The following is a 115343-nucleotide window of genomic DNA, read 5'->3' as shown; positions in this document are numbered from 1 at the left end:
GGAAATCCTGCAGGGGCCCCGTATCTCGGAGGCTGCCGTGGAAGCAAAGCGGATCGCACTGGGGCTGGATAAGCCCATATATGTACAGTATTTTGTGTGGCTGGGAGAACTGCTGCGTGGAAATATGGGGTATTCCCTGAAAACCTTTCAGTCTGTCAGCTCCATGATCGGAACACACCTTGGCCCCACGCTGCTGCTCATGGGTGTTTCCCTGGTTGTGAGCCTGATTATGGCGGTTCCGGCTGGTATTTACAGCGCCATACATCAGTATTCCAAAGGAGACTATACGGTGGTAACCCTTTCCTTTCTGGGAAGCAGTGTGCCCGGCTTTTTCCTGTCGCTCCTGCTGATTTTCCTTTTTACGGTAAAGCTGGGGTGGCTGCCGTCCAGCGGTATGACCACTCTGGGAACGGATGGCGGCTTCGCCGATGTGGCCAGGCATATGGTCATGCCGGTGCTGGTGCTTGCCACCTCCATGGCAGGAACGAATATCCGTTATATCCGAAGCGCGGTCCTGGAAATCCTGCAGCAGGATTATCTGCGCACTGCCAGGGCCAAGGGGATCGGCCGTTTTATGGTAATCAATAAGCATGCCCTGCGCAATGCCCTGGTTCCTATCGTTACCGTAATCGGCATGGAAATCCCCATGCTGTTCGGCGGACAGGTAATCATTGAACAGGTATTTTCCTGGCCCGGCCTGGGCCTTATGACCATGAGCGCGATTTCCAACCGGGACTATCCCGTGATCATGGCTGTCTGCCTGCTGTCCGCAATTGTGGTGCTGGCGGCGAACCTGCTGACGGACATTTTATATGCGCTGGTTGATCCTACCATACAGCTGCAATAGGGAGCAAAACGGATATGAGGACGAAAATACAAAAAGAACATAAAATAACGGATATTTCAAGAGAAAGCTATCTTCAGACCGTAATGCGCCGATTCAGGAAGCACCATCTGGCCGCGGTCAGCCTTGTGATACTGGTGATCCTGGGAAGCGCGGCGCTTCTTGCGCCCGTCATTGCGCCCTATGATCCGGATGCCATAGTAGGCAGCTTCAGCGGCGCGCCCAACGCACAGTTCTGGCTGGGAACCGATCAGATTGGAAGGGATGTCCTCAGCAGGCTTCTCTATGCCATGCGGATTTCCCTTCTGGTGGGAGTTATGGCAACACTGATTTCCACGGTAATCGGCGTGGTGCTGGGGCTGATTGCAGGATATTTCGGAGGCGTGGCGGACATGATCATCATGCGTTTTACGGATATGGTGATGTCCTTTCCCTACATCCTTCTGGTGCTGGTGGCGGCATCCATTTTCAAGCCCGGCCTGTGGAATATCATCCTGATCCTGGGCTTTGTGGACTGGCCCGGCATAGCCCGGCTGGTCAGAGGGAATGTGCTCAGCCTCCGGGAAACCAATTTTATCAAAGGAAACATTGTGGCAGGAATGCCCCTGAGGCACATTCTGTTTTCGGAGATTCTGCCCAATACGGCGGCGCCTATCCTGGTTTACGCCACCTCTGTCCTGGCGCTCTCCATGCTGGACGAGGCGGCCTTAAGCTTCCTGGGCCTGGGCGTACAGCCCCCTACGGCGAGCCTTGGAAACATGCTTAACGGCGCACAGTCGCTGACCGTGCTCACCAAACAGCCCTGGCTCTGGATTCCCCCCGGACTGCTCATTGTAGTCCTGGTCATTGCCATTAACTTCATAGGCGATGCCCTGCGTGACGCGCTGGATCCCAACAGCAGGAACTGAATACCACACCAAGGGAGGTACAGATATGCTGGAAGAAAAATTAATGGAAGCCTTCTGCTGGTTTCACCAACATCCGGAGCTTTCCTACGAGGAATATGAGACTACGGCCAGGATCCGGGAATTTCTGGAGGAAGCCGGCATTGAAATTTTGCCTGCCAATCTGGAAACCGGCCTTGCCGCCGTTATCCGGGGAGAACAGGAAGGCCCGGTCCAGGCGCTTCGCTGCGATATTGACGCCCTGCCGATCGCGGAAGAAACAGAGCTTTCCTACCGTTCGGAATATCCCGGGAAAATGCATGCCTGCGGCCATGATTTCCATATCACGGCCGGCCTTGGAGCCGCGATCCTTCTCCATGAAAATAGAAAATCCCTGAAAGGCGAGGTACGCATCATCTTCCAGCCGGCGGAGGAATCCTCCCTGGGAGCGCTGAAAATCCTGGAAACCGATCTCATGAAGGGAGTGGAGCGGATCTGGGGAATCCACAGCGACCCAACCAATCCGGTGAACACCATCGGCATCCGTGAAGGCTATGTGGCCGCCGCAGTGGACCGTTTTGTGATTACCATCAAAGGCACAGGCTGCCACGGCGCCCATCCCGATGACGGCATTGATCCCATTCCCGCCGCCGCGGCCATGGTACAGGCTCTCCAGACCATAGTGAGCAGAAATGTCAACGCCTTTCATCCCTCTCTTTTGAGCGTAACCCGCATCCAGGCAGGAAATACCTGGAACGTGATACCCGAAACCGCCGAGCTGGAAGGCACGGTACGCACCATGGATAAAAACGACAGGGAGCTTTACAGGGAAAGACTGCGGCAGATAGCCGAAAACACAGCTCTTGCATACGGCGCCAAAGCACAGATCCAATGGATCCCCGGCCCTCCCGCCGTCTGCAACGACTCACGTATGGCAGAACAGGCCTGCCAAATCGCCGGAGACATGGGCTTTGCCACGGCAGAAGAGGAACAGTCCCTGGGAGGCGATGATTTTTCCTTCTATGCACAGGACATCCCCGGCTGCTATATTAAAATAGGCACCGGCCGGGGCCAGCTCATCCACCAGCCCGGCTTTCAGATAGACCGCCGCTCCCTGCTTCCCACAGCAAAATACCTGTCATCCCTGCTGATTTCATCAGCAGAACAAAGACTGTCCCGCGATATACAGGAGAAATATAAATGAAACGGAAAATAACGATCGCAATAATTCTGGCAGTGATTGCAGCTGCACTGCTCACTCTCTTTTGTACCAGACGAAAAGTTTATGGAAACATTGACGTGAGTGTGCAAGAAGAGAAAACCGCAACCTCTGATTTCTCCTTCACCGCCGATAAAGGGGACAGACTCAAAATATCCCTGAGAACCAATGTCAAAACCGGTACCGTGGATGTTACCATCACCGATTCAAAAGGCGGGATCGTAAAAGAATTAGACCGCGCCAAAGCCCTGGAAACATATATGGACGTAGAATATGACGATACCTACACCGTAACCGCCGTATACAAAGAATTCACCGGAAAATTCAAAATAAAAGTCAGCACCAAAAGATTCTAACCCAATACGTCCGCCGCTAACACAATCCTTTATCAACCTATCCGCCCAAACCAAAAGACAGCAGCTTTCCGCCCCAAAAGCGAATAAGCCCTGTCTTTTTTCGTATCACACTATATAACTTTAACTACACCTCTTATCTAACAACCTTTTGCGCCTTAAGTCCTTCCATAGCCTGCGCGCCCCGTGTCGTTCCGGGATGTCGGGTGGTGTATGGGATGAGGGCCGGGCGGCGGCCTGGGGGGGAGGGTGTCCCTATTCTGCAAAGGAATCACACAAAAATGGTGATATTTCCTGCAGCTCCCCTTTTCCCTTCTGCTGTCGCCCCTAGTGGCTTGTCTGACGAGCCGCGACGATAGTCGCCAGCGAGGAGTTCAGCCACGCTGACAGCAGAAGGGAAAAGGGAAGCTGCTGGAAATACCCCATTTTTGCGTCTGACTGCGCAGAATAGGGACACCCTCCCCCCCAGGCCGCCGCCCGGCCTTCATCCCATACACCGCCCGACATCCCGGAACGGCACGGGGCCCACACCCCTCTAAAAGTAATCGGAAAAGTAAGGCTTCTCTACCGGAATCAGCCGCTCCAGCCATGTGAGCATATAGTACTCAGTCTGGATTTTCTCATGATCATATAGATAAGTGGGCCGCTTATAGCCCATAAGCATGGTGGTCAGCGTATTTATGGACAGTTCCACCACGTTGATGGACTGGTTGTCCTCCACCTGCTCGCAGATAGTTTCCCCATCATGCCAGGAAACCATAAAGTCACCGGCATTCCAGGGCGCCAGCTCATCGATAACACGGAAATGAATTTTGAAATCCTCAGGCTGAATCTGATAAGGATATTCCAACAGGAAGTCATGCACATCAATAATTCTGGCCATGATATAGGGGGAGATGGTCTCCGTAATTTCACTGTCTTCAAATAAATAGGCCATGGGCTCTCCGGAATAATTGTCGCCCTGTACCTGTGTGATCATGGAAAAATGAGCGCTGATATAGTTCCAAAGCCCGTAATTGGCCTCAATATTCAGATAAACCATTTCTTTGATATGGAAGATTTCATTAGCGATATAGTAAACCACATAGCCAAGCGGCTTATGATCTTTATTGTAATAGACGGCAGCGATCATATCGTCATTTTCCCAGCGCCAGTATTCATCCCAGGCCAGGTTGTCCCGGATCAGTGCGCCGTGATGCTGCAGGGCAAAATAAGAATGGACGTTATGATAGTCCTCGGAATCCAGGCTGACACGCTCCACCATGCCGGTCACCGGCCTGGCCTTGGGAAGCTGGGTGTCCTTTACTGTGAAGGTGAGCTTATCGGAGACGATTTCCCAGCCCATTTTCCTGTAAAAGGGAATGGAATAGGGATACAGGAATGAAATCGGGAATTCCTGTTCATGCATGTAGTTAACCACCCGTTTCATGAGGGAGTGGATGAGCCCTTTTCCCGTATATTCGGGGTAGGTGGCAACACCTGTAATGCCGCCCATATCCATGATGTTGTCGTGAATATTTACCTTCATGGAATAAACGACGATCATGGAAGCCAGCTTTTCCTTGTAAAACCATCCGAGCACATAGGCCTCTTCCAGAATGGGACGTTTGGCGTATTTGATTTCCTCTTGCTCCCAGCCGGTCTGCAGGAGTTCATAGGATGTGACCTGGAATGCGTACTGGAGCAGGGCATTGAACTGTTCCAGATCACTTTTGTCCAGCTCCCGCATTCGGTAATCTCCGTTAATTTCCAGATATGTGTGGTTCTCTTTTTTGTTTTCCATAAAAGCCTCGTTTGCTGTTTGGGGTTCATTATATTATCTGACGGACAGCCGCTTTGTGATCAAAGAACCGGAAAGCGGGCATCTATCTATTTATTCTACATCAATAAAAACCAGCCGTCCATGGGATTTTCCCAAAAAACATCCTGAAGTTTTTACAAAAGCAGATGAAATGGGCCTCAAAGAGAAAAAAATGTTTATCATCCAAACTTTTTTCTCCACGGCATCATCTATAGAATGAAAGAAAAAGTAAACAGAAAGCGAAAGGAGAAACATAACTGTGAAGGAACGGAACAGTTATGGAAAAATTATGAAAAGAAACTGGATACTTGCAATAGGAATTATCAGCGCACTGAGCATTACGGCCTGCGGAGGAAACCAGGCGGGGCAGAAGGAAAGCAGTGCACAAACCGCAGGCTATGAATCTGAAGCACAGGATGCCGCAAGCCAGGGCGGAGATGCAATAAATGGGGAAGAGCAGTTGTATTGTATTGTCAATGAAGCGGGAGACGGGATGCTGAATGTATCTGATATGGAGGGAAATTCCTATACCTTTCAGACGGACGCTGCCGGACTGCAGGTGAATGATAAAATATTTGTCTATTATACAGGAAATCTGGATGACGGAACTGCGCAGGTGCTCCGCGTTGAAAAATACGTGAGTGAGGAATAGAAACGCTGAAAAATAATACGCAGCAAAAAGAAGCCATTCCTTCTGTACACAAACAGTGACAGAACAGGAAGGGCTTCTTCCTTCTTTGTGCCTTTCCGTTAGTCTTTTACAAGAATATCCGTAATTTCCGCGATGTACAGAAGGTGGTATCCGCCGCCGGTGCCGTCAGCATGGTTTTCACCGCCGTACCATTTTTGGGTGAAGGCTTCATCACCGAGGAAATCCTCCTCCTTCAGCGGAGTCACGCAAAGCTTTCTGCACACAAGCGCCATGCGGCACTCTTCAAAATAAGGGACGTCTCCGGCATGAGCCACGGTCAGCCCTGCTTTTTCCACCTTATCCTGATCCCTGCCGGAAACGGTTCCGCAATAGCCCAGCATTTTCCGGTAGCTGTTGTCAAATACGGTGAGGGAAAAGCCCTCCGCCGCATCCAGGAATTCCCTGGTGAAGCGTTCCGGGCGCACCGCGCACATAACCACGGGTTTCTGCCATAAAATTCCCATGGTCGCCCAAGCGACCGTCATGGGATTGACGCGTCCTTCCTTTTCGGCGGACATCAGGAACCAGTCCTTACCGATTAAATCAAATATATTTTCCGTCAACCCCGCGGGCTTGATAGAATGAAATGCCATGTTTTAAACTCCTTCCGATAAAAAAATTAGCAGCCTGTTTCCAGATATTCCTTCAAACGTTCCTTTGTCATGCCTTCGATTCCCAGATCCTGAAGGGAATGGCCCTTTTCCCAGCAGTCATAGCCTAACAGGGCGGAGCCGATTGTGATCATGGAATCGATGACCGGCACGCCGACCCCCATGGCATGTGCCAGCTTGGCCCAGGGGGCAAGGCCGTAGGGGATATCCTCAGCATAATAGCGGTTGCCTGTATCGGCAGGCCCTTTTATTTTTGCAAAATTAGGGTCGCTGGCAATCGCTTCTCCGATATCGTCCGTGACAACCGAGCCGCCCACACCGTGGGCAACGATGTCGCTTTCATAGCCGAAGCTGTCAAGCAGCGCGATACGTTCTTTGTCGATTGCTTCCGTGGTACGGGCCACGCAGGGGGTAAAGCCCTCCGTATAGAAGAAAAATTCGCCCTTAGCATATTCAATCCGTCCGGCGTTCAGAATGCAGCCGGGAACGTGGATGATCGGATTCAGGCTGGAAAGACCGCAGGCGATAACGCTTTCAACCGCTTCCAGCGCGGGATAGAAGGGACGGAGCTTTTCCAGGGTTTCCTGCGTTTTGCATGCCGGCATGACGCCTAATTTCAGGGGATTGAACAGGCTCATGATCAAAGTGCTTCCGGGGCCCTGCAGCCGTGTTGCATAAGGGAGCGTGTTTGTTTCAGCGACAACCACATCCTTTACCCCTTTTTCACGGAATTTTTTCCAGAAGATAAGACTGTCGAAGGTGCCGGGAAGGACAACCACGGTCTGTCCCGGTTTTACGATGTCTGAGAGCTTATCCGCATAAACATCATGGGCGAAGGCGGGAACTGCCACGAAAATAAATTCCACATCCTCCACGGCCTCCTTCAGATCGGAGGTCACCATATCGATTTTTACCACGGCATTTCCGGCAGCGCCGGCCATGGTGATTTCATGTGTTTCAAATACCTTCTGTAAATTACCGGCAAAACGGGCATCCTCATACATATGTACGCAGAAGCCGCGGTTCGTCAAATCCGCAGCCGCGGCATGACCTCCATTCCCACCGCCTAAAACAGCAACCTTTAAAGCCATATACATACACATCCTTTCGTGATATTAATAATTTTTTCCTGTAATTATTGTAACGCTTGCAACCCGGGAACGTATCATATAAAATTGCTATCAGGATATATAAAAAGAATATGGGCCGGGGGCTGCTGTCCGGGAAGAGACACGGCGCGGCAGGGCACAAGGCTGAGGCAGAACCGGCAGCCCATATGGAGGGAACAGATAAATGATAAGGAATGCGGCGGCGGATACCGGCGTGGCAGGGAGGGAAGGATGAACCTTCAGCAGTTAAAATATGTACTTGCCATTTATAAGGAGGGCTCTATTACTAAGGCGTCCCATGCGCTGTTCTGCGCGCAGCCAAATCTGAGCAGCGCTTTAAAGAGCCTGGAAAATGAGCTGCATATTAAAATTTTTGAGCGTACGCCCGGCGGGGTGGAGCTGACGCCTCAGGGGGAGGCGTTTATTTCTTATGCCGCCAATATTATGGCTCAGGTGGAAATGCTGGAGAACATTGGAAGCAGGCCGGCGGAGGTCCCTGCTTCCCTGGGGATTTCTGTTTCCCGCGCTTCCTACTGCACCCAGGCGCTGTCGCAGTGGATGAATGCCAGGATCCGTCCGGAGCAGCCGCTGTCGCTGCATTTCTGTGAGACAAATACGGAGAAGGTGATCGATCAGGTTTTCCGGGCGGAGAGTGATCTGGGCGTGATACGGATTCCCGCTTTTTATGAAAGCTATTATAAACAGCTGCTGGCCAATAAAAATCTGTGCGAAACCCTTCTGATGCAGTTTAAACTGCTGCTGGTCATGCGTAAGGATCATCCGCTGGCGGGTGCGCCGGATATTACGCCGGATATGCTGCGCCCTTTTACGGAGGTGGTGCACGGAGATCACAGGAATCCATCCCTGACAATGGCCCGTATCGATCCAACCCTGCAGGACACGCCGCCCCGGAGGATTTATGTGTATGACAGGGGAAGCCAGATCGATCTGCTGAAAACGCTGCCGGGCTCCTATATGTGGGCATCCCCCGTCCCTGCGGATATTCTGGAGGATGCGGGCATGATTCAGCGCACGGCCTCCATGTCCAGAGTATACAATCTGGATCTGCTCATATGGAGGAAAAACAGCCCCGGGTCGTCTCTGGTACGCAGTTTTGCCGATTACCTGCAAAAATATGCCGGAGAGCTGGCCGGGGAATGGGGAGAATGAGAGCGGCGGATTAAATGACAGAATAACCAACCATTTACAAGGCTAACCATTTACCAGGAGATTAACCGGCGGTTAATTTTATATCGTTTTAATAAATAACGCTTCAATTGTTTCCGTGCGGCAGGACAGCTATAATTGGAGGTGACAAAGCAGCAGGAAGAAGGAGGCGTCCATGAAAATAAATGAGATTATCAGGGAAAAGCGGTTGGCAAAGGGACTGACCCAGGAGCAGGCGGCATCCCGTCTGGGAGTATCGCCGCCGGCGGTGAATAAGTGGGAAAAAGGAGTAACTTATCCTGATATTACGCTGCTTCCCGCGCTGGCAAGGCTGTTGGACACAGATTTGAATACGCTGCTTTCCTTTCAGGAGGAGTTAAGCGATCAGGAAATTGGAGCATTTCAGAATGAATTATTGGCCGCGGCGGAAACGGAAGGCACACAAAAGGCATTTGCGCTGGCAATGGAGAAGCTGCGGGAATTTCCTTCCTGTGATACGTTGGTTCTGAGCACTGCGCTGACGCTGGAGGGATTGATTTGCTTTTATGGAAAACCGGACAGCGACGAGGCGGAAGACGTACTGGAACGCCTGTATGTCCAGGCGGCAGGGAGCGCCGATGCCCCGACGGCAAATCAGGCAAAGGTCATGCTTTTTTCCAAATATATGGGAACACAGGAGTATGAAAGGGCGGAAAAACTGCTGGAGGAGCTGCCGGAGGAAACGGCCAACGGCAAAAACAGACTGCAAATCAGCCTTTATACGGCGCAGGAAAGATGGGAAGAAGCGGCTCCTCTGACACAGCAGAAACTGATGAAGGATATAAACGGCGTGCAGTCCTCCCTGCTTTCGCTGCTGGATATTGACCTGAAGCTGGGGAGAATTGACGAAGCGAAGCAGGTGGCAGCGGTGCTCCGGGAAATGACGGGAATTTTTGATTTGTGGGATTACTGCGCTTATCTGGGAGACTTTGAAATAGCGACAGCGCAGAAGGACGCTGCGGCAGGAATGAAAATCCTGGAGAAAATGCTTCCTGCCATGCTGAAAAAATGGGAACCATACAGCTCTGCGCTGTACAGCCGGATCCCCCGGAAGGAAAATGGCAGAAATATAGGAAGCCTGCTGATGCCAAGGATACTTGAGGATTTGGAAAACCCGGAGGCGCAGGATTTTGATTTCCTGCGGGAGGTTCCCGGTTTTACTGAGTTTATGAAGGACATGAAGGAAAAGCTGAAGAAATAAAGGAAGTGCCTGATACCGGGAATACGAACCGGGGATCAGGCACTTCCTGTTTCCGGGGGAGGAGGCGGAAAATATGTTTTCAGAATATATTTATTTATCCTTTATCTGGCGTCCCTCCGCGTTCATATGATATCCATCACGGTAAATCAGCTCGGAAACAGGGACGATTTCATAGCCCTGCCCTTTTATATTGGTAATCAGGGTATCCAGTGCGTCCGCCGTGTATTTTGCCCCATTATGGCACAGGATGATGGAGCCGTTTCCCAGGTGCTTGTTGGTGCAAACGGTACTGATGATGGAATCCACGCCGTAATCCTTCCAGTCGAGGGAGTCCACATCCCACTGGATTGGATAGTAGCCGCATTTGGTGGCTGTTTTGATGACATCGTTGTCGTAATCGCCATAAGGAGGACGGAACAGAAACATTTCATAACCGGTCAGGTTTTTTACCTTATCGTGTACTTTCATTATCTCCTGTTCTTTTTCATCGTTGGAAAGCTGACTCATATTTTTATGGTTTTCGCTGTGGTTGCCCAAATCGTGTCCGGCATTAAGGATGGCTTTTACGTCGTCTGGATAGCTTTCCACCCATCCTCCGGTTGCAAAAAAGGTTACATGGATATTGTGTTTGGCCAGTATCTCCAAGATCCTTTGTGTATCTTCGTTTCCCCAGGCGGCATCAAAAGAAAGCGCGACCTTTTTTTCATCAGTTTCCACGCAATAAATTGGGAGTTCTCTTCCGTTAATGGTGCTTGAAACGGAAACAGCTTGAGGGACAAACGTGGTAACGCATTTTACAAATGCAACCACACCCAGGAGAAAAAGAGCGGATTTAATTACCTGGTTGCGCAGATTGGTCTTAAAGTCCTCCGCCTCCCGGAGCCTCTTTATCTTACATTGTATGAGGTGAACAAAATCTTTAAACATAAGCTGCACCCAGTAAATCTATTGTTACAGTATATGCCGCTGATAGGTGGTTATTCCGCGAGACATGAGGGGACAAATTGATTTTCTGTTATCCACATGTTAAAGACACTAGATATAGGCAGCTGTTTCCTTACTATACGACATCTTGAATTTTTGGTGGATAATGTGGATAACTATGTGGATAGTATGGGGAAATAATGGGGACAACCTTGTGATTAGATAAATCCCGGGTAGCTGCTAAGAACAAGGCAGAGTTGGCTGAGCAGGCGGAGGCTGCCGAAAAGGGGATTCTGCGCCCCAAATTAAGCCGTCAAAAGAAAAACAAGCATATCCGTCAGGCCCTGGCAAATAGGTTTTTAACTTTTTTTAAATATTCTTGAAATTACGAAGAATAAATGCTAATATTATAAGGTCAATAAATTGACCGTAAATAAATTGATTGAGGGCGAACTGATATGACCAAAGAGGATAAGAAAAATGCATATCTATATTGTAAATTTAGAGATGAACAGTTTGCTTTATATGATGAATATGCAAAACGCCACGGTATGTTAATGAAAACGTTGTTGGTAGTAAATACCCTTTTTTATGCAAAGGATGGAATGACACAGACCGAAATATGCCGACGGACATTTCAGTCTAAGCAGACTGTAAACTTAATCATTAAAAATCTGCTTGCAGAAAACTATGTTACTGTTGATGAAGTGCCGGAGAACAAGAGGAATAAAATTGTTCAAATGACCGAGGCGGGACGGTTATATTGCGAAAAGGTTGTCAGGCATATCACATGGGCAGAGGATACAGCGATGTCAATGTTTACGGCAGAGGAACAAAAACAACTGATTGACCTGTCAAGGACATTTACAAAAAATTTAACTTTACTTGTAAATCAGGAAACGGAGGAAATCTGAAAATGATTATCAATACCGGCGGACGGACAGATACCGTCCAATATTACACGGAATGGCTCTTAAACCGCTTTTCAGAAGGGTATGTGCTTTCGCGCAATCCATTATTTCCAAATAAAGTGACGCGCTATGAGCTGACCCCGGACACAGTAGACTGCGTTGTTTTCTGCTCTAAGAATTACAAGCCCATACTGCCGCGGCTGCATGAAATTACAGACCGTTTCCATACCTATTTCCATTACACAATTACGGCTTACGGAAAGGATATTGAGCCGGGTGTCCCGGGTATAGAAGAAAGCATGGAAACACTGATAAAACTGGCTGGGCTGGTGGGAAAACAACGAATTGCATGGAGATATGATCCCGTCTTGCTGACAAAAGAATATACGGTACAACGTCATATAGAAACTTTTGAAAAAATGGCAAAAGTGCTTTCCCCTTACATTGACCGCTGTATTTTCAGTTTTGTGGAAATGTATAAAAAGCTGGAAAGTAATATGCCGGAGCTTATTCCCCTGTCTGAGCAGGATAAAGACGCGCTGGCCCAGGGACTTGGCACTATTGCGGAGAAAAACGGTATTTCTATTCAGACCTGCGGAACAAACGGGGATTTTTCCCGCTATCATATCCATTCTTCTGGCTGTATGACGCTTGATATTTTGGGGAATGCCAACGGTATTCTATTTAAGGACTTAAAGCATAAAGGCACACGACAGGGCTGCCACTGTATCGAGAGCCGGGATATAGGGGCTTATGATACCTGCATGAACGGCTGTAAGTATTGCTATGCTAATAAAAACCCGCAGAAGGCATTTGAAAATTACAAATACCATGACAAGACTTCTCCGCTGCTGCTTGGAGTGATAAAGCCGGACGACACTCTTATACAAGGAGCGCAGAAGACTTTCCAAAAGGTGAAACGCTATGACTGAAACGATTATCAATGAAATTGAAACAGGAAATATTTTGTCAAAATCTAATTTACCTGTTTGTGAATACTCTGTAAACCCTTATGTAGGTTGTACCCACGCCTGCAAATATTGTTATGCCTCCTTTATGAAACGGTTTACAGGACATACGGAACAATGGGGGACTTTTTTAGATGTAAAGCATTGGAAAGAAATTAAAAATCCGGAAAAATATAAAGGAAAGGAGTTATTTATCGGTTCTGTCACTGATCCCTACAATCCACAGGAAGAAAAATACAGGCGTACAAGAGCTTTGCTTGAACAGTTAAAAGGCAGCGGTGCAAAATTAAGCATTGCCACGAAATCTGATTTGATATTGCGTGATTTAGACCTGATAAAGACTTTCCCCAATGCCCGTGTTTCATGGTCAATTAACACACTGGACGAAAATTTCCGGGCAGATATGGATAATGCTGTTTCGATAGAACGGCGGCTTGCCGCCATGAAAGCGTTTTATCTTGCAGGTGTCCGTACTACCTGTTTTATTTCCCCGATATTTCCGGGAATTACGGATATAAAAGCGATTATCCGGCGGGCAATGTCGCAATGCAATCTAATCTGGTTGGAGAATCTCAACCTGCGGGGTGGTTATAAAAACGTCATTATGGAGTACATACAGGAAAAATACGCACAGCTTTTGCCTTTGTACCATGAAATATACGATTGTAAAAACCGCAGCTATTGGACAATGCTTGACAAAGAACTAAAAGCCTATGCCGCTGAAATCGGGCTTGACTATGTAACAAATGATGACAGCATGACAAGGGACTTTAATGCCCCTCCCGTCATTGTCAACTATTTTTACCATGAGCAAATAAAAAAATCTGCAAGAAAGGACAATGGAAGCCATGCCGGAACTGCCCGAAGTTGAAACAATAAAAAGAGTGATTGAGCCGCAGATACAAGGACTTATCATTGAAAAGGTTATAGTAAAACGACCAGAAGTAATAGCTAATCCCGCAGCAGAAGAATTTTGCAGGCTTCTGACCGGACAAACCATTTCCCATATGACACGCAGGGGAAAATTTCTGATTATCCAGTTAAACAGTAATGATCGTATTATCCTGCACTTGCGAATGACAGGCTGCCTGCTGTTTACCCCGGCAGACTACCCGGAAGAAAAGCATACGCATATTATTTTCAGCCTGAATAAAGGCAAGGAATTACGGTTCTCTGATACACGCCGTTTCGGACGTTTTTGGTTACTCAAAGAGGGTGAAGCCGATACATACAGCGGGATTGAAAAATTGGGTATAGAGCCGCTTGACAGGGAGCTTACCGCCGGTTATCTGAACGCTCATTTGGGAAAACGAAAAAAAAACGTGAAGGAATGTCTGCTGGACCAGAGCATAATTGCAGGTATAGGCAACATCTATTCAGACGAGATTTTGTTTACTGCGGGGATTTATCCGGCATGTCCTGCAAAGAATCTGAAAATGAAAGAATGGGAACGCCTTGCCGCTACTATCCCGGAGTGTATTTCTTATTTTATTGAGGTGAACAAAATAACACCGGAGGACTACCTGGAAACCAAAGGGCAGGACTACCGCAACACACCATTTTTACAAGTCTACGGGCGGGACGGTAAGCCCTGTCCAAAATGCGGGGAAGCACTCCGCCGTATTGTAATTGGCGGCAGGAGCAGCGTGTACTGTCCTGTCTGCCAAAAAGATTGATAATAAGGAATTAGTATGATAAATGCAAAGGAAATTTATTACATTCTATTAAAGGCATACGGCCAACCCCGCTGGTGGTCTGATGACCCGTTTGTTGTTATGCTGCAATCGGTCCTGGTACAGAACACCACGTGGAGCAGCGTAGAAAAGACTTGCGCTATGTTTGTCAATCAGCTCACCCCGGAATATATTGAGGATTTATCGACGGAAGAATTAGAGCAGATTATCCGCCCTTGTGGATTCTATAAGGCAAAAGCCCGGACAATACAAGCCCTTACCGCATGGTATCGCAAATATCATTTTGATAGACAGGCTGTTCATGAAGTACCCATGCCGCGGCTGCGGAAGGAATTACTTTCTATACGTGGGGTTGGTGCGGAAACGGCAGATGTCATTCTTGTGTATGCATTTTATAAAGCGTCCTTTATTATTGACGCATATACCCGACGTTTTCTTTTCCGGCTCGGCTATAATTTTTCTGACGACACTGCCATAAAGCTTTTTTTTGAAAAGGAATTGCCAGAGGATGCGCAGTTTTACGGTTGGTATCATTGGCTGATTTTAGAGCATTGCATTTCTGTTTGTAAAAAAACACCTAAATGCGATATTTGCTTTTTAAATGGGGATTGCAGACAAAAACTGCCAAAATAAAAGCGTTGATATGATGAAGTTAAGATACCGCTGCATTGTCCGAAAGGTAAGCATGAGACGTTAATCAATATCCGGCAACTGAACTTATCCGATATCACAGAGACAGACACAAAGACGTTGAGCCGATAGCATGCAGATTAGAAAATGCGGTTATCGGCTCTTTTTTCAACACACAAAAGCATCACTTCCGATACATGCGCGGCGTTACTCCAAAAAACCTGCGGAACATCTGCGAATAATAACTCTGTCCGCTAAAACCGCACCTGGAAGCAACCTCCCCAATGGAGCAGTCGGTATTCAGCAGCAGCTCCTGGCTTTTTTTCAGACGATAGAAAATCAGATAATCAATGGGCGATTGGCCCATATATCTGGTGAAAATCTGGCAGCATCTGCTTCGGCAGACCTTGCCGGCCGCAGCGATATCGGAAAGGGTTACATTTGACTGATAGTGCGTATGGATGTATTTTGTCATGTCGTACAGGCTCAGCCATTTTGCATCATGGATATCGCCGTGAGCATCCGATTGGATCATTGGAACCACCGCGCCGCATAATGCCAGCATATAGGATAGTGTAAGAAAGACATTGGGGTTGCCCGTTTGTATCTCGTGCAGTATCTTTGGATAAAGAGAGAGTTCCGCTTTATTGCTGTCCTTTTTTAACAGCACATAATCACTACATTCAGGGGTTGTTTTGCTGGCCATAAGCTGTTCCACCGCAGGGAGTTCCTTCGGAAGCAGTGAGGGAGAAACGGTAATTACAAGATATTTGCATGGAGTAAGCTCGCGGGAATAATTGTAATGCAGCCTTTGGCTGTTGACAAATATACCGTCTCCAGTTCCCAGATGAACATTTTCTCCATTAATAAAATAATCCATTACGCCTTCCAGCACCAGATTGAATTCAAAATCAGGATGGAAGTGACAGCCAACGGTATATTGGTTTTGGTTTGCCAGTTTCCCGATTCCGGCATAAAGCGGAAAGTCGGGGATAGGATAAGGCAGAATTTCCGATAAATCCGATAATATTTCAAGTCCCATATTTACCTCATAATATACGATACTTATAATATAATATTCTTTATTGATAAAAGTAGCAATATTCTTATGATATAATTATAAAAAATTTGGCAATGACCGAGGTATCAGTCGATGATAAGTAAAACAAAAACCCATATTGATGCAGACAAAATCGGGGAACTGCTTGCACACGCATTCGGGGGAGACGTAAAGGCTATTGAAATTACCGAACTTAATGAAGGTCTGTTTAATGCCTTATATTCGCTTCGTCTTTCAAAGCCGGTTTTGGAATTGGAGGAAATTATTCTGAAGCTTGGGGTTCAGGATGGAAAGCATATTCTGCATTATGAAAAGGAAATTCAGAAAACCGAGCTTTATGTTTACCGTCTGCTTCCCGGTATCGGTGTGCCGGCTCCCAAAATTCTTTATGCGGACTCCTCGCATACGCTGATTAACTGCGATTACTTTTTTATGGAGAAACTGACAGGCGACACCTGGGAACATTTGAAAGCACACATTACCCCTGAAAATGAAGCTGATCTTCAAAGGGAGCTGGGTGAATATACCGCAAAGCTCCATTCTGTAAAGGGTGATTATTTCGGATATATCAAGGAGGATGAGTCCTATCATTATCCCTCCTGGCGGGAAGCCTTCCATGCATTTATTGATCGTATGGTTGAAGACGGAATCCGTGATGGTGTAAAGCTACCGTATGATGCGGTTTATGCTGCGCTTGAACCCTGCTGGCATCTTCTCGACGAGGTAAAAACGCCCTCCCTTGTCAATTTTGATATGTGGTCTAAAAACATTTTGCTGAAAAAAGAAAACGGAATATATCATATTGACGGTATAATAGATCATGAGAGAGCCTTCTACGGCGATCCGGTTGCCGAATTTATTTCATCACAGACAATCTGCGGTAAAATTGAGGACGCCATTTATTTCAGGGAAGGATACGAGAAGGTTCACCCGTTTGTGTTCGGTGAAAATGAAAAAATACGGTTGAAAATGTACTGGGTATATGTGGCGCTTTTGATTGGTGTAGAGATATACCGGTATGAACTTGAAGACAGAGAAGAAACAATGCGCAGACACAGTGATATGCTGCTCCAGGCGCTTGAAGCGTTAAAATAATGATCAGATAAAGGACGGAATGATGATGAAAGCAAGAATTATATTATCTGCTGATAAAAAAGATTTTTACAAAGAATTATTTTCCCTCGCAATACCGATAGGAATGCAGAATCTGCTGGTAGCCCTTATTAGCGCAACTGATGCCCTGATGCTCGGGCGTTTTTCACAGGATGCTGTTTCCGCAGTTTCTCTTGCCAATCAGGTGGTATTCATTATGAATCTGTTTATCGGCGCGGTAGTTGGCGGCGGCGGAGTGCTTTTAGCTCAATATTGGGGCAAGGGCGACAGGACCATGGTAAAAAACATATTCTGTACCATTCTCAAATGGGCATTTGGAATATCCCTTGTGTTCTTTGCGTTTGCCATGTTCATTCCTGAAACACTTATGCGGATTTATACGCCCGAACCGAAGCTTATTGAGATTGGAACATCCTATCTGCGTGCGGTGGCGTTTTCCTATCTGTTCTCAGGTATTACCAACTGCTATTATCTTATGATGAAGCTTGAGGGAAAGGCTGTTAAGAGTGTTTATATCTCTGTCGTAACCCTTATTACCGATATGGTAATTGACCTTTTCCTCATCTATGGTCTTTGCGGAGTCCCCAGGCTGGGTGCAAACGGCTCAGCATATTCTACTGTTGTCGTTGAGCTTGTGGCGCTTGTGTGGTGCATCACCGAATCTCATAAAAAAGGCAGCCTTCGTCCCGATTTACAGGGGTTCAAGTGGTTTTCAAAAGCAATCACAAAGGATATGTTCAAGGTATCGCTTCCCATGCTTGGGAGTTCTCTTGCCTGGGGATTGGGTTTCTCGCTGCACTCCTTAATTATGGGGCATCTTGGTTCGGATGCGACCGCTGCCGCATCCATTACCTCTGTGGCGCAGGAACTGATTACCTGTGTTTGCAAGGGCATCTCCGCCGGTGCGGGCATTATGGTGGGCAAGCTGCTCGGCAGGAATATGTTTGACAAGGCCAGGGAGTACGGGAAACGTTTCTGTTATATTTCCTTTTGGACAGGCGGTATACATATGGCGCTGCTTTGTATTCTGGCGCCTGTTGTTACGATATTCTTTGTGCTGTCTGAGACCGCAAAACAGTATCTCATTATGATGCTTTTGTTCAGCGGTGTTTATGTGTTTGCATACTCGATTAATACGATAGTGGTATGTGGTGTTTTCCCGGCAGGCGGTGATTCCAGGTACGACGCCATCAGTGTGTTTTTTGCTTCCTGGTGCTTTGCCCTGCCGCTGGCGCTCCTGGGGACGTTCGTGTTTGATTTGCCCGTAATGGTAGTGTACATTCTTATGTGCGCTGATGAAATCGTAAAGCTTCCGTTTATACTTCCACGGTATAGGAAATATCTGTGGCTGAAGAACCTGACGAGGGAGGAGGATGCGGCGGCATAACGGTATTTCCCGACAGCCTCCTTTTATGTTTTTGTTCTGTATTCATTGGGCTTGCCCTGAAACTAATGTTGGAAAAACGGAGTTTTTAATAATATACCGCAAATGAATAATAAAGATAACAAATAGAAAATAGCACAAAAAAAAGAATTCCTTTATAATACAGATTGAAAGAAGCTGCCGGTAAATGGAGGATAAAATTTATGGGTAAACCGAAATTCAGTCTGATGGATAAAACCTTGAACCCGGAAATTGTAGACGGGAAAATGAATGCTTTTGTCAAAGTACCTTATGGCATACAGGTACGGCTTTCACATCCGCTCGGAAAGGATGGTTACGGCAGGGTAACTGTAGACGGGATACCGATTTCCAGAGGGAAAATATTTAAACTGGATATGGTAATCAAAGCGGATGTGCTCTATCTTCCGGTGGGGGAAGTGGCGCGGGAATTTGACAGGGAATATACCCTGGAGCTGACCGGATTTAAGACGGCGGAGGGAGTTCCCTATCCTGACTGCAGCTTTAAAATCAAAACAACAGCCAAAAGCAGACCGGACCCTGCCTTTGCCGAAAATGATGAGGTGGCTCTGGAAGCGGCAAGAGAGGGAATGGTGCTGCTTCGGAATGAAAAGGGGGTGCTTCCGTTAAAAGAAGGCGCTGTACTGAACTGCTTTGGCAGAGGCCAGTATATGTACCGCAACACTTCCACCGGGGCATCCATGATCAATCCCAGGTGGCAGCCGGATTTTATGGATGCGATAAAGGAGCACAGCAGCTTTTCTGTGAATGAAGAGCTTTCCGCGCTGTACTGCTATCTGCAGGATGTGACGCCCGGGGGAAATATGCTGGAAAAGGCCAAGGAGCAAAGTGACACGGCAGTGATACTCATCAGCCGCACCAGCGGGGAATTCCTGGACAATCACCCGGATAAGGGCAGCTATTATCTCACCGACGACGAAGAGGCCATGATAAAAGCGGTAACGGCTGTTTTTGACAAAACTGTGGCGATTATCAACAGCGGCTTCCCCATGGATATTGCCTGGACACAGAAGTATGGCATAGATGCTGTCGTTTATACCGGTTTTACCGGAATGTTAAGCTCCTATGCCCTGATGGAGATTTTAGACGGGCGCACCAATCCCAGCGGAAAGCTTCCCGATACCTGGGCCAGGGACTATTATGATTCCCCGGCGGCTCATAACTTTATCAATTTCAAAGAAGGGGACGAGATTCCGGGAGAAAAGGACAAGGGAGTAAGGCTTTATTACGAAGAGGATATCTATGTGGGGTACCGTTACTTTGATTCCTTCGGAAAGGCTCCGGCCTACAGCTTCGGCCATGGCCTCAGCTATACTGATTTTGCCCTGGAGACAGGAAAGCCTTCCTTCGACGGAAACAATGTGACGCTTCAGGTAACAATTACCAATACAGGTAAGCGGGCGGGAAAGGAAACTGCCCAGTTGTATCTTCATGCGCCGGAGGGAAAGCTGGAGAAGCCTTACAGGGTTCTTGCCGCCTTTGAGAAAACGAAAGAACTGAAACCGGGGGAGAAGGAATTGCTGGCCCTGACCGCATGCGCTTCTGATTTTGCCTCCTTTGATGAAGAAACCGGGAGTTATCTTCTGGAGGCTGGGACCTACGAGGTGTATTGCGGTAATTCTCTGGCAAAGGCTGTCCTGGCGGGCTGCTTTACAGTTGGGAAAACGGAAACACTGCGTACCGTAGAGCGGGTCTGCCGTCCGGTGGAGGAGTTTAAACGTCTGAACAGGGAAAACGGAACAGCGGAGGCGGTATCACAGCTGGTTGATCTGGATCAGCGAATCCGCGTCAGGGCGCCCCGTCCTTCCTATCAGCCCCTGCCTTTGAAAAAACATACGGGGAAAAAAATCATTTATGCGCAGGTGAAGGAGAACCCCGGCCTGATGGATGAATTTGTCTCCCAGATGAGTGATAAAGAGCTTTGCCGGATGAACGTCTGCGGAGGCAGCAATTGGTATCTGCCCTGGCAGAACGGTGAAGCGGGAAAGACCAACGTGATCAAAAAATACAAAATGCCCCGGATGCTGGTATCGGACGGAAATACCGGGATTAATGTAAAAAAGAAAAATATCGGCATGCCCTGTTCCGCCTCCATTGCCGCCACGTTCAACAAGGAGCTGGCTTACAGGGTGGGAAGCGTGATCGCAAAGGAGTCAAAGGCGCAGAATATTTACCAGAATCTGGGGCCGGGAATGAACATTCACAGAAATGTGCTTAACGGAAGGCATCCGGAATATTTTTCAGAGGATCCTTATCTGGCGGGCATGATGGCGGGGATGCACGCAAAGGGGATGGAGGACAATGGAGTGGGAAGCTGCTATAAGCATATGTTCTGCAACAACTCCGACACCTCCCGCAAAGGCAGCCACAGCATCGTTTCCGAGCGTGCCCTGCGGGAGATTTATTTCCGGGTATTTGAGGTGGCCATTGCGGTGCAGAAGCCCAGTGCGGTAATGACAAGCTATAATGCGGTGAATGGCATTTATCCGGCGGAGAATGCAGATGTAATTCAGAAGCTTATCCGGGGAGAGTGGGGCATTGACGGCATGGTAATGACCGACTGGGGTACCTATGATACCGTGGATGCGGTGGAAATGGTGAAGGCCGGAAACTGCTGGCTCACCGAAGGAAGTAAGAAATACAGCAGGCTGCTGGAGCAGGCGGTAAAAGAGGGGAGACTTTCCAGAGCCGTTCTGGAGCGGAATGTGCGTTCCGTTATTTCCACAATGCTGAAGCGGGTGTAAAGAGCGCCTGTTACAGAGCAGCTTTGAATTCCGAAGGCGTCATGCCATTGCGCTCCCGGAAATGCTGTGTAAAATAACTCTGAGAGCAAAAGTGAAGCTGTTCGCTGATTTCCTGTACATTATAAGAGGAATTGGCGAGCAGCATTTTTGCGTAATCCAATCTTGCATTTCGGATAAAAATGCGCAGATCACTCCCATATTCTTCCTTGAATTTCCGGGACAGGTAGTAAGGGGAATAGCCAAAGTGGCCGGCGATTGCGGGAAGATCCAGATCCTCGGTCAGATGGACGGAAACATAGCTGATACAGTCCCTGACGAAGGAGGTGGGGTATTCGTTCACCTTGACCTCATGTACCCGGTGAATGTAATCATCCAGCATAATCTCATTGATATTGCCCAGCTCCGACATAGAGGAGCAGTTTTCTATATTCTGGATATATTTGTCGCTGAGCGTATAAGAAAGTTCAGGGTTTAAGCCGCCCCGGATGGCCGCTCTGGATACGATAATAACCGAAGACAAAAGCAGGTTTTTTAACTGCCTTAAGGGATTGCCGGCGCTGAGGCGTCCCGGATTTCCGCCCAGCGGCATTTTGTTCATGGCTTCCCGATAATTCAGATTTCCCTCCTCTACAAGCCTGGTAAGGGAACATTCATATAGCCAGGTGCCATGCTTATCCTCCGGCTTTTCTTCCGGGGAGCCGCCCGATGCGCCGGATTTTGTCTGATAATTAAAATGATGCAATCTGATTTCTTCTCCTGTGGCGCAGTAATGAAGCATAATGCCGTACTGCAGAAAATTGGTCAGGGATACCACAGGAATCATCTGGAGAGTTTTTAAAAAGTCATTTTTCATACGGAGCGACAGGTGAAGCCCGGAAAGCTGCAGCTCCAGATTCTTGAGGGGAACCGTATCGGCAAATGCGGGCCCGATGACATGGATGTAGGTGAGCTGGCCGTCTTCCTTTTCATAAGCGGCAATCCACATCAGGTTCAGCGAATTGGTGATAAGAAGAGGGTAGTCCTGTACGGCGCCGGCCTGCAGGGCGTCTTCGTAAGAGTTTTCCAGAGCAAAGAAACAGTTGTTTTCTTCCGCGGCGTCCGGTGATGAGGACAGTAATTCACCCTTTACATTATAGGTCCATTGAGAAATCCCCAGGCTGCAATGGATCAGTTTCTGAAATAAATCCAGTCGTTGTCTGCTCTCAAACATAAATACCCCTTTTCTGATTATTCACTCAGATAATCTTCCAGAATGTGTAAGTCACCCGTCAGGCTGCAGGTGATTATGCTATTTGAAATAAGCGTATTTCCGGTGCCAAGGGAAACAAAAATGTATTGGGAAAGTGTGGATTTTAAATTCAGGGAATCCCCTTCCTGTGTTTCAAGAAAGACATCCCCGCCGCACTTTTTTACCTGACTGAGAAAAGCGGGCAGATCTGCGTTTTCTTTCAGCTTCATAATTGATACCTCCCGGTTCAGTGTATAAGCTTATTTTACCGTTTCTGTATTAAAAAATCTATTGTTTGTTTGCGAAAATTATAAGCAATTATCTATACAACCGAAACAGGACAAAAAGACAACAATTATAGCAAATGAAAAATAACGCAGGACAGCTATTTTAAATATAATCAAATTATATTTTTAATACACAGGAGGGATACAGATTATGAGTAAGAAAAAGGCCGACAGAGCGGACAGAGTACCGTTTGGCAAGCTGCTGGCATGGCAGACAAGACCGATTTCGTTGGGGGCGGTTACGATTATTATCGGATATCTGTCAATGTACTGTACGGATACCCTGGGGATGCCTGCAGCGCTGGTTGGAACCATACTGCTGGCCAGTAAGGTTTTTGACGGCGTGACGGATTTGTTCGCAGGCTGGTTAATTGACAATACCAATACCAGATGGGGAAAAGCAAGGCCGTATGAACTGAGCATCCTGGGCGTATGGATCTGTACATGGGCGCTTTTTGCCACGCCGTATGAGTGGAGCATCACAGCGAAGTCCATCTGGATTTTCATCATGTACACGCTTATTTTTTCCATATTCTCCACCCTTTTAAATGCTGCCGAAACACCGTATATCATTCGGGCATTTGGAGATCCCATAGCGATTACCAAGGTTTCCGCGTATGGCGGTATCCTCATTACCATTGGCTGTATGGTAGTTTCCGTATCCTTCCCGATTATGGTTGCCAGGGCTGGGACCTCTGTCAGCGGCTGGAGACAGATGATGTTTATGTATGCCGTGCCTTTGGCCCTTATCGGACTTCTCAGAATGTTTTTTGTAAAAGAGGATAAGGCACCTGACGCAGATAAGGAAGAGAGGGTTACGGTAAAAAGCATCCTTGCCGTTCTTAAGAAAAATAAGTATGTATGGATGCTGGGAATCGCCTGCGCATGTCCACAGCTTGTTACAGGTATGGCGGCAGCGACCTATTATTTTAAGGTAGTTGTGGGAGACATCGGAAAATTTTCTTCAATTCAGATATGCAGTATGCTGGTTCTCTTTGTGATGCTTGTCTTCCCCGCGTTAATGAAGAAGTTTTCCGGTATGCAGCTGGTAGGCATGGGCGCGGCAGTGGGTATTGTCGGCTATATAATCAACTTCTTTGCAGGTTCTAATATGGTATTGCTGGTAATCGGCTTCCTGCTGGCAGGAATTTCGGCGCTGCCCACATCCTATATGAGGGCTCCGATTAATCTTCAGCTTGCGGAATATAACGAGAGCCTGTCACTGCCCCGTATGGAAAGCACCATGGGCTCCGCGGTTAATTTTGTATGTAAGATCGGCCAGGGCCTGGGCTCCTTTATCATCGGCATACTGCTCAGCGCGGCAAGCTATGATGGGCAGCTGGCTGTACAGCCGGACAGCGCGGTGCTTATGATCCGCCTGTTATACAGCTTTATTCCGGTGGTATTTATGATAATCATGCTCTTATGTACCAAGGGCTTCATGCCTCTTGACAGGATGAGCAAACATGGCAAGTAATGCCGCAGAGGCAGGGAGGCTTGATAAATGAGAACAATTATGGTCATGTATGATACCCTGTGCAGGAATTTCCTGTCCCCTTATGGGAACACATGGGTACAGACGCCTAACTTTCAGCGATTGGCAGAGAAATCCGTCACCTTTGACACAAATTATGTGTGCAGCCTGCCCTGTATGCCGGCAAGGCGGGATCTGCATAACGGCAGGGTGAACTTTCTGCAAAGAGACTGGGGGCCGTTGGAGCCGTATGATGATTCCATGCCGGAAATACTGAAAAATCACGGGATTTATTCCTGTCTGATCTCCGATCATTATCATTATTGGGAGGATGGCGGCTGTACCTATCATAACAGGTACAGCAGCTGGATTTCCCACCGCGGGCAGGAGGGTGATTTCTGCCGGGGGACAAAGGAGGTCGTGGAATACATAACGGGATTGGGAAGCAGAATCACAGATCCGCGGACAGCGGGTGAGGTGCCGAAGGTACAGGACGCGGCAAACCGCAGGTTCTGTCAGTCGGAAAGGGAAATGCCCCAGGCGGAAACCTTTGCGGATGGTCTTGCCTTCATCAAAGAAAACCGGAATAACGACAACTGGTTTTTACAGATAGAAACCTTTGATCCCCATGAACCCTTTTTCACACAGAAGGAATGGAAGGATAAATATCCTGAGTTAGCCGGATATACAGGCAGCAAAACCGACTGGCCGGCATATGACCCCGTGAGGGAGAATGAGACAGCGGAAGATATCGGGTATGTCCGCCGTTTATATGCGGCCCTGGTGTCCATGTGCGACAGTTACCTGGGCAAGGTGCTGGATGCCATGGATGAGTACGATCTTTGGAAGGATACCATGCTGATTGTGAATACGGATCATGGATTCCTGCTGGGGGAACATGACTGGTGGGGCAAGTCCATTATGCCGGCCTATGAGGAGATCAGCCACACGCCGCTGTTCATCTATGATCCGGTGAGCAGGATACAGAACCGGCGCAGGATGCAGCTTACCTCGGCCATAGATATCCCCGCGACGATCCTGGATTTTCATGGTCTGGAAATTCCGGAGGATATGCAGGGACACAGTCTGCTTCCTGTCATCAGGGAAAATCAAAAGGTCAGGGATACGGCGCTTTTCGGCTTTCATGCAAGTCATGTGGCGATTACAGACGGACGGTATACCTATTTCAGGGCCCCCTTATATACGCAGGAAAGCAATTGCTATGAATATACCTTAATGCCCACCCGTATGCGCCGGCCATATTCGGTAGAGACGCTCCGCAGCGCGGTTTTGGCAGATCCTTTGCCGAACAGTAAAGGCTGCCCGGTGCTTAAGACAAAATCAGAGATTTGTTACGTCAGCCCGGTTAACTTCGGGACCAGGCTTTTCGATGTCTCCGTGGATCCGATGCAGAAGAAGCCTGTGGAGGATGACGATGTGGAGGCCGGGCTGTCAGATATACTTTATTCGGAAATGGAAAGGGCGGGAGCACAGCCGGAGCAGTTTGTGCGGCTTGGACTGGAGAGAACCAATACGCCGGAGGGGATAGCAGAACTTCGTAAAAAGGAGAATTTATCGCAGACCCCGGCATTTATTCCGAATGTAAAGTGGACCCAGGAAGCAAAAAATGCCTGGCGGGCGATTCAGAGGATGCTGCCGCCGGAGGCAACAGAGGCAGTGGGCAAAATGCTGCCGGCCATCAGGGCGGGACATGAAGACAGTCCGGTAACATACGATAATATAACGGGCGTTTTAAAAAGGATGCTGCCTCCGGAAACGCAGCCTCAGCTGCTGTATTATCTGACATTGGTTGCAAGAGCATATTAATTTACGGGAGCCGGGCAGATGGGGACAGAGATTCTACCCGGCTCTTACTGAGCAGACAGGGACAGAAAAATGGAAGCTGGTATTGACAGAAAACGTGGCGCGCACGATATTTTTACAAATAAATATGAACTGGAATATTTCCCGGCTCCGGGCGGAGGGAAAAAGCCCTTCGCGCTGATCTGCCCGGGCGGAGGATACCGGTTTGTCATGAGCTGCATTGAGGGAGAGCCTTATGCAAGAGCATTGAATGAAAAGGGGTATACCGCCTTTGTGCTTCGCTATCGTACACGGAAAAAGGGCAGATTCCCGGCACCCCAGCAGGATATTGCCAGAGGTGTGCGGGAGATTCTTGAAAATGCGGAGAAATATGAGGTACAAAAAGAGGGGTATTCCGTTTGGGGATCTTCTGCGGGAGGCCATCTGGCAGCCGGCTTTGGCACAAAAGAGTATGGCTACCTTCATTTCGGCCTTCCCAAACCCGGCGTTTTGATTCTCTGCTATCCGGTAATTACCATGGGGAAGCAGACCCATCCGGGCAGTGCCGATAACCTGCTTGGGAAAAAGGCACCCGCGGAAGAACGCAGACGGCTCAGTCTGGAATATTGGGTCACAGAAAACTATCCGCCCACTTTTTTGTGGAACAGTGAAGCGGATGAGCTGGTCCCTCCGGTAAACAGTGAACTATTAGCGAAAGCATTGAGGGACAACGGGATTCCCCATGAGTATGTCCGGTATAAAACCGGGGCGCATGGTATTGGCCTGGGAACAGGGACCGAGTGTGAAGGCTGGTTTGAGCTGGCAGTGGCATTCTGGGAACAAAACAGAAAACAGATGGGGTGATGGAATGAAAAAAGAAAGCTTTAATAAAGATTGGCTGTTTGTAAGTAAGAAAAGCGAGATAAAAAAACGGGTAACGCTGCCCCATGACGCAATGCAGGGAGAGGAGCGCAGAGCGGATTGTGAGAGCGGAAGCGCCGGCGCTTATTATCCGGGCGGCGTGTATGAATATGAGAAGCATTTTACTGCGCCGGAACAGTGGGCGCAACAGCATATTGTTTTTGAATTTGAGGGTGTCTACAAAAATGCCAGGGTGTATATTAACGGTAAGGAGGCCGGAGGGGCGGCCTATGGCTATATTCCCTTTTTTGTCTGCGCCGACGGCCTGCTTGGCTACGGAGAAGATAATGTAATTAAGGTAACGGCGGATAATTCCAGGCTTCCTGACAGCCGGTGGTATACAGGCGCGGGAATTTACCGTCCCATATGGCTGCATACCGGCGGCAAAACATATATCGAACCGGAAGGAATCCGGATAAAAACCCTGGATTATCGGCCCGCCAGAATTCAGGCGGAGGTACTGGCAAGCGGGGGCGAGGCTGAAATAGAAATTCTGGATCAGGGAAAAGTAATTGCCGCCGCGTCGGGAAAACGGGCGGAAATGACATTGCCGGACGCCGTGCTTTGGAGTGAGGATACGCCTTATCTGTATACCTGCCGCGTCACACTGAAAGAAAACGGGAAAACAGTGGATACGGCGGAAACCGCTTTTGGCGTTCGTAAAATCGAGTGGGGCAGCAGGGGGCTTTTCATCAACGGAAAGGAAACCCTGCTCCGGGGCGGATGCCTGCATCATGATAACGGGATTTTAGGAGCGGCCGCTTATAAGGAAAGTGAGTGGAGACGCGTCCGGCTTTTGAAGGAGGCAGGGTATAATGCCATCCGTTCCTCCCATAATCCTGCCAGCAGGGCGATGCTGGAGGCCTGCGACGCTCTGGGAGTCTATATGCTGGATGAAACCTGGGATATGTGGTACAGCAAAAAAAGCAGGTATGACTACGCGGAGGATTTTGAGGCTAATTATAAATATGATCTCAGAGCCATGGTGGAACGGGACTATAATCATCCCTGCGTCATTATGTATTCTATTGGAAATGAAGTCAGTGAACCTGCCTTTGAGAAGGGAAGGAAGCTGGCCGGGGAGATGGTGGATTATGTGCACACGCTGGATGACAGCCGCCCGGTAACCGGTGGGATCAACCTGATGATTATCGCCAAATCTTCGAAAGGAAAAGGCATTTACAAGGAGGACGGAAGTGGTGCGGATACTGCCGGCAATGAGAAAAAAATGCAGGGGATGAGCAGCACCATGTTCAACATGATTACCTCCATGGTGGGGAGCAGTATGAATAAGGCGGCAAATTCCAAAACCGCGGACGCGGTGACAAGCCCGGTCCTGGATACGCTGGACATTGCGGGATACAATTATGCTTCCGGCAGATATCCGCTGGAAGGCGCGGCGCATCCGGAACGCGTGATTTTCGGCAGTGAGACGTTTCCTCAGGATATATATAAAAACTGGGAGATGGTCAGGAAATATCCTTATCTGATTGGGGATTTTATGTGGACCGCCTGGGATTACCTGGGGGAAGCCGGGATTGGGGCCTGGGCATACACGCCGGACGGAAAAGGCTTTAACAAGCCTTATCCCTGGCTGCTTGCTGATGTGGGAACCTTTGATATTTTAGGAAATCCAAACGGAGAACTGTTTTGGGCGCAGGCTGTCTGGGGCTGTTTAAAGAACCCGGCCATTGCGGTACAGCCGGTAAATCATGACAGAAAGCCGGCCAAGGGAGCCTGGAGGGGCACCAATGCGATTCCCTGCTGGAGTTTTCAGGGATGCGAGGGAAGAAAGGCTGTTGTGGAGGTTTACACGCAGGGAGCGGCTGCGGAATTGTTCCTGAACGGAAAATCCCTGGGAAAAAAGAAAACGAAGGAATGCAGGGCTGTCTTTCAGACAAAGTATGCGCCGGGCAGACTGGAGGCCGCAGCCTATGACCGGGACGGGAAGGAAACCGGCAGAAGCGTGCTGCAGTCTGCGGACGGCCGGATTGGGATCTCGCTGATGGCGGAAAAGAATCCGGTAAAAGCCGGGGAACTGGTCTATGTGGATGTGGCGCTGACGGATCAGAACGGCAATCTGGAAGGAAATGCTGACTGCAGACTGAAGGCGGAGGTCCGGGGAGCAGAGCTGATGGCCTTCGGAAGCGCCAATCCCAGGACGGAGGAACGCTTTGACAGCGGAAGCTACAGCACCTATTATGGCAAGGCCCTGCTGGCGGTCCGTGCGGCAGAAAAAGGCAGCATTTATGTGAAGGTAAGCGGGGAAGCGGGCACAGCAGAGATTACGATAAAAGCAGAGTAAGGGGGAGGGAAAATGAAAAAAGACAGAAATAAAAACGGGTCCGGGAAAAAATCAGGGAAGGGCCTGAAAATAGCGGGAGCGGTTTTAATTGTCTTTATTCCGGTACAGCTTTTTGTCATGGGCTGGTTTGGAGGACTTGGCCCTTTTAAGGGAATGAAGGATGTGCGTATGGGGAAACATCCGGGGAATGCGCCGGAATATGATTTTGATAAAATTTCCGCATTGGAAAACAGCCCGCTTGCCGGGAAACAGGTTTGTATTCTCGGTTCCTCCGTAGTTTATGGTTCTGCCTCCGGAGAAAATGCGGTGGGAGAATATCTGTCGGCGCGGCTGGGCTTCGATTTGACCAAGGAAGCGGTAAGCGGCACAACATTGGTGGATATCGGTGAAAAATCTTATATCAGCCGACTGAAAAACAGGATTGATCCGAATACGGATTTTGACTTGTTTATCTGTCAGCTTTCCACAAATGACGCTACAGGAAAGCGTCCGCTTGGCAAAATCAGCGACAATACCAGCCTGGAAGAGTTCGATACTTCCACAGTGACGGGGGCGCTGGAATATATTATCTGTTATGCGCAGCAGACCTGGGGGTGTCCGGTAGTATTTTTTACCGGAAGCCGTTATGACAGCATAGCCTATGAAGCCATGGTTGAGAGGCTGACGGAGCTAAAGGATAAATATGACATATGCGTACTTGATTTGTGGCACAGCGACACCTTCAACGCCCTTACGGAGGAGCAGCGGAAAATCTATATGGTGGATAATATCCATCCCAGCAAAGCAGGCTATCGTGACTGGTGGGGCCCTGAACTGGAGAAACAGCTGCTTGCATATCTGAATCGAGAGGAAGAAAAATGAGGGCAGTACATTTGCAGACGGAGTACTTAACCGAGCCGGTGGGAATCGATATCGTCAAGCCAAGATTTTACTGGAACTGTACGGGAGGTATATCTCAAAGCGCCTATCAGATCACCGTGAAAAAGGAGGAGGAAGTCCTGTGGGACAGCGGAAAAGTCCAAAGCTCTTCCATGACTCATATTTTATATGAAGGAAGGCCTTTAAAAAGCCGGGAGCGTCTTATATGGACCGTGATTGTGTGGGATGAAAACGGCCTTCCGGGGGAACCCTCCGAAAGCTTTTTTGAAATGGGCCTGCTGGAGCCGGGGGACTGGAAAGCCAGCTGGATCGCCGGGGATGTGGCGTTAAAAAAGCACAAAAGATATCCGGCGGACTGTTTCTGCAAGACCTTCCGCCTGTCTAAGCAGGTGAAACGTGCAAGGCTGTATATCACGGCGTGCGGGCTTTATGAAGCCATGCTGAACGGAAACCGGGTAGGGGAATTTGCATTGGCGCCGGGGTGCACGGACTACAGGAAGCGGCTGCAGTATCAGACCTATGACGTCACCGGCCTGCTGGCCGGGGACAACCGGCTGGAGGTGCAGCTGGCAGACGGCTGGTACAGAGGATCTGTGGGATGCTTTGGGCCGACTAACCTCTTTGGCCGACAGACGAAATTACTGTGTCAGCTGGAGGTTTATTATGCGGACGGCGACAGTGAGAGAATCTGTTCGGACGGAAGCTTCCACTGGTCCAATGACGGTCCTGTCCGTTTTGCAGATCTGAAGGACGGGGAAATCTACGATGCGTCTTGCCGTCCTTCCTATTCAGGGCTGGCGGTAGTTGTAAGGGAAGATAAAAATCTGACCGCCTCCAACAATGTCATTCCGAAGGAAAAGGAGCATTTCAAAGCGAAGTTGATCCTCTCGCCCTCGGGGCAGAAAATTCTGGATTTCGGACAGAATATTGCCGGATTTCCCGCTTTTCGCATCAGGGGAAGGAAAGGGCAGCAGCTTCGGCTGCTTTTCGGAGAAATTTTAGATGAAAAGGGCGAATTTACCCAGAAAAACATGCAGCAGTATAAGCCGGTAAAGGAATTTGGCAAAGTGCAGGAAATCAAACTGATTCTGGGCATGGCGGAAAAAATGTACCGGAAGAATCCTGAAAAAATGCAGCCGACGCCGAAACAGGAAATACTGTTCACCTGCTCCGGAGGAGAGGATTTTTATAAGACAAGGTTTGCGGTGTTCGGCTTCCGGTATGCGCTCATTGAGACGGATGCAAAATTTCAGGCGGAGGATTTTGAAGCCATAGCCGTCTATTCCGATATGGAACGGACCGGTACCTTTGCATGCTCCAATGACCTGGTCAACCGCTTCTTTGAAAATACGGTCTGGAGCATGAAGGGCAATTTCCTGGATATTCCCACTGACTGCCCCACCAGGGAACGGCTTGGCTGGACGGGGGATGCGCAGGTCTTCTTTAATACGGGGGCCTATATAATGAACACAGCCCCTTTTTTCCGGAAATGGATGCGGGACATGGAGGATGGGGAATTGCCTGACGGCGTAGTCCCTTCGGTGGTTCCCTATGCCGGGTTTGAGATGATGTACAATACTACGGGGGGAAGCGTGGGATGGGCGGACGCGGCTGTGTTCCTGCCCTATCGTTACTGGAAACGGTACGGCGACCGAAGGATACTGGAACAGACCTATGCCATGGCGAGGGATTATGCGATGTTTGCGATAGGGAATACCGGCTTTGCGGATAAGAAAAAGACAAAGGAAGCGCCCTATAACAAATATGTCTATGAAAAGGGCAGACATCTGGGAGAATGGCTGGAGCCGGAAGAATTTCAAGAAAAAATAGGGGCCGGGAGTCAGTTAAAACAGATTGAAACGGCTACCGCGTATTTTTCCCACACGATGAAGCTGATGGCGGAGATTGCAGAGGAGCTGGGACGCAAGGAGGATCAGGCGCTTTTCGCGGAGTATGCCGAAGGAAGCAGGCGGGCTTATCAGGAGATGTTTTTCTCAGAAGGAGCGCCGGACACGGACAGACAGGCGAAGCTGGTGCGCCCCCTGGCCCTTGGGCTGCTGGAGGAAAGTCAGAAAAAGGCTGCCCAAAAAAGGCTGGCCAGGGCAGTGGAAAACCGTCAGTACCGGATAGGGACGGGGTTCCTGTCAACGCCCTTTATTCTTCCTGTGCTTACAGAGGCAGGGTATGCAAAGCTGGCATATAAAATGCTGGAAAACAGGCAGGCGCCCGGATGGCTGTATGAGGTGGAACAGGGGGCTACCACAGTCTGGGAGGACTGGGAGGGCACCGTCAGCCATAATCATTATTCTCCCAGTGCGGTATGCCAGTGGCTGTTTGATACGGCGGCCGGCATCAGGGTGGAGGGGGAAAACCATTTTGTGCTGGCGCCGGTTCCCGGCGGAAGCCTGACATGGGCCAAAAGCTCTTACCATAGTATCTATGGGAAGGTGAAAAGCCAATGGGTGAAGGACGGGGAGCAGATATGCTGTACATTTGAAATCCCGGCGAATACAACGGCAGAGATCGTGCTGCCGGACGGACAGCATTATGAAGCGGCTGCGGGCACCTGTTCTTATTCTTATACGATACCGAAAGGAAATGAGTCATGAGAGACGGATATGGCTTCGATGCGCAGACAGAGGATGGGAAAAAGCAGGCGGTAAATCCCTACCTGCCAGGCTATGAATATGTGCCGGACGGAGAACCGCGGGTATTTGGGGACAGGGTGTATATCTTTGGAAGCCATGATACGTTCGGAGGCAGTAATTTCTGCACCGGGGATTATGTCTGCTGGTCTGCGCCGGTCCACAGCCTCGGAGACTGGAGCTATGAGGGTGTTATCTACAGCCGGCTGCAGGATCCGCTCAACGCCGGGGGAAAGATGTATATGTGCGCCCCGGACGTACAGAAGGGACCGGATGGGAGATATTACCTGTATTATGAATATGACCGCGCGGTAATTACATCTGTTGCGGTCTGCGACACTCCGGCGGGAAAGTATGAGTTTTACGGATATGTGAGACGCCCGGACGGGACCGCATACGGCTCGTTGGCAGGAGATGTGAACAACTTTGATCCGGGAATCTTCGTGGATGATAACGGGAGAATTTACCTGTATACCGGTTTCGCACCCGGTGACGGCTGGATGAAAAAGGTAATGCAGCTGCGAGGGCGCCGGATTGACGGCGCTTACTGTATTGAATTGGAAAGCGATATGCTTACCATGAAGACAGAGCCCGTACTGATCGCTCCGGGCGCGGACTTGGCTGCGGGCACTTCTTTCAGGGAGCATCCGTTTTTTGAAGCAAGCAGCATGAGGAAGATAAATGGCAAATATTATTATGTATATTCCTCCGTATTAAGCCATGAACTGTGCTATGCAATAAGCGACAGGCCGGATGAGGGCTTTGTTTTTGGAGGAACGCTTATCAGTATCGGGGATTTGGGACTGCATGGGAACCGGATACCTGTCAATTACCTGGGAAATACCCATGGCGGCATGGCGGAGATTCTGGGACAGTGGTATATCTTTTATCACAGGCAGACGAACAAACAGAAATGTGCCAGGCAAGGGTGTGCGGAAAAGCTGACGATCAGGGAGGATGGCAGTATAGAGCAGGCGGAAATGACCAGCTGCGGTCTGAATCCCGGGCCGCTTATTGCGAAAGGAACCTATGAAGCCAGGATTGCCTGCAATCTGGGTTATAAGGAGCCTGCTTTTGCATACCTGAAGGTCAGGGAAAAGGATAAAAAGCATCCCTTTTTTACGCAGAGCGGTACGGACAGGGAGGACAATCCGGATCAGTACATCGCCAATATGAGGGACGGAGCCTGGGCAGGCTGCAAGTACTTCAGCTTTGAAGGGGAAACCAGGATTTCCGTAAAAATAAGAGGAAAGGCAAAGGGCGTGCTGGAAATTTCCACAGCGCGCAACGGCGCGCCTGTGGCAGCGCTGCCTGTCCGGGTGGAAGAGACGGAAGCCTGGCAGAGCGTGTGCGGCGCTATGGAAAAGCTTACAGGAACTTATGCCTTGTTCTTCAGATACTGCGGAAACGGAGCAATTGATTTTAAAGAATTTACGATAGGATAAGGGCAGAGGGGATTGCCTGGCGGCATAAGAATAACAAATCAATTAACAGATAGGAGAGATATAAGATGAGAAAAATGAATACGATCGTAACAAAAGAAAATGCAAAGGAGCTCAGGCTTCAGGCAATGGAAGAAGTAAAAGCAAATCCGTCGGATACAAAAGAAGGGAAAATCATGGATATGCTTATTACCGCATGGGGAGAATGGCAGCCTGACTATGAAGGCTGGGTAAAGTGGTCTGACGGACTGTATACGGCAGATTCCACGATTAACGCCATTGGCGGGGAGCAGAGGTTTCGGGATTATCAGGCCAGCATGAAAGAACAGCGAGATGCCTGTGCTATGGAGATGGGACCTATTATGCAGATTATCGTGGAAGGAAATGTGGCCGCACTGGTGTATCATATGTATCTGACTCCTAAAGCAGCAATTGCCCCTACTTTTGATATGCTTGTTACGGAGTACAATACCGTGGAAGAAAGGGATGGGAAACTGATGGTTACCCATTTGGATCTGTATACGGACGGCGGCGGGCTGAATAATTGAAGGTTTACATCAGATGGAACGGAAGCTGTCCCAAATAAATTAAGCGGAAGAATAGGGGCAGAAATGTTCCGTGACAGTTATTTATAAAGAAAATGTATAAATAACCAGAGAAAAGACGAGAGTGTGGTTTTATTCTCTGGTTATTTGTATTGTATTATAGGTTGTATAGACGAAGCAATTTTTTTTATCCGGTAGAAAAATCTTTAACTGAACAACTTTCTGTTTATCAGAAATATCATTAAGTTTCTGCAGCATCTCCTTTACATCTATTCCAAGAATTTTATAACAATAGACTAACTCATAATCTGTTACGATGCGGGAATTATTTTCAATTTTACTTATTATTTGTTGGTCTATATTTATATTAATTCCGTTGGAGGAAATGCCACCTTTCTTCTGAATATACCGCCTACCAGGGAAGGGATTTTCCATGAAAATGATGTGAAACGGCTGGAAGAAATGGGAGATTACCTGAAGGCGGTGTTTGCCCGTAATCTATTGGAAGAAGCCGGGATATGCGTTGACAGCTGGGAAGAGGGATACGATATTGAAGCGGTTAGAAGAGATAATTATGAGCAGTTCTTTAAGACGGAAGATGGAATCAGAAGTGCGGATATTAAAGTTTCTTTTCCCCATCCGGTCAGTGTTTCCCATGTGGTGTTGAAAGAAAACATCCGTATGAGTCAGAGAATAGAAGGTTTTGAAATTATGGATGATAAAGGGCATGTTTTGTATCAGGGGAGCACAGTGGGATATAAAAAGATTGCCGTATTTCCCAGGACAGCGGTTAAGGAACTGCACATACATATTACCGATGCCCGGGTATGTCCTACGCTGGCATTCCTGGGAATTTATTAGTTGATGCATGAAAGCATTTATAATATTAGCATATATCAATTAGTTTTTTATGGTATATTTGTGGGCCGGGAACGGGCAATATTACGGCTGATTTAATTCCTGAGGGATAGCTGATATTGCTTGGGAGACATTCCGGTCTGCAGGGAAAACGTTCTGGAGAAATTTGAATAATTGTGGAAGCCGGCGGCATAGCAGGCTTCGCAGAGACGATAACCTTTTCGCAGGTATTCCTGCGAAAGGGCTATTTTTTTTGCCAGAATGTATTGTTGGAGCGAAATACCGGCAATTTTTTTGAAACAACGGTTTAAATAGCTGCTGTTATGATGCAATGCGTCGGCCAGCTGCTGGACGGAAAAGGTATCCTCAGTCAGGTGGTTTTCGATATAGGCAAAGGTCTCGTTAATCAGGGCAGGCATAATCTGCCTGAAGTGGGAAATATTACTATTCGGGTTGTATTGATTTATCTTTACAAGGAGTTGTTTACTAAGGGCTTCCAGTAAAATATCACTGCCAAAAGCGCTGGAGTGCTGGGCATCCTCCATTGCACGGGTGAGGGAAAGAAAATGTGCAAGCTCTTCGCTGTCCAGATGGACAAAGTTAATTTCGGTGGGTGCTACCCGATTAAAAATAGAGTCGAGGTCTGTCTGTCCGCTGGAAAATCCAGGAATAATATGACTTCGAAAGTTAATTACTACCCTGCAATAGGGCGCGTCGTCAAGAGGATGGACGTGATGGAATGCGTGGGGAAGAATAAAGAACAGATCTCCGCGTTTCATTTCTTTCGCAGAAGTTTCCGTATAGAAGCAGGCATTCCCTTCCAGCATCAGAAAAATTTCATATCCATCATGATTGTGAAAGGTCATGGTATAATCGACCGAAATGGAGGCATCTTTATACTGGCAATCAATATCAGTGCCTAAAGTCAACAGTATTTTTCGAAATTCAGACGGCATATTTTGCAACTCTTTTCTTTAAGATATTTCATTATATCACAAAATGCACAAAAAGTCGAATTTCGCAAAAAAATAAGTCATAAATTTGGTATTAAACGAAGTCTGTACCATGATAAGATACAAACAAATTTAAGGACGGAAAGAAACAAGGAGGAGAAAACATGCAAAAGAAACGAGCAGGGAATTGCCGGATGGGCTCTGAAAACCATCTGCTGGTACGGATCTGGAACTGCAGATGGTTATATGTAATGCTTTTGCCGGTATTGCTTTATTACATCATATTTAAGTATGTACCGATGTATGGCATCACCATGGCATTTAAGGATTACAACGTATTTAAAGGTGTATTTGAAAGCCCGTGGTGTGGTTTTGATGTATTTCAGAAAATTTTTGATAATAAAAATTTCTGGTTGGTGGTACGGAATACATTGAGTCTAAACCTGTTGACGCTGGCGGTCAGCTTTCCGCTGACGATTGTCGTATCCCTGATGCTCAATGAAATCATGAGTGCAAAATTCAAGAAGGTGACACAGTCCATTCTATATTTGCCGCACTTTGTTTCCTGGGTTGTAGTTGCCGGAATTGCGACCAACCTGTTTTCACAGCAGGGTGGAACTGTTAACCATATTTTAAACATGTTGGGAGCTTCCTCAATTCCATTCTTGAGCGACGAAGGATGGTGGATATTTACATATGTCATTTGTAATGTGTGGAAGGAAATCGGCTGGGGGACAATTATTTATCTGGCGGCGCTTACCGGAGTAGATGAATCTCTTTATGAAGCTGCTTATCTGGATGGCGCTACCAAATTCCAGAGACTGATTTACATTACGCTTCCATCCATCAAATCAGTAATCGTGACAATGTTGATTTTACAGATTTCCAAAATGATGACTATCGGCCTGGATGCGCCGCTGCTGTTAGGCAATAACAAAGTAATAAATGTGGCGGAGGTAATAAGTACTTATACTTACCGGTTAGGTATTGAAAGCGCAAAATACAGCGAATCGACAGCAATAGGCCTGTTCCAGTCTGTTATCAATATTATCATACTGTTTGCAGCGGATAAATTTGCGAAAGCAATCGGTGAAGAAGGAATTATTTAGGGAGGATGGGAATGAAAAAGAAAAAAAGAATTACTATTGGTGTGTTTTTTAACTATCTGATACTGACTATAATTACTTTTTGCTGTCTGTATCCTTTCCTTAATGTTATTGCGTATTCCTTCAGCGGGTACAATGCAGTATTAAGTGGAAAAGTAACTTTTTACCCGATTGATTTTACATTGGATGCTTATAAGGAAATTCTTAAAAGATCACAGATATGGCTGGCGATGAGAACGACGGTTGTAGTGACAATCATGGGAACGGCGTTGAGCCTGTTGCTGACTGTGTGCGCGGCTTATGCCCTGTCCCGGGATTATCTGCCGGGAAGGAAGCTGTTTACCGGATTCATCCTGTTTACCATGTACTTTGGTGGAGGTATGATTCCTACTTTTTTGGTAGTGAAGCAGGTGGGATTATATGACAGTATAGGAGCCTTGTTCATTCCGCAGGCAGTGAATGTATTTAACTTCATTGTTATGAGAACATTTTTCAGAGAGCTTCCCAGAGAGCTTGAGGAGGCAGCGCGAATTGACGGCGCATCTGACATACAGACATTGATTAAAATTATCTTGCCGCTGTCTTTACCTATTATTGCAACGATTGGATTGTTTTATGCGGTTGGGTATTGGAATGGTTACTTTGATGCATTGCTCTATATTCAGAACCCGGATAAATATACGTTACAGCTGCGCTTGAGAAGTCTGCTTTTCGGTGATGAGCTGAATAACTCTGCAAATTTGGAGGGTGTGGGGACACAGGTTATGACACAGTCCCTGAAAATGGCAACAGTTGCGGTATCTACAATTCCGATACTTATCGTTTATCCCTGGCTTCAGAAATATTTCGTCAAAGGTGTCATGGTCGGATCGGTTAAGGGATAAGAAAGGCGGCAGAAACGGATGATGTTATATACGGATAACTCCAGAGGACGCAATGGTGCCAAGGATCCTGCAGTTGTAAAGTTTCATGAAAAATACCTGCTTTATTATTCTATTATGCCTCCGCTTGGTGATGCAGGGCAAGGGTGGGATATCGGAATAGCGGAAAGTACAGATCTGGAAAACTGGACGAAAATCGGAGAGCTTGGGCGTGTTGGTAAGACGGAAGAAAAAGGAATCTGTGCACCAGGAGCCTTGATATATGGTGGGAGGGTGCACCTGTTTTATCAGACCTACGGACAGTTTGAAAAGGATTCCATTTGCCATGCATGGTCTGAGGATGGTGTACATTTTATCAGGAATGCTACGAATCCTATTGTGCAGGCGCAGGGAGACTGGAACAATAAAAGAGCAATTGATGCGGATGTTGCAGTTTTTCAAGAGCAATTATTTTTATATTTTGCAACCAGGGATCCGGAAGGAAAGATACAGATGCAGGGCGTAACCAAAGCGCCGCTTGACGGGAAATTTGAGCGTTCAAGCTGGCAGCAGTGCTGCACCGAAGCTATATTGAGACCGACGCTTGAATGGGAGCAGGATTGTATTGAGGCCGCGGCCGCGCTGGTCCGAGAGGAAAAAATGTACTTGTTTTATGCAGGGGCATATAATAACAGCCCACAGCAGATTGGTGTGGCAGTCAGTGAGGATGGCATCCATTTTGAACGCCTGATGGAGGAACCGCTGCTTGAAAATGGGAAACCGGGTAGTTGGAATGAGTCTGAATCGGGACACCCGTATATTTTTGAGGATGAGGATAAAAGAGTATACCTTTTTTATCAGGGAAATAACGATGGTGGCGCTTCCTGGTATTTGTCCAGAGTAGAAGTCGGTTTTACTAATGGAAAGCCATATATTATGAAATAGAAGCATAACTGCTTTTATAAGGATATGAAAAAAGAATGATTGAAAAGGAAGGAAAACATGATGAGAGGAAATTTAAAAAAATGGATGGCGCTGATGCTTTCGACAACAATGCTTGCAGCCTGTATGACAGGATGCGGCAGCGAAGAAAAGGAGGCTGCATCAAAGAATGAGCCTGCCAAAGAAGAGGCTGCTGTAGAAAACACAGAGGTGGCAGAAGAAGCCAGCGGTTATCAGACAACCTATGGTTCCAAGCAGTTTGATGATGTGACCATTAAGGTAGAACTATGGGATCGCAGCAATGCGCCGGAAGGCTCCACAATTACTGACAATAAATGGGTGGATTATGTGAATCAGGAAATGGGAAAGGTGGGAATTAAGGTTGAGTTTGTACCGGTTCCCAGAAGTGATGAAATGTCCAAGATGCAGACAATGGTAGCATCTCAGACGGCGCCTGATATTACCATTACATATTCCTATGCGACTGCAGAAGATTATTTTAAACAGGGTGGAATCTGGAATCTGGCTCCCTTCATTGATGGAGAGGATCAGGCAAAGAATATAAAGGAATATATCGGAAAGGACGTACTTGATATTGCAAGGACTCCGGATAATGAATTATATGGCATTGTGGCCCGAAGAGCAACTACGGCAGCATGTAATATGTATTTAAGAAAAGACTGGCTGGATAAGCTGGGACTTGCCATACCCACCACACCAGATGAATTGTATCACGTGATTGATCAGATGGTAAATAACAATCCGGATGGAATGAAAGAGGTAATCGGACTGGAACCCTGGATGTTTTATAATCTGCGTATTGCATTTTCCCAGGTCACAGAAGATCCGTTAATGTCCAGGGTTGCCAGTGGTGCTGATTATATTACGGAATATGCGGATCCGGGAAGCAAGGAATATTATAGGTTTCTGAACAAAGCTTATAACAACGGTTTGATGCATAAAGAGTATTTTGCTCTGAATGAAGACCAGTTTAAAAGTTATATTGTAACCGGTGCATTAGCATGCTTTGAAGCAAATGTAAACTTCGCTGCTGATCCGGTCAGGGGAAATCTGGTAAAAACATTGCAGGATAATGTTCCAGGTGCAGAATTGATATCTCTGCCTGCATTAAAGAATCCGAATGATGGCAAACAGTATAGCAGCGGGTATTGCCCTGGCGGCCTGATTGCTTTCTGTCCTCTGACAGCTGATGAAGAAACGGTTGAGGCCTGCATGACATATCTTGATTGGATGTGCACAAAAGAAGGCGGTTTTGCAATTTATCATGGTTTTGAGGGAGAACACTTTGAATATAATGAAGACGGGGTTCCGATTGCAAAGGATGTTGCGTATAATGCGAAAGATAAAGACTGGCTCCGTCAGGATCTGTTCCTGACAGGAAATTCAGGATATTTTGCAACAGCGGAAGAGTTTAATGCAAGCCAGGCTGCAGAAGCTCCCGGATTTGAGGAATTTGTGACGCAAAGCTTTGAAAATTCATTAAGTGGGACAGTGATTAATGCAGAGGCCTATTCTTCCCCTTCTACCAGTGAATTGACGACAGATCTGGGGCTGGTAAGAGATGAGTATAAGGTTTCCTGTGTAACCTGTCCGGAAGACGAATTTGAAGCAACCTATGCAGAATATATGTCCGAGCTTGAGAAAGCAGGAATTCAGAAAATTATTGATGAAAGAATTGAGTATTTCTCTTCTATGGAATAAAAGGGCTTGGTTGTCGAAAGTTTGAGGGAGGAGCAGAGACATGTAGGTGTGGCTCTGCTCCTTTTTGAAAAAAGGGGATTAGGAACATGAAAAAAGTAAAACTCGGTATCATAGGAATCGGCGGTATGGGAAGCGGCCATGCCAAAAACATCGTTGCTGGAAAAGTGTCGGAATTAGAACTGACTGCTGTGGCGGATCTCCGGGATAGCAGAAGAATATGGGCAAAGGAAAATCTGCCGCAGGAAGTCCGTATTTTTGACGATGCGGAAAGCCTGATTTCTTCCGGATGCTGTGAGGCGGTGTTGATTGCAACACCCCACTATGAGCATCCGCGCATTACGATTCTGGCATTGGAAAACGGGCTGCATGTATTATGTGAGAAACCAGCAGGCGTGTATACGAAACAGGTACGTGAAATGAATGAAGCGGCAGCAGCGTCCAATAAGACGTTTGCAATTATGTTTAACCAGCGGACCAATTGTGTGTATCGTAAGATGAAGGAAATCGTGGATAGCGGCAAGATGGGGCAGATTAAGCGTGTGAACTGGATTATTACAAATTGGTATCGAACACAGGCTTACTATGATTCCGGAAGCTGGCGTGCCACCTGGGATGGAGAAGGGGGTGGGGTACTCTTGAACCAATGCCCGCATAATTTGGATCTGCTGCAGTGGATTTGTGGTTTGCCGGTGAAGGTGCGGGCATTCTGCCATAACGGAAAATGGCATGACATCGAGGTAGAGGATGATGTGACTGCATATCTGGAATTTGAAAATGGGGCGACCGGTGTATTTGTGACATCTACGGCGGATGCACCGGGAAAAAATCGGTTTGAAATTTTGTTGGAAAAAGGATGCCTTCTGTGCGAGGATGAAAAACTTACCTGTTATGAGCTGGATGTCAATGAACGGGAACATTGTTTTAGCGCGAAGGAAGGATTTGCAACACCATCCGGTCATGAGGCAGAGATAGAAACAGATGGGCAAAATCCCCAGCATATGGGGGTGATGCGGGCGTTTGCAGCACATATCCTGCATGGAGAGCCTTTGGTTGCTGCAGGAGAAGAAGGGATTAGAGGCCTGATGCTGTCTAACGCCATGCATTTGTCAAGTTGGACGGAATCCACAGTACAGATTCCTTTTGATGAAGAACGTTTTCTGGAACAGCTCAATGAAAGAAGGGCATCATCGAGAATAAAGAAAAATGTTGTTGAAGCGACATTTGATACAGAAGGTACTTACGGGTCAAAAATTAGGGAATAAGAGAATTTATGATGGAGGAAACATAGAAATGAAAAACTTTAAAATACTGAAAAACTGTATTATCAGTGGGTTTGCGGATGAAATTGATAAAAGTGTGGATAATCAGATTGCACTGTTAAAGGAATTAAAGATAAGTCATGTGGAATTTCGAAGCGGAGATGGAAAAGGGATTGCAGAGTTTACCATTGAAGAGGCGAAGTCAGTGAAGGAGAAGCTGGATCAGAACGGCATCAGGATTTCCGCGCTGGGTTCCCCCATAGGAAAGATTGGGATTCTGGATGATTTCGAACCACATTTTGAGGTCTTCCAGCATGTCTGTGAACTGGCAAAAATTATGGGAACCGACCGTATTCGGATGTTCAGCTTTTATCTTCCTGAAGAGGGCGAGCCTGCTCAATACCGGGAGGAAGTGTTGCGCCGAATGAGGAGGATGGCAGAATATGCAGCAGCGAAAAATCTGATATTACAGCATGAAAATGAAAAGGGAATTTACGGGGATAATGCAGCAAGGTGTTTGGACCTGATGGAGGAATTTTATGGTCCGGCATTCCAGTGTACGTTTGATTTCGCCAACTTTGTACAGTGCAGGCAGGATACGTTGGAGGCCTATGATATGCTAAAACCATATATTTCTTATATCCATGTAAAGGATGCTATGTGGGAAGATGGCATGGTAGTTCCGGCAGGAATGGGAGATGGACATGTGGCGGAAATTTTAGAAAAACTGGATCAAAACGGGTATCAGGGTTTTTTGAGTCTGGAACCGCACCTTGCGGATTTCGCCGGGTTTAAGGGGCTGGAACAGTTATCGAAAGCAAAAGGGCGAAGCGACGGTGCGTCAGCTTTCTGTCAGGCATACGCTGCACTGGTGGGGCTATTGGAGAATGCTATATAGATATATTTTCATAATTGGAACGGAAAGTTTAGCTGATTAAAAATAAGGAGTAAATGATGGAGTATATTAAAGGTAAGGGAGCGGAAAAAAAGTGCGACAATATAAAAATGTTCCATACCCATCATGCACCCGTAGGAGCGTGGGCCAGCCTGACATTTGGCTCTCCGCAAAAAGGCGTGAGTATTGACTTCCAGGAACCAAATGTAAAGGACTCGGGAACTTTATTGTTTGGAATGGCAAATGAGGACGAGGTATACACAATTGGATTTACGGAGAGAAAGGACACAACAGAAGAAAAAAGAACCGGGGATAGAGAAGAGATAAAGACAAAAGGAGTTTATGAATCCTGGAATTTGTATCCGACAGAAGATATCAGGAGAACCCTGACGCCGTCAATGGACAGATATGAAGCTGGGAAGCTTTCGCTGACAGTTCATACGCCGTATGATGCATTGCCGGACCCGGAAGACGGTCAGATACCGGCGGCCTGTTGTCTGCCTGGGATTATTATGGATCTTATGGTAGACAATATTGCGGGGAAAAAGGACACTATGGCCTTTTTTGGATTTGTTTTTCGGGAACCAAAGAAAATATATGCTTCCCGGGAAGCAGGCCTTTGCAGTTTAAGCTACAGGGATGAGTGGATGTTTGCAGCACAGGATCAAGAGGATGTATTTTTGATACAGGGTGGGGATGCGCTGGAAAAGCTGAAAAAATGCGAAGAGGCTGTCCACCAGAATGGTCCGGCGGTGATTGGAATGCGAGTCCCGGCGGGCGAGGCCAAAATGCTTACGGTTGCCTGGACAGTATATACATGTAATGGGAGCAATGGCTTTATGCCAATGACGTATTATTACAGGAATTATTATGGAGACTTAAGGAAAGCTGCTATAGGAGTACTGGATTATGCTCCATTGATTAGGGAAATAAGTAAAAAAACGGATAAACAAATCAGGAGTTTGCATTGGGATCAGAATCGTTTCATGTTATTCTGTCAGGCGGTTCGTGCATACTATGCATCTTCACAACTCTTGCAGGATGAAAACGGCTGTATTCACTGGAATACTTGTGAGGGAGCTTATCTTTGGAGAAACACCCTGGATTTATGTGCTGATCATCTCATATGGGAATTGAAGAGGAATCCCTGGGTGGTCAGATCTATGATGGAAGACTTTATCAGGCATTATTCTTATAGGGATAAGGTAGTTTTTCCTGGGAAAAAGGAAGAGTTTGAAGGTGGCCTTAGCTTTACGCATGATATGGGATGCTATTTTTCATATTCTGAATACGGTTACAGTGCATATGAACGGGAAAATGATTCCAGAAGCGGATTTTACTTTTATATGACGACGGAACAACTGCTGAACGGGATATATTGTATTATATCCTATTGTTTGTATACCGGCGACATTATATGGCTGGATAAGTTTCCGGGACTATTGTCTGAATTAATGAGCAGTTTGGAAAACCGTGATGCGCCAACGGCAGAAGAACGAAATGGGATATTAAAGGCTGTTTCCGTGCGAAGCGGAAAATGCAGGATGGAAAGCACGACCTATGATTCTCTGGACTATGCGTTGAGGGAAGCTTCAGGAAGTTTATACCTATTTATTAAATCATGGTGCTCCCTGGTTTTATTAAAGCATTGTGCTCAACAAATGGGTGATATGGATGTAGCAGCGCGGGCGGAAACAATGCTCAGCAAATGCCGGGAATCTGAGAAAATGTTTGAATCCGGGGAAAATACCTGGATGCGTGCAAATCTTTATACCGATGTGCAAAGTGCCGTGTCAGCCGTTACGGAACCGCTGGCGCTTCCCTATATGTTGGGGATACTGACAAAACAGGAAGAGCCTGTGCTCTTTGAAATATTGTATTCACACAGTATTGCGTGTTTGCAGGATGGTATCTGTATTGATCATGAAACAGGAGGGCTGCGCCTTTCCAGCAGCAGTAATATTACATGGACATCGAAGACTGTATTGACGTTGTATGCTATGGAAACGGTTTTAGGTCTGAGCCTCCCGGAATCCCTTTCGGAGGAATTGATTAAATGGGCACAAGTCAGTGCGCGTGACACAACAATTTCAGATCAGATCCTTAGTGACACGCGTGCGGTTATCGGAGGTATGTATTATCCCCGTATTGTAGCATCTTCCATATGGGTGGAAGTTCAGCCAAAGGCGGAGCGGAAGGATTAACAGGGAGGGATTCGGATTAAAATGAAGTTTGAATTTACAGCCAGAAAAAGAGGAGACGGAGAAGAATATTTTCCTATAAAAGAGCATGGCCTCATGGTGGGGATACAGGAAAAGGGCGGAAACGGTACCCCGGATAATCCGATTTTATTTATTGTAAAATAACAAACACCAACCAAGCTGGATGGTAAGAGGAGATCATTTATCACACCCTGTTGTGAGGGTATTTCAGAATGGAAGATTTTTTGGTTTTCCGCAAGCCCGTATTTTATCAGACAGCAGGAAAAGAAAGTGCAGTGGGCCGCCGGAGAAGATGGGAAGTCTATCCAGCACAGCGGATTTACGTGTTCAATACAGGATGGATATATAGGATATACACTTGGATATATGGAAAGACAACCGGGATATCTGTTTTTCAGCTCTTCAATAATAGTAAGAATCAATTCAGAAACATAAAAAAATAATATACATATATTGACAATCGTAGAAATATTATGAAACGATAGTATGGCTTGCAGCCAGAGCCTTGAACTACCCGGTTTTTAGGGACAATAACTCCTGAAAATGATAGAATATACATGTTGTTTTCAACTATATACATTTATATTAATATTTAGTTGAAGTAAAATAAAAATGGTATAGATGTAGGAGACTGTTTTGATGAAGGAGAAAAATGAAATGGAGAATTTCCATGCTGAATGGGCGGCCTGCCTGTTGGAAGGATTAGAAAATAATTGTCCGGCAGAAATACGTCAGGCCTGTTTGGAGAAATGTGCCTGCTTCCATTACAGGGTTAATAATATGGATTGCCTGTTGGAGAAATATGTTGGAGATTTAGTTGGTTTTACCGATTTCCTACAGAGGGAGTATGGATGGATTATCCAAATAGATAATAACAATAAAAGAATCATGGTTGATGAAAATAAGGACTTCTGTGTATGTCCGATAACAGCAGCAACTCATGGTAAAGTATCCACGATACTTTGCGATTGTTCAGCCCATTATGCCAGTAAAATGTTCTCCAGGGTTTTAGAAAAAGAAGTAGGTGCTAAAGTTAAACGCTCTTTTTTGAGGGATGGACTCTCCTGTATTTATGAGATTGTAATTGAATAAATTTTAGGCAGTACTGTTCTATTCATTATAATAGTTATTGACAGCTGCAGGGAAAAAAGAGATGGGAACCCGCAAAATTGCGTGGTTTTCACCTCTTTTTATTTTGTAAGCAGAAATTTTACAAATGCCTGTTCTATATGTAATAAAGGTAAAGGAAAAGTTCCGTACTATAAGACATAATTTGTGCGCACAATTGATTAGAAAGAACTGTAAAAACAAAAAAATATACTGTTTACCGTGTGAGAATCTATGAAAACGCCGCTCAATGATTACTTTTTTCTAAAGTTAATTGACAAGTATCTGAATCCGGACTATACTAAACTAATCCGAAATCGGACACATATGAAAGGAGCAAAAATATGGATACATTGAAAAAACAGATAATGGAAATTAATCAGCTTTGTAATGAGAGCGACGGGCTATATCATGATATTGCTCAAAGCTATGGGCTTTCAGACAGTATATATTGGATTTTATATATTCTGTATTATAATGACTGTCCTGTTTCGCAAACAGAGCTGTGCAGTAACTGGTATTACTCAAAGCAGACCGTCAATTCTTCGATTTCAGCCATGACGAAAAAAGGATGGATTATGCTGGAGACTGTTCCGAAAACGCGGAATCGAAAAAATATTGTTCTTACAGAAGCCGGCCGTATTTTTTGCGCTAAAGTCATAGGGGAAACTTATGAGGTGGAAAAGGCCGCCTTCTCGAGAATTACAGAAGAAGAAAGAGAACTGTTTTTATTGTTATTCAGAAAAACAAATAAATATATGCGGGAGGAATACGAGAAAAGATATTCTTCGTCACAAGAGTAGTTTCTTCCGTATCATGTGAGACAGTGGAAAGGACTGAAAATATGAAAAAGAAAGAGAATAAATCCAATACATTCTTTTGGATTGCAGGAGCCGCTTTTCTGTTATGTTTGGTTATGTTTCTGAAAAAGAAAAATTATATTGTCATAAAACCCAGAAAAACTGAGTGATTGAAGCCTATAGGAAGGGATAGACATTCCTGCGATTATTCCGTATCTTGCAGAACTTGTAGAATTTCGGCAGAAAGGTTAGAAAATATGGCAATTCAGTTATCAGACCATTTTAACTATAAAAGACTATTAAAGTTTGTATTTCCATCCATTATTATGATGGTGTTTACCTCTGTATATGGAGTGGTGGACGGTTTATTTGTGTCTAATTATGTTGGAAAGACTGCTTTTGCGACAATTAATCTTATTATGCCAATGGATATGATTTTCGGCGGCGTTGGATTTATGCTTGGAACAGGCGGCAGCGCCCTGGTGGCAAAGACGCTTGGGGAACAGGACACTGACAGGGCCAATCGTTATTTTTCCATGATAATCTGGGTTACAGTGATTGTGGGAGCCGTCCTTTCCGTTATCGGAATTGCCGTTATACGCCCGGTTTCAATTTTGCTGGGGGCAGATGAAGGGATGCTTCCTGACTGTGTACTTTATGGCAGTATTATGATGGGATTTACTATTACTTTTATGTTCCAAAATGCATTCCAGGCATTTTTAATCACGGCAGAAAGGCCGAATTTGGGTCTGGCCGCGACGATTGCGGCAGGAATATCAAATATGGTACTGGACGCTTTATTTTTCGCTGTTTTTGACTGGGGCGTTGCAGGGGCGGCGGTTGCCACAGGACTAAGTCAGTGTGTGGGAGGGGTTATTCCGCTGATTTATTTCCTGCGGCCCAATACCAGCCTTTTGCGACTGAAGCGGACGAAGCTGGAAATAAGGCCGATCATCAATGCGTGTGCAAATGGAGCCTCGGAGATGGTATCCAGCGTTACCTCCTCTGTGGTGGGAATCCTATATAATCTTCAATTACTCCAATATGCTGGAGAGAACGGCGTTGCTTCCTACGGGGTTCTTATGTATGTTCAGTTTGTTTTTGCCGCAATTTTCCTTGGATATTCCATGGGGAGCGCTCCGATTATAAGCTATCATTATGGAGCGGAAAAACATGGGGAATTGAAAAACCTGTTTCAAAAAAGTGTTGTTTTGATGGGAACAATTGGAGGCGGTATGGTGGTGGCTGCCCAGCTTTTTGCAGTACCGCTTTCCAGGCTTTTTGTAGGGTATGATGCAACGCTGTTTGAAATGACGGTCCATGCGATTAGGATAGCAGGTGTTTCCTTCCTGATTATGGGATTCAATATTTTTGCATCAGCCTTTTTTACCGCTCTTAATAACGGCGGTGTATCAGCGGTGATCTCTTTCCTGCGGACATTTGTTTTTAAACTTGCAGCCGTGCTGCTCCTGCCGCTTCTTTTGGGACTGGAAGGTATCTGGTGGGCAGAAGTGACGGCGGAGATTTCCGCATTTGTACTGTCGCTTATTTTCCTGTTTATTAATCGGAAGAAATATCATTATGTAATCATGTATAATTTCTTCAGTTATCCACAAAAACCAGCCACTAGATATAGATAACAGCCTTTTTGCCATACGATATCTTGATATGTCGGTGGATAATGTGGATAACTTTGTGGATAGCGTGGGGAAACGTTGGGGACAAATATGTGTTAAGACGACATCTGCGTGCTGAAGCTGTCGTCTTTTTCTATAAAGAAATCTGCGCAGATTATTTATAATGGAAGCATAGAAAAAAAGAAGGAGTGAATGGGGATGGAATATTATACGGAAGTAAAATTAATGGGGGATGCATATGGCGCAGGTTTTTCCAATGGATTGACCATGTGCGGAAGCCAGTCGGCGGCGGCCTTCCGCAAAGTGGAAGATATGGGCCCGGATGCTGTGTACGACGATGACAGGCAGCATCGCATTGTGCTTCATAAAAAAGCGGCGGGTCAGGCTGTGGAAGTAAGTACGGAATTTATAAATGACAGCGCTGAAGCCGTTACTTTGGAAATGCTGTCATCATTTGCGATCAGGGGGATCAACGCAGACAGGATACACAGGCTGCAGTCTTTTTGGAGTGCGGAAGGAAAACTGAGGACGGAATCCATAGAAGAACTGCATTTGGAACCATCATGGAACCGTTGTGGGATGAGAGTGGAAAAATTCGGAAATGTTGGTTCCATGCCGGTGCGTAAATATTTCCCGTTTCTGGTTGTGGAAGACAGCAAAAAACAGGAATTTTTAGGCATTCAGTTATATTGCCCTTCCTCCTGGCAAATCGAAATATTATGTAAGGATGATGATACGCTTACCATAGTAGGCGGGATTGCGGACAGGGATTTTGGCCACTGGATGAAAAAATTAAGTCCCGGAGAAAAGTTTGTGACTCCCAAAGCCGTAATTGCCGGGGGAAATACATTATATGAAGTATGCGATAAGCTTGTTAAGGCGCAGAAGCCTGCAATATCGGATGTCGATAAAAAAATGGGAATTGCTTTTAATGAGTATTGTACCACATGGGGAAATCCGAGTTACGATAATATAAAAAAGATATGTGATAAGCTGAAAGGAAAAGGAATCCAATATCTTGTCATTGATGCGGGCTGGTATGGAAAAGGCCAGGGCTGGTGGAACAGTATGGGAGACTGGAGTGTCAATGAGGATAAATTTCCCGGAGGGCTGAAAAAGATTGCGGATTACATACGTTCCTGCGGGATGATTCCGGGGTTATGGTTTGAAATGGAATCCGTAGGCGCCAATTCGGAGCATTATGAGGATAAGGAGCATCTGCTTTTAAAGGATGAAGTACCGTTAACCGTAGGGGAACGCCGCTTCTGGGATATGGAAGATGAATGGGTGATCAATTATCTTGGCGGTAAAGTGATTAAGCTGTTAAAGGAATGCGGGTTTGGTTATCTGAAGGTGGACTATAATGATACGATTGGCATGGGATGTGACGGGCCGGAGAGCCTGGGAGAAAATCTTCGGAAAAAAGTACAGGCAACACAAGAATTCTTCAGGAAAATAAAAGCAGAGATACCGGAAATAGTTATAGAAAACTGTTCCAGCGGAGGCCACAGGTTAGAGCCCTCCATGATGGAACTGGTATCCCAGGCAAGCTTTTCCGATGCGCATGAAACGTTGGCGATTCCTCTTATCGCTGCCAATATGCATAGAGTGATACGTCCGGAACAGAGCCAGATATGGGCGGTTTTGCATGCAGGGGACAGTGACAACAGAATTTTTTATTCTATTGCCAGTACTTTCCTGGGAAGGATGTGCCTGAGCGGTGACATTTACGACTTATCAGAGGCACAGTGGAAGCTCGTAGAGCAGGGAATGGATTTTTATGGGATGGCTTCGGAAATTATCCGCAGTGGCGTCACGGTAAGATGTGAATACAGTACTACACAGTATAATCATCCAACGGGTTCACAATTGGTTATCAGACAGCTTGGCAGCCGTTGCCTGGCAGTTCTGCATCGTTTTGAAAACTCAGAGGCTGCAGACCTGGAGTTCCTGAAGGGAGGCAGGGTGATCGCGGAGTATGGAAGGGTTGAGGAAGATTTTAGTGCAAAAGCTTGGATATATGAAATTGATCAATGAAATATAATATTTTTCTGGACGACAGTCCGGTTCGTGTGCCGGGCACAATACTTAGCGCCTATGAAATCTGGGCGGAGGAGGGGGACGGACGCTGGGAAAAGGTCTGGGAAGAGACGGAAAATTACCAGCAGATGCGTCGTATTCCGTTGAACAGGACCTTGAAGCGTCTGAAATTCATTCCAAAGCATCCTGGGGAAGCAGGACTGCCAGGCTGTATGCGATGGAACTTATTAAAAAAAGGCGCCTAATCCGTTTTCCCGCCCACATACCTCATCAAATCCCCGACAGGCAGCGGCTTGCTGTAGTAATAGCCCTGATAAAGGCTGCAGCCCAGCTTCGCCAGCATATCGCGCTGCTCCTTTGTCTCAACATATTCTGCCAGGACGCGCAGGTTAAGGCTCTCGGTCATTCGTATAATGCCTGAAATAATTTCACCGGAACGCTCATTGCCCGGAAGCTGGGACACCAGCTTGCCATCCAGCTTGACTTCATTAAAAATGCCTTCCTGCAGATACAGGATGGAATTGTGCCCCATGCCGAAATCGTCCAGGCTGAAGTTCACGCCTTTGCTTTGCAGGCTGTTCATTTCCGCCATCAGGGAATCGGAAATCACCATGGCGGACCGTTCCGTAATTTCCAGAACAAGGTGTACCCGCTCCAGATGATAGCTTTTGAATACATCACAGGCTTCAGAAAAAAAGCCGTTTTCTTCCATTTGCTTTGCAGAAATGTTGACGGACAGGAACAGATCATTTTTTAAAAAGGGTTCCAGGGCGCGGGCGTCCCGGCAGGCCAGGTGCAGAAGATAGCTGCTCAGTTCATTTAAAAAGCCGCCTTCATAAGCCAGCATACATACCACGGGAGGGGCGATGTATCCGGTGACCGGATGTTTCCAGCGAAGCAAAGCTTCAATTCCGTGCAGCTTTCCGTCCGCATTGATCTGCGGCTGATAGAAATACTCCACCTGGCCGCGTCTTATCGCGTTTTTCAGATCAAGGGAAAGCGTTTTGGCATAATAGTTATAAGGATATTTGGGGCTGAGAAATACGGGAAGGACGCCGCTTTTTTCACCGTCAGCCATATCCTGTTCCATACGCAGTACAATCCTCTGGAATTCAGCGGTTTCTTTTTTCTCGCTCCGCCTGATAAACGGGATATAAATCAAAATCCCAATCAGCAGATTGACAAGCTGCAGAAAGCTTCCGGCAATGGAACCGGTCGCCTTGTAGCCGCTAAAAAGAAACGGAACCGTCCAGTCTACGGACTGGCTTACAACAGGTACAAGTCCGGAGGCAGTGGCAAGAAAGCTGACAAGGGTCAGGACAACGGGCGTCAGGATAAAAGGGGCCGCCATAGTGAAATTGAAAATAATCGGGAAACCGAACACGGCGATTTCACTGATATTGAAAACAGCGGAGGGCAGCGCAACATATGCGATTTTCCGGTTATGGCTTTTACGTGAGACAAGGCATAACGCAATAACGAAGCTCAGGGCGCAGCCGCAGCCTCCCAGGAACACGAAGGTATCCAGAAAGGTTTTGGAAAAAATCTCCGTGGGTGCGCTTCCGGCCAGCAACAGTGCCTGATTGGCAGTTACATTAGGCTCAAACAGCCGCCTGGAAACAGCCTCCAGCGTGTTCGTCCCATGGATGCCGAAAAACCAGAGAGTATGTGTAATGATCACATAAAGCAGGATTCCCAGTAAATTATCGCTGGAGTTGTCAAATATTTTGAGGAAAAGATAAGAACCGAAATTAGTGATGTTGCTGCTCCCCCAGACAGTGCGCAGCCAGTACCCTGCGACAGCAAAAAAAACAAGGTTCAGGATAACCGGGAGGAGGCTCTGGATGGACAGATTGAATAAATATTCTGCGCCCGTGGTATGCAGCCTGTCAAAGCGGCTGCTCAGCTTCAGCGCCCGGCGGAAAAGGATGCAGGAAAGCAGTGTGATGCACATGGCCGTAAACACCCATTCCGCATTGAATATATAATCCTCATGCGCCTCAAGCCCGCCGCAGAATGCCAGATAGGAACACACAGAAACAACAGGGTAAAGCAGGAATGTGTCCCTTTCGGCCAGAAGCCCATAGGAAAGGCTGATGGTAACGCACAGGATAAGAGCCAGCGATCCCAGGCTGATTTCATATAAAGTATCAAGCAGCGCAATGACCGAACCATCCAGGCATTTCTTAATAAATATCTGGTAGCTGTCATTGGGGAAATTCGTGAAAAGCAGGGAAAAAGATCCCATGATAAGAAAAGGGATAGCCAGGGTCAGCCCACGCCGGATAGACTGGGAGGCAATTGAATTACGAAAACGGGAAATAAGACGATTGGATTCCATACATGCTCCTTTCGTCAGTTTATGGAATGCAGGTATGCCATATTCAGGTATCTTTTCCTTAGTTTATAATAAAAGGATTTATTATACAATAGAAATATTCCCTGAATTTCTGCAGCGGACTTTCAAAGTTATATGAAAATGCAGGAAAATAAAGGCAGGCAGAGTGTTTTTCCCTGCCTGCCTGCTTTAATATGGAAAATTATGGTACTCCATGCCGCCCGAAAAAGTAACTGACAGAGATAATTTCCCTTCCCACCTACAGTCTGTTTCGATTCGTGACAACAAAAATCTGAAGTCATAAAATGCAGCATTATCTGTCCAATATAACGCAGGGAACCCCCAATATCACGCACACCTTTTCAAACAACGCCGCATTATGCCCGACGCTCATTGCAAAATGGTGCGTGGGCGCTTCGGCAAACCATTCATCCATGTAGGAATCAGGATCCTTTTTAAATTTCACAGGCGTCTGTGTATTTCCTATCGTCATAATCGGGCCGTCTGTGGATAAAGCCTCGGTGATGATAAATTTCAGCTTTCCATCCACGGTCTGCGTGCAGGCAAGATTGGTGATGGGGCCGGTTCGTACCTTGGCCTCCACGGACACGCCGGTTCCCTGCTTCCCGTGGTAAAGCCCCATACCGCGCAGCAGCGGCTTCCCTTTGGCGATTGCCAGATGGAAAGGGCCATCGTGTCCCAGTAAAATGGTGCCGTCCTCATAATCCACCGTAACGATTTCACAGAAGCTGCCGCCCGTGTTCAGGATGTCACAGATTTTCATGGCGAGACAGGTTTTCAGGTCGCCCTCTCCGGCGCAGGGAATGCCGCGGGCCGTCAGGAGGGAATGCCCCACGATAAAACCGCTCTGCAGCTTTTCATACGCGCCTCCGGGTGCACCGTGATAATAATAGGTAAGCGCATCCAGACGGTATTCCCTTACCAGCCGTTCCTGGGCGGCCGCCACCCTTGCGGACCAGTCCAGCTGTTCCTCTGTCGGCCTCTGCGCCAGCGGATCGGCGGCCTTATCATCACTGATGAGGAAAAATTCCCGGATTTCAGCTTTCTTTTTTTCCACCTCGTCCTCCGTTACCTGCCGGAGCATCCGATCCAGATCGCACATTTCCAGAATTTCAATATGGGCGCCGGTCTGCGCCTGTACCATGGTAAAATCACTGTACATATCCAGCATGCCATTGTAAGTATTCCCCAGAAAACCAAACCGGCAGCCGGACAGCTCTCTTTTAACGGAAGCTGCTTTTACCCATTCGCTGATTTCCTTCCAGGCCCTGACCGCTTCCGGGCGGGCTGCCGTGTTCTCATCGGTGAGGGAAATGTCAGGAGTATGGTCCAGTCCAAGAAGCCCGTTTATGATACGGCAGGAAATACCGCTGCGGTGAAAAGCGTTGGACAGCTCAGGAACCGGGCAGGCGCCGCAGTGGGCAAGCCATTCCCCCGTGGGCGTCCTGTCATACGCGATCCGGGCCGTGGGCTGCAGATTCAGTATGATCACGGGCGCCTTGCATATTTGATGAATGGGGAGGACAGAGGAGCTGTTGACATAAGTGCCCGCATGGGCAAAAATCAGATCCACATTTTTGGCATTGAAAAATTCCCCGCAACTTTCCCCTGCTTCTTCGCAGTCTGCAAGCCCGTAAAAAAAGACCTCTGCGTCCATTTCAGCTATTTTTTCAGCAATGAACTGCCCATAATGCAGAAGCCGTTCCCGCAGTCCCGGAAACTGGTTCCAGTAAGCCTTCAGTCCCATGGTATAAATGCCGATGCGCGGCTTTTTCGGTGTGTTCCATTTTTCCATAAGAAATCCCTTCCTTTTATAAAAATAATAGTTTTTTGGCGGCTGCCTGCCTCTTCTGGTACCGGTGATGGAAAAGCTTTAAAAAGATAGCAAAACCATCATATATTTGCTCTTTATAAATTGATTATAAGCTGGTAAAATAAAAGTTGCATCCAAGAATGTTGGTTGGAAATATCAGAAAATTGGTGATTGAAGCAACATATACTGACACCCAGACGGGAGCAAGGTCGAAAAAAAAACTCTCGACCTGCCTGATACACAGGTGCGCCAAGGCGCACAGGCGGGAGCAAGGTCGAGAAAGACTCTCGACCTGCCTGATACACAGGTGCGCCAAGGCGCACAGGCGGGAGCAAGGCCGAGAAAAACTCTCGACCTGCCTGATACACAAGTGCGCCAAGGCGCACAGACGGGAGCGAATATGGAGACAGAGGAAAACTATCTGGAGCGGGCCTCCTATACCTGGTCGGAGGATTCCATCAGGCTGTTTGCCACACCCAGCAGAACCGCCAGAGGCCTCTTTTTTTACATGCAGGAGGCAGGCTATTTCAAAACGGTCTGGCCTTATTTTACGGAACGTGCCAATCTGAATTCTTTTCTGGTTGTCTGCACCCTGTCGGGAGAAGGCAGGCTGCAGTATGAGGGTCGGGAGTATGCGCTTTTGGAAGGCAGCTTATTTTTCATCCATTGCATGAAGCATCATGAGTACCATACGGTTAAGGGAAAGAACTGGGAGTTCCTGTGGCTGCACCTGAATGGAATGAATGCCCTGGGATACTATGAGAAATTTGTTAAAAACGGTTTCCGGATACTGGATATCCGGGAAAAAGAATTGACGGAACAGACCCTCCGGAAGATTATAGCCATCAATCAAAAAAGAGAGCTGACCACAGAGGTCCGGACCTCCGGCCTGATTGGCACTCTTTTAACCGAACTGATTGTACAGAATACGGCGGAGAGCAGGCAGGCGATTCTGATACCCGAATTTGTCAGGGCCGCAGAAAAGTACCTGGAGCAGCATTTCCGGGAAAAAGTGCCCCTTCAGGAGCTTGCGGATATGCTGCATGTGGATCGGTTTTATCTCATCAAGGAATTCGGGCGCTATGTGGGAATCTCACCGCATGAATATCAGATTGAGCTGCGCATATCCTATGCAAAGGAGCTTCTGAAATACTCCGATTTGTCTGTTAATGAGATTGCCTATGCCTGCGGCATGAACCAGACCTCGCATTTTATCAGCCTTTTCAGGGAAAGGGAGCACAGCACGCCGGCCAGGTTCCGGAAGGAATGGCGTCCCGGTCCTGCGGAACGGGGCGGCAGAGAAGCTGAGGGCCGAAGCTGCCGGAGGGCAGGGGAATGAGAGGGCGGCCCGGATAAAAGCTGCCTTGCAGAAAGACACCGGTAAGAGGAATGTGGAAGCGGACAAACGGCAAAAAAGAATTTACATGTATTTTTCAGCCGTTTATAATAGGCTTGTAGAAAGAAGCACAGGTTTGTTTTGGCGGAAGGTGAATGGAATATGGCCGTACAATTCAGGCTTAGGCAGCATTGATTTGATTTCCGCTGAGCGGACGGACAGGAGGGACTATGAAAATATTATTTATTGGGGGAACAGGCACTATCAGTATGGCGATTTCCAGAAGGCTTCTGGAGCAGGGCCATGAACTGTACCTGATTAACAGAGGAAACAGAAACGCAGGGCTGGCGGCGCAGCTGCCAGGCACGGGAGAGTGGAACCGGCCGAAGGAAATTCTGGTGGATATCAATGACGAAGAAAAGGCGGCCAAGCTGCTGGAGGGGCTTGAATTTGATGCGGCAGCGGATTTCATTGCTTTTCGGAAGGAACATCTGGAGCGGGACTACAGGCTTCTTCGCGGAAAAACAAAGCAGTTTGTCTATATCAGCTCCGCTTCGGCCTACCAGAAGCCGCTGGCAGATTATCTGATTACGGAAAGCACGCCGCTTGCCAATCCTTACTGGCAGTATTCCAGAGATAAAATCGAAGGAGAAGATTACCTGATGAAGCTTTACAGAGAGGAGGGCTTCCCGGTTACGATTGTAAGGCCGAGCCATACCTTTGATGAGCGTTCCGTGCCGCTGGGGCTTCACGGGGCCGGCGGCAGCTGGCAGGTGCTGAAACGGATGCTGGAGGGGAAGCCGGTGATTATCCACGGCGACGGGACCTCCCTGTGGACAATGACCCACAACAGTGATTTTGCCCCGGGCTTTACCGGGCTTCTGGGCAATCCCCATGCCCTGGGACAGGCGGTTCAGATCATGTCCCCGGAAAGCATGACCTGGAACCAGATTTATCAGGTGATCGCAGATGCTTTGGGAGTGAAACTGAATGCGGTCCATATTTCCACTGAATTCCTTGTGGCTGCGGACGGCGGCAGATATGATTTTAACGGATCCCTTCTGGGAGATAAGGCAAATACGGTGGTCTTTGATATCTCAAAGCTCAAAAGGCTTGTCCCCGGTTTTGCACCGGAAAAGAGCATGGAACAGGGCCTCCGGGAAACCGTGCAGAATGTTTTAAAGCACCCCGAGCTGCAGAGAGAGGATCCGGAATTTGACGCCTGGTGCGACAGGGTAATTGCGGCCAGACAGATGGCGCTTGACAGCCTGAAGCAGGAGTGATACACTGGATATCACCAATTACCAACTGAATGTAAACGAAGCTTAGTGACCTGTCTGCCTGATTCGGCGGACGGGTCTTTTTTGTCCTGCCGCAGGGATATCTGCGGTCGGGACGGTACATGTTGACAGTCACATTCAGGAGGTAAGCGATGAAACAAATCAATGGCAAATTAAAGCCGGATAATAATTTTAAGTGGAAATTCAGAAAGCAGCTTCTGGCCGCCTGCTTTTTTCTGCTCGTATGCATCACAGGCATAACTGCCGCGGCAAAAGGGATGACAGAGAATTCGGGAACAAATCAGACAGAGAAGATTCCTGGCTGCGGTCTTGCCGATGCGGCCTATTCCTACGACGGCGGAAAGACCTGGACATCGGATTCCTTTCTTGAGGTTGCCGGGAACGGCACGTATGAAGTAATGGTGAGGGATCGTCTGGGGAACATATCCTCAGGCAGCTTCCGTGTGGATAAAATAGATCGTACGGCGCCGGCTGCGGAGGCTGTGGTACACCCGGAGGGGTTTGTAAAGGACAAGGCCGTGATCATACTGTCGGCATCGGACGATGGCTCCGGCCTGGCCGGAAGGCCTTATTCCTATGACGGAGGAAGAACCTGGACTGCGGATTCCATGCATGAGGTGGAGGAAAACGGCGATTATCAGGCGGCGGTAAGGGATGCGGCAGGCAACATCACCAGGCTGACGGTTCCGGTAAAAAATATAGACAGGGATCCGCCGGAAATCAGTTTTTCGCTGACGCCCGAACACTGGCGGAGCGGAAGCGCCGTGCTGACGGTTCACGCCGTGGATCAGGGCTGCGGGCTGGATGCCAAGGCTTTTTCCTTTGACAATGGAAGAACCTTTCAGATATCCGGAAGGAAGGTAATTCAGGAGCCGGGAGAAATCAAGGTGCTTGTCAGGGACGCGCTGGGTAATTTTTCCCATGGCTATTACCGGGCCGTACCGTTACGTAAGTTAGAATGGACACGGCCGGAATAATCTGTTACCATCAAGAAAAGATGCAATTGAAAGGAGAGGGAAAACAGTATGAATCCACTTATATTTCAATCCGATTTCGGGCGGGCGGACGGCGCCGTCAGCGCCATGTACGGCGTTGCCTATTGTGTGTGCGGTGATTTGAAAATTTCCGATTTGACCCATGAAATTCCCCAATATGATATTTGGGAGGCCTCCTACAGGCTGATTCAGACGGTAAGCTACTGGCCGGAAGGCGCGGTATTCGTATCTGTTGTGGATCCGGGCGTTGGCTCCACCCGCCGCAGCATTGTGGCACAGACAGAGGGCGGACAATATGTGGTAACTCCGGATAACGGAACGCTCACCCATATCAAAAAGCTGTGCGGCATCCGGGCAGCCAGAGTGATAGACGAATCGGTGAACCGCCTTCCCGGCTCAGGGGAAAGCTATACCTTCCACGGCAGGGATATCTATGCCTATACCGGCGCCAGGCTGGCTTCCGGTATCATTGGTTTCGAGGGCGTGGGCCCGGAGGTGCCGGTGGAGAGCGTGGTGGAAATCCCTTTCGTCCCTGCGAAGCTGGAGGAAAATGAAGTATCAGGAACCATCGATGTCCTGGACGTGCGCTTCGGCAGCCTCTGGACCAACATTCCCAGGGAGCTGTTCCTTAAGATGGGAGTCTCCTACGGGGAACGTATTGAAGTTATTATAGAAAAAAGAGGACATACTGTTTACCGTACCTCCCTGATTTACGCCCACTCCTTTGCAGATGCCTTTATTGGTGAGGCGCTGGTCTATGTGAACAGCCTGGATTTTATGGCGGTGGCCATCAATCAGGGTAACTTTGCCAGGGCCTACAACGTGGGAACCGGGCTTTCATGGCGGATTACCATGCGAAAATCAACACTTAACAGGTAATTATTGCTATTGAAACATTTTCATACTATAATAAAAAAGTTAAAACCGGACCGCCTGCCATAAAACGGGCGGAGATTGAATATGCGTCCGCCGGACGGAAGGCCGGGGACACAGGAAAAGAGGTAGCGAAAGATGGGCTGGGAAGAACAAGTACGTCGGGTGGTTCCCTATATTCCCGGAGAACAGCCGAAGCAAAAAGGGATTATCAAGCTGAATACCAATGAGTGTCCGTATCCGCCGTCACCGCTTGTGAAGGAATATGCGGCGGCGTTTGAAACGGAGCTTCTGCGTTTGTATCCCGATCCGGAGGCATCCCTTCTGGTGAATGCGCTGGCAGACTACTACGGCGTGGATGCGGATCAGGTTTTTGTGGGAGTTGGCTCGGATGATGTGCTGGCAATGAGCTTTCTTACCTTTTTTAATTCGGAAAAGCCGGTGCTTTTTCCTGATATTACTTATTCCTTTTATGATGTCTGGGCGGAGCTTTTTCATATACCTTATCGTTGTCCTGAGCTGGACAATGATTTCCGGCTGGTAAAGGAAGATTATCTTACGGAAAACGGCGGAATCGTCATCCCCAATCCCAATGCGCCCACCGGTTTATTTGAAAGCCTTGATACCATTGAGGAGATTGTGGCCGGCAACCCGGATTCCATGGTGATTATTGACGAGGCCTATGTGGATTTCGGCGGCGTCAGCGCCATGTCCCTTGTGGATAAGTACGATAACCTGCTGGTAGTCCAGACCTTTTCCAAATCCAGGGCCATGGCGGGAATCCGTATTGGCTTCGCCGTAGGAAGCAAAAAGGCAATCGGTTATCTGAAGGATGTGAAGTTCTCCTTTAATTCCTATACCATGAACGCGCCTTCCATTGCATGGGGAACGGCAAGTATCCGGGACGATGGGTATTTTAAGGAAACAGTGGGAAAGATCATTAATACAAGGGAACGGGTAAAAAAAGAACTGGCAGGCCTTGGCTTTACCTTCCCGGACTCCATGAGCAATTTTATTTTTGCCTCCCATGAAACGATTCCGGCAGCAGAGCTTTTTCAGGCGTTAAAACAGGAAGGAATCTATGTCCGCTATTTCAACAAGCCGCGGATTGATAATTACCTGCGCATCACCGTGGGAACGGATGAGGAGATGGACAGGCTTCTGACCTTTTTAAAACAGATAATACATTAACAAATAAGCAGTCAACGAACGGAGGATAATTTATAGTATGGATTCAATAGCATTGTGGTTTGCCTCAACTCTGGGACAGTATGTGTCCAAGGAAGTGGTTATTTTCATCATTTCCATGATTCCCATTCTGGAGCTGAGAGGAGGCCTTCTTGTGGCCTGGTCTCTCGGGGTGCCGATCCTGAAAGCGATTCCCATCTGCATTATTGGAAATATCATCCCGATCCCTTTCATTTTGCTGTTCATCAGGAAGATTTTCCAGTGGATGAAAAAACTGCCCTTTTTTGCAAAGCTGATCGGTAAGCTTGAGGACAGGGCGATGAAGAAGAGCGACAGCATCAAGAAATATGAATTCTGGGGTCTTGTGCTCTTCGTAGGGATTCCGCTTCCCGGCACCGGCGCCTGGACAGGCTCCCTGATTGCCGCACTGCTGGAAATAGATTTCAAAAAAGCCGTCCTGGCCGAGCTGCTGGGCATTATTATTGCAACTGTCATCGTATCCCTGGTAAGCTATGGCCTGCTGGGAAGTATTGTGGGCTAAGCCAGTTTGAAATTTGCTATGGGAATTTATGACGTGCCGCAGCCGGGCGTGTCAGAGTGCTGGGACAGGAGGATACGGTAAGTGGAGGCTTATTCGGATTTCGCTTATGTATATGATATTTTCATGGATAATACGCCCTACGAAAAGTGGGGCGGATTTGTGCTGGACAGATTAAGACGGGCCGGGATTGAGGACGGCATCCTGCTGGATTTGGGATGCGGTACCGGAAATATGACGGAGCTTCTGGCGGATGCAGGCTACGATATGATTGGCGTGGATTTGTCGGAGGAAATGCTGAATGTGGCCATGGAAAAAAGGGCGTGCTCCGGCCATGAAATCCTTTATCTTGCACAGGATATGAGGGAGTTTGAGCTTTATGGAACGGTGCGCGCCGTTGTCTGTTTCTGTGACAGCCTAAATTATCTTCTGGAGGAAGAGGAGCTGGCGCAATGCTTCCGGCTGGTGAATAATTATCTTGATCCGGGCGGGCTTTTTATCTTTGATTTTAATACGGTTTATAAATATGAAACGGTGATAGGCGATGCCACGATTGCTGAAAACCGGGATAACTGCAGCTTTATCTGGGAAAACTTCTATGACAGTGAGGATCAGATCAATGAATATGATCTGACTATTTTTGTGGAGGAGGATCAAAAAGAGGGTCTTTACCGCAGATTTACGGAAACCCATTACCAGCGGGGATATAGGCTGGATCAGATAAGGCGTCTGCTGGAGGAAAGCGGGCTTGTGTTTGTGGAAGCCCTGGATGCAGACACGATGCAGGAGGTGACGGAGAAGAGCGAAAGAGTCTTCTGCATCGCCTCGGAACATGGAAAATGTGGGACAGGAGAAGCAAAATGAAGGATTATCTGGTAAGAGCAACGGCTGCGGATGCCCAGGTGAGGGCATTTGCGGCGACAACAAGGCAGACGGTGGAAACAGCCCGGCAGAACCATAATACCAGCCCGGTGGTAACGGCGGCACTGGGGAGACTGCTTACGGCAGGCGCCATGATGGGCAGCATGCTGAAGGGGAAAGAGGATCTTCTGACACTCCAGGTAACCGGCGACGGCCCTATGGGCGGCATGACGGTTACTGCGGACAGCATGGGCGGCGTCAAGGGCTATGCCAATGAACCGCAGGTGATACTTCCTGCCAACAGCCAGGGAAAGCTGGATGTGGGAGGCGCTGTAGGAAGCGGGATCCTGCGCGTCATCCGGGATATGGGGCTGAAGGATCCGTATGTGGGCCAGACCGCTCTGCAGACCGGTGAGATCGCGGAGGACCTTACCTATTATTTTGCCACCTCTGAACAGGTTCCTTCCTCCGTGGGGCTGGGCGTGCTGATGGAAAAGGACAATACCGTGAAGCAGGCGGGCGGATTTATTGTGCAGCTTATGCCGTTTGCAGAGGAGGAGACAATACAGAAGCTGGAAAGCAATCTGTCAAAAATCCGTTCGGTAACCTCTCTTTTGGATGAAGGCGTTACACCGGAGGGGCTTTTGGAGCTTGTCCTGGAGGGAATGGATTTTCAGTTCCTGGAAACCAGGGATGTTAAGTTTGCCTGCAACTGCAGCAAGGAACGGGTGGAAAAGGCGCTGATCAGTATCGGACGCGAAGAAATCGGAAACATGATTGCGGATGGGGAAACCATTGAAGTAAAATGCCATTTCTGTAATAAGGGCTATCATTTTTCCATACCGGAGCTGAAGGGGTTACTTGAGAAATGCGGGAATAAATAGCTGTGTCCGCCGTCTTTGGCGGCAGGTCGGACGGGCTGGGAGAAAGGCGCTTTCTGCCGGCCTGATTTGTATCATATTTTAGCCGAATGTACGCATTGGCGTGCAGAATAGGAGTGAAAATTGAAACATGGTTATGTAAAAGCCGCAGCCCTGACTCCCGGAATCAGGGTTGCGGATACGGTTTATAATACGGAGCAGATAAAGAAAGGGCTGGACGAGGCTTTTGCCGAAGCAGCGAAAATTATCGTTTTTCCTGAGCTTTGTATCACCGGCTATACCTGCCAGGATCTTGTTTTCCAGGAAACGCTGCTTAAGGGGGCGACGGAAGGCTTAAAGGAAATCAGGGAATATACCAGAGGGCGGGACGCGCTTGTTTTCGTAGGGCTTCCTTTGGAAAAAAGCGGGAAGCTGTTCAATGTGGCGGCGGTTCTCCAGAACGGGAAAATCCTGGCATTTATCCCGAAGGAAACCATACCCAATTATGGTGAATTTTATGAGGCGCGGTATTTTGTGGCAGGAAATGCGGAAGCTGAGAACTTTATGTTTGACGGTGAGGAAATCCCGTTTGGCACGCATATCCTTTTCTGTGTGGATGCGGTGGACGGGCTGCAGGTTGCCTGTGAAATCTGTGAGGATGTGTGGGCGGCGGAAACACCTTCCACCTCCCATGCGATGGCCGGAGCGACCGTGATCGTGAATCTGTCCGCTTCCAACGAAACGGTAGGAAAGGATGCCTACCGGGAGGAGTTGATAAAGAGCACCAGCGCCCGCCTGATTTCCGGTTATGTGTATTCCAGTGCGGGGGAGGGGGAATCCACCCAGGATCTTGTTTTCAATGGTCATAACATAATTGCGGAAAATGGCGCGATTCTGTCCCGGGCCAGACGCTTTGAGAATGAATCCATATATGGGGAAATCGATGTTCAGAGGCTGCGTCATGAACGCAGGCGCATGAACACCTTCCTGAGGAATAAGGAAGGCTATCTGTACCTTCCGGTGCATATGGAAAAAACGGATACCGTCCTGACACGCAGGTATGACAGCATGCCCTTTGTGCCCTCGGATGAGGCGAAAAGAAACCACCGCTGCGATGAGATCCTTTCCATCCAGTCCTTCGGCCTGAAAAAGAGATATCAGCATATCGGCTGCAAAACGGCGGTCGTGGGTATTTCCGGCGGACTGGATTCCACACTGGCGCTTCTCGTTACAGTACGCACCTTTGATATGCTGGGGCTTCCCAGGGAAAATATCCATTCCGTTACCATGCCCTGCTTCGGAACGACGGACAGGACCTATGATAATGCCTGCAGGCTGGCCAGGACGCTGGGCACCACTCTGTCCGAGGTGAATATCAGGGAGGCGGTCAGTCTGCATTTCCGTGATATCGGACAGGACAGCGACGTACATGATGTAACCTTTGAAAACAGCCAGGCAAGAGAGCGAACCCAGGTGCTGATGGATATCGCCAACAGAACAGGCGGGCTGGTGATCGGAACGGGCGACATGTCCGAGCTGGCATTGGGCTGGGCAACCTATAACGGGGATCACATGTCCATGTACGGTGTGAATGCAGGCGTGCCGAAGACGCTGGTGCGTCATCTTGTAAAATATTATGCGGATACCTGCGGGCAGGAGGAACTGAGGGAGATTCTTCTGGATGTGCTTGACACTCCTGTCAGCCCGGAGCTTCTTCCGCCGGTGGACGGCAAAATCAGCCAGAAGACGGAGGATTTGGTAGGCCCTTATGAACTGCATGATTTTTTCCTGTATTATATGCTGCGCTGCGGCTTTGAACCCTCCAAGGTGTACCGGATTGCCAGGATGTCCTTTGCGGGAAAATATGATAATGCAACTATTTTGAAATGGCTGAAGAATTTTTACCGCCGTTTTTTCCAGCAGCAGTTCAAGCGTTCCTGTCTGCCGGACGGACCGAAGGTGGGAAGTGTGGCGGTATCTCCCAGAGGGGATCTGCGCATGCCCTCGGATGCTTGTGCAACGCTGTGGCTGAAGGAAATTGAGGGGCTGCAGGCGGAGTAAGATGGCCTTTGGAATGAAAAAGAATAAGAAAAACAGCGGTGGCTATTCAGCCGCCGCTGCCGTTTCCGCCGGAGTATCCGCTGAGGTCTCCGGCGTATTTTCTGCCGTATTTTCCGCTGCGTTCTCCTGATTGCTTTCCGGCGTCGTTTCTGCCGTGTTTTCAGCGGAGGGCGTACTTTCTGCGGGAGCGGCGGGAGTTGTTTCCTCTATGGGTTCCAGAGAGGTTTTGGATTTTGTACTTTTTTCTTTCGTGCTGCCCGGGTTCTTTTCCGCTTTTGAAAGAGCATTGGTGATGGCATCGAGCAGTACCTGAGAGGTATACTTATTGTCATCGGAATAAGTAATTTCGTCCAGAGACTGCTTTTCGCAGATCTGGGCAGCCAGATCATTCAGAGCCGGCTCCATCAGCGGGTACATGGTCGTTACCGCTTCATCCAGGTTCACAAGCCGTATGGAGTTGATATTGTTATCGTCCACAACGACCTCCACATCTACTGCGGAATTTCCCAGAATCAGGGAAGTTGTGTATTTCCCAGGGGTATAGCGGCCTTCATCGGCGCCGGTTGCTTCCGGCGTTGTCTTTTTCCCGGGCAGGAACATGATAATGAGAAGAAGCAGGAAAAGTATTCCCAGCACCACAAAGATGCCGGTATATATCAATTCTTTTAAGTGCAGTACGACTATTTTGGTCTTGGAACTCATATCAATATCCCCGATTCATGTTGTTTATACAGTTTACTCCGCAGGGGGGATTTTTATTACTGAAAGTTTTCTTGGGGTGGTGGGGCCCGGCGGAGGCGAATTGTCCTGGCGGTGGGGCGCGGGGAGATTTGCACAGGGGCCGGGGTGTGAGGGGGTTCCCGGATGCTATTCAGTTTTGGGCTGTTTCTAAAAGCCTCCGGCAGTCGCTTTGGCGGCCCTGATACGGCAGGAACTCGTCGCAGGCTCCTCGGACAGCTGCCGTATTGCGGGCAAAGCGTCTGTCGGAGGCTTTAAGAAACAGCTCCAAAACTTCGTAAGCATCCGGGAATCCCCCTCACACCCCGCCCCCTGTGCAAATCTCCCCGCGCCCCCACCACCAGGACAATGCTCCTCCGCCGGGCGGGTAGGTTGTGAAGGGGAAAAAGGACAGGGAAAAAGAACAGGGCAAAAAGGGCAGGGAAAAGGGCAGGGGAAAAAACAGGGCAGGTAGGAGGGGAAAAAGAACTGGGCGGGGGTGTAGATGGGGGGAATGGATTTCAGATGCATTCCAGGACCATGACGTGTTCGCCGTGGATGTCTTTTTCGCCGTTGAAGCGGAAGCCGTAGTGGGTGTAGAGGGAGGCGGCCGGGGTGTTGCCGGGGATGATGCTGAGGTAGATGCGACGGCAGTGGTATTCGGTTTGGAGACGGTCGATGAGGAGGCGCATGGCTTCTTTGCCGTAGCCTTTGTGTTGGTAGCGTTGGTCTATGAGGAGGCGGTCCATCCATACTCTTCCGGAGGGGAGGTATTCGGGGAAGAAGCCGTACATGGCAAAGCCTATGAGGAGTCCGTCGTCGTAGATGGCTACGGGGCGCCAGCAGGAACTGGCATCGGCTTCCTTCAGGCATTGTTCGACGCTTTCTACATAGGTTTCCTGGCCGAGGGCTGTTTTGAGGGTGAGGGCTTCTTTGCGGTTGGCTGCCGTGATTGGTTGGAGGGAGAGGTTCATGGTGTGTGGATTCCTTTCTGTCTTCTTTTTTTGTGATTTTTGTTATTTTTTTTGATCCTTCGTAGTTTCAATTCATTCTTTCTATCATATGCTATGGAGCCGCCCTATAGTCAAGAGGGGGCAGGGCGGACAGATAAAAGAGTGGATGCAGTAACTGTTCGGCAAGGGGCTGAATTGTTATTTTATGTTGGCGGAATTATGGTAGTGGAATTGTAATAGCGGAGGGGATTTGGTAAGATGGAGAAATGAATGCGGCAGGCCGGGATGGTTCGGGCCGGCGGGAGGAGTGGAGTTGGGAATGGGGAAGAGGACAGGAAAGCGGAGGACAGGAAAGCAGAAGGTGGGACAGCAGATGGCAGGAGAACAGATGGCAGGGAAGCAGAAGGTAGGAAAAGAGACGGCGGGATGGGAAAGTGGGTCCGGCCGGGGGGACAGGAGAAGAAATTGGGTGGATTTGTGTATTGTTTTGCTGACAAGCGGGGTGGTTATTGCGGCCTATCTGGCGGTGATGGGGGGAATGAGCCAGTCCGGGAGCAGCGGAGGCGGTTCGGGTGAGGTGTCGGGGGGAGAGCTTCTTTTGCAGACGTTGTTGGGGGCTTTGACGGAATATGGTGTTTTTGGGCTGGGGATTACGATTGTGTGTGCGGTGCGCAGGGAGAGTTTTCGCAGCTTTGGGCTGAAATGGGAGAAGCTGGGGGTGACGGTTTTGCTGTCGGCGTTGGCTTGTGCGCCGGCTTTTGTAAGTATGTTGTTCCGGAATGAGGTTCACAGTTATCTGCCTTTTCAGACGGTAAATTTTACGAAGCAGGTGCTGGAAGCGGGGGTTCCGGTCAGTTTGGTTGGAATGGTTATTATTGCGGCGAGCTGGGGCTTTTTTGAAGGGTTTTCTTATGTGGTGATTGCGGAGCGGGTGAACCGGCTGTTTCCGGTCAGGCGTGTTTGGCTGAATGCGGGGGCGGCGGCCGGCGGGGCGATATGTCTTGTGGTGCATGCGGTTTTGGGGCTGGCGCCGGAAACGTTTGTTGTGGGGCTGTGTGATTTCATTATTATTTATGGGATGCTGGCGGTCCGGGATTATACAGGGAATGCCTGGGGCTGTGTGCTGATTTATTTTTTCTTCTGGAATGCGTTAGTATAGTTGTGGGGACTTGGTTGCGGAGAGGAAAACAAATTTATAAAATAATATAGAATCAATTATCGGAATTATTTTGCATTTTATTACAATGGTTGACTATATAATGCTAGTAGATTAAACTGAAAATAGAAGACAAATTAATTATACAACTGTAGCAGCACCAATTTATATAAGGATTCGTTGGGTGAAGGTTACAGATTATAAAAAGCATAAAGTGAGTAGGTATAATGAATATTAATAATGTTAAAACAAAACTTTTTATAGTTTTTCTTATAATGATTTTGTTGTTAGTTATTAGTTTTGGAATAATATTTTTTTTGTTGGAAAGATATTCAAGAAATGTTATCTATCAGCAGATGGAAAATAGCGCGCGTTATTATGTAGATTTTACCGATAATCAGATGGAGAATATCCTGCAGCAGAGAGATAATTTTTTCACTGACCGTAATTTGGTTTTTCTCGGAGAAGAAGGTTCATTACTAGATCATGACAGAATGGCAGCTATTCTTACTGAACAGGAGAAATTGTTGCTAATCAAAGGTTCAAATAAAATTATTAAGGATGTCATCGTATATATAACAGGAAGTGATATTATTATTAAGTCAGATGCCCTTCGTACTATGACAGATACAGACAGACAGCGGATTAATCAGTTAAACAAGCGACTGGACGTCTTGACAGTAGAAGACGGGGTATTGACGCTTGCAATGGCAGAACACTATTATTCCGAAAATATACTACCTAGATTTTATTTGGAAATTATTTTTGATGAAGAACAGATAATAAGTAACTTAAATGATTTTTCTATCGAAGGTGGCAGTTCTTTTTGGGATTATCCTCTGATTGGGTGGTTTTTAGAAAATCCCGTGCAAGAGGGCATGGGCAGGAAAATATTAAAGGTTTGTGATGAGACTGAAGGTATCAGCAGAATTAATGTTGACGGTAAATATTTTCTTGTAAATGTGACAGAATCGAAATATTTCGGAAAGCTTATACAGTATTGCAATGAAGACGTTATTCTTCAAAATTTGCGAAGCTATAGATGGCAGATGATTTGTTTTCTGCTTTTGGCAGTAGTATGTGCCATGGTTTTTGCTTCTTATACGGACAGACTGATAAATCGTCCGTTAAGGGAGTTGCAGGGAGCATTTCAGAAACTTGAAGATAGTGATTTGTCAATTAGGATTACGAATAAAACGAATGATGAGTTTGAATATATCTATGATGGATTTAATCATATGGTGGAAAAACTCAGTCAGACAATTGATGAAGTGTATGTGCAGAAAAATTTAGCTGCACAGGCTCAGTTTAAGCAGTTACAGGCACAAATTAATCCGCATTTTCTGTATAATAGTTTCTTTTTGCTAAATGGTCGTATTCACAGGCATGATTATGAAGGAGCTGAACTGCTGACAAATTATCTGGGCACTTATTTTCGTTATATTACCCGTAATGCTTCTGATATAGCAACTCTGAGTGAGGAATTAGAACACGCAGAGGCATATGCAAGGATACAGGAGAGCAGATTTTCCGCACGAATGGAGCTTGACTGGGAAAAACTTCCTGAGGAATGGGAGAATATACTGATTCCACGTCTGACTGTGCAGCCTATTTTAGAGAATGCATTTAAGTATGCTCTGGAAAATAAGGAAGAGGACGGCTTGCTGCATGTTTATTATCTGAAAGAAGCGGGAATGCGTTATATTTTAGTTGAGGATAATGGCGATATTTCCGATGAAGCGATAAATGAAATGAATCGTAAATTTTCAAGTGAATATCAGGGAGAAATTACGGGGATTATTAATGTTGACAGACGCTTGAAAAGTTACTATAAATGCGATACCGGATTATCCGTACAGAGGGGAGAACTTGGCGGGGTGCTTGTCAAAATATTAATACCGGAAAGAAATAATCAGATGTGAATTATGCAGCGGGGGAATTAATATGTTTCAGTTATTAATTGTGGATGATGAAATTGAAAGTCTTGAATGGCTGGTAGAATTATTTGAATCCTGCGGAGAGGAAATTGCAATTTATACGGCGTCTACAGCCAGGAAAGCATTAGAACTTCTGCAGGATATAAAATTCGATATTGTATTAACAGATATTCAAATGCCCGGAATGAACGGACTGGAGCTGTACAAAAAAATAAAGGAGAACTGGTCGCATATACGAATTGTATTTCTTACTGGTTATAGTAATCATGAAATTCTTTACGAGTTGGCGCAGGATAAAAGAATTCGTTATCTGTTGAAAACGGAAAAACCTAAAAAAATTGTAGATACCGTCATTGAGGTGTATTCGGAATTATTAGAGGAACAGGATGCTGCATTAAAGCAGAGACAGAAGGATGCACTTTTATCGAAAGCAAAGTATTGGCTTGAGAAAGGGCTGATAGAACAGCTAATCAATAGTATTGCAGATTCACAGTCTGTAAAGGAACAGCTTCGGGATATGGAAATATCGTTAAGGATTGATGAACCTGTTATATTATTTCTCGCGAGAATCAATAATTCTGAAAGTATAATTCGTTATGAAGAGCAGGAATATGTTTTAGCTGCAGTTTTAGAGAATATGCCGAGAACCGTCAGGACATTGGCGTATATTCTTGATTTCAATTATATGATAGGAATTGTACAGCCTAAAATGTCAGGAATACAGGCAGATTGGGACAATATCTTCGGCATTTGTGCAGAGGGACTGGAAAGTGTAAAAAGACTCTGCGGGGATAAATTAGGGATTTGGATGGCTGCGGCTATTTATCGTGAAAATATTCCGTTGCAGGAATTAGGTAATGCATACCATACTCTTCGCAGGAAGCTGATACCGCTTGTTAATCCTAAAAAAGATGGTGTATTGTTTGTTTCAGCATCTGAAAACGAAGCCGGATATATTAACAGCAAAATCAGTACAATGAAGCTGCTTTTGCTGGAAAATTATATGGAGCAGGGTAAAATAGATGAAGTCAGCGAGCTTTTGAAAGAGGTTACTGTGCCGCTTCTGTTTTATGAAAGTATGCATGATTTAGAAGCGCTGGAAATATACTATAGCATTTCAATGATTTTTATTAAATATATTAATGTCAATGGATGGTATGAGAAAATTCCGTTTCAAATCAGCATGTATCCGCTTACAAGCGTAGAGAATTTTCATGACTGGGGAGAGGCAATTGATTATCTTATGAGACTTACAGGGGTATTGACGGGTTTGCTTAAAGAGGATGAGTTTTTATACGGGAACCGTGCTATTCAGCGGGTCGAGCAGTATATCCGTAATCATTTACAGGATGATTTGAGTCTTCAGGTTCTGGCGGACGTCGGTAATTTTAATGTTTCGTATCTGTCGAGAATTTTCAAGCAGAAATATCATTGCAATCTTTCCAATTATATTGTTAAGGCAAGAATTAGTCTGGCAAAAGAACTGCTTACAAACACAAATGACAAAATTTATTCGATAGCTGAAAAGGTGGGATATGGAAACATCAGTTCCTTTAACAGGGTGTTTAGGAAAAGTGAAGGGATGTCTCCTGCTGAGTATAGAGAAACATATTATATTGGTGAATGACGTTATATTAAAAAAATAGTATTGAGGTGCGGACTTTTTGGTCTGCGCCTTTTTTGTTTACCAAGTATAAAAATAATACTTGTTTTGTATGGAAAATGTTTATTTGGTAAGAAAATGAGAAGAAAGTAAAGAAAAGACTATTTATGGGATTAGAAAAAGTTTCTATACTAGGACATGTGTTAGGAATTCAGAGACAGAAAGAGAGGAATAACAATGCAGACGAAAGGTTTGAAAGGATTTATAAAAAAACTGCGTAAGTATAGGAGTTATTTGCTTATGCTTCTGCCGGCAGTAATTTATACATTAGTTTTTTCTTATTATCCTATGACGGGTGTAATTCTGGCTTTTAAAAAATATACATATGCCGGTGGAATTTGGGGAAGTGCTTGGAATGGTATTGAAAATTTTAAATTCTTTTTTAAATCCGGGCAGGCGGGAATCGTCACTCGAAATACCGTTTTATATAATATACTGTTTATTGTGGTCGGAACAATTGTCCAAATTGCGGTGGCGATATTTCTGACGGAAATTCGAAATAAACATTTTCGCAAGTTTAGCCAGTCATTTATGTTTCTTCCATATTTTATTTCGTGGGTAATTGTCGGAGTGATGGCGTTTAATATTTTCAGCTCGGATTATGGATTTTTGAACAATATAATTACAAGCTTTGGAGGAAAAAAGATATCTTTTTATTCAAAACCGCAAGTATGGCCTGGTATACTTCTTTTCTTTAATGTATGGAAGGGTATAGGATATGGCTCAATATTATATTTAGCAGCAATTATGGGAATAGATACATCAATTTATGAATCAGCTTCAATAGATGGAGCTAATGTTTTTCAAAGGATTTTCCATGTTACGATTCCGATGATTATGCCTACGGTGGTGATATTATTCCTAATGAGTATAGGCGGTATTTTCAGGGGGAATTTCGATATGTTCTATAATCTCGTGGGTTCAAATGGTTTATTGTACGAATATACGGATGTTATTGATACATTAGCGTTCAGAGCTTTAATTTCCAGTAATGATTTCGGAATGTCATCGGCAATCGGATTGTTTCAGTCAGTGCTATGCTTTATCACGGTAATTATCGCAAATAAGCTTGTAGGTCTGTATGACAGAGACTATACATTGTTTTAAGGAGGGCACAATGAGAAAAAATGAGAATCGTTTAGGAAAAATAAAAATGGGAAAAGATGTTGCTGCGTTACATATTATTGCATATGTGTTCTGTACAGTAATGGCGCTTTTATGTCTGATTCCGTTTGTAATGGTTGTGTCCGGCTCTTTTTCATCGGAAGCGAGTATATCAGCAAATGGTTTTTCTCTTTTTCCATATGAGATATCACTTGAGGCATATAAGACAGTATTTAAGGAACCATTAGTGATAGCACGGGCTTATTGTGTGACAATAGGACTTACCGTTGTGGGAACAGCGTTGGGGTTAGTTTTTTCTGTTATGACTGCTTATGTGTTGTGCAGACAAGATTTTGCCTGGAGAAATGCTTTTTCTTTTTTCTTCTACTTTACAACACTATTTAGTGGCGGGCTTGTTCCGACTTATATTTTATATATGAATACATTGAATTTGGGAAACACATACACTGCGATGCTTTTGCCGCTTTTGTTTTCGGTATACAACCTACTGATTATGAAAAGTTATATAACCTCAATTCCTGAATCTTTGGTTGATGCAGCAAAGATTGACGGATGTAGTGAAGTAAGGATTTTGTTTAAGATTATTATGCCGCTTGTTAAACCGGCGTTGGCTACAGTAGGTCTTTTGATCGCATTGTCATATTGGAATAGTTGGTATCATGCAATGCTGTTTATTACTGATGAGAAGATGTTTCCTTTGCAATATTTTTTATATGATACGGTAAATAATATTGAAGCATACAAGAGACTGATAGCTTCCGGTGCCTCTGTTTCCATTAATATCAGTTCGGCGTTGTCGATGCCATCGCAGACATTGAAAATGGCACTTACGGTAGTTGTTACAGGCCCGATTGTTTTGGCATATCCTTTCGTTCAGAAATATTTTGTTCAGGGTATTACGATTGGAGCAGTGAAAGGCTGAGTACACCCGGAAAAAGGGCGGATGGTTTAGCGGCCATATGCGGGAAAGCCGCATGTACGGTTCTGGAAAGGTGATTTTACTTAACAGTTTGAAATAATAGTTCTTTTAAAGAACAGATAAATAAATTATATTAAATAATAAAGGAGGATTCTTATGAAAAAGAATTCAAAAAAATTATTAGCATTGTTGTTAAGTGCGTCGATGACAGTGGGAGTATTGGCAGGATGCGGTGCTAAAAGCACAAACAATGAAGTTGCCCCGGCAACTGAGAATGCAAATGAAGCTATATCGGAAAAATCCGAAGCTGATGGAAATACCCCCGATATTTCCGAACATGTAGATATAACAATGTATCTGGTGGGAGATACGCCTGAAACATATAGTGATATTTTAGCGAAGGTTAATGAAATCACGGAAAGGGAAATAAATGCATCTTTAAATGTAAAATGGCTTTCGTGGTCTGAGCATGATGCAAAGTATTCGCTTCTTTTTTCCGGAAAAGAGGATTTTGACCTGATATTTACGGCTCCTGCCTGGTGTCATTATGAGCAGACTGTTGCGCTTGGTGGATTTCTTGAGCTGACAGAAGATATGATTAGTAAATATATGCCGGATGTATGGGCACAGTTGCCTGAAGTTGCATGGAAGCAGGCAAAGATCAACGGTAAAATATATATGATGCCAGCGAACTTTATAGAGGTAAATCCTCTCGCAGCAACAATCCGTACAGATTGGATGGAACAGTTTGGATTTACGGATATTAAATCATGGGATGATATGTTTGCCTTTATGAAAGCTTGTGGAGAAAATGGGAAAAATGCTTTTGCAGTGAAAGAAGACAATCCATGGGGACTTTATATCGGATGCATTGCAGAAGGATGTAATCCTAAGGGATACTGTGGTCTTAGCGGAACTCCGAGCGGAAACTCATATATTTTTTATAATGGTTATGATGCAGACAGCACAAAACTGACGTCTCTATTTGACATGGAAGAATTCCGCAATTATTGTCATCAGATGAAGGAACTTGCTGATGCAGGGGCAATTCCTGATGATGTTCTTGCAACAAATTTTGAAGAACGTCAGACGTATATGGCAGGCGGAAAAGCTGCATATTTTCTGTGGAATACCGGTACAGCCAGAAACTATGCTAATGAAATTAATGCTGCGCATCCAGAATGTAAAGTACAGATTTTTAACTTCTTTGAGGATGATACATTTTTAGCTTCAAAATATACAAATAATGGCATGGGTATCAATGTAAATACCAAAAATCCGGAGCGTGCAATGATGATGCTTAATCTGCTTGCTACAAATCAGGAGATTATGGATTTAACAAGCCTAGGTATTCAGGGAGTAAACTGGGAGCTTAATGACGACGGAACATATTCCGTGCTTCAGCCATATAATGCAAGCAATTATTGGGGATGGAGAAATGGGGACATGATAAGAAATCTTTATAATCCTGCCGCAACGGATGTTGATAAGAAATATGAACAGATGAATGAAAGTTATTATCAGAATATTAAGCCTGAACATATGCTTGACTATTTTGGATTTGATACAACCGCCGTAAGTACACAGGTTGCTGCTGTAGAAGCAGCAGATGATACATACTGGTATCCGCTGCTTTGCGGACAGGTTGATGATGTAGATGCAACGATTGATCAATTTAAGGTCGCTTTGGAAACTGCCGGTTTACAGGATATTATTGATGAAGCACAGCGGCAGGTCGATGAATATATGTCTGCTCAGAAATAATTCTTTTATTTGTATTTGTATGGATTAATATGAAGTCTAAAGAGAGGAGCTGTGCACTAATTATCCGGAGTGCCAGCTCCTTTCTAAAAATAATCCTTATTTGAAAGATTAAGAAAAGTTGTAAACGGAGGGTACAAAATGGAAATGAGAATTGTTGTTGATATAAATAATAAAACAGCAGATTTGGGAGATTTGTATGGTGTCTTTTTTGAAGATATTAATCATGCTGCTGACGGAGGGTTATATGCCGAATTAGTAAGAAACCGCAGTTTTGAATTTAATACTATTGATAAAGATGGGTATCATGCTTTGACAGCATGGAATGTACAAATACCTGATGGTGCAATCGGCAGTATCTCTGTACAGGACAGTCACCCCTATTGTTTAGAGAATCCGCATTATCTCGTAATTGATGCGACGGAGCCTGCAGTAGGTATTGGGGTGGTTAATGAGGGATTCGGAGAAGGAATATATATAGAGGCTGGGAAAAGGTATATCTTTTCATGCTATGCAGCCTGTGACGGCAGACCACTGAGATTTGAAGTTTCATTGCGTTCTGCAGATGGAACGATGTATGAAAAAAAGGTTTTTCTGATTTCAAATTCCGAATGGGAATGTTTTCGTGCGGAATTTGTATCACCTGTCACCAATACATCTGCAAGACTGGGTTTGCGCCTTGTGTCTGCCGGACGAATTTATATAGATATGGTATCATTATTTCCTGAAGACACATTTTTAAACAGGCAAAATGGTCTAAGAAAAGACATAGCAGAAATGATTGCGGATTTGCATCCAAAATTTATGCGCTTTCCGGGGGGATGCCTTGTTCACGACGGTTCATTAAATGAAAATGACAGAGATTCCATGTATCGTTGGAAAAAGACGTTAGGACCTATAGAAAAACGTCCTGCGAGACGCAATAACTGGGGATACAATCAGACGCTTGGTCTTGGGTATTTTGAATTTTTCCAATTCTGTGAGGATATAGGAGCTAAGCCTCTGCCGGTATTACCCGGCGGATGGGATCCGCACCATAAACGTGCTGTGCCTGTATCTATGATTAAAGAATGGATAGATGATGCTTTGGATTTAATAGAATTCGCTAATGGAGATATAGATACTGAATGGGGAAAGAAAAGAGCTGATTTGGGGCATCCTGAGCCTTTCTTTCTCGAATATATAGGAATTGGTAACGAAGAAGTCGGTGAGGAGTTTTTTGAACGATATACATATTTTCATGAGGCTATCCGGAAAAAGTACCCGGAAATTAAAATTATCAATACCGCAGGTCCTTGTGCCGGCGGAATAGCTTATGAAATGGGCTGGGAGAGTGCAGAAAAACATGGTTCGGATTTGATTGATGAACACTATTATCAGGCACCGGAATGGTTTATTGCAAATCATCATCATTATGATAATTATAATGGTAGAACGACCAAGGTGTTCCTTGGTGAATATGCGTCTAAGGATGATACATGGTACAATGCTCTTGTAGAAGCGAGTTATATGATAGGGCTCGAAAAGAATGCAGAGTCAGTTGGTCTTGTATGCTATGCACCACTGCTTTGTCATACGGATTATATTAATTGGAAGCCGGATATGATTTTATATGATAATAACCGTGTATTCGGAACACCGAGTTATTATGTGCAGAAATTGTTTATGCATAATCAGGGAGAGCAGGAGCTAACTGTATCTATAAATACGGATATAGAGAATGAAGTCATTGAAAGCAAATTAGGAAAAAAGATTTATTTAGCTCCTGGAATAAGGGGCAGGGATTGCGTGATGGAATGCAGTGATATCAGGATCCTGACAAAAGAAGGTGAAATAACCTGCCCTAATGCCGTTATTCGTGCAGAAGACGAGCCATTATTCTTAGGCGAGGCAGACGAGGATTATACTGTGCGCTTTGTGATGAAAAGAACGTCGGGAATTTTCGGAATTTCTTTAAGATTTGCCTGTGCGGATAAAAATAATTTCAGAAAAATCGAACTTGGAGGTTGGGAAAATCAGACTTGCTCTTTTGAGGAGGAAATCGGAGGAAGAGGAAGTTTTCTGTACGATGCCGGATTTGAAATCCAGACGGGAAAGCATTACCAGGTAGAAGTGAATGTTAAGCAGGGACGTATTACAGTATACGTGGATGGAAATACTGTAATTGACTCGGAATGCTTATCTGTAACGATAGAACCGATATATTGTTGTGCATCTTTTGATAACAGTACGAGAGATATTATCGTAAAGGCTGTTAATTTAAAAAATGAGGCTTATATGACAGAAATAGAGTTAAAGGATACCGGAATTGAAAAAGCAGAGGTATATCATATGGACGGATATGCTTTGGATGAAAGAAATAGCTTTGAGGAGCCAAGAAGAGTTATACCGAAAACGGATAGCGTTCCTGTAATAGACGGGAAAATTAGATATATGATGCCGGCAAGATCAATTAATATCTTTCGGGTAAAAAGTATGTAATTTAACTCGCTTCGGTATTTCAAACTATAATCATTAAAAAACTGTTAAAGTACAAAAATTATTGTTTTTTGAAAGTTTTCAGAGAGGCTCAGAAAGCAAAAAAATGTTGACAAATCCGGGGAGCTGCTGTTAGTATATGGAAGTAGGGCAACGGCGTTCTTACCAGTGGGGTAGGAGCGCCTTTTTTCGTTTGATGGGATATATGCAATGGTTCAAAAGGCTGAACTGTTACGAAGTGTTATCAATAAGCAAGGGGATTATTTTGCAGAGAAAGGAATGGTAGCTATGCAGTTAGCGGGAAAGAAGTATACGAAAGAAGATATCCTGAGGCTGGTGGAGGAGGAAGATGTGGAGTTTATCCGTTTGCAGTTTACGGATATGTTCGGCTGTCTGAAAAATATGGCCATTACCTCCAGCCAGCTGGAAAAGGCGCTGGATAACCGGTGTATGTTTGACGGTTCGGCGATAGATGGTTTTGTGAAAATAGAGGAATCGGATTTATTTCTGCATCCGGATTTGGATACGTTTGAGATTTTTCCGTGGAGGCCGCAGCAGGGGAAGGTGGCGCGGCTGATTTGTGATGTGTACCGGCCGGGAGATAAGCCTTTTGAGGGGGATCCCAGATATATTCTGAAGACGGCGCTGAAGGAAGCGGAGGAAATGGGATATACGTTTTATGTGGGTCCGGAGTGTGAATTTTTTCTGTTCCATATGGATGAAAATGCCATGCCTACGACGATTACCCATGAACAGGCGGGGTATTTTGATCTGGGACCGGTGGATCGGGGGGAAAATGCGAGAAGGGATATGGTGCTGACGCTTGAGGATATGGGGTTTGTTGTGGAAACCTCCCATCATGAGGCGGCCCCGGCACAGCATGAAATTGATTTTGAATATGATGAAGCGCTGGCGACTGCCGATAATATTATGACCTTTAAGCTTACGGTGAAAACCATTGCAAAAAGGCATGGGCTGCATGCTACCTTTATGCCGAAGCCGAAAGCGGAGGTGAACGGTTCCGGTATGCATATCAATATGTCTCTGTCCAGGGATGGAAGGAATATTTTTCAGGACGCCGGGGATGAAAACGGGCTGAGCAGGGAAGCCTATTATTTTATCGGAGGAATCCTGAAGCATATCAGGGCAATTACGGCGATTACGAATCCGCTTGTGAATTCTTATAAAAGGCTGGTTCCGGGATTTGAGGCGCCGGTTTACATCGCGTGGAGCACGGCTAACAGAAGCCCTCTGCTGCGGATTCCGGCGGCGGGAAGCGAGAAAACCAGGATTGAACTGAGAAGTCCTGATCCGGCGGCCAATCCCTATCTGGCGCTGGCAGTATGTCTGCGGGCCGGGTTGGAAGGTATCCGGGAAAAAACGGAGCCGCCAAAGAGCGTGAACTGCAATATTTTTGCCATGACAGAGGATGAGAAAAAACTGATGGGGATAGAGCGTCTTCCGGGTACCTTGATAGAGGCGGTTGAAGAACTGGAGAAGGACGAATTTATCAGGGAAACATTGGGCGAGCATGTGGCGAACAAATATATTGAGGCCAAAAAGGAAGAGTGGAACAGGTACCGTGCGCAGGTAACGGACTGGGAGATTAATGAGTATTTGAACCGATTCTGAGCGAAGCTGCTTCATGGCCATACGGGCCATGTGCCGTAACGGGCGCTGCTTCATGGCCGTACGGGCCATGTGCTGTAACGGGCGCTGCTTTATGGCCGTACGGGCCGTGTGCCGTATCGGGAGCTGCTTACAGATGGAGGTACTCATGTGACAAATATCATTGTGGTTTTACCGAAAATAGAGGATGCCAAAAGCATAAAGAATGTTCTTGTGCGCAGCGGCTTTTCAGTGATGGCGGCCTGCAGCACCGGCGCCCAGGCGCTGGGGGCTGCGGATGCTTTATCCGGCGGTATTGTTATCTGCAGCTATAAGCTGATAGATATGGCGTATTCGGAGCTATATGATTATCTTCCCCCGGGAATGGATATGCTCCTCCTGGCCTCCCCGGGATATTTAAGCGAGGTCAGCGTGAAGGATATTGTGTGTCTTTCCATGCCCTTGAAGGTGCAGGAGCTGGTCAGCACGGTGGATATGATGTGTCAGTCCAGGGAAAGGCGGAGGAGAAGGCAGCGGCTTGCGCCCAGGGAACGGAGCAAGGAGGAGGCGGCGATTATCAAAGAGGCCAAGGCTTTGCTGATGGAGCGGAACCGGATGACGGAAGAGGAAGCGCACAGGTACATACAAAAGTGCAGTATGGACAGCGGCACCAACATGGTGGAGATGGCGAAAATGGTGCTGGTAACAAGGAATTGACAGGAGTGGCCGCAAAGGGACAGGGCGGTTATTTTTCAGGAAAGAAGGAAAAGATACATGAAGATAAATTTTACAAAAATGCAGGGCTGCGGAAATGATTATGTGTATATTAATGGTTTTACGGAAAAAATCCCGTTGGAAAAGAAGCCTGATTTTGTCAGGCGGATGAGCGACCGGCATTTCGGGATCGGAGGAGACGGCGTGATTTTTGTGAATCCGTCCAGTCTGGCGGATTTTGAAATGGAGATGTACAATGCGGACGGGACGCGGGCGGAGATGTGCGGGAACGGCATCCGGTGCGTGGCGAAGTTTGTGTATGACAAAGGGTTGACGGATAAGACAGAAATTACTGTTGAGAGCTTCGGACAGGTGAAGTATCTGCGGCTTTTTACGGAAAATGGCAGGGTGAAGCAGGTGCGTGTGGATATGGGGGAGCCTGTGCTCAGGGCGGAGGAGATCCCTGTTGTATGCGACGGTGAGCAGGCGGTGGCTGAAGCGATTGAGGTGGAGGGCAGGAGCTATGAAATGACCTGTGTTTCCATGGGAAATCCTCATGCGGTGGTGTACATGGAGGATGTGGCAGGTCTGGAAATTGAAAAGACAGGGCCTTTTTTTGAAAATCATCCCAGGTTCCCCAGAAGGGTGAATACGGAATTCGTGAAGGTTTTGGACAGGAATACGGTGGAAATGCGTGTCTGGGAGCGCGGCTCCGGGGAGACGCTGGCCTGCGGGACGGGCTGTTGCGCTGTGGCTGTGGCCTGCGTGTTAAATGGGCTGACGGAGAGACAGGTGACGGTCAAGGTCCTGGGAGGGGAACTGGAAATCGAGTGGGATGAAAAGAACAACCGGGTTTATATGACAGGGCCTGCGGAGACGGTGTTTGAGGGCTGTGTGGAGGATTGAGAGGAGAAATTTTGATATGTACAGGATAAATGAAAATTATCTGAAGCTTCCGGGAAGTTATCTTTTTTCAACAATTGGGAAAAAGGTGAGTGCGTTTTCCGCGGCAAATCCGGATAAGAGGATCATCCGCTTAGGGATCGGGGATGTGACGCAGCCGCTGCCGGGCGCAGTGGTGGAGGCTTTGCACAGGGCTGTGGATGAGATGGCGGATGCGGATACGTTTCATGGGTATGCCCCGGATTTGGGGTATGAGTTTCTGCGGAAGGCCATTGCGGAAAATGATTTTCAGGCAAGGGGCTGCGCGGTTGAACCGGATGAGATTTTTGTTTCTGACGGGGCGAAGTCGGATTCTGCCAATATTCAGGAAATTTTTGCGGCGGACAGTAAAATTGCGGTGTGTGATCCGGTGTATCCTGTGTATGTGGATTCTAATGTGATGGCGGGCAGGACAGGGAGCTATGATAAGGAGTCGGAGGTCTGGAGCGATGTGATTTATATGCCGTGTACGGCGGAGAACGGGTTTGTCCCTGAGCTGCCGGAAAAGACGCCGGATTTGATTTATTTGTGTTTCCCGAATAATCCTACGGGCTGTACGGTGACGAAGGATCAGCTGCAGGTATGGGTGGATTATGCGAACCGGGTGGGGGCGGTGATTATTTTTGACGCCGCTTATGAGGCGTATATTTCCCAGGAGGATGTGCCTCACAGTATTTATGAGTGTGAGGGGGCGAGGGGCTGCGCCATTGAGCTGCGTTCTTTTTCCAAGAATGCGGGCTTTACCGGCCTGCGCCTGGCTTATACGGTAGTGCCTAAGGATATGGTGTGCGGCGGGGTGTCTTTGCATTCGCTCTGGGCCAGGAGGCATGGGACGAAGTACAACGGCGCGCCTTATATCGTGCAGAGGGCCGGGGAGGCTGTTTATTCGGAGGAAGGGAAGGCGCAGATCCGTAGCATGGTGGACAGGTATATGAAAAATGCGCGTTATATTCTGGAGGGGCTGAAGAGCGCCGGGTATGAGGTGTACGGCGGGGTGAATTCTCCTTATGTGTGGATGAAGACGCCGGGGCAGATGGGGAGCTGGGAGTTTTTTGATTATTTACTGGAACGGGCGAATGTGGTCGGGACGCCGGGAGCGGGGTTCGGGCCGAGCGGGGAAGGGTATTTCAGGCTGACGGCGTTTGGGTCGTATGAGAATACGGTGGAGGCTGTGGAGAGGATTAAAGAGATATAAAGAGGGATTAAGGAAAGTATTGATTTTGGGGATGGGTTGTGGTATGATGTGAAACAATTTATAGTAATGGCATTGAACGGGACTCTTGTCAGGGGAAGCGACAGGAATGCGGCGTCACCGACTGAGAGCGCTGCTTGTGTAAGCTGACAAAGGGAACACCCGGGAGCCGGTTATTTGAAATTTCGTGAGAAACGTAGGGTAATCCGTGTAACACGCGTTAAGTGTAAGAGTGGGTAAGGCGGTAAAACACTTTGTTGGAAGTGGCGTCTTATCAATGCGGGTGGTACCGCGGATCCGTTTGGAGTCCGTCCCGGAATGCAGATTGTATGCATTCCGGGATTTTTTTATTCCCGCGAGCAACGAGCCAAGTAGCCATGCTTGCATGGATATTTAGCGACTGCCGCGAGGGTCAAATACCCCATTGCTTGCAGCGGGGTATTTGATTTCCCGGGAACGAGCCTGGCAGCCTTGCCTTATATCTGGCGGCTGCCAGGAGGGAGTTGAAGGCAGAGAGACTCAGGAAATAAAAGGTTACGGGTTTCTTTAAAATGGTTCCGCCCCGCAGTGGAACTTGCAGACCAGCCACAGAAAAAGGAGACCAAAGTTATGGAATTTTTGACAGGAGTGAAGCAGAAAGAGGTATTGGAAATCGGAGCTCTTCTCTTACCGGAGATGGTGGGAAGGGAAGTAAAGGTGAATGGGGCTGTCCATGCCATACGTGATATGGGGACGATAGCCTTTGTCGTCCTTCGGAAAAGGGAAGGGCTGGTGCAGTGTGTGTATGAACCGGGTAAGGCGGATTTTTCCTTAAAGGAGCTGAGAGAGGGCGGCGCGGTGGAGGTTTCAGGCGTCCTGGCGGCTTCGGAAAAGGCTCCGGGCGGTGTGGAAATCAGGATGAGGGCGGTGGTTATTCTTTCAGAGCCTGTGCAGGCAATGCCGATTCCCATTTCCAAATGGAAAATGAATATTTCCCTGGAAACCAGCCTGGATCTGCGTCCTGTCTCTTTGCGGAATATCCGGGAACGGGCGAAGTTCCGTATTCAGGATGGGATTGTGAGGGGCTTTCGTGATTTCCTTGTCACACAGGGATTTACGGAAATCCACACTCCTAAAATCGGAGCCAGGGGCGCTGAGGGAGGAGCAAATATTTTCCGCCTGGATTATTTCCACAGGCCGGCGGTGCTCGCCCAGAGCCCTCAGTTTTATAAACAGATGATGGTGGGCGTATTTGACAGGGTTTTTGAGACAGCTCCGGTGTTCCGGGCAGAGAAGCATAACACAAAGCGTCATTTGAATGAATACACCTCCCTGGATTTTGAAATGGGCTACATTGACGGTTTTGAAGATATTATGGCAATGGAAACCGGGGTCCTGCAGAACATTATGGGGCTTTTGAAAAAGGAATACAGCAGGGAGCTGGCCATTTTGGATATCGAACTCCCGGACACTGAGAAAATCCCCTGCGTCCGGTTTGACGAAGCAAAAAGGCTTGCGAGTGAAAAATACGGCAGGCCCATCCGCAACCCGTACGATCTGGAGCCGGAGGAGGAATCGCTTATCGGCAGGTATTTTAAAGAGGAGTATGGAAGCGATTTCGTATTTGTCACCCATTATCCCAGCAAAAAGCGACCCTTTTACGCGATGGATGATCCCGGGGATCCTGCTTTTACGCTGAGCTTTGACTGCCTGTTTAAAGGGATGGAGATTACCACCGGAGGGCAGCGGATCCATGATTACCATATGCTGCTTGAAAAAATGGCGAAGCGGGGCATGACGGAGGAGGGAATGGAGCACTATCTGATGGCCTTCAAATATGGAATGCCGCCCCACGGCGGCCTGGGCATCGGCCTGGAAAGGCTCACCATGAAGCTCGTGGGAGAAGACAACGTCCGCGAAACCACACTGTTTCCCCGTGATTTGAGCCGTTTGGAACCTTAAGAAACTGTCCGGCAGGCCTGCACATTTACTGCGCAGGCCGTACAAAAAAAGGAGGAGAACAACATGGCAAACGTAATAACAGATGCCACCATCGACTACGTAGGCATTCTGGCAAAGCTGGAGCTTACAGGAGAAGAGAAGGAACAGGCCAAGGCCGACATGGGCCGGATGCTGGATTATATAGATAAACTGAATGAACTGGACACGGAAGGCGTGGAGCCCATGAGCCATATATCTGCCGCCGCCAATGTATTCCGGGAGGATGTGGTAACAAACGGCGACGACAGGGAACAGATACTGAAAAATGCGCCGGGATGCAAAGACGGGATGTTTAAGGTCCCCCGTACAGTGGATTAGTTCATAAACGAAACCATGCGTCATGCAGGAAGCCCTGAGTCAGGCGGAAAGAGGTAACCGTTTGGCCGAAGGCTGAACTGTTTCGGAAAGAGAGGCAATTATGAGTCTTATGGAATTTTCGGCCGTACAGCTGGCCGGTAAAATAAAGAAAAAAGAATGTACCTGCCGGGAAGCCGTGAAAGAAGCATTCCGGCAGATAGAGGAAAAGGAGGCAAAGTTTCATTGTTATATCAGCCTGGATAAGGAACGTGCCCTGAAGCGGGCGGAACAGGTGCAGGCAGCAATTGATGCCGGGGAGCTGGCCGGGCCGCTGGCAGGCGTGCCGATAGCAGTCAAGGATAACATCTGCACAAAGGATGTTAAAACAACCTGTGCATCCCGCATCCTTTCCAATTTTGTCCCTTCCTACAGCGCAGAAGCTGTGGTGAGGCTGGAGCGGGCAGGGGCTATTATCCTGGGAAAAACCAACATGGATGAATTCGCCATGGGATCCACAACGGAAACCTCCGCCTTCGGAGTGACCGGGAATCCGTGGAACCCGGGGCATGTGCCGGGAGGCTCCTCAGGCGGTTCCGCGGCTGCGGTAGCGGCGGGAGAATGCTTTGCCGCCCTGGGCAGCGACACCGGAGGCTCCATCCGCCAGCCGGCCGGTTTCTGCGGCGTGGTGGGAATGAAGCCCACCTACGGAGCTGTTTCCCGTTACGGACTGGTTGCCTATGGCTCTTCGCTTGATCAGATAGGGCCGCTGTGCAGGGATGTGGCGGACTGCGCGGCAATACTGGAGGTGATCGCAGGACATGACAGCAAGGATTCCACCTCCGTGGATTTTGCTGCCGCAGGGGAAAAAACGGATTTTACCTCCGCGCTGAAGGACGACGTGAGTGGAATGCGAATCGGCATTCCCCGGGATTATTTCGGAGAAGGGCTGCATCCGGAGGTACGGAAGGCCGTCCTGGAGGCAGCGGAGCTTTTAAAGGATAAAGGGGCCGAAGTGGAGGAATTTGATCTTCCTTTGGTGGAATACGCAATTCCCGCTTATTATACCATCGCTTCCGCGGAGGCCAGCTCTAACCTGGAACGTTTTGACGGTATTAAATACGGATACCGCGCCAGTGAATACGAAGGACTGCATCAGATGTATAAAAGAACCCGCTCTGAAGGCTTCGGCCCGGAGGTGAAGCGCCGTATCATGCTTGGATCCTTTGTATTAAGCTCCGGCTATTATGATGCTTATTATCTGAAAGCCCTCCGTGTCAAAGCGCTGATAAAAAAAGCCTTTGACGAAGCCTTTGCCCGTTATGACTGCCTGCTGGGGCCGGTGGCTCCCACAACAGCGCCGGGGTTGGGAGAGAGCCTGACGGATCCGATACGGATGTATCTGGGAGATATCTATACGATTTCCGCCAATCTGGCGGGACTTCCCGGAATCTGCCTGCCCTGCGGCCTGGACAGCCGGGGGCTTCCCATCGGCCTGCAGCTGGTTGGTGACTGCTTCCAGGAGAAAAAACTGATTCAGGCGGCCTTTTCCTATGAGCAGGCCAGAGGCCGTTTCCCGGACTGTCCGTGCCGGGCAGAAGAGACGGCAGTACCAGAACCAGCAGTGCCAGAACCAGCAGCTGCTGGCAGCAAAGCCGGCGGAACGGATTCTGATGAAAGGAGGCGCGGATAAATGGCAAAGCAATACGAAACAGTAATCGGCCTTGAGGTTCATGTAGAACTGGCAACCCGGACCAAAATCTTCTGCGGCTGCTCCACTGCTTTCGGCGGAGCGCCCAATACCCATACCTGTCCCGTCTGTACCGGAATGCCGGGCTCCCTTCCCGTACTGAATAAGCAGGTGGTGGAATATGCCATGGCTGTTGGCCTTGCTACCGGCTGTTCCATTACCAGGTTCTGCAGATTTGACCGGAAGAACTATTTTTACCCCGACAATCCGCAGAACTATCAGATTTCCCAGCTCTACCTCCCCATCTGCCAAAACGGCTGCGTGGAAATCGAAACGCCTGCCGGGAGGAAGAAAATAGGAATTCATGAAATCCACATGGAGGAGGATGCGGGAAAGCTGATACATGATGAATGGGAGGATATTTCCCTGGTGGATTATAACAGATCCGGCGTCCCACTGATTGAAATCGTATCTGAGCCGGATATGCGAAGCGCCGATGAGGTGATTGCTTATCTGGAAAAGCTGAGGCTCATTATTCAGTACCTTGGCGCCTCAGACTGCAAGCTGCAGGAGGGCAGTATGCGCGCCGATGTCAACCTTTCCGTGAGGGAAGCGGGCGTACGGCAGCTGGGGATCCGGACGGAGATGAAGAACCTGAACTCCTTCAAAGCCATTTCCCGCGCAATAGAAGGGGAACGGCAGCGCCAGATCGAACGGCTGGAGGAGGGAAAAAAGGTAATCCAGGAAACAAGACGGTGGGATGACAACAAGGAAGCTTCCCATGCCATGCGTTCCAAAGAGGATGCCCGGGATTACCGCTATTTTCCGGATCCGGATCTTCCGCCCATATATATCGGGGAGGATTGGCTGGAGGCTGTCCGCCGGAAGCTGCCAGAATTCCGGACGGAAAAAATGACCCGCTACAGGCAGGAATATGAGCTGCCTGATTATGATATCGAAATTATCACAGGATCCAAACCGCTGGCGGATCTTTTTGAAGAAACCACGAAGCTGTGCGGACAGCCCAAAAAGGTGAGCAACTGGATTATGGGGGAAACACTGCGGCTGCTTAAGGAAAAAGGTGAGGAGCCGGAGAATATCCGTTTTTCCCCGGCCAACCTGGCGAAGCTGATAGAGCTGACGGAAAGGAAGGAAATCAACGGCAGCGTGGCGAAGAAGATTTTTTCCGTGATGTTTGAAGAGGACGTGGAGCCGGAAGCTTATGCCCTGCGTCACGGATTAAAAACGGTGAATGACGAAGGCCTGCTGCGCAGCACAATTGAAAGCGTCATTGCAGACAACCCGCAGTCGGCTGCGGACTTCCGAAACGGCAGGGAAAAGGCGGCCGGCTTCCTGGTAGGGCAGACGATGAAAGCCATGAAGGGCAAAGCTGACCCGGCTTTGGTAAATGAAATGGTAAGGGAAATTCTGCAGGGTTAAAAACCGTTTTTTCAGAATGAACTAATATTTTATCAGATAAAAATATGACCGGATGGAACCTGAGTTCTATCCGGTCATACAGATCTTTCCCCGTATTTTGAAGGGAAAGCCAGGCGGTCCGGAAGTTTTAAACGTTACAAACAGAGAAAAAATGTTTTAAAAAGCGTGCAAGCGTTATATTGTTTTTGCCATTTAGACACAAAAATTGCCGTTCGCGCACCAAAACTTGATTTATTGCAACTACTGTGATATTTTTAAATTAACCAGTTTTTGATGGCCGGGATATGTCTTTTCGGCATGAAGGAGGAACCTTATGGGTATTGGCCTGATGGAAAAGGAAATACTGGAGCTTCAGGAAGAAAACTCCCGGCTGAAAATGTTGAGTGAGGCCGACGGCCTGACCGGACTGTACAATCGAACAACTGCTGAAAATATCATTATTGAACGGCTGAAAAAAAATGAGGGCGGCAATTTGATGGTGGTGGATGTAGACGGTTTTAAAAGGATCAATGACAGGTACGGTCATCTGTTCGGAGACGAAGTATTGAAGGGCCTGACGGCTTTGATGAAGGAGATATTTCCGCCGGAGAATGTGGTGGGAAGGTTCGGCGGAGACGAGTTCATTATTTTTACGACAAGGGAATGCACGCTGCAGGAGGCAATGCAAAAGGGCAAAGAATTAATCCGGCGAATGCAGCTGATGGGTGATAAAATGGGAGTGGAGGGGCGGCTTTCCGCCACCATTGGCGTTGTCGGCTGCAGGCAGAAGGATAACTACACCTCTGCTTTTGACCATGCAGATTATGCCTTGTTCCAGGGAAAGAAGAAGGGTAAGGCAGCGGTATGCAGTTATGATGAGGAGCATGGAAAACCGGAAATCATTTCCGCAGCGGTAAAGAACCATACGGAGGATACCGGAATTGATCTTGATATGGAGTTGATCTGGATGGAACTGAGAGAAAAGACGTCGCCGCAGGGCGCGTATTGCCAGGATTTTGCAACCTTTAAGCAGCTGTACCGTTTTGTGGAAAGAGGTTTGATGCGTCTGCCCATCAGTGCCTATACAGTTCTGCTGACGCTGGTGGATGACAGGAAGCAGTTCGTTACACTGCAGGATCGGGAATACCTGATGGAAAAGCTGGGGGGGACAATCTGCGCCTCACTGCGCAGCGGAGATGTCTACACCCGGTACAGCAGCTGCCAGTACCTGCTCATGGTAATAGGGGCCAGCCTGGAAAACGCCTGGAAGGTGGTGGAGCGCATCAGGAGTAACTATGACTGCATTACAGAAAAGTACTCCGTGTATATTGGAGCCAATGTCAGGCCCCTGCTGTGTGCGGGCAGAGGAATTACGGAAATGCAGCGGAAAAGAAATGAAAAGCAAACAGGAGAATGAATGGGGTAAAACAGAGAAATGAACAGAAAATCGGTTGATAAGACAATTTTACAGGTAAATATGCTGGGCGGCTTCTCTCTGGTTTACGGGAAAAAGCCGTTGCCTAATAATTATTCCGGAACATCCAAAATGATGCAGCTGTTTCAGATTCTTTTGTATGCTGGCAGAGAAGGAATTCCCCGGGCGGAGCTGATTGAAAGGCTGTACGGCAGGGAGGAGCTGGAGGATGCCGGAGCTACGCTGCGTGTGAATATTTACCGTCTGCGTAAATATATCCAGAAGCTGAACTGCTTTGAGAATACGGATTGTATCTGGTTCCAGGAAGGGTTATACCGCTGGAATTACTGCGCGGTTCCGCTGGAACGGGATACGGACAGGTTCCGCCTTACAGCTGAAGAAGCGCTTCAGGAGACGGATCCTGACAAGAAAGCGGAGCTGCTTAAGGAAGCCTGCAGAATGTACCGGGGGGAATTCCTTCCGGAGCTGGCCGGCGAGGAGTGGGTTGCCATCGAAAGCTGCAAGTACCAGAAGCTGTACGTGGACTGCATCAATGAGGCTTCCGCTCTGCTGCGGGAAAGACAGGAGTACGAAGAACTTCTGGAACTTAGCGCTCAGGCCTGCGGAATTTACTTTTTCGAGGAATATTATCTGATGCAGATAGACTGTCTGATGGCTCTGGGAAGATATAAGGAGGCCATGGAAATCTATGAGACGGCGGCGGCCTTCTACTTTGAGGAGCTGGGGCTGGAGCCTTCGGAGGAAATGCTGGAAAGATTCCGGCAGATGCGGGAGAAGATTCATTACAATGCTTCGGTAATTACCGATATCAAGCAGGGACTTCAGGAAAGTGAAGAGAAAAACGGCGCTTACTTCTGCAGCTATCCTGGTTTTGTGGACTGCTACCATATTGTCTGCCGTATGGCGGAAAGAAGCGGGCAGCCGGCTTTCCTGATGCTCTGTACCCTGGTGGACGGGGAAGGCATGCCGCTGACAGAGGATGCCAGGCTGGACAGATATATGGATAAGCTGAAAAGCGCGATCCGCTCTGCACTGCGCAGGGGAGATTCCTTTACCCGTTACGGAAACAACCAGTTTCTCGTTCTTCTTGTGGGAATCAGGCAGGAGAACTGCGAGATTACCCAGAGCCGTGTTTCCAACTGCTTTTTAAGCTATGGGTTCAGAGGAAAAATATCCATCCGCTATGAGGTGTACCCGGCGGCAGAGGAGAATGAAACGGCCGGAGAGCTGCTGTTTGGCCAGTCTCCGGACTGGCAGCAATGATTCCTGCCGGGGCGGATAAGGGCCGCAGCGGCCGTTTCAGGTAGACTGTGCGTTTTCGGCGGGCAGAGGCAGGATGACGGATACACGGAAGCTCTGATCTGTTTGATCGAATTCCACCAGCCCGTCATACTGGCTGACAACATTCCGCACGGACTGTGTTCCAAGACCGTATTTTCCGTTTTTTGAAGAAATAAATTTTCCTTTTTTAATCAGAGGAGGGCTGGTGCAGCTGTTTTCCAGTTGCACATACAGCTTTCCTTTTTTATATTTTCCACGTACAGTGATGTACTGATTTGTTTTTTCCCGGCAGCAGGCCTCCCAGGCATTTTCCAGCAGATTGCCGAAGAGGATGGAAAGCTCGGTGTCCGAAACCGGCAGGTCCGGAGGAAGCTCCATCTTGGTCTCAAAAGCGATTCCCTGGCGGTCGCAAAGGTTTTTATAGTACTGCAGAATAGCGTCAATGACCAGGTTGGAGCAGAGGATGGCGCGTTCCTGTCCCATGGTGGTAAGGATATAAGTCTCCAGATAGTCCATGGCTTTCCGGGTTTCGCCCGCACTTAAAAAAGAATACAGCGTGCGGAGATGGTGACGCTGATCATGACGCTGCTTGGCGGATTCCTCGATTTTTTCAGTCAGCTCCAGATAGTGCGCCTTCTGTATGGCAACCTGTTTTGTGAGCTGGCGCTTTTCTTCCGCAAAGGTGAGGCGGAACTGATAGGAGAGCGTGAAATCCTTCCACAGCGTATAGCCTATGGCGCCTACCAGAATCAGGCCTCCGTATTCGGGAAACCATTTTCCCAGGATTGGTTCATAATAGGGCATCAGCAGGTCAGAGAGCAGGGAGGCGGCGAAAATGGTGGTACAGGTCAGAAGCAGCCAGGAATCTGTTTCTCCGTAATATACTGTGGAGGCCGCATGCCACAGCAGATACAGCGCGGTCAGGATTTTGACGGCAAAGGACACCCGGGAAAAAATTATATGAAGTATTTCCTGATGGGGCGGAAACAGGCAGTAAAGAATGACCGCAGCGCAGAACAGGGAAAGCAGTAGCAGCATGGCGGAGTAAAGGCGGGGCTTTTTCCCCGGCAGATATCGCTGCAGGATGATAATCAGCAGATACATGCCGTAGATGCACAGAAGCTCCAGCATATACCAGGGCTGGAGGCTTATGGTGAAATAGGTATAAAGCAGGGGATAGCTGGTATACCCGGCCAGACACAGGCACAGAAGCGCGAAAATAATCGTGATGGACTGCTTTGCCATCAGGCTGAAGTACAGGGAAAGCAGCCCGCACAAAACCGTGCAGATCAGGGCGGACAGAGCGATGAGCAGCCGGATATTCAACAGCCGGCTCACCGCATAGGGCTCGCCCAGCAACGGAGGATAGGTCAGTCCGCTGTAAAAATGGGAATAGTTGGTAACCTGCAGCAGCAGCTCCGTAACTCCTGATGCAGTGAAGGAAACAGTACGGTTTCCGATACGGGCAAGATAATTATCCGGATCCGGATCCCCAAGCTGGAGTATTTTTTCTCCCCCAATATAAAGGGAATAAGAAGAAAAAATTTCAGGAAGCGCCAGTGTATAGGAACGGGGCGTACCGGGCAGCGACAGGAGCAGGCGGTAGGTAGCGCTGCCTCTGGTGCTGCGTGCAGGGTTATCCATGCTGAAGTTATTATATTCGCCGATGGTTATATAGCGCATATAAATATCCGGCGTTTTTCCTTTAAAATCCTCGGGGGTCAGCAGCACATCAGGATAAAACTGCCACTGCCTGGTAAGAAAATATAGCTGTCTTCCGGCCAGATCCTCTTCGGAAAGACAGAGCATCCCGCTGACAGGCTGCAGCCCTTTGGCCGTATATTTATTATCATACCAGTAAAGGAAGTGAAGGCAGACAAAAAAGCAGGCCAGTGTAATCATAATCAGAGAAGCTATTTTCAGAAGTTTTCCGGAATTACTCATATCTGCCGCCCCCCTTTTTACGCACTATAAAAGTGACCGCGGCTAACAGGAACAGGACTGCGGCAGCGATGAAAAGAAGTCGGATAAATACAGCCCGGCGTGACGGTTCCTCTGATTCTTCCCGGACAGGAACGTCTTCTTTTTCAAGTCTGTAATCACCTGTTTTGGTGACAGTGAAGGAGAGAAATCCGTCCTTTGCGGCAAGCCCTTCGCTGACGCAGCCGGTTTCATGCATAAGCCTGTAGGAAGAAACCGTGTCTTCTATCGGCAGCATGATATGGGAAGCGGGAAGATCTGTCAGCTCTTTCCCGTCCACGGACAGAACAATACGGAAGGTTTCCTCCGAAGGCCGGAGTAAAGTTACCGAAAACAGGGAATCATCTTCAGGGATTTGTTCTTCCAGCCAGCTGGAAGGGAGCCGCAGAAGTATGCCGTTATGTTCAAAGGGAATGAAGTCGGGATAGGATCCGGACAGGATTTTCAGCCTGGCTGCGGAGAGGACAGTGGTATCCCTGGTAACGGTTTCCCGGATTTCCTGGCGGGAGTTATTTTCCGATGGAGACTCCGTTTCCTGTTGGAAGGCGGAATCATGAGGGGAGACGGAGGGTTCATTTTTATCTGAAGACGGTTGTCCGGAGGAAATAGAAGCATTCGCTGGCTGTCCCTCAGGGCTTTCCGTCTCTACAGGCAGTTCTGTGGCAGGCTCCTGTATATCCTGAGGGGCCATGAAGAAAGGCTCTGTATCAGGAACAGCGACGGAACCGGAGGCGGTATCCTGAGCGGGCGGAGTGTCCGGTATATCGGGAGCCGGCTGGGTAATAGGCGGCTTTGTCTGCTGTTCGCTGTCTCCGCCGTCACGGTTCCCGTCCACATAGGTGACAGTAGGAGATTCGCCGTCATCAAGGATATGCAGGATATTGGATTCCCGGCCTTTGTAGTATATCTTAAAGTAATAATGAGTGTATGGATCCAAAGCATCCCGGTACACACAGAAATGAGAGGGGAAAAAGTCAAACAGGCTGTTGTCCGTACAGGGAATAAAGTGGGAATTTTCCAGCTCCGTATCCGTCAGCTCTTTTTCACTTGTCAGATAATAGGGGATAATGGAGGCCTCTTCCAGCGGTTCAAGCCAGTCTCCGGCAAAGCGGTTATCAATGTATTGGACATACAGGCACAAAGTCCCCGGGGCCCTTACATAAATGGTTTTGCTGCAGGTCTCCAGGGAGGGATCCAGGCTGTACTCCTGTTGATATGTTTCCGGAAGGGTGAGCTGGACATGCGCCGTATAGGTTCCGGGCCGGCTGATATCTACCGCGCTGTAGTCCCAATGGGTATCCAGCATGACAGCAGAAGAATAATCTTCGGTAAATGTCAGCGCATATTCCGGAAGGCTTTCCAGGTCATACGAATAATAAGAGGAATTCACTTCATAAAGGGCGGGCTGCAGATAATAGGAAAAATCAGCGTCGTTAAGCCTTGTGAGCAGCTTCTTTTCCCCATTTTCCAGGATAGATATGGGAATGACGGGGACAGGCGGAATAAAGCCGTCTTTCCATTGGCAGCCTTTTGGGAGGATCAAAGTTCCCTTTACCTGATAAGTACCCGGTACGGTGCTGTCAAGGCTTTCCGGTGAAAGCGGCATTCCGCCATCGCCATCCTGTGCTGTGCCGGTATATACGGTCCACTCTGCATAGAGGGAAAACGATTTATAGATATTAAACGGCTCGGTCCATCCGATATAGAACGTAAAATTCTTAATGGTATCAATCAGTTCGGAGGTATCCTCCCCATAGTTCAGGGTGTAGGCGGCAAAGGAATCATAATTTCCGCCGGAATCATAGGAGCATAAAATTTTCCCGTCCAGGCCATCCAGTCCATCCAGGCCGCAGGCAGTTTCGGTTTCCGGCGGTTGTGTATCGGGTTCCTGGAAAATTGCCATATTTTTCGGAGGCGGAACTGTTTCGGCAGTTTCCGGCTCAGATTCGGACTCATCCTCCTGCATTACTGAATTTTCGGAAATCTGTTTGCTGTATCCGTCAGCAGGAGCAGACGGTTCCGAAGCATGGATATGCAGTGAAAAAAGAAGAATGAAAATAAATGCCGCCATAGCAGGCATGAAATATTTTTTCATAAATAAAGTCTCCCTGATTTGAGCAGTTCCGCCCTCGCGCTGGCCTGTTACAATTCCTGAAAGGAAAATTCAAGATATCTTCTGCGGGCCTGTGTATATTCTCTGCGGCTGATGGGAACCTTTTCGTCATTGTCCATAAGGAAACCATCCTCCAGCAGCCTGTCAACATGCTCCATATTTACGATCAGCCCGCGGCTGCAGCTTAAAAAACGCCTGTCCGAAAGGAGAGGCTCCATTGTCTGGGAAAAGGAAACATGGGAGGAAAGCGTCAGTGTTGTACCTGTCAGATGAAGTATGGTATTTCGGCCCGACGTCATGGCATATATAATCTGGGAAAAAGGAAGCTCCAGGTCATTCCTGTCAATACGGACACAAAGACGTTTGTGGGATTGCTCCGCCTTTTGCACACATTCGGGAAGGACTGAAAACAGGGTCGCCCTGTTCAGCGGCTTCAGCAGGTACTGATATGCATGTACTTCATAGCCTTTTATAGCAAAGTCAGGGCTGGTAGTGAGAAAAATCACCATACAGTCAGGGGCTGTCCGGTACAGTATCCGGGCGGCATCCATTCCGTTCATGCCTTCCATAAAAATATCCAGAAACACCAGATCATAGGCATCCGGCTTCAATGTCTTCAAAAAGTCCCCGGCACAGCAGAATTCGTCATATTCAGTCTTAAAATCATACCTGTCGAAAAACTGCCGGAGCAGGTCAAGAAGTAAATTCCGATCCTCTTTCAAATCGTCCACAACCGCAATTTTCATCAAAGCCTCCTGATTGAAATATTGTCGATGATAACAGACCGTCCCCCGGTAAATTTCCCGGAATTCAGATAGAGTATCCGGACGCGGGATTCCTTCAGCAACGACGGGGGGATTGTTATGGTAATATTATAACATGCCGGAATAAGGGGAGGGAATACCGATTGCGCACATTATTAACCGTTTATGCACCAATAATTGTTTTTTACAGGGGTATATGTTACCCTTGTTTCATAAAATGTGTTACTGCTCAGCTATACAGAAATCGAGGTTCGGGCCGGCCGGCAACGGAAATGGAATGTCATGGGTTGCGCCGGACACAGCTGTTTTTATCGGAATCCGGGATAAGGAGGTGTACGAATTGCGTATTGTGCTGTGTGTGCCTTTAACGGAAAAGGAAGAGCTGGAAGCAGCTCTCAGGGATGCCTATGGGGCGGGGGATGAGCAGGGAGTTCTGGTAGTTTTTACGGACAAGGATGCATTTATCAGGGATATCAGGGAGCATGCCTGCGATACGGTAATCGTTTCATGGAATGGAGCGGAAGGGATGGAAATGATAAGAAGCATACGGGAATATAACGATGAGGTTCCGGTGGTATGGATGTCGGAGGATAAGGATTTTGCCTGCACAGGCTACCGGTTCCATATTGCGTCATTTGTGAAGAAGCCCGCATCGGCAGAGGAGATCCGGGCTATTCCCCAATGGTGCCTGGAATGGAGAAGGCAAAATGGAAGTGGTAATATTTTATGATAAGGAAGCTGAGTGGTATAAGCAATGCATGAGTGAGCCGGAAACGGACTGCCGGCTTTATTTCCGGCCGTGGGAAAAGGTATATGAAAATGAATGGCTGGAGGAAGGCGGTCCGTCCCTTGCCGCGGTGGTGGTAAACGGCGCTGCCGGAATGAACTGCTGCCATGAAATACGAAAAAGAAGCAGAGGGCTTCCGGTATTATGGGTCAGTGATCAGGAAGGGTTCCTTGCGGAAAGCAGAAGGATCCCCGTGCAGGAATTCTGGACACAGCCGGTTTCCTGCCGCCTGCTGAAACGGATTATACAATGTATGCTTGCGGAATATAGAAAAAGCAGGCCGTCCGGGTGATGATCGGACAGTCTGCCTTTTTTCATTTTATTCCATATCCAGATATTCCAGGAATTTCACCGCATTATCAACATGCTCCGAATTGACAACGATTCCGAACAGCGCGTCATTGGTAACGGCATATGCCTGTGTCCTGACAACTCCCGGCGCATCAGCAAGCTGGATGCCGATGGGGATTTCCCCCTGCTCATCATCGGGCACATCATAATAGAAGAAACGGTCCTGGTATTTATCAACCAGCTCCTTTGGAAGAACCTCGTTCAGATTGGAGAAATATCCCGGATCCGCATAATTGGTAAAGGTCTTGGTATCCGCCATAATGACATCAATTTCCTTGGCGGCGACAAGCGCCATAAGCTTCTGTACATTGGCCATGGTATACTGATCCATAGCCTCCTCCTGGATGGTGAAATTCATCTCCAGGGAAGTGGTGTATTCCTTGGTGTCAATTCCCGCATATTCATTAAAGCCGTTCATAAAGGCCTCGGTATCCATCTCCGAATATCCGTTGATGAACAGAGCGGATAATACGCTGTCTTTAGCTGTTGCAATGGTGTAAATCAGGTTCCCGGCAAAAGCGATGACAAGTATAGTCACCAGTGCGGGTATCCTGTAATATTCCCAGAAATAGAGAAGCTTTTCTTTCGGTGTTTTTCCCGCAAGCTTTTTGCGCTGGGCTTTGATTTCATCTGAAACGGAATTTCCTTCTGCCATAATCATCCTCACTTCCGCTGCCGCGGCAGCTCTTTTGTCGTACAGCTCAGCCAGGCGAACTGTTGTAGGCATCCGGCTGTAAAAAATACTGCGTGATGGGCCGGACGCCAGCTGCCACCGCGTATTCGCACAGACAGCGCAGTTAATGCGCAGGCCTGTCGGAACTGTTGCTTTTTGTTTCCTTATATATGATAGTCGGTTGTTCAAATGATGTCAATGAAGCGTTTTGCCTAACCTCTAAAATTTTTCTAAAATCCCTGTGAATTTTTAGCGAAACCAGGCGGAAAAAGGGATTCTTGCTTGCATGTTACAGCATTTTGTAATATCATATTACCTGAAGATAAAAATGCCGGAAGGGCATTGCAGAATAATAAAGGGTGGTATGTGTAATGGAGACTTACGTAGAATGCATGGTGAAGAAAAAGGCGAACGGATTAATGTCGGCATTGAAGGTTCTGCTGATCGGGATCGCCGTAATCACAGGGCTTCTTGGCTTTATGGGACTGATTGTTTTCCTTATTATAGCGGTAGTGGCCGGAGTGGGGGCTTATTTTGTCAGCCTGAATGCGAATCTTGAATATGAGTATCTGTACGTGGACAAGCAGCTCACCGTGGACAAGATCATGGCGAGAACCAGAAGGAAAAAAGTGGAGACCTTTGACCTGGAAAGAATGGAAATTCTGGCGCCTATCAAGTCCTGGCATCTGGATGATTACAAGAACAGGCAGCTGAAGGTCGTGGATTACAGCAGCGGCGTGGAGCAGCAGCCCGACATCCGCTACAGTATGATATATAATGGAGAAAAGAGGGTAATTTTCGAGCCCAACGCCGAAATGGTAGCGGCTATTAAATCAATTGCACCGAGAAAAGTTTTTACCGATTGACAATCGTCCGCAAGTTTGGTACACTTTTCAAAACACAAAACTGTCAGTAATTTACTGGCAGTTTTATATTCACAATTTTTAAGGTTTTATCCGTTCCGCAGTTCCCATTGCGCTTCGGGTAAGGCGGTTCTGCGTCCCCTTTTTTCAGGCAGCCCCCTGCGGCCAGGCAGTGCTTTCTGAAAAAGGGGATGCAGAACCGCCTTACCCGAAGCGCAATGGGAACCGCGGAACGGATAAAACCGTCAAATCCAATTCAAATGAAAAAACAGGAGGAGAAGAAATGGGTCAGATTATAGGTGACGGCATTACCTTTGACGATGTGCTGCTTGTCCCGGCATATTCCCAGGTAATTCCGAATCAGGTTGATTTGACAACCTGGCTGACAAAGAAGATCAAACTGAACATTCCGATGATGAGTGCAGGAATGGATACCGTTACTGAACACAGAATGGCAATTGCCATGGCAAGGCAGGGCGGCATTGGTATTATCCACAAAAACATGTCTATTGAAGCGCAGGCAGAGGAAGTTGATAAAGTAAAACGTTCAGAAAATGGAGTCATCACCGACCCGTTCTCGCTTTCCCCGGAGCATACACTGGAGGATGCGGACAACCTGATGGCAAAATTCCGCATTTCCGGCGTGCCTATCACCGAGGGACGCAGGCTCGTTGGTATCATTACCAACCGTGATCTTAAATTCGAAACCGATTTTTCAAAGAAAATCAAAGAATCCATGACCTCCGAAGGCCTGATTACAGCCAAAGAAGGAATCACCCTGGATGAGGCTAAGAAAATTCTTGCCAAAGCCAGAAAAGAAAAACTCCCTATTGTAGATGACAATTTTAACCTGGTGGGTCTTATTACCATTAAGGATATTGAGAAAACCATCAAGTATCCCCTTTCAGCAAAGGATGCCCAGGGCCGCCTTCTCTGCGGTGCAGGCGTAGGCATTACTGCCAATGTTCTGGACCGTGTGGGCGCTCTTGTGGATGCAAAGGTGGATGTGGTTGTTCTTGATTCCGCCCACGGACATTCTGAAAACGTGCTCAGATGTCTGCGCATGATTAAGGAAAAATATCCGGACCTGCAGGTTATCGCAGGCAACGTGGCAACAGGCGAGGGCACCAGGGATCTGATTGAAGCCGGCGCAGATGCGGTTAAGGTAGGTATCGGGCCCGGTTCTATCTGTACCACCCGTGTAGTTGCAGGTATCGGCGTACCTCAGGTAACGGCAATCATGGACTGCTATGCGGTTGCCAAGGAATATGGGATTCCGATTATTGCGGACGGCGGCATCAAGTATTCCGGAGATATGACAAAGGCCATTGCAGCAGGCGGCAATGTCTGCATGATGGGAAGTATCTTCGCAGGCTGCGACGAAAGCCCGGGAACCTTTGAACTGTATCAGGGACGTAAATATAAAGTATACCGCGGCATGGGCTCCATCGCCGCCATGGAAAACGGAAGCAAAGACCGTTATTTCCAGAATGATGCCAAGAAACTCGTACCCGAAGGCGTGGAAGGCCGCGTAGCCTATAAAGGCACTGTGGAAGACACCGTATTCCAGCTGATGGGAGGCCTCCGTTCCGGTATGGGCTACTGCGGAACCCAGACTATCGAGGAACTGAAGGAAAACGGCAGATTCATCAAGATTTCCGCCGCATCCCTGAAGGAAAGCCACCCTCACGACATCCATATCACCAAGGAAGCTCCTAACTACAGTGTGGATGAATAAAGAAGTAAATGGAGCTTCCTTTGGAGGCTCCTAATTACAGCGTGGATGAATAAAGAAGTGAATGGAGCTTCCTTTGGAGGCTCCTAACTATATGCAGGTGGAATATTTCTGACCCGCCGAATCAGGGAAAGCTGTCCCGAAAACTGCAGAAATGCGGTACGGGGCAGCTTTTTTATACCGCAGGCAGGCATCCGGCCATTAATAAGCGCTGCGCAATAGGCCGGTACGGTTGCCTGCTTCTGCTGTGTATTCGTACGCTCCGTGCAGTAAATGCGCAGACCTGTCCGAACGTTTACAATTTACAAATATATTTGTTGACAAACCGCCGCGTTCATCGCAATATGATATTACGTAATTGTGCTGTCTGAGTTTCGGGAGGAAGCCGGCAGAAAGGCAGAAAGAGAATATGTGGCAGAGCCTGCTATGCTGAAAAAAGCCCCGGAGGCTGAAAAGTCCGTTCCGTCCACTGCACATCGCCGGACGGCGGTGCAGGAACATATACCCAACCAGCAGGAAAAATAAACAGAAAGGGCATAATCGTCTGCCGGATTATGCGGATAAACATAAAAGCTATGGATTTAAAAGAAGTTAAAGAACGTATGCGAAGCGGAAGGCTTTACTATCCCACAGGGGAGGACTTATTGCAGGAACAGGCGAAATACATGGAAATACTGTATGATTTCAACCAGACACGCCCCCGCGAGGGAGAAAAAAGAGCGCAGCTTCTGGAAAAGCTGCTGGGCGGCGTGGGGAAAAACTGCTACGTGGAGCCGCCTCTCCATGCCAATTGGGGCTGCAATACCTACATGGGAGATGAGGTATACGCCAACTTCAATCTGACCCTGGTGGATGATGCAAGAATCAATATAGGAAGCCATGTAATGTTCGGCCCGAATGTGACGGTTGCCACAGCGGGCCACCCGGTGGAGCCTCTCCTGCGTTCCCGCCAGGCCCAGTATAATCTTGAGGTCAACATCGGTGATAACGTATGGATTGGAGCCGGTGCAGTCATCCTTCCCGGAGTCACCATCGGTGAAAATACAGTAATCGGCGCGGGAAGTATTGTGACAAAGGATATTCCCGCCAATGTTGTGGCTTATGGAAATCCCTGCAAAGTGGTAAGGGAAATCGGGGAAAAAGACAGAAAATATTATTACAGAGACAGGGAAATCGACCTGGACTGAAAAAAACGGCAGCCAGGAAAATATTTAAAAAGAGGCGGGACTGAAATAATAAAAATTCAGTCCTGCCAAATTTTTGCGTCTTAAATGCCTCCAGTCCCGCCCATCCGGCCGCATCAGCCCGTTTTCATTTAAACAGCGCTGCCCTGAATCCGCTTTCGGAGGTTCCAGTCGGTATCCCCTTTGCCCTTTTGCAGGAATATGGTATCATAAAAGCAGATAATATAACATCAGGTATGCACGCTTGCTGCGCATAAACAGCAGCAGATACAGCTTGAAAAGGAGGCGGCGATATGGGAAACGATCACAGGACCAGAGTAACTAAAATACTGATCCGTAAGGCTTTTACGGATTTGCTGAAAAAAAAGCCCATCCAGAGCATCTCCATTAAGGAGCTGTGCGAAGCGGCCCAGATTAACAGAGGAACCTTCTACACCCACTATGCAGACATTTATGATCTGCTGGAAAAAATGGAAGAGGAAATGATGGAGGATTTTCAGAAAGCGCTGGAGCCTCTTTTGTCCATGGAGCCGGAAGGGCTTACGCCTGTAAAAATAACCACCGGGATTTTCCAGTGCCTGAAGGAAAATGCGGATATCTGTACGGTGACTCTGGGGGATTTCGGCGATAAGGAGTTTGCGCTGCGCCTCATTAACCTTGGACGGGAAAAATGTGTGGAGACCTATTCCCGTTACTTTGAAACGGCCACGCCGAAGCAGATTGAATTTTTCTACGCCTTTGTCAGCGCTGGCTGTATCGGCCTTCTCCAGAAATGGCTGGCGGAGGGCATGGTAACAAGCGCCGAGGAAATCGCGGAAATGGCTGAAAATATCATGATGTTTGGTATGGGGGCGTTGAAATCCGGGAATATACAAAAAAACTTTAAAGAATTTTAAGAACTCTTTCCGGTGATAAAATAAAAAAATATGCTATACTCGTAACTATCCGGTGTTTTACAGGTGCAGCTTGCCCTGCATCGGGAAATTCCTGCGGATGGTTCCGGAAAGATGAAGGAGTTTTTGTTCATGAAATTTATTAAGAAGCTTATTTTGTCATTATTTTTTCTTCTGCTGTTGGCGGCCTGCGCCGTAGGCGGGCATTTTGTGTGGCAGGGCTACCAGATATACCAGCAGGTAATTCAGGAGACGCCGCTTGCCGATAAGGTGGAGGAAATTCGTTCCAAGCCTCACTACACAACCATTTCCCAGCTGCCTGACATCTACAAAAATGCGGTGGTGGCAGTGGAGGACAAACGTTTTTACAGACATGGGGGAATCGATCTCCTCTCTACGGGAAGGGCGGTTGTCACGAATATCAGGGAAAAAAAGCTGGCGGAGGGCGGAAGCTCCATCACCCAGCAGCTTGCCAAGAATCTTTATTTTTCCCAGGAAAAGAAATTCCTGCGGAAGGTGGCGGAGCTGTTCGTTGCCTTCGACCTGGAGAAAAACTACAGTAAGGACGAGATATTGGAGCTGTACCTGAACACTATTTATTTCGGGAGCGGATATTACTGCGTCTACGATGCTGCCGAAGGTTATTTCGGAAAAGAACCGGGACAGATGAATGATTTCGAAAGCACGCTTCTGGCGGGAATTCCCAATGCGCCCTCCGTTTATGCGCTTACCAACAAACCCGAGCTGGCGGCTCAGAGACAGCGCACCGTCCTGGAGTGCATGGTGGACCAGAAATATCTGACAAGTGACGATGCAAAAGAAATCCTCAAATGGGGAGAACAGGCGAAGCAGGCTATGGCCGGTGAGACGGAAATCCAATAAACCGGTACAGGAAGGCATGATGGGATCGGCTATGAAGAAAATATTAATCGTGGAAGATGATACGCTGTTAAATACCACGCTTGTCTATAATCTGCAGGAGGAAAAGCTCTCTGCAGCATCCGCATTCAGTTGTGCACAGGCCAGAAAGCTGCTGGAGACGGAGCGGTATGATATGACAATTCTGGATGTGAACCTGCCGGATGGTGACGGTTTTTCCCTCTGCCGGGAATTTAAAAAAAACTTCCCTGCAATGGCAGTGCTTTTCCTTACGGCCAATGATCTGGAACGGGATATGCTGAAGGGCTTTGAACTGGGTGCCGCAGATTATGTATCCAAGCCCTTTCCTGTAAAGGTCCTGGTAAAAAAGGTAAAGACCCTCCTGCAGCTGTGCTCAACCAGGCAGGAGCAGCCGGACGGCATTTATGAGGACGGAGAGCTGCGGATCGATTTGCGGAGCCTGCGCACGGTTTATCATGGAAAGGAAATCCAGTTCACGCCGCTGGAATACAGGCTGCTGGAGATTTTTACCAGTAATCCCGGCATTGTGCTCACCAGGCAGAAGCTGCTGGAGAAGCTCTGGGATGAGCAGGAAAATTATGTGGATGAGCACACGCTGACTACGGTAATCAGCCGGGTAAGGGGCAAGCTGGAGGGAGAGTACCCCTATATTAAGACCGTATACGGCATGGGCTATCTGTGGAACGGCCGGCAGGAACGGCGTCTGTAAAATCAGGGACAGCCCCGGCGTCTGTAACGGGACGGCCCCGGCGGCGTGTCAGGGATGCCTGCTAAAAGGCAGCAGATGAAGGAACGCCCGGGCTGCCGCAGGGAAAAGCCGGAGAGACAGAAAGTAAGAGAGACAGAAAGACAACAGAAAGATAACAGAAATACAACAGAAAGACAGGTAGAAAAAAGCAGGAAAGACAGGGAGAAAATGCATATGGCGGAAGAAAAATACAGGGACGGCGCAGAATGGCGGCTTTATACAGGAGCTGTCAGCGCCGCGGCATTTTTAATGGTAACGGCTCTGACAGGGGCCTTTTTTATATACACCCATTCTTTAGCAGTATTGTATATGGGCCTGGCAGCAATTTCCATTGCAGTTGGCTGGGGCTGCCTGATTCTCACCGGCCTGCGCAGACACCTGGATCAATTTATGACCGCAACAGGGGAACTGATGGATGCGGTGATGGCATCCGGGAATACTCTGTATGAAGACACAGCCGGCCCTGCATTGCAGCAAATGGGACACCTCCTGCGGAATATTACAGATTTGGAGGAGGACACACTGTTATCCAGGCTTGGGAACAGGATCCTGCGCCTTTATGAGGTGGTGCAGAACAGCCGCAGCCGTGTGGAAGAAGAAAAACAGCGTCTCCAGGAACTGGTTTCCGATATCTCCCACCAGGTAAAAACCCCGGCGGCTAATCTGAAAATGCTGGGGAACACCCTCCTGACCCATACCATGCCGCCCCAAAAGCAAAAAGAATTCCTGGAGGCCATGAACGGCCAGGTGGAGAAGCTGGACTTCCTCATGCAGGCGCTAGTCAGGACCTCCCGGCTGGAATCAGGAATCCTCGCCATACGCAAGCAACAGGAATCCCTCTACGAAACGCTGGCCTCTGCCCTGGGCGGCATCCTGTTTACAGCGGAAGCAAAGGACATACATGTAGAAGTGGAATGCCCGGAACACCTTATTGTGCCCCACGACCACCAATGGACAGCGGAAGCAATCTTTAACCTGCTTGACAACGCGGTAAAATACACGCCTTCAGGCGGAAAAATCCATATAAAAGCAGAAAAACAGGAAATGTACACACGCCTGGAAATTACCGACACAGGCAAAGGCATCCCGGAAACAAATCACGCCGCTATATTCCAAAGATTCTACAGAGAAGAAAACACCGCCGATACGCAGGGCCTTGGCTTGGGCCTGTACCTGACCCGGGAAATCATAACCCGCCAGGGAGGCTATGTAAAAGTAACGTCCGCCCCCAACCAGGGCTCCACATTTTCCATCTACCTCCTCAACCGCTGACCTCATCCCGCGCATCCAATAGTCCTTACTTAGGAAATCTTTTCGGTTTCTGTGACTTTTACGCAACATTTCCCTTCTATAATCTGTATATAGAAAATGACGCAGGGAAGCAATGCGGAAGGGAGCAATTATGACGATTTTACAGACAGAGGATTTAAAAAAATATTATGGACAGGAACCCAATATTACGAAAGCGCTGGACGGAGTGAACCTGTCCGTGGAGCAGGGGGAATTTCTGGCGGTGGTAGGCACCAGCGGCAGCGGAAAGTCCACGCTGCTGCATATGATGGGAGGGCTGGATACGCCTACCTCAGGCAGCGTGAAAGTACGGGGAAAGGAGCTGGCGGAAATGAATGACGAGCAGCTCACAATTTTCCGGAGGAGGAACATCGGTTTCATTTTCCAGAACTATAATCTGGTTCCGATTCTGAATGTATATGAAAACATTGTACTGCCTGTGGAGCTGGACGGAGAATCGGTGGATATGCCTTTGTTTGACAGGATTGTGGATATGCTTTCCCTGAGGGAAAAGCTGAACAGCATGCCGAATAATCTTTCCGGAGGGCAGCAACAGAGAGTGGCGATTGCCAGGGCGCTGATAACCAAACCTGCCATCGTGCTTGCAGACGAGCCTACCGGGAACCTGGACAGCCGTACCAGTGCCGATGTGCTGGGACTTTTAAAAATGACGAGCGAACAGTTCAATCAGACGGTGGTCATGATTACCCATAACAACGAAATTGCCCAGCTTTCCCATCGGATAGTGCGGATTGAAGACGGCAGAATCGTTGAAAAGCAGCAGGGGGTGGTGTGATGTTCCGGAATCTGAATACTGGCATTATCAAAAGGCTGGCGGTAAACAGCCTGAAGTCGGATAAGAAAAGAAACCTGTTTTTAATTCTCACCATCGCTTTCAGTGCCTGCCTTATGCTGACGCTGTCCTTAAAAATACTGGGCCAGAACACGAAGTTGAACCGTTACCTGAAGGGAAGATATCAGACCGTGTTCACGGATTTATCTGCAGAAAAGGTTGAGGAACTGAAGAACCGTCCCGAAGTGGAGCGCTCCGGCGTCAAAGTCAGCCTGGGCACGCCCCGGATCAGGGATTATGTGCTGACGATTGAATATGTGGATGCTGAGACGGCAAGCCTCCTGACCTATGGGGAGCTGGAAGGCAGCTGGCCTGAAACGGAGAATGAAATTATTGTGGAAAGCGGATGCCTGGAGCATCTGGGGCTTCCGATACAGACCGGACAGACGCTGAATATGGATATGGGCGACGGTGTGAAACGGGATTATACGGTGAGCGGCGTGATGTATACGGAGAATGAAGCCAGGATTTACCGGGTCATTGTGTCCGAGGCATATCTGAATGCCGTTACTGATGGAAATCCCCGATATACGCTGAATATTCGGCTCCGCGGCACAGAGGGCGACGATATGGAAACCCTGAAGGGGAAGACGCTGGCGCTGGCAGAGGCCTGCGGGCTGAAGGAACAGCAGGTTTTTTACAGTTCCACATATTTTACCATGGGAGAGGATCTGCCTATTGAAAAGGTGATGGCAATAGCCTTTTGCTGCCTTCTGATTGTAGTCGCCACATCGCTGGTGATATACAGCCTGTTTTATATTTCCGTGGTGGCCAAAACGCAGGAATACGGCAGGCTCCGGGTCATTGGGACAACAAGAAGACAGATAAAAAAGCTGGTGCGCAGGGAAGGCCTGTTTGTTTCAGGTATTGCCATTCCGGTGGGAATTCTGTTGGGAAGCCTTCTGGGATTCCTGCTGGAACCGGAGGGATGGAAATGGAGTATTTCCATTCCCTGCATGGCAGTGATTGCCGTACTGACAGAGACCGCTGTAATGATTTCTATCCGTACCCCGTTAAAAATCGCTTCTTCGGTATCTCCGGTGGAAGCCGTCAGAATCAATGAGGTATCTACAGGCGGGGCGGTCCGGAATAAGGAAAGAAAACAAAGAAGGATCACGCCTGTCAGCCTGGCGTTTCTCAATTTTGGCAGAAACAGAAGAAAGGCGGCGCTCACGCTCTGCTCTCTGGGATTTACCGGGATTCTGCTGATGTGCGCGGCCTCCTACCTGAATTCCGTGGATGCGGATGCCATGGCAAGAGCAGGCTTTGGTGTGGGCTGCGTCCACATAGAACTGGAACAGGGGGACAATGGGGCACAGGAGATTGATGCGGATAGCGCTACGGAATATTATACAAAAATGGAACAGGACAATCCGCTGGATGATGAAATGTTTAGGGAACTGTCACAAATTGACGGAGTAACGGATGTGGCTGTTTTCCGCGGCTGTAAATCGAATTTTATTTTTCCCAGGATGAACGATTACGCCAGGGAGAATCCGGATACACTTTCCTTCCGGAATATCGGCCTGAGCAGGGCGCAGATGGAGAAGTATTCCGACATGCTTCTGGAAGGGACGATAGACTATGATATCCTGGTGAAGGAGCATGGGGTTCTGGCAGGTGATTCGGAGAAGCTGATGTACCGTTTTTACGGCTATCAGCCTCAGCTGGGGGATGTGATACAGGTGAAAACGGATCAGGGAACGACGGTGGAATTAAAGGTTATGGGGCTGGTTGAATCACCCCATGTGGGAATAGACGTCCCTTTCTTTTATGTGCCGGATGCCCTGCTTCCTTTGCTGAAGGAATCGGTGGATAATTTCAATACGCATTATATGGTGGAAGGCGAACCGGATAAGGAAGTGCAGATCGAAGAAGCGGTTATTGATATGATGGAGGATTGGGACCATGTGGAAATAAATTTCCTGAGTGATATCAGGCATCAGATGGTAAAAAGCATGGAACAGATCAAACTTCCGCTGTACGGGCTGGTTGTATTCATTGCCCTGTTCGGTATCCTGAATCTGGTGAATACACTGCTTACCAATGTGGTGACGCGCAGGCAGGAGTTTGGTATCCTGCAGTCCGTGGGAATGAGCGGCGGGCAGCTTTCCGCCATGCTGAAGGCGGAGTGCTTTTTCTATGTGGCGGGAACGATCCTGATTACCCTGACACTGGGAACGGCGGCCGGCTGGACGCTGTGCAGGATCTTTGACCAGCTGGGCACCTTCGGGAAGCTGGTATTCCATTTCCCTTTTGTGCCGGTGTTTGTGTTTGCGGCGCTGCTGCTGGTAATTCAGATGGTGTTTTCTGTGTGGGCGGTCAGATACTGTGGGAAGGAGCCATTGATTCAGCGTATTAAATCAGAGTAGGGGGAAATAAATCCTCCCTCTGTGAAACCTGCCCCTTCTGCCACTAAAGCCCGCGCTGCACATCCTTCCGGCCTTCGGCGGCGGCCGTGTCTGTTCCGGACGGTCAGCCTGCGAGGTAGTGAGGGACTACGACGCGCAGGACGGAGTAGAGGAGGGAGGCTGCGGTAAAGAAGATGATGCAGGCGGTGAGGATGGCAGGGAGTTTTTCGGCAAGGGTGCGCAGCTTAAGCCTGTCTGCCAGCTCCTGGAGGAGGAAGGCAAGCTTGCGGATGCCCAGGGTTACGAAAAACATGAAGGCGGGAAGCATGGGCATGAGGTATCTTCCCTGGGGCTGGAAATCCCAGGTGTAGGAGTAGTAAATGCAGAGGAATATGGGGATAATGCAGGCGAGGAGCATACAGCCGTTGAAGAACCAGCGGCGTTTCTGTTCCTGCCAGGTAAGGTAAAACGAGTGGCCGATGGGAAGCATACATGAGATCAGGCCCAGGATGAAAATGCGGTAGTAGGTTTCATAAATGTAGTAGTGAGTAGGCAGGTTCATGGGACCAAACATGGCCACAAAGCTTCTGACCAACAGGGTAAAATAGTCGGTTCCGAATATCATGGTGAAGACGCCGATGCCCTGATTTTGGTAAGTCTGGCGCAGCGCCGGGTGGAATTCAGGAGTGCAGGAGGCCGCCACGCAGAGATTTCTGGCCTCCATGCCGAGAAAATCGCCATGATAGAGAATTGCATTGCGGATAAACCACCAGCCGGCTCCCACGAGGAAAACAGCGGTGATAAACAGGCCCGCCTGCAGCAAAGGCCTCCATTCCAGATGGTAGCTGTCTACGGGAGAAGCGGTTCCGTCGGAGGTGATGGTCCGGGCGGATACCTTGCTGATAAAGCAGCTGATAAATAAAACCACGGTAACAAGAACGGCGCCGTAGGCGTTGTAGTAGGAAAGCGCGCACAGTATGACTCCTACGGCAGTCTGGATGCAGGTGGAACGTGTAAAGCCGTTTTTCATTCCCTCCAGCACAGCGGCGAACATAAGGATAACGGAGAACAGGGCGCAGGAATCCGTGTTGATATAGGTATGCAGAAAAATGCTCTGGGGGAGAAAAACCACCAGGCAGGAAAACAGCCACTGCGTCATTTTTTCAGGAAAGAGCAGCCTGGACAGGCGGCGGGTAAAAAAGGCCGCGGCCATGCCGAAAGCTACGTTTATCAAACGGGCTGTAACAAGCAGCACGTCAAAGCGTTCCGTAAATACACGGACAGCGCGCAGCAGGTATCCATCCAATATGTAGGTAAGCATTGGCTGAAAGGCATATGAACCGCCGTAGCCCGGAATGAGCACCGCCGGATCATCGCCTTTGGGGAGCCTGCCATTCTCATAGATGAAACGGACAACCCGGAAGCGGTTGATTTCATCCGGCCCTTCCCCGAAGGGCTGGATAAAGGCAAAGATCAGCATACAGATCAGCGCAAGTGAAAAAAAGAGAAATTCATGAAAAAGTTCATTGGTATAGAAACGGCGCATTTTTGTCATAGAGTGCTCCTGTAATCTTCTTATAATCGATGTATGGTTATTGCCGGAACTGTCCGGTTAAAATCATTATAATCGAAATCGGCCTTAATTTCCACAAAAATACTTGTCACGGGAAAAAGGATGGGATATACTGTCGATATAGGGCGTTTTCGCCCGATTAAATTTAAGGTAGTACGTACGACTGGCGGATTGGTGGAGCACCACAGGGAGTATGTATGAAGAAAGCCGGCCGCCTGGGTACCCTTATAGGAGTAACCAGGCGGTTTTTTATTTCCGTGTGAGGCTATGGAAATAAAAACCGTCCGACAGGCCTGGGCCGGCGGAAAGAATTCTGTAAAAAGCAGCCGTAAAGCGGCGGAATGGAGGAAGCGATGAATTTATTGTCTCTGGAAGAAGAACTGAGGAGCAACGCCTATCCCGGAAGAGGTATTGTTCTGGGAAGGACGCCTGACGGCAGAAAAGCGGTAGCGGCTTATTTTATTATGGGCAGAAGCTCCAACAGCAGAAACCGTATTTTTGCAGAGGACGGAGAGGGGATACGTACCCAGGCATTTGACCCTTCCAAGCTGGAGGATCCCAGCCTGATCATTTATGCGCCTGTCCGCGTGCTGGGGAATAAGACGATTGTGACCAACGGGGATCAGACAGATACGATTTATGAAGGCATGGATAAGCAGATGACCTTTGAGCAGTCCTTAAGAAGCAGGGAATTCGAACCGGACGGCCCCAATTATACCCCCCGTATTTCAGGCATTATGCATATCGGAGAAGGCAATTATAATTTTGCCATGTCCATTTTAAAGAGTGATGACGGATGTGCTGACAGCTGCAACCGTTTCACCTATGCTTACGAGAATCCTGCGCCGGGGAAGGGACGTTTCATCCATACTTATATGCATGACGGCAATCCGCTTCCCAGCTTCGAAGGCGAGCCAAAGCTTGTGGAAATCAAAGGGGATATCGATGAATTTACGGATATGCTCTGGAACAGCCTGAATGAAGAAAACAAGGTTTCCCTTTTTGTCCGCTATATTGATATCGAAAACGGAAGCTATGAAACAAGAATCGTGAATAAGAATAAATAACAGGAGAATGATGAGATGAACGAAATTCAGTTAAAATATGGCTGCAACCCGAACCAGAAGCCTTCCCGCATTTATATGGAGGATGGAAGCGAGCTTCCGGTCACTGTCCTTAATGGAAAACCCGGTTATATTAATTTCCTGGATGCCCTGAACGGCTGGCAGCTGGTAAAGGAATTAAAGGAGGCCACCGGGCTTCCCGCTGCAACCTCTTTCAAGCATGTGTCTCCGGCAGGCGCGGCAGTAGGCCTTCCTCTTTCCGAGACTCTGGCCAGGATTTACTGGGTTGATGATCTGGGTGAGCTTTCTCCGTTGGCCTGTGCTTATGCCAGGGCAAGAGGAGCGGACAGGATGTCTTCCTTCGGTGATTTTATTTCCCTTTCCGATGTATGTGATGCGGATACGGCGAAGCTTATCAAAAGAGAGGTTTCCGACGGCGTTATCGCTCCCGGTTATACGGATGAGGCGCTTGAAATCCTGAAGCAGAAGAAAAAAGGAAATTATAATGTGATTTCGATCGATCCTTCCTACCAGCCGGCTGCATTGGAAAGAAAGCAGGTATATGGGATTACCTTCGAACAGGGAAGAAACGAACTGAATATCAATGAGGAGCTGCTTTCCCATATTGTGACCGAAAACAAAGAAATTCCTGCGGAAGCGCTGATCGATATGAAGATTGCGCTCATTACTCTGAAATATACCCAGTCCAATTCCGTATGCTACGTAAAAGACGGACAGGCTATCGGCATCGGCGCAGGCCAGCAGTCCAGAATCCACTGCACCCGCCTGGCAGGGAACAAGGCTGATAACTGGTTCCTCCGTCAGTCTCCCCAGGTGCTTTCCCTGCAGTTTGCAGACGGCCTGGGACGCGCGGACAGGGATAATGCCATTGACGTTTATATGAGCGATGATTATATGGATGTACTGGCAGACGGCATCTGGGAAAAGACCTTTAAGGTAAAGCCTCCCGTATTTACCAGGGAAGAAAGAAAGGAATGGCTGGAGAAGCTGGAAAATGTAACACTGGGCTCCGATGCCTTCTTCCCCTTCTTTGATAACATCGACCGCGCGCGCAGAAGCGGCGTAAAATATATCGTTCAGCCCGGCGGTTCCGTTCGTGACGATGCGGTAATCGATGCCTGCAACAGATATGGCATGGCTATGGTATTTACAGGAATCAGGCTGTTCCATCATTGATAAAATAAAGCCGTACAGGAGGCTGTGCGGTTGTATAGCTGTGCGGCTATAGTTAGTGGTAATAGTTGGTTTCTGAACTGTTATGGTAAAAGAGGTGTTCTCCCGGCGGGCAGCCGGAAGAACACCTCTTTTTGCCATTTTTTACAGCAGGAATTATGCGTCCAGAATTCTGCGCACCTGTTCAGGAGAGATGTCGCAGAGTTCGGAAATTTCCGATTCGCTGCGGCCCTCCGCGGAAAGCTTCAGGACTTTTTTTGTAAGCTGAATTCCTTTTTCAAGGCCTTCCTCCAGTACCTGCAATTTTTCTTCCCATGCCTGCATATACTTCACTCCCATCTCTTCGCTGGATTTGAGCATGCGGATGTGTTCATGAATTCTGAGGATTTTCTCACTGTTTGAATTCAGAGCGGAAATGTCGTCCGTTTTCTCCGCATATTCCAGGAACTGTGCCAGCTCCTCGCCGGCTTCCTCCCTGTTGGTTCCTTTGGTGTTAAGGAAAATCCGCGTTGCGCCGTCAGGAAGAATACAGGAAGTATTCTCGTCGCATCTGGCGCGGAAGGTATAGCGGTATTTTCCCAGTCCGAAAACATCGTAGGGCGTTATGATGATAATGAAGGAATCATTCAGTAAATTGAAATGTACGGAACCGGGTTCCAGCAGCGAGGAATCCAGTAGACCCTGGTAGTAACGGCTTCTTTTGGGCAAGTCAGGCCTGGGCTGCTTCTGAGCTTCCGTATTGTAGATGAATCCTTCTTCGTCCATGGAAAAGACATCCATGCGGATGGAACGCAGAAGCGGGCTTGTACGCAGTTCCTTTTCCGTTTCGGCCCTGGTCAGGAGGGCGATATCCTTTCCTAATATAATTTCAAGAATGAGCTGGTGTATCTGTTCATTTTCCATAACTTCATCGAAAAGAAACCGATCCAGCAGCGTCAGTTCGCTGAGCGGAACCATTTTGCTTTTTTTGTCTGTCATTTGTTATCTCCTTTATTTTATCACAGGTATGGGAAACATAGCAATATATAAACGAAAATCAGATAAATCAGTACAAAGGCATCCCTCCCTTTCCAATAAAATAAATGAGTGAGAACTGTCGGCAGAACTGCCGGAATAAAAATAGAATTATAGACGAAAAAATAATAACACGGGCAGCGAAAAAAAACAAGAGACAGTAAAATAAAAATTTCATAAATAAAGTTAGATAAAAAAGGCCTTCGGGACACAGCAGTTCAGTTTATCTGAACTGGTGGTTTCCGGGGCCTTTATATTGGTTGCTTTTAATTTTATTTCGTTTCAGTTACTAGGGGAGGTTCCTCCTGACGGATGAGTTCAGCGGGAATATAGGAAATAGCCAGCTGTTCCTCCTTAGACAGGCTGTAGTAGTTATCCAGCCATGTGAGGGTATCCGGTGACAATTCCTCCTTGCTGAAATATTGTCCCTGATATTCTGTCCATCCCGGCGTCAGGAAAAGAATGTAGATTCCATCGATTTCCACAGCCATTGCATGTTCGGCTGCGGAAACGTAGTCCGCGCCGACGCTGCCGAAATTGGCCTGTCCGTTTTCGGAGGGCTCCTGGTTTGGCGCTGTGACGGAAGTGATATTGCCGTCTGCAGTACCGCAGGTTAATATGGCTTTTCTGCCGGTGGAGACAAAAAGCTTATCCCGGGCATACAGCATGTTGGGCAGCTGCTGGTCTGTTTCGGATTCCACAGGGCTTTCCCAAGAGAAGGAGGCCTCCGTTGATTCAGCAGCAGAAACGGCAGGCTCCGTCTGTTCTAAAGGCTTTCCGGAACAGGCGGCAAAAAGCATACCGATGCACAGGGAGATCATTGCGTGATATAATTTATGTTTCAAACTTGCCTCCTTTCAGTAAAAAGCAGTGAATTGTGGATTATTTAAGTAATCCGGAACCGGATTGTGGAAAAAAACTAATAAAGAAAAGGAATCCCCATGACGGCGGATTCCTTTTAAGCAGCTGTTTATCAGACAGGCTGATTTGTATCAGTACCGACTTCCGCATTATAATCCTGCGGAGTACTGTTTTGCTGGTAATTAGGGTCAAAACCCTGCGGGTTACCATTCTGCTGGTAATTGGGGTCAAAGCCCTGCGGATTGGCATTCTGCTGATAGTTAGGATTAAAACCCTGCGGGTTGGCATTCTGCTGGTAATTAGGATCATAGCCCTGCTGATAAGGATTGCCGAAGCCCTGCTGGCCATATCCCTGCTGGTAGCCGCCCTGACCCTGCTGATAACCGTTTTGCTGGAATCCGCCCTGCTGGTAAGCTCCATAATTGGGGCCATAGCCGTTTTGCTGATAGCTTCCGCCGTATTTCAGGCTGTTGTAGAAGCCCGCGTTGGTAATTCCGACATAAGGAGTGACGTAGATTCCGGCGATTCCACAGGTGACGCCTGCCAGAAGATACCAGAGGATAAAGGACAGATCCAATACGAATTTATCCATTTTATGTCCGTACATCATGGCCTTGCTTTCGTTGATGCAGTCCATGATTCCCTTTTCAGGATTTTCCGCAAGTATGTAAAAGGCCTGGGAATAGCGGTAATAGGCGATGATGCCGGGGAACCAGAAGAGCAGGGACCAGAGCATTACAAAAATGCCCATTACGATGGTCAGTCCCCAGATTTTCAGGCAGTAGCGGGCATAGGCAAATAAATCATTAATGCCTGCAGGCTGCCGGTTCACCACGCGAAGCGTATAGGCGGTGTAGCCCATCTGTATAAAGCCGATAACCAGGGTCGCGGCCAGAGACAGCAGCAGGGAAGGAACGAGCATTCCCAGGGAAATAGCGGCTGCGGCATCCGGGTCCGTTACCAGGACCGTAAACAGCGAGGAAAAGCCGGACATCATGGAAACCACAAAGTTGACTGCTGTAAGGATTACCAGATATACCAGAGTTACAAGGACAGGATGAGGATTGGCCTGCTGCATGGCAGCTTTGGCATCCATTTTGAGTTGTACACGATCCATTTTTAGTTCCTCCTCAAAAGATATGTATTTTGATTTTCAAAATATGAAATCATTATAGCACTGTGCCGGAGGATGCGCTACAGAGGATATGAAAATTTTACAATAATTAAGTTATTAACTGCGAAACGGAAAAGAATATACGTTGAACAATACTATGGTAATATTTCCGGAAACCCGCTCTCTGGCCCGGATGCTGAAGTGTTACTGGAAACCTGATAAAAACGGGGCTTTCCCGTATTTTTTCTTTGCGTATTCCGAATACTTGTGATA

Annotated in this window: 98 protein-coding genes, 1 pseudogene and 1 riboswitch (1 of these 100 cut by a window edge); of the genes and pseudogenes, 79 read left to right on the top strand and 20 right to left on the bottom strand. The window is 47.7% G+C overall.

Features of this window, described 5'->3' with window-relative positions; translation table 11 throughout:
- The 4 genes in view from DXC51_RS06915 to DXC51_RS06900 are tightly spaced (at most 25 nt apart) and all read left to right on the top strand, a layout consistent with a single transcriptional unit that may run on beyond the window.
- A protein-coding gene (locus tag DXC51_RS06915; protein ID WP_021634424.1) for an ABC transporter permease crosses the window boundary here: on the top strand, nt 1–847 show its 3' portion. The gene continues 101 nt to the left of window position 1, outside the view; only the last 847 of its 948 coding nucleotides appear in the window; the start codon falls outside the window, past its left edge; the stop codon is at nt 845–847.
- 14 nt (nt 848–861) lie between these two features.
- Nucleotides 862–1752, top strand: coding sequence for an ABC transporter permease (locus DXC51_RS06910; protein ID WP_021634425.1), 891 nt, complete (start codon nt 862–864; stop codon nt 1750–1752).
- 25 nt (nt 1753–1777) lie between these two features.
- Nucleotides 1778–2932 carry an amidohydrolase gene (locus DXC51_RS06905; protein WP_117544127.1) on the top strand — a complete coding sequence of 385 codons (1155 nt, stop codon included), beginning with the start codon at nt 1778–1780 and terminating at the stop codon, nt 2930–2932.
- Nucleotides 2929–3303 carry a hypothetical protein gene (locus DXC51_RS06900; RefSeq protein ID WP_025488708.1) on the top strand — a complete coding sequence of 125 codons (375 nt, stop codon included), beginning with the start codon at nt 2929–2931 and terminating at the stop codon, nt 3301–3303. Before DXC51_RS06905 ends, DXC51_RS06900 begins: the two co-directional genes overlap by 4 nt.
- A gap of 532 nt (nt 3304–3835) precedes the next feature.
- Here DXC51_RS06900 and DXC51_RS06890 read toward each other — a convergent pair.
- Nucleotides 3836–5083, bottom strand: a complete 1248-nt coding sequence (locus DXC51_RS06890) for a GNAT family N-acetyltransferase (protein ID WP_021634430.1) — start codon at nt 5081–5083, stop codon at nt 3836–3838.
- Between DXC51_RS06890 and DXC51_RS29270 the strand changes: the two genes are divergently transcribed.
- The gene (locus DXC51_RS29270; protein ID WP_147332346.1) at nt 5073–5321 is read left to right on the top strand and encodes a hypothetical protein; all 249 of its coding nucleotides are present in this window, start codon (nt 5073–5075) and stop codon (nt 5319–5321) included. The genes DXC51_RS06890 and DXC51_RS29270 overlap by 11 nt on opposite strands.
- 39 nt (nt 5322–5360) lie before the next feature.
- On the top strand, nt 5361–5753 hold the full coding sequence (locus DXC51_RS06885; RefSeq protein WP_117544125.1) for a hypothetical protein: 393 nt from the start codon (nt 5361–5363) through the stop codon (nt 5751–5753).
- A gap of 98 nt (nt 5754–5851) precedes the next feature.
- Here DXC51_RS06885 and DXC51_RS06880 read toward each other — a convergent pair whose 3' ends face one another.
- Both DXC51_RS06880 and DXC51_RS06875 read right to left on the bottom strand, forming a co-directional pair.
- The gene (locus DXC51_RS06880; RefSeq protein WP_117531593.1) at nt 5852–6385 is read right to left on the bottom strand and encodes a flavin reductase family protein; all 534 of its coding nucleotides are present in this window, start codon (nt 6383–6385) and stop codon (nt 5852–5854) included.
- 26 nt (nt 6386–6411) lie between these two features.
- Nucleotides 6412–7494: an NAD/NADP octopine/nopaline dehydrogenase family protein gene (locus DXC51_RS06875; RefSeq protein ID WP_117544155.1), complete on the bottom strand. Its 1083-nt coding sequence runs from the start codon at nt 7492–7494 to the stop codon at nt 6412–6414.
- A gap of 249 nt (nt 7495–7743) precedes the next feature.
- Between DXC51_RS06875 and DXC51_RS06870 the strand changes: the two genes are divergently transcribed.
- Both DXC51_RS06870 and DXC51_RS06865 read left to right on the top strand, forming a co-directional pair.
- Nucleotides 7744–8682, top strand: coding sequence for a LysR family transcriptional regulator (locus tag DXC51_RS06870; RefSeq protein WP_147332345.1), 939 nt, complete (start codon nt 7744–7746; stop codon nt 8680–8682).
- A 172-nt stretch (nt 8683–8854) separates the two neighbouring features.
- Nucleotides 8855–9919: a helix-turn-helix domain-containing protein gene (locus DXC51_RS06865; protein ID WP_117544123.1), complete on the top strand. Its 1065-nt coding sequence runs from the start codon at nt 8855–8857 to the stop codon at nt 9917–9919.
- A gap of 90 nt (nt 9920–10009) precedes the next feature.
- On the opposite strand, the gene DXC51_RS06860 is transcribed toward DXC51_RS06865, so the two are convergent.
- Nucleotides 10010–10846, bottom strand: a complete 837-nt coding sequence (locus tag DXC51_RS06860; protein ID WP_117544122.1) for a polysaccharide deacetylase family protein — start codon at nt 10844–10846, stop codon at nt 10010–10012.
- A gap of 455 nt (nt 10847–11301) precedes the next feature.
- Between DXC51_RS06860 and DXC51_RS06855 the strand changes: the two genes are divergently transcribed.
- The 6 genes from DXC51_RS06855 to DXC51_RS06830 are packed head-to-tail and all read left to right on the top strand — an operon-like array spanning nt 11302 to nt 15178.
- Nucleotides 11302–11757, top strand: coding sequence for a MarR family winged helix-turn-helix transcriptional regulator (locus DXC51_RS06855; RefSeq protein ID WP_021634465.1), 456 nt, complete (start codon nt 11302–11304; stop codon nt 11755–11757).
- 2 nt (nt 11758–11759) lie between these two features.
- Nucleotides 11760–12686 carry a DUF1848 domain-containing protein gene (locus DXC51_RS06850; protein WP_117544121.1) on the top strand — a complete coding sequence of 309 codons (927 nt, stop codon included), beginning with the start codon at nt 11760–11762 and terminating at the stop codon, nt 12684–12686.
- On the top strand, nt 12679–13593 hold the full coding sequence (locus DXC51_RS06845; protein ID WP_035320945.1) for a radical SAM mobile pair protein B: 915 nt from the start codon (nt 12679–12681) through the stop codon (nt 13591–13593). The genes DXC51_RS06850 and DXC51_RS06845 overlap by 8 nt, the downstream gene beginning before the upstream one ends.
- Nucleotides 13562–14398, top strand: coding sequence for a bifunctional DNA-formamidopyrimidine glycosylase/DNA-(apurinic or apyrimidinic site) lyase (mutM, locus tag DXC51_RS06840; RefSeq protein ID WP_243003141.1), 837 nt, complete (start codon nt 13562–13564; stop codon nt 14396–14398). Before DXC51_RS06845 ends, mutM begins: the two co-directional genes overlap by 32 nt.
- Before the next feature lie 15 nt (nt 14399–14413).
- On the top strand, nt 14414–15049 hold the full coding sequence (locus DXC51_RS06835; protein WP_117544120.1) for an endonuclease III domain-containing protein: 636 nt from the start codon (nt 14414–14416) through the stop codon (nt 15047–15049).
- 24 nt (nt 15050–15073) lie between these two features.
- The gene (locus tag DXC51_RS06830; protein WP_117544153.1) at nt 15074–15178 is read left to right on the top strand and encodes a cysteine-rich KTR domain-containing protein; all 105 of its coding nucleotides are present in this window, start codon (nt 15074–15076) and stop codon (nt 15176–15178) included.
- A gap of 52 nt (nt 15179–15230) precedes the next feature.
- Here DXC51_RS06830 and DXC51_RS06825 read toward each other — a convergent pair whose 3' ends face one another.
- The gene (locus DXC51_RS06825; protein ID WP_117544119.1) at nt 15231–16088 is read right to left on the bottom strand and encodes a helix-turn-helix domain-containing protein; all 858 of its coding nucleotides are present in this window, start codon (nt 16086–16088) and stop codon (nt 15231–15233) included.
- Nucleotides 16089–16199: 111 nt separating this feature from the next.
- Between DXC51_RS06825 and DXC51_RS06820 the strand changes: the two genes are divergently transcribed.
- The 3 genes from DXC51_RS06820 (at nt 16200) to DXC51_RS06810 (ending at nt 21386) form a co-directional block, all read left to right on the top strand.
- Nucleotides 16200–17201, top strand: coding sequence for a phosphotransferase family protein (locus DXC51_RS06820; protein ID WP_117544118.1), 1002 nt, complete (start codon nt 16200–16202; stop codon nt 17199–17201).
- A gap of 19 nt (nt 17202–17220) precedes the next feature.
- Entirely contained in the window at nt 17221–18606 is a 1386-nt protein-coding gene (locus tag DXC51_RS06815; RefSeq protein ID WP_081745277.1) for an MATE family efflux transporter, read from the top strand.
- 200 nt (nt 18607–18806) lie between these two features.
- Nucleotides 18807–21386 carry a glycoside hydrolase family 3 protein gene (locus tag DXC51_RS06810; RefSeq protein WP_117531589.1) on the top strand — a complete coding sequence of 860 codons (2580 nt, stop codon included), beginning with the start codon at nt 18807–18809 and terminating at the stop codon, nt 21384–21386.
- 10 nt (nt 21387–21396) lie between these two features.
- Here DXC51_RS06810 and DXC51_RS06805 read toward each other — a convergent pair whose 3' ends face one another.
- Together DXC51_RS06805 and DXC51_RS06800 are read right to left on the bottom strand one after the other, a co-directional pair.
- Nucleotides 21397–22596: a helix-turn-helix transcriptional regulator gene (locus tag DXC51_RS06805; RefSeq protein WP_025488720.1), complete on the bottom strand. Its 1200-nt coding sequence runs from the start codon at nt 22594–22596 to the stop codon at nt 21397–21399.
- 17 nt (nt 22597–22613) lie between these two features.
- Nucleotides 22614–22844 (bottom strand): hypothetical protein, encoded by a 231-nt coding sequence (locus DXC51_RS06800; RefSeq protein WP_025488721.1) that lies wholly within the window; start codon nt 22842–22844, stop codon nt 22614–22616.
- 208 nt (nt 22845–23052) lie between these two features.
- Between DXC51_RS06800 and DXC51_RS06795 the strand changes: the two genes are divergently transcribed.
- From DXC51_RS06795 to DXC51_RS06755, 10 genes and pseudogenes are all read left to right on the top strand, one after another.
- Nucleotides 23053–24378, top strand: a complete 1326-nt coding sequence (locus DXC51_RS06795; RefSeq protein ID WP_025488722.1) for an MFS transporter — start codon at nt 23053–23055, stop codon at nt 24376–24378.
- A gap of 27 nt (nt 24379–24405) precedes the next feature.
- Nucleotides 24406–26202, top strand: a complete 1797-nt coding sequence (locus DXC51_RS06790) for a sulfatase (protein ID WP_025488723.1) — start codon at nt 24406–24408, stop codon at nt 26200–26202.
- 69 nt (nt 26203–26271) lie between these two features.
- The gene (locus tag DXC51_RS06785) at nt 26272–27042 is read left to right on the top strand and encodes an alpha/beta hydrolase (protein WP_025488724.1); all 771 of its coding nucleotides are present in this window, start codon (nt 26272–26274) and stop codon (nt 27040–27042) included.
- 4 nt (nt 27043–27046) lie between these two features.
- Nucleotides 27047–29404, top strand: coding sequence for a glycoside hydrolase family 2 TIM barrel-domain containing protein (locus tag DXC51_RS06780; RefSeq protein WP_025488725.1), 2358 nt, complete (start codon nt 27047–27049; stop codon nt 29402–29404).
- Nucleotides 29405–29416: 12 nt separating this feature from the next.
- Entirely contained in the window at nt 29417–30265 is an 849-nt protein-coding gene (locus DXC51_RS06775) for an SGNH/GDSL hydrolase family protein (RefSeq protein ID WP_025488726.1), read from the top strand.
- The gene (locus DXC51_RS06770) at nt 30262–32892 is read left to right on the top strand and encodes a family 78 glycoside hydrolase catalytic domain (protein WP_025488727.1); all 2631 of its coding nucleotides are present in this window, start codon (nt 30262–30264) and stop codon (nt 32890–32892) included. Before DXC51_RS06775 ends, DXC51_RS06770 begins: the two co-directional genes overlap by 4 nt.
- Nucleotides 32889–34373 carry a family 43 glycosylhydrolase gene (locus tag DXC51_RS06765; RefSeq protein ID WP_025488728.1) on the top strand — a complete coding sequence of 495 codons (1485 nt, stop codon included), beginning with the start codon at nt 32889–32891 and terminating at the stop codon, nt 34371–34373. The genes DXC51_RS06770 and DXC51_RS06765 overlap by 4 nt, the downstream gene beginning before the upstream one ends.
- Before the next feature lie 65 nt (nt 34374–34438).
- Nucleotides 34439–34918 (top strand): hypothetical protein, encoded by a 480-nt coding sequence (locus DXC51_RS06760; RefSeq protein ID WP_025488729.1) that lies wholly within the window; start codon nt 34439–34441, stop codon nt 34916–34918.
- 345 nt (nt 34919–35263) lie between these two features.
- Nucleotides 35264–35338 (top strand): annotated as a pseudogene (locus DXC51_RS30720) (hypothetical protein); the annotation flags it as partial.
- A 21-nt stretch (nt 35339–35359) separates the two neighbouring features.
- Nucleotides 35360–35776, top strand: a complete 417-nt coding sequence (locus tag DXC51_RS06755; RefSeq protein ID WP_081745278.1) for a hypothetical protein — start codon at nt 35360–35362, stop codon at nt 35774–35776.
- 92 nt (nt 35777–35868) lie between these two features.
- Here the strand turns inward: DXC51_RS06755 and DXC51_RS06750 are convergent, their stop codons facing one another.
- Nucleotides 35869–36729 (bottom strand): helix-turn-helix domain-containing protein, encoded by an 861-nt coding sequence (locus DXC51_RS06750; RefSeq protein ID WP_025488731.1) that lies wholly within the window; start codon nt 36727–36729, stop codon nt 35869–35871.
- A gap of 161 nt (nt 36730–36890) precedes the next feature.
- On the opposite strand from DXC51_RS06750, the gene DXC51_RS06745 reads away from it, so the two are divergent.
- The 13 genes from DXC51_RS06745 to DXC51_RS06685 all read left to right on the top strand — a co-directional run bounded on the left by DXC51_RS06745 (nt 36891) and on the right by DXC51_RS06685 (nt 51561).
- Complete coding sequence (locus DXC51_RS06745) at nt 36891–37835, top strand: ABC transporter permease (protein ID WP_242991319.1); 945 nt, start codon at nt 36891–36893, stop codon at nt 37833–37835.
- Nucleotides 37836–37846: 11 nt separating this feature from the next.
- Nucleotides 37847–38716 carry a carbohydrate ABC transporter permease gene (locus DXC51_RS06740; RefSeq protein ID WP_044914707.1) on the top strand — a complete coding sequence of 290 codons (870 nt, stop codon included), beginning with the start codon at nt 37847–37849 and terminating at the stop codon, nt 38714–38716.
- Between the two features lie 18 nt (nt 38717–38734).
- Nucleotides 38735–39637 carry a family 43 glycosylhydrolase gene (locus tag DXC51_RS06735; RefSeq protein WP_025488733.1) on the top strand — a complete coding sequence of 301 codons (903 nt, stop codon included), beginning with the start codon at nt 38735–38737 and terminating at the stop codon, nt 39635–39637.
- Between the two features lie 57 nt (nt 39638–39694).
- A complete protein-coding gene (locus DXC51_RS06730; protein ID WP_025488734.1) occupies nt 39695–41356 on the top strand; it encodes an extracellular solute-binding protein in 1662 nt (553 codons plus the stop codon).
- Nucleotides 41357–41442: 86 nt separating this feature from the next.
- The gene (locus tag DXC51_RS06725; protein WP_025488735.1) at nt 41443–42618 is read left to right on the top strand and encodes a Gfo/Idh/MocA family protein; all 1176 of its coding nucleotides are present in this window, start codon (nt 41443–41445) and stop codon (nt 42616–42618) included.
- Between the two features lie 28 nt (nt 42619–42646).
- Complete coding sequence (locus DXC51_RS06720; protein WP_044914709.1) at nt 42647–43513, top strand: sugar phosphate isomerase/epimerase family protein; 867 nt, start codon at nt 42647–42649, stop codon at nt 43511–43513.
- Nucleotides 43514–43569: 56 nt separating this feature from the next.
- Nucleotides 43570–45714 carry a glycoside hydrolase family 52 protein gene (locus DXC51_RS06715; RefSeq protein ID WP_025488737.1) on the top strand — a complete coding sequence of 715 codons (2145 nt, stop codon included), beginning with the start codon at nt 43570–43572 and terminating at the stop codon, nt 45712–45714.
- Nucleotides 45715–45735: 21 nt separating this feature from the next.
- Nucleotides 45736–45876, top strand: coding sequence for a hypothetical protein (locus tag DXC51_RS29460; protein WP_155858144.1), 141 nt, complete (start codon nt 45736–45738; stop codon nt 45874–45876).
- 495 nt (nt 45877–46371) lie between these two features.
- Nucleotides 46372–46824 (top strand): hypothetical protein, encoded by a 453-nt coding sequence (locus DXC51_RS06705; RefSeq protein ID WP_025488739.1) that lies wholly within the window; start codon nt 46372–46374, stop codon nt 46822–46824.
- 359 nt (nt 46825–47183) lie between these two features.
- Nucleotides 47184–47642: a MarR family winged helix-turn-helix transcriptional regulator gene (locus DXC51_RS06700; RefSeq protein ID WP_021634485.1), complete on the top strand. Its 459-nt coding sequence runs from the start codon at nt 47184–47186 to the stop codon at nt 47640–47642.
- 254 nt (nt 47643–47896) lie between these two features.
- Nucleotides 47897–49279 (top strand): MATE family efflux transporter, encoded by a 1383-nt coding sequence (locus tag DXC51_RS06695; RefSeq protein WP_025488740.1) that lies wholly within the window; start codon nt 47897–47899, stop codon nt 49277–49279.
- 195 nt (nt 49280–49474) lie between these two features.
- On the top strand, nt 49475–51313 hold the full coding sequence (locus DXC51_RS06690; protein ID WP_025488741.1) for a glycoside hydrolase family 36 protein: 1839 nt from the start codon (nt 49475–49477) through the stop codon (nt 51311–51313).
- On the top strand, nt 51310–51561 hold the full coding sequence (locus DXC51_RS06685) for a hypothetical protein (RefSeq protein WP_025488742.1): 252 nt from the start codon (nt 51310–51312) through the stop codon (nt 51559–51561). Before DXC51_RS06690 ends, DXC51_RS06685 begins: the two co-directional genes overlap by 4 nt.
- Here DXC51_RS06685 and DXC51_RS06680 read toward each other — a convergent pair.
- Entirely contained in the window at nt 51558–53657 is a 2100-nt protein-coding gene (locus DXC51_RS06680) for a PTS sugar transporter subunit IIC/EAL domain-containing protein (RefSeq protein WP_025488743.1), read from the bottom strand. The two genes, DXC51_RS06685 and DXC51_RS06680, sit on opposite strands and share 4 nt — an antisense overlap.
- 310 nt (nt 53658–53967) lie before the next feature.
- Nucleotides 53968–55470: an L-fucose/L-arabinose isomerase family protein gene (locus DXC51_RS06675; protein WP_025488744.1), complete on the bottom strand. Its 1503-nt coding sequence runs from the start codon at nt 55468–55470 to the stop codon at nt 53968–53970.
- Between the two features lie 418 nt (nt 55471–55888).
- Here DXC51_RS06675 and DXC51_RS06670 point away from each other — a divergent pair, with 418 nt between their 5' ends.
- The 9 genes from DXC51_RS06670 to DXC51_RS06630 all read left to right on the top strand — a co-directional run bounded on the left by DXC51_RS06670 (nt 55889) and on the right by DXC51_RS06630 (nt 65501).
- Nucleotides 55889–56827, top strand: a complete 939-nt coding sequence (locus DXC51_RS06670; protein ID WP_025488745.1) for a helix-turn-helix transcriptional regulator — start codon at nt 55889–55891, stop codon at nt 56825–56827.
- A 227-nt stretch (nt 56828–57054) separates the two neighbouring features.
- Nucleotides 57055–58107, top strand: a complete 1053-nt coding sequence (locus DXC51_RS06665; RefSeq protein ID WP_021634494.1) for an NAD-dependent epimerase/dehydratase family protein — start codon at nt 57055–57057, stop codon at nt 58105–58107.
- A gap of 149 nt (nt 58108–58256) precedes the next feature.
- Nucleotides 58257–59102 (top strand): hypothetical protein, encoded by an 846-nt coding sequence (locus DXC51_RS06660; protein ID WP_102287779.1) that lies wholly within the window; start codon nt 58257–58259, stop codon nt 59100–59102.
- A 48-nt stretch (nt 59103–59150) separates the two neighbouring features.
- Entirely contained in the window at nt 59151–59999 is an 849-nt protein-coding gene (locus DXC51_RS06655) for an SAM hydrolase/SAM-dependent halogenase family protein (protein ID WP_021634496.1), read from the top strand.
- Between the two features lie 132 nt (nt 60000–60131).
- A complete protein-coding gene (gene hisC, locus DXC51_RS06650; RefSeq protein WP_021634497.1) occupies nt 60132–61184 on the top strand; it encodes a histidinol-phosphate transaminase in 1053 nt (350 codons plus the stop codon).
- Nucleotides 61185–61221: 37 nt separating this feature from the next.
- Nucleotides 61222–61722 (top strand): COG2426 family protein, encoded by a 501-nt coding sequence (locus DXC51_RS06645; RefSeq protein WP_021634498.1) that lies wholly within the window; start codon nt 61222–61224, stop codon nt 61720–61722.
- Between the two features lie 81 nt (nt 61723–61803).
- Entirely contained in the window at nt 61804–62583 is a 780-nt protein-coding gene (locus DXC51_RS06640; protein WP_025488749.1) for a class I SAM-dependent DNA methyltransferase, read from the top strand.
- The gene (gene hslO / locus DXC51_RS06635; protein ID WP_025488750.1) at nt 62580–63464 is read left to right on the top strand and encodes an Hsp33 family molecular chaperone HslO; all 885 of its coding nucleotides are present in this window, start codon (nt 62580–62582) and stop codon (nt 63462–63464) included. Before DXC51_RS06640 ends, hslO begins: the two co-directional genes overlap by 4 nt.
- Nucleotides 63465–63584: 120 nt before the next feature.
- Nucleotides 63585–65501, top strand: coding sequence for an NAD(+) synthase (locus DXC51_RS06630; RefSeq protein ID WP_025488751.1), 1917 nt, complete (start codon nt 63585–63587; stop codon nt 65499–65501).
- 42 nt (nt 65502–65543) lie between these two features.
- On the opposite strand, the gene DXC51_RS06625 is transcribed toward DXC51_RS06630, so the two are convergent.
- The gene (locus tag DXC51_RS06625; protein WP_021634502.1) at nt 65544–66203 is read right to left on the bottom strand and encodes a hypothetical protein; all 660 of its coding nucleotides are present in this window, start codon (nt 66201–66203) and stop codon (nt 65544–65546) included.
- Nucleotides 66204–66739: 536 nt separating this feature from the next.
- Nucleotides 66740–67192, bottom strand: coding sequence for a GNAT family N-acetyltransferase (locus DXC51_RS30565; protein WP_081745281.1), 453 nt, complete (start codon nt 67190–67192; stop codon nt 66740–66742).
- A 229-nt stretch (nt 67193–67421) separates the two neighbouring features.
- On the opposite strand from DXC51_RS30565, the gene DXC51_RS06610 reads away from it, so the two are divergent.
- The 17 genes from DXC51_RS06610 to DXC51_RS06530 all read left to right on the top strand — a co-directional run bounded on the left by DXC51_RS06610 (nt 67422) and on the right by DXC51_RS06530 (nt 90747).
- Complete coding sequence (locus DXC51_RS06610; protein ID WP_025488754.1) at nt 67422–68330, top strand: hypothetical protein; 909 nt, start codon at nt 67422–67424, stop codon at nt 68328–68330.
- A 224-nt stretch (nt 68331–68554) separates the two neighbouring features.
- Entirely contained in the window at nt 68555–70249 is a 1695-nt protein-coding gene (locus DXC51_RS06605) for a sensor histidine kinase (RefSeq protein WP_025488755.1), read from the top strand.
- Nucleotides 70250–70289: 40 nt separating this feature from the next.
- A complete protein-coding gene (locus tag DXC51_RS06600; protein WP_181970041.1) occupies nt 70290–71891 on the top strand; it encodes a response regulator transcription factor in 1602 nt (533 codons plus the stop codon).
- A gap of 213 nt (nt 71892–72104) precedes the next feature.
- Nucleotides 72105–73034: an ABC transporter permease gene (locus tag DXC51_RS06595; RefSeq protein ID WP_025488757.1), complete on the top strand. Its 930-nt coding sequence runs from the start codon at nt 72105–72107 to the stop codon at nt 73032–73034.
- Between the two features lie 10 nt (nt 73035–73044).
- Complete coding sequence (locus DXC51_RS06590; RefSeq protein WP_025488758.1) at nt 73045–73974, top strand: carbohydrate ABC transporter permease; 930 nt, start codon at nt 73045–73047, stop codon at nt 73972–73974.
- A 153-nt stretch (nt 73975–74127) separates the two neighbouring features.
- Nucleotides 74128–75735 carry an ABC transporter substrate-binding protein gene (locus DXC51_RS06585; protein WP_025488763.1) on the top strand — a complete coding sequence of 536 codons (1608 nt, stop codon included), beginning with the start codon at nt 74128–74130 and terminating at the stop codon, nt 75733–75735.
- A gap of 138 nt (nt 75736–75873) precedes the next feature.
- Nucleotides 75874–78213, top strand: a complete 2340-nt coding sequence (locus DXC51_RS06580; protein ID WP_025488764.1) for an alpha-L-arabinofuranosidase family protein — start codon at nt 75874–75876, stop codon at nt 78211–78213.
- Nucleotides 78214–78498: 285 nt separating this feature from the next.
- A complete protein-coding gene (gene glnA, locus DXC51_RS06575; protein WP_035322982.1) occupies nt 78499–79842 on the top strand; it encodes a type I glutamate--ammonia ligase in 1344 nt (447 codons plus the stop codon).
- A 147-nt stretch (nt 79843–79989) separates the two neighbouring features.
- A complete protein-coding gene (locus DXC51_RS06570; protein ID WP_025488766.1) occupies nt 79990–80535 on the top strand; it encodes an ANTAR domain-containing response regulator in 546 nt (181 codons plus the stop codon).
- A 63-nt stretch (nt 80536–80598) separates the two neighbouring features.
- On the top strand, nt 80599–81438 hold the full coding sequence (gene dapF, locus DXC51_RS06565; RefSeq protein WP_025488767.1) for a diaminopimelate epimerase: 840 nt from the start codon (nt 80599–80601) through the stop codon (nt 81436–81438).
- 16 nt (nt 81439–81454) lie between these two features.
- A complete protein-coding gene (locus DXC51_RS06560) occupies nt 81455–82669 on the top strand; it encodes an LL-diaminopimelate aminotransferase (RefSeq protein ID WP_021638144.1) in 1215 nt (404 codons plus the stop codon).
- Between the two features lie 606 nt (nt 82670–83275).
- Nucleotides 83276–84607, top strand: coding sequence for an aspartate--tRNA(Asn) ligase (aspS, locus tag DXC51_RS06555; RefSeq protein WP_025488768.1), 1332 nt, complete (start codon nt 83276–83278; stop codon nt 84605–84607).
- Between the two features lie 63 nt (nt 84608–84670).
- Entirely contained in the window at nt 84671–84964 is a 294-nt protein-coding gene (gene gatC, locus DXC51_RS06550; RefSeq protein ID WP_021638147.1) for an Asp-tRNA(Asn)/Glu-tRNA(Gln) amidotransferase subunit GatC, read from the top strand.
- 100 nt (nt 84965–85064) lie between these two features.
- Nucleotides 85065–86633 (top strand): Asp-tRNA(Asn)/Glu-tRNA(Gln) amidotransferase subunit GatA, encoded by a 1569-nt coding sequence (gene gatA / locus DXC51_RS06545; RefSeq protein WP_025488769.1) that lies wholly within the window; start codon nt 85065–85067, stop codon nt 86631–86633.
- Entirely contained in the window at nt 86634–88070 is a 1437-nt protein-coding gene (gene gatB, locus DXC51_RS06540; protein WP_025488770.1) for an Asp-tRNA(Asn)/Glu-tRNA(Gln) amidotransferase subunit GatB, read from the top strand.
- 313 nt (nt 88071–88383) lie between these two features.
- A complete protein-coding gene (locus tag DXC51_RS06535; RefSeq protein WP_117530760.1) occupies nt 88384–89466 on the top strand; it encodes a GGDEF domain-containing protein in 1083 nt (360 codons plus the stop codon).
- An 18-nt stretch (nt 89467–89484) separates the two neighbouring features.
- Complete coding sequence (locus tag DXC51_RS06530; RefSeq protein ID WP_021638151.1) at nt 89485–90747, top strand: AfsR/SARP family transcriptional regulator; 1263 nt, start codon at nt 89485–89487, stop codon at nt 90745–90747.
- A gap of 36 nt (nt 90748–90783) precedes the next feature.
- On the opposite strand, the gene DXC51_RS06525 is transcribed toward DXC51_RS06530, so the two are convergent.
- From DXC51_RS06525 to DXC51_RS06515, 3 genes are read right to left on the bottom strand one after another with little or no spacing between them, the layout of a single operon-like run.
- Nucleotides 90784–92709: a GHKL domain-containing protein gene (locus DXC51_RS06525; RefSeq protein WP_025488771.1), complete on the bottom strand. Its 1926-nt coding sequence runs from the start codon at nt 92707–92709 to the stop codon at nt 90784–90786.
- Nucleotides 92702–94840: a hypothetical protein gene (locus DXC51_RS06520; protein WP_117544116.1), complete on the bottom strand. Its 2139-nt coding sequence runs from the start codon at nt 94838–94840 to the stop codon at nt 92702–92704. The genes DXC51_RS06525 and DXC51_RS06520 overlap by 8 nt, the downstream gene beginning before the upstream one ends.
- Nucleotides 94841–94887: 47 nt before the next feature.
- Nucleotides 94888–95604 (bottom strand): LytR/AlgR family response regulator transcription factor, encoded by a 717-nt coding sequence (locus DXC51_RS06515; RefSeq protein WP_021638154.1) that lies wholly within the window; start codon nt 95602–95604, stop codon nt 94888–94890.
- 295 nt (nt 95605–95899) lie between these two features.
- Here DXC51_RS06515 and DXC51_RS06510 point away from each other — a divergent pair, with 295 nt between their 5' ends.
- On the top strand, nt 95900–96352 hold the full coding sequence (locus DXC51_RS06510) for a response regulator (RefSeq protein WP_035322989.1): 453 nt from the start codon (nt 95900–95902) through the stop codon (nt 96350–96352).
- Nucleotides 96330–96701, top strand: coding sequence for a hypothetical protein (locus DXC51_RS06505; protein WP_021638156.1), 372 nt, complete (start codon nt 96330–96332; stop codon nt 96699–96701). Before DXC51_RS06510 ends, DXC51_RS06505 begins: the two co-directional genes overlap by 23 nt.
- Before the next feature lie 27 nt (nt 96702–96728).
- On the opposite strand, the gene DXC51_RS06500 is transcribed toward DXC51_RS06505, so the two are convergent.
- Nucleotides 96729–97415, bottom strand: a complete 687-nt coding sequence (locus tag DXC51_RS06500; protein WP_146045283.1) for a hypothetical protein — start codon at nt 97413–97415, stop codon at nt 96729–96731.
- A 389-nt stretch (nt 97416–97804) separates the two neighbouring features.
- On the opposite strand from DXC51_RS06500, the gene DXC51_RS06495 reads away from it, so the two are divergent.
- The 9 genes from DXC51_RS06495 (at nt 97805) to DXC51_RS06455 (ending at nt 108271) form a co-directional block, all read left to right on the top strand.
- Complete coding sequence (locus DXC51_RS06495; RefSeq protein ID WP_021638158.1) at nt 97805–98299, top strand: DUF6106 family protein; 495 nt, start codon at nt 97805–97807, stop codon at nt 98297–98299.
- A gap of 280 nt (nt 98300–98579) precedes the next feature.
- Nucleotides 98580–100034: an IMP dehydrogenase gene (gene guaB, locus DXC51_RS06490; RefSeq protein WP_025488777.1), complete on the top strand. Its 1455-nt coding sequence runs from the start codon at nt 98580–98582 to the stop codon at nt 100032–100034.
- 572 nt (nt 100035–100606) lie between these two features.
- Nucleotides 100607–101218: a sugar O-acetyltransferase gene (locus DXC51_RS06485; protein WP_035323032.1), complete on the top strand. Its 612-nt coding sequence runs from the start codon at nt 100607–100609 to the stop codon at nt 101216–101218.
- 290 nt (nt 101219–101508) lie between these two features.
- Nucleotides 101509–102111 carry a TetR/AcrR family transcriptional regulator gene (locus DXC51_RS06480; protein ID WP_021638163.1) on the top strand — a complete coding sequence of 201 codons (603 nt, stop codon included), beginning with the start codon at nt 101509–101511 and terminating at the stop codon, nt 102109–102111.
- A 129-nt stretch (nt 102112–102240) separates the two neighbouring features.
- Complete coding sequence (locus DXC51_RS06475; RefSeq protein ID WP_102288583.1) at nt 102241–102990, top strand: biosynthetic peptidoglycan transglycosylase; 750 nt, start codon at nt 102241–102243, stop codon at nt 102988–102990.
- A 31-nt stretch (nt 102991–103021) separates the two neighbouring features.
- A complete protein-coding gene (locus DXC51_RS06470) occupies nt 103022–103717 on the top strand; it encodes a response regulator transcription factor (RefSeq protein ID WP_035323035.1) in 696 nt (231 codons plus the stop codon).
- A 213-nt stretch (nt 103718–103930) separates the two neighbouring features.
- Nucleotides 103931–105028 carry a sensor histidine kinase gene (locus DXC51_RS06465; RefSeq protein ID WP_035323038.1) on the top strand — a complete coding sequence of 366 codons (1098 nt, stop codon included), beginning with the start codon at nt 103931–103933 and terminating at the stop codon, nt 105026–105028.
- Nucleotides 105029–105158: 130 nt separating this feature from the next.
- Nucleotides 105159–105842, top strand: coding sequence for an ABC transporter ATP-binding protein (locus DXC51_RS06460; RefSeq protein ID WP_025488782.1), 684 nt, complete (start codon nt 105159–105161; stop codon nt 105840–105842).
- Nucleotides 105842–108271, top strand: coding sequence for an ABC transporter permease (locus tag DXC51_RS06455; RefSeq protein WP_021638168.1), 2430 nt, complete (start codon nt 105842–105844; stop codon nt 108269–108271). Before DXC51_RS06460 ends, DXC51_RS06455 begins: the two co-directional genes overlap by 1 nt.
- Before the next feature lie 103 nt (nt 108272–108374).
- Here the strand turns inward: DXC51_RS06455 and DXC51_RS06450 are convergent, their stop codons facing one another.
- Nucleotides 108375–109805 carry a glycosyltransferase family protein gene (locus DXC51_RS06450; protein WP_021638169.1) on the bottom strand — a complete coding sequence of 477 codons (1431 nt, stop codon included), beginning with the start codon at nt 109803–109805 and terminating at the stop codon, nt 108375–108377.
- Nucleotides 109806–109972: 167 nt separating this feature from the next.
- Nucleotides 109973–110051, top strand: a riboswitch (ZMP/ZTP riboswitch).
- Between the two features lie 125 nt (nt 110052–110176).
- Here DXC51_RS06450 and DXC51_RS06445 point away from each other — a divergent pair.
- Nucleotides 110177–110890, top strand: a complete 714-nt coding sequence (locus DXC51_RS06445) for an IMP cyclohydrolase (RefSeq protein ID WP_025488787.1) — start codon at nt 110177–110179, stop codon at nt 110888–110890.
- A gap of 15 nt (nt 110891–110905) precedes the next feature.
- Nucleotides 110906–112084 carry a phosphoribosylaminoimidazolecarboxamide formyltransferase gene (locus DXC51_RS06440; RefSeq protein WP_021638171.1) on the top strand — a complete coding sequence of 393 codons (1179 nt, stop codon included), beginning with the start codon at nt 110906–110908 and terminating at the stop codon, nt 112082–112084.
- Nucleotides 112085–112237: 153 nt separating this feature from the next.
- On the opposite strand, the gene DXC51_RS06435 is transcribed toward DXC51_RS06440, so the two are convergent.
- The 3 genes from DXC51_RS06435 to DXC51_RS06425 all read right to left on the bottom strand — a co-directional run bounded on the left by DXC51_RS06435 (nt 112238) and on the right by DXC51_RS06425 (nt 115073).
- Entirely contained in the window at nt 112238–113059 is an 822-nt protein-coding gene (locus DXC51_RS06435) for an Rpn family recombination-promoting nuclease/putative transposase (protein ID WP_021638172.1), read from the bottom strand.
- A gap of 308 nt (nt 113060–113367) precedes the next feature.
- Nucleotides 113368–113940: a hypothetical protein gene (locus DXC51_RS06430; protein WP_147332344.1), complete on the bottom strand. Its 573-nt coding sequence runs from the start codon at nt 113938–113940 to the stop codon at nt 113368–113370.
- A gap of 128 nt (nt 113941–114068) precedes the next feature.
- Nucleotides 114069–115073: a DUF975 family protein gene (locus DXC51_RS06425; RefSeq protein ID WP_021638175.1), complete on the bottom strand. Its 1005-nt coding sequence runs from the start codon at nt 115071–115073 to the stop codon at nt 114069–114071.
- Nucleotides 115074–115343: the final 270 nt, after the last annotated feature.

The sequence above is a fragment of the Eisenbergiella massiliensis genome, from assembly GCF_003435485.1.
The sequence above is the reverse complement of the archived record's forward strand: the minus strand, read 5'-3'. Positions and strand labels throughout refer to the sequence as shown.

Coding starts and splice junctions, on each gene's coding strand:
- DXC51_RS06910 (WP_021634425.1), top strand. CDS start 862: ATGAGGACGAAAATACAAAAAGAACATAAAATAACGGATATTTCAAGA.
- DXC51_RS06905 (WP_117544127.1), top strand. CDS start 1,778: ATGCTGGAAGAAAAATTAATGGAAGCCTTCTGCTGGTTTCACCAACAT.
- DXC51_RS06900 (WP_025488708.1), top strand. CDS start 2,929: ATGAAACGGAAAATAACGATCGCAATAATTCTGGCAGTGATTGCAGCT.
- DXC51_RS06890 (WP_021634430.1), bottom strand. CDS start 5,083: ATGGAAAACAAAAAAGAGAACCACACATATCTGGAAATTAACGGAGAT.
- DXC51_RS06880 (WP_117531593.1), bottom strand. CDS start 6,385: ATGGCATTTCATTCTATCAAGCCCGCGGGGTTGACGGAAAATATATTT.
- DXC51_RS06875 (WP_117544155.1), bottom strand. CDS start 7,494: ATGGCTTTAAAGGTTGCTGTTTTAGGCGGTGGGAATGGAGGTCATGCC.
- DXC51_RS06870 (WP_147332345.1), top strand. CDS start 7,744: ATGAACCTTCAGCAGTTAAAATATGTACTTGCCATTTATAAGGAGGGC.
- DXC51_RS06865 (WP_117544123.1), top strand. CDS start 8,855: ATGAAAATAAATGAGATTATCAGGGAAAAGCGGTTGGCAAAGGGACTG.
- DXC51_RS06860 (WP_117544122.1), bottom strand. CDS start 10,846: ATGTTTAAAGATTTTGTTCACCTCATACAATGTAAGATAAAGAGGCTC.
- DXC51_RS06855 (WP_021634465.1), top strand. CDS start 11,302: ATGACCAAAGAGGATAAGAAAAATGCATATCTATATTGTAAATTTAGA.
- DXC51_RS06850 (WP_117544121.1), top strand. CDS start 11,760: ATGATTATCAATACCGGCGGACGGACAGATACCGTCCAATATTACACG.
- DXC51_RS06845 (WP_035320945.1), top strand. CDS start 12,679: ATGACTGAAACGATTATCAATGAAATTGAAACAGGAAATATTTTGTCA.
- mutM (WP_243003141.1), top strand. CDS start 13,562: ATGGAAGCCATGCCGGAACTGCCCGAAGTTGAAACAATAAAAAGAGTG.
- DXC51_RS06835 (WP_117544120.1), top strand. CDS start 14,414: ATGATAAATGCAAAGGAAATTTATTACATTCTATTAAAGGCATACGGC.
- DXC51_RS06825 (WP_117544119.1), bottom strand. CDS start 16,088: ATGGGACTTGAAATATTATCGGATTTATCGGAAATTCTGCCTTATCCT.
- DXC51_RS06820 (WP_117544118.1), top strand. CDS start 16,200: ATGATAAGTAAAACAAAAACCCATATTGATGCAGACAAAATCGGGGAA.
- DXC51_RS06815 (WP_081745277.1), top strand. CDS start 17,221: ATGATGATGAAAGCAAGAATTATATTATCTGCTGATAAAAAAGATTTT.
- DXC51_RS06810 (WP_117531589.1), top strand. CDS start 18,807: ATGGGTAAACCGAAATTCAGTCTGATGGATAAAACCTTGAACCCGGAA.
- DXC51_RS06805 (WP_025488720.1), bottom strand. CDS start 22,596: ATGTTTGAGAGCAGACAACGACTGGATTTATTTCAGAAACTGATCCAT.
- DXC51_RS06800 (WP_025488721.1), bottom strand. CDS start 22,844: ATGAAGCTGAAAGAAAACGCAGATCTGCCCGCTTTTCTCAGTCAGGTA.
- DXC51_RS06795 (WP_025488722.1), top strand. CDS start 23,053: ATGAGTAAGAAAAAGGCCGACAGAGCGGACAGAGTACCGTTTGGCAAG.
- DXC51_RS06790 (WP_025488723.1), top strand. CDS start 24,406: ATGAGAACAATTATGGTCATGTATGATACCCTGTGCAGGAATTTCCTG.
- DXC51_RS06785 (WP_025488724.1), top strand. CDS start 26,272: ATGGAAGCTGGTATTGACAGAAAACGTGGCGCGCACGATATTTTTACA.
- DXC51_RS06780 (WP_025488725.1), top strand. CDS start 27,047: ATGAAAAAAGAAAGCTTTAATAAAGATTGGCTGTTTGTAAGTAAGAAA.
- DXC51_RS06775 (WP_025488726.1), top strand. CDS start 29,417: ATGAAAAAAGACAGAAATAAAAACGGGTCCGGGAAAAAATCAGGGAAG.
- DXC51_RS06770 (WP_025488727.1), top strand. CDS start 30,262: ATGAGGGCAGTACATTTGCAGACGGAGTACTTAACCGAGCCGGTGGGA.
- DXC51_RS06765 (WP_025488728.1), top strand. CDS start 32,889: ATGAGAGACGGATATGGCTTCGATGCGCAGACAGAGGATGGGAAAAAG.
- DXC51_RS06760 (WP_025488729.1), top strand. CDS start 34,439: ATGAGAAAAATGAATACGATCGTAACAAAAGAAAATGCAAAGGAGCTC.
- DXC51_RS06750 (WP_025488731.1), bottom strand. CDS start 36,729: ATGCCGTCTGAATTTCGAAAAATACTGTTGACTTTAGGCACTGATATT.
- DXC51_RS06745 (WP_242991319.1), top strand. CDS start 36,891: ATGCAAAAGAAACGAGCAGGGAATTGCCGGATGGGCTCTGAAAACCAT.
- DXC51_RS06740 (WP_044914707.1), top strand. CDS start 37,847: ATGAAAAAGAAAAAAAGAATTACTATTGGTGTGTTTTTTAACTATCTG.
- DXC51_RS06735 (WP_025488733.1), top strand. CDS start 38,735: ATGATGTTATATACGGATAACTCCAGAGGACGCAATGGTGCCAAGGAT.
- DXC51_RS06730 (WP_025488734.1), top strand. CDS start 39,695: ATGATGAGAGGAAATTTAAAAAAATGGATGGCGCTGATGCTTTCGACA.
- DXC51_RS06725 (WP_025488735.1), top strand. CDS start 41,443: ATGAAAAAAGTAAAACTCGGTATCATAGGAATCGGCGGTATGGGAAGC.
- DXC51_RS06720 (WP_044914709.1), top strand. CDS start 42,647: ATGAAAAACTTTAAAATACTGAAAAACTGTATTATCAGTGGGTTTGCG.
- DXC51_RS06715 (WP_025488737.1), top strand. CDS start 43,570: ATGGAGTATATTAAAGGTAAGGGAGCGGAAAAAAAGTGCGACAATATA.
- DXC51_RS29460 (WP_155858144.1), top strand. CDS start 45,736: ATGAAGTTTGAATTTACAGCCAGAAAAAGAGGAGACGGAGAAGAATAT.
- DXC51_RS06705 (WP_025488739.1), top strand. CDS start 46,372: ATGAAGGAGAAAAATGAAATGGAGAATTTCCATGCTGAATGGGCGGCC.
- DXC51_RS06700 (WP_021634485.1), top strand. CDS start 47,184: ATGGATACATTGAAAAAACAGATAATGGAAATTAATCAGCTTTGTAAT.
- DXC51_RS06695 (WP_025488740.1), top strand. CDS start 47,897: ATGGCAATTCAGTTATCAGACCATTTTAACTATAAAAGACTATTAAAG.
- DXC51_RS06690 (WP_025488741.1), top strand. CDS start 49,475: ATGGAATATTATACGGAAGTAAAATTAATGGGGGATGCATATGGCGCA.
- DXC51_RS06685 (WP_025488742.1), top strand. CDS start 51,310: ATGAAATATAATATTTTTCTGGACGACAGTCCGGTTCGTGTGCCGGGC.
- DXC51_RS06680 (WP_025488743.1), bottom strand. CDS start 53,657: ATGGAATCCAATCGTCTTATTTCCCGTTTTCGTAATTCAATTGCCTCC.
- DXC51_RS06675 (WP_025488744.1), bottom strand. CDS start 55,470: ATGGAAAAATGGAACACACCGAAAAAGCCGCGCATCGGCATTTATACC.
- DXC51_RS06670 (WP_025488745.1), top strand. CDS start 55,889: ATGGAGACAGAGGAAAACTATCTGGAGCGGGCCTCCTATACCTGGTCG.
- DXC51_RS06665 (WP_021634494.1), top strand. CDS start 57,055: ATGAAAATATTATTTATTGGGGGAACAGGCACTATCAGTATGGCGATT.
- DXC51_RS06660 (WP_102287779.1), top strand. CDS start 58,257: ATGAAACAAATCAATGGCAAATTAAAGCCGGATAATAATTTTAAGTGG.
- DXC51_RS06655 (WP_021634496.1), top strand. CDS start 59,151: ATGAATCCACTTATATTTCAATCCGATTTCGGGCGGGCGGACGGCGCC.
- hisC (WP_021634497.1), top strand. CDS start 60,132: ATGGGCTGGGAAGAACAAGTACGTCGGGTGGTTCCCTATATTCCCGGA.
- DXC51_RS06645 (WP_021634498.1), top strand. CDS start 61,222: ATGGATTCAATAGCATTGTGGTTTGCCTCAACTCTGGGACAGTATGTG.
- hslO (WP_025488750.1), top strand. CDS start 62,580: ATGAAGGATTATCTGGTAAGAGCAACGGCTGCGGATGCCCAGGTGAGG.
- DXC51_RS06625 (WP_021634502.1), bottom strand. CDS start 66,203: ATGAGTTCCAAGACCAAAATAGTCGTACTGCACTTAAAAGAATTGATA.
- DXC51_RS30565 (WP_081745281.1), bottom strand. CDS start 67,192: ATGAACCTCTCCCTCCAACCAATCACGGCAGCCAACCGCAAAGAAGCC.
- DXC51_RS06605 (WP_025488755.1), top strand. CDS start 68,555: ATGAATATTAATAATGTTAAAACAAAACTTTTTATAGTTTTTCTTATA.
- DXC51_RS06595 (WP_025488757.1), top strand. CDS start 72,105: ATGCAGACGAAAGGTTTGAAAGGATTTATAAAAAAACTGCGTAAGTAT.
- DXC51_RS06590 (WP_025488758.1), top strand. CDS start 73,045: ATGAGAAAAAATGAGAATCGTTTAGGAAAAATAAAAATGGGAAAAGAT.
- DXC51_RS06585 (WP_025488763.1), top strand. CDS start 74,128: ATGAAAAAGAATTCAAAAAAATTATTAGCATTGTTGTTAAGTGCGTCG.
- DXC51_RS06580 (WP_025488764.1), top strand. CDS start 75,874: ATGGAAATGAGAATTGTTGTTGATATAAATAATAAAACAGCAGATTTG.
- glnA (WP_035322982.1), top strand. CDS start 78,499: ATGCAGTTAGCGGGAAAGAAGTATACGAAAGAAGATATCCTGAGGCTG.
- DXC51_RS06560 (WP_021638144.1), top strand. CDS start 81,455: ATGTACAGGATAAATGAAAATTATCTGAAGCTTCCGGGAAGTTATCTT.
- aspS (WP_025488768.1), top strand. CDS start 83,276: ATGGAATTTTTGACAGGAGTGAAGCAGAAAGAGGTATTGGAAATCGGA.
- gatC (WP_021638147.1), top strand. CDS start 84,671: ATGGCAAACGTAATAACAGATGCCACCATCGACTACGTAGGCATTCTG.
- gatA (WP_025488769.1), top strand. CDS start 85,065: ATGAGTCTTATGGAATTTTCGGCCGTACAGCTGGCCGGTAAAATAAAG.
- gatB (WP_025488770.1), top strand. CDS start 86,634: ATGGCAAAGCAATACGAAACAGTAATCGGCCTTGAGGTTCATGTAGAA.
- DXC51_RS06535 (WP_117530760.1), top strand. CDS start 88,384: ATGGGTATTGGCCTGATGGAAAAGGAAATACTGGAGCTTCAGGAAGAA.
- DXC51_RS06530 (WP_021638151.1), top strand. CDS start 89,485: ATGAACAGAAAATCGGTTGATAAGACAATTTTACAGGTAAATATGCTG.
- DXC51_RS06525 (WP_025488771.1), bottom strand. CDS start 92,709: ATGAGTAATTCCGGAAAACTTCTGAAAATAGCTTCTCTGATTATGATT.
- DXC51_RS06520 (WP_117544116.1), bottom strand. CDS start 94,840: ATGAAAAAATATTTCATGCCTGCTATGGCGGCATTTATTTTCATTCTT.
- DXC51_RS06515 (WP_021638154.1), bottom strand. CDS start 95,604: ATGAAAATTGCGGTTGTGGACGATTTGAAAGAGGATCGGAATTTACTT.
- DXC51_RS06510 (WP_035322989.1), top strand. CDS start 95,900: ATGTCATGGGTTGCGCCGGACACAGCTGTTTTTATCGGAATCCGGGAT.
- DXC51_RS06505 (WP_021638156.1), top strand. CDS start 96,330: ATGGAAGTGGTAATATTTTATGATAAGGAAGCTGAGTGGTATAAGCAA.
- DXC51_RS06500 (WP_146045283.1), bottom strand. CDS start 97,415: ATGGCAGAAGGAAATTCCGTTTCAGATGAAATCAAAGCCCAGCGCAAA.
- DXC51_RS06495 (WP_021638158.1), top strand. CDS start 97,805: ATGGAGACTTACGTAGAATGCATGGTGAAGAAAAAGGCGAACGGATTA.
- guaB (WP_025488777.1), top strand. CDS start 98,580: ATGGGTCAGATTATAGGTGACGGCATTACCTTTGACGATGTGCTGCTT.
- DXC51_RS06485 (WP_035323032.1), top strand. CDS start 100,607: ATGGATTTAAAAGAAGTTAAAGAACGTATGCGAAGCGGAAGGCTTTAC.
- DXC51_RS06480 (WP_021638163.1), top strand. CDS start 101,509: ATGGGAAACGATCACAGGACCAGAGTAACTAAAATACTGATCCGTAAG.
- DXC51_RS06475 (WP_102288583.1), top strand. CDS start 102,241: ATGAAATTTATTAAGAAGCTTATTTTGTCATTATTTTTTCTTCTGCTG.
- DXC51_RS06470 (WP_035323035.1), top strand. CDS start 103,022: ATGAAGAAAATATTAATCGTGGAAGATGATACGCTGTTAAATACCACG.
- DXC51_RS06465 (WP_035323038.1), top strand. CDS start 103,931: ATGGCGGAAGAAAAATACAGGGACGGCGCAGAATGGCGGCTTTATACA.
- DXC51_RS06460 (WP_025488782.1), top strand. CDS start 105,159: ATGACGATTTTACAGACAGAGGATTTAAAAAAATATTATGGACAGGAA.
- DXC51_RS06455 (WP_021638168.1), top strand. CDS start 105,842: ATGTTCCGGAATCTGAATACTGGCATTATCAAAAGGCTGGCGGTAAAC.
- DXC51_RS06450 (WP_021638169.1), bottom strand. CDS start 109,805: ATGACAAAAATGCGCCGTTTCTATACCAATGAACTTTTTCATGAATTT.
- DXC51_RS06445 (WP_025488787.1), top strand. CDS start 110,177: ATGAATTTATTGTCTCTGGAAGAAGAACTGAGGAGCAACGCCTATCCC.
- DXC51_RS06440 (WP_021638171.1), top strand. CDS start 110,906: ATGAACGAAATTCAGTTAAAATATGGCTGCAACCCGAACCAGAAGCCT.
- DXC51_RS06435 (WP_021638172.1), bottom strand. CDS start 113,059: ATGACAGACAAAAAAAGCAAAATGGTTCCGCTCAGCGAACTGACGCTG.
- DXC51_RS06425 (WP_021638175.1), bottom strand. CDS start 115,073: ATGGATCGTGTACAACTCAAAATGGATGCCAAAGCTGCCATGCAGCAG.